Source organism: Acinetobacter sp. WU_MDCI_Abxb74, assembly GCF_025513915.1.
GTDB lineage: Bacteria > Pseudomonadota > Gammaproteobacteria > Pseudomonadales > Moraxellaceae > Acinetobacter > Acinetobacter calcoaceticus_C.
The window spans coordinates 1-115,343 of sequence record NZ_JAHPRP010000008.1 but is presented as its reverse complement, the minus strand read 5'-3'; the positions used below and the strand labels follow the sequence as shown (position 1 = coordinate 115,343).

At 38.9% G+C, this 115,343-nt stretch carries 104 protein-coding genes and 4 pseudogenes (1 of these 108 running past the window's edge); 34 read left to right on the top strand and 74 right to left on the bottom strand.

The window, feature by feature from the left end:
• Nucleotides 1–433, top strand: the 3' portion of a protein-coding gene (gene abaI, locus KTH84_RS14015; RefSeq protein ID WP_262473688.1) for an acyl-homoserine-lactone synthase AbaI. 134 nt of this gene lie to the left of the window's left edge; 433 of the gene's 567 nt are visible here — the last part of the coding sequence; its start codon lies beyond the left edge, outside the window; the stop codon is at nucleotides 431–433.
• A gap of 141 nt (nucleotides 434–574) precedes the next feature.
• Here abaI and KTH84_RS14010 read toward each other — a convergent pair whose 3' ends face one another.
• The 7 genes from KTH84_RS14010 to KTH84_RS13980 all read right to left on the bottom strand — a co-directional run bounded on the left by KTH84_RS14010 (nucleotide 575) and on the right by KTH84_RS13980 (nucleotide 9,172).
• Nucleotides 575–1,936, bottom strand: coding sequence for an MFS transporter (locus KTH84_RS14010; protein WP_262473687.1), 1,362 nt, complete (start codon nucleotides 1,934–1,936; stop codon nucleotides 575–577).
• A gap of 121 nt (nucleotides 1,937–2,057) precedes the next feature.
• Nucleotides 2,058–3,083 carry an enoyl-CoA hydratase/isomerase family protein gene (locus KTH84_RS14005; protein ID WP_262473685.1) on the bottom strand — a complete coding sequence of 342 codons (1,026 nt, stop codon included), beginning with the start codon at nucleotides 3,081–3,083 and terminating at the stop codon, nucleotides 2,058–2,060.
• A gap of 12 nt (nucleotides 3,084–3,095) precedes the next feature.
• On the bottom strand, nucleotides 3,096–3,869 hold the full coding sequence (locus tag KTH84_RS14000; RefSeq protein WP_262473683.1) for an enoyl-CoA hydratase: 774 nt from the start codon (nucleotides 3,867–3,869) through the stop codon (nucleotides 3,096–3,098).
• A 21-nt stretch (nucleotides 3,870–3,890) separates the two neighbouring features.
• On the bottom strand, nucleotides 3,891–5,018 hold the full coding sequence (locus KTH84_RS13995) for an acyl-CoA dehydrogenase family protein (protein WP_262473681.1): 1,128 nt from the start codon (nucleotides 5,016–5,018) through the stop codon (nucleotides 3,891–3,893).
• An 11-nt stretch (nucleotides 5,019–5,029) separates the two neighbouring features.
• Nucleotides 5,030–6,676, bottom strand: coding sequence for an AMP-binding protein (locus KTH84_RS13990; protein ID WP_410374403.1), 1,647 nt, complete (start codon nucleotides 6,674–6,676; stop codon nucleotides 5,030–5,032).
• 76 nt (nucleotides 6,677–6,752) lie between these two features.
• Nucleotides 6,753–7,643 (bottom strand): 3-hydroxyisobutyrate dehydrogenase, encoded by an 891-nt coding sequence (gene mmsB / locus KTH84_RS13985; RefSeq protein ID WP_262473679.1) that lies wholly within the window; start codon nucleotides 7,641–7,643, stop codon nucleotides 6,753–6,755.
• 11 nt (nucleotides 7,644–7,654) lie between these two features.
• Complete coding sequence (locus KTH84_RS13980; RefSeq protein ID WP_262473678.1) at nucleotides 7,655–9,172, bottom strand: CoA-acylating methylmalonate-semialdehyde dehydrogenase; 1,518 nt, start codon at nucleotides 9,170–9,172, stop codon at nucleotides 7,655–7,657.
• 166 nt (nucleotides 9,173–9,338) lie between these two features.
• Between KTH84_RS13980 and KTH84_RS13975 the strand changes: the two genes are divergently transcribed.
• The gene (locus KTH84_RS13975; RefSeq protein ID WP_262473677.1) at nucleotides 9,339–10,220 is read left to right on the top strand and encodes a LysR family transcriptional regulator; all 882 of its coding nucleotides are present in this window, start codon (nucleotides 9,339–9,341) and stop codon (nucleotides 10,218–10,220) included.
• A gap of 56 nt (nucleotides 10,221–10,276) precedes the next feature.
• Here the strand turns inward: KTH84_RS13975 and KTH84_RS13970 are convergent, their stop codons facing one another.
• The 5 genes from KTH84_RS13970 to KTH84_RS13950 form a co-directional block, all read right to left on the bottom strand.
• On the bottom strand, nucleotides 10,277–11,710 hold the full coding sequence (locus tag KTH84_RS13970; protein WP_262473676.1) for an amino acid permease: 1,434 nt from the start codon (nucleotides 11,708–11,710) through the stop codon (nucleotides 10,277–10,279).
• 371 nt (nucleotides 11,711–12,081) lie between these two features.
• Nucleotides 12,082–13,521, bottom strand: coding sequence for an amino acid permease (locus KTH84_RS13965; protein ID WP_262473674.1), 1,440 nt, complete (start codon nucleotides 13,519–13,521; stop codon nucleotides 12,082–12,084).
• Between the two features lie 159 nt (nucleotides 13,522–13,680).
• The gene (locus KTH84_RS13960; protein WP_000071347.1) at nucleotides 13,681–14,040 is read right to left on the bottom strand and encodes a RidA family protein; all 360 of its coding nucleotides are present in this window, start codon (nucleotides 14,038–14,040) and stop codon (nucleotides 13,681–13,683) included.
• A 10-nt stretch (nucleotides 14,041–14,050) separates the two neighbouring features.
• Nucleotides 14,051–15,154: an alanine racemase gene (alr, locus tag KTH84_RS13955; RefSeq protein ID WP_262473672.1), complete on the bottom strand. Its 1,104-nt coding sequence runs from the start codon at nucleotides 15,152–15,154 to the stop codon at nucleotides 14,051–14,053.
• A 20-nt stretch (nucleotides 15,155–15,174) separates the two neighbouring features.
• Nucleotides 15,175–16,440, bottom strand: a complete 1,266-nt coding sequence (locus KTH84_RS13950; protein ID WP_056484021.1) for a D-amino acid dehydrogenase — start codon at nucleotides 16,438–16,440, stop codon at nucleotides 15,175–15,177.
• A 136-nt stretch (nucleotides 16,441–16,576) separates the two neighbouring features.
• On the opposite strand from KTH84_RS13950, the gene KTH84_RS13945 reads away from it, so the two are divergent.
• Nucleotides 16,577–17,044: an Lrp/AsnC ligand binding domain-containing protein gene (locus tag KTH84_RS13945; protein WP_003655656.1), complete on the top strand. Its 468-nt coding sequence runs from the start codon at nucleotides 16,577–16,579 to the stop codon at nucleotides 17,042–17,044.
• 39 nt (nucleotides 17,045–17,083) lie between these two features.
• Here KTH84_RS13945 and KTH84_RS13940 read toward each other — a convergent pair whose 3' ends face one another.
• Nucleotides 17,084–18,229, bottom strand: coding sequence for a DUF1624 domain-containing protein (locus KTH84_RS13940; RefSeq protein WP_262473669.1), 1,146 nt, complete (start codon nucleotides 18,227–18,229; stop codon nucleotides 17,084–17,086).
• Nucleotides 18,230–18,303: 74 nt separating this feature from the next.
• Between KTH84_RS13940 and KTH84_RS13935 the strand changes: the two genes are divergently transcribed.
• Nucleotides 18,304–20,394, top strand: coding sequence for a TonB-dependent siderophore receptor (locus tag KTH84_RS13935; protein WP_262473668.1), 2,091 nt, complete (start codon nucleotides 18,304–18,306; stop codon nucleotides 20,392–20,394).
• A 45-nt stretch (nucleotides 20,395–20,439) separates the two neighbouring features.
• Here the strand turns inward: KTH84_RS13935 and KTH84_RS13930 are convergent, their stop codons facing one another.
• The 7 genes and pseudogenes from KTH84_RS13930 to KTH84_RS13900 form a co-directional block, all read right to left on the bottom strand.
• Nucleotides 20,440–20,817 carry an ester cyclase gene (locus KTH84_RS13930; protein ID WP_262473667.1) on the bottom strand — a complete coding sequence of 126 codons (378 nt, stop codon included), beginning with the start codon at nucleotides 20,815–20,817 and terminating at the stop codon, nucleotides 20,440–20,442.
• 28 nt (nucleotides 20,818–20,845) lie between these two features.
• Nucleotides 20,846–21,229, bottom strand: a complete 384-nt coding sequence (locus KTH84_RS13925; protein ID WP_003655664.1) for a ribonuclease E inhibitor RraB — start codon at nucleotides 21,227–21,229, stop codon at nucleotides 20,846–20,848.
• A 127-nt stretch (nucleotides 21,230–21,356) separates the two neighbouring features.
• Complete coding sequence (locus tag KTH84_RS13920) at nucleotides 21,357–22,022, bottom strand: RluA family pseudouridine synthase (RefSeq protein ID WP_262473665.1); 666 nt, start codon at nucleotides 22,020–22,022, stop codon at nucleotides 21,357–21,359.
• A gap of 106 nt (nucleotides 22,023–22,128) precedes the next feature.
• A pseudogene (locus tag KTH84_RS13915) lies at nucleotides 22,129–22,455 on the bottom strand (DUF1003 domain-containing protein); the annotation flags it as partial.
• 1 nt (nucleotide 22,456) lies between these two features.
• Nucleotides 22,457–22,960 (bottom strand): DUF2867 domain-containing protein, encoded by a 504-nt coding sequence (locus KTH84_RS13910; RefSeq protein ID WP_133975953.1) that lies wholly within the window; start codon nucleotides 22,958–22,960, stop codon nucleotides 22,457–22,459.
• A gap of 487 nt (nucleotides 22,961–23,447) precedes the next feature.
• Nucleotides 23,448–24,647: an MFS transporter gene (locus KTH84_RS13905; protein WP_262473663.1), complete on the bottom strand. Its 1,200-nt coding sequence runs from the start codon at nucleotides 24,645–24,647 to the stop codon at nucleotides 23,448–23,450.
• Between the two features lie 197 nt (nucleotides 24,648–24,844).
• A complete protein-coding gene (locus KTH84_RS13900) occupies nucleotides 24,845–25,429 on the bottom strand; it encodes a TetR/AcrR family transcriptional regulator (RefSeq protein ID WP_133975958.1) in 585 nt (194 codons plus the stop codon).
• 251 nt (nucleotides 25,430–25,680) lie between these two features.
• Between KTH84_RS13900 and KTH84_RS13895 the strand changes: the two genes are divergently transcribed.
• Entirely contained in the window at nucleotides 25,681–26,382 is a 702-nt protein-coding gene (locus tag KTH84_RS13895; RefSeq protein ID WP_042898393.1) for an SDR family NAD(P)-dependent oxidoreductase, read from the top strand.
• An 85-nt stretch (nucleotides 26,383–26,467) separates the two neighbouring features.
• Here the strand turns inward: KTH84_RS13895 and KTH84_RS13890 are convergent, their stop codons facing one another.
• The 9 genes and pseudogenes from KTH84_RS13890 to KTH84_RS13855 form a co-directional block, all read right to left on the bottom strand.
• Nucleotides 26,468–26,926, bottom strand: coding sequence for a hypothetical protein (locus KTH84_RS13890; RefSeq protein WP_262473661.1), 459 nt, complete (start codon nucleotides 26,924–26,926; stop codon nucleotides 26,468–26,470).
• Nucleotides 26,927–26,971: 45 nt separating this feature from the next.
• Nucleotides 26,972–27,394, bottom strand: a complete 423-nt coding sequence (locus tag KTH84_RS13885; protein ID WP_262473660.1) for a hypothetical protein — start codon at nucleotides 27,392–27,394, stop codon at nucleotides 26,972–26,974.
• Nucleotides 27,348–27,697 (bottom strand): annotated as a pseudogene (locus KTH84_RS19070) (hypothetical protein). Before KTH84_RS19070 ends, KTH84_RS13885 begins: the two are co-directional and overlap by 47 nt.
• An 18-nt stretch (nucleotides 27,698–27,715) precedes the next feature.
• Nucleotides 27,716–28,201 (bottom strand): hypothetical protein, encoded by a 486-nt coding sequence (locus tag KTH84_RS13880; protein ID WP_262473659.1) that lies wholly within the window; start codon nucleotides 28,199–28,201, stop codon nucleotides 27,716–27,718.
• Between the two features lie 45 nt (nucleotides 28,202–28,246).
• Nucleotides 28,247–28,534: a hypothetical protein gene (locus KTH84_RS13875; protein ID WP_262473658.1), complete on the bottom strand. Its 288-nt coding sequence runs from the start codon at nucleotides 28,532–28,534 to the stop codon at nucleotides 28,247–28,249.
• 277 nt (nucleotides 28,535–28,811) lie between these two features.
• A complete protein-coding gene (locus KTH84_RS13870) occupies nucleotides 28,812–29,168 on the bottom strand; it encodes a hypothetical protein (protein ID WP_262473657.1) in 357 nt (118 codons plus the stop codon).
• A 702-nt stretch (nucleotides 29,169–29,870) separates the two neighbouring features.
• A complete protein-coding gene (locus tag KTH84_RS13865) occupies nucleotides 29,871–30,293 on the bottom strand; it encodes a hypothetical protein (RefSeq protein ID WP_262473656.1) in 423 nt (140 codons plus the stop codon).
• Between the two features lie 8 nt (nucleotides 30,294–30,301).
• Nucleotides 30,302–31,705, bottom strand: coding sequence for a hypothetical protein (locus tag KTH84_RS13860; protein WP_262473654.1), 1,404 nt, complete (start codon nucleotides 31,703–31,705; stop codon nucleotides 30,302–30,304).
• Complete coding sequence (locus KTH84_RS13855; protein WP_262473652.1) at nucleotides 31,702–34,500, bottom strand: type VI secretion system Vgr family protein; 2,799 nt, start codon at nucleotides 34,498–34,500, stop codon at nucleotides 31,702–31,704. The genes KTH84_RS13860 and KTH84_RS13855 overlap by 4 nt, the downstream gene beginning before the upstream one ends.
• 261 nt (nucleotides 34,501–34,761) lie before the next feature.
• Between KTH84_RS13855 and KTH84_RS13850 the strand changes: the two genes are divergently transcribed.
• Complete coding sequence (locus tag KTH84_RS13850) at nucleotides 34,762–35,454, top strand: tetratricopeptide repeat protein (protein WP_262473649.1); 693 nt, start codon at nucleotides 34,762–34,764, stop codon at nucleotides 35,452–35,454.
• An 11-nt stretch (nucleotides 35,455–35,465) separates the two neighbouring features.
• Here the strand turns inward: KTH84_RS13850 and KTH84_RS13845 are convergent, their stop codons facing one another.
• Nucleotides 35,466–35,939 (bottom strand): DUF4844 domain-containing protein, encoded by a 474-nt coding sequence (locus KTH84_RS13845; RefSeq protein WP_262473647.1) that lies wholly within the window; start codon nucleotides 35,937–35,939, stop codon nucleotides 35,466–35,468.
• 677 nt (nucleotides 35,940–36,616) lie between these two features.
• Between KTH84_RS13845 and KTH84_RS19065 the strand changes: the two are divergent.
• Nucleotides 36,617–36,736 (top strand): annotated as a pseudogene (locus KTH84_RS19065) (hypothetical protein); the annotation flags it as partial.
• Between the two features lie 102 nt (nucleotides 36,737–36,838).
• Here KTH84_RS19065 and KTH84_RS13840 read toward each other — a convergent pair.
• The 10 genes and pseudogenes from KTH84_RS13840 to KTH84_RS13795 form a co-directional block, all read right to left on the bottom strand.
• Nucleotides 36,839–37,258: an NUDIX hydrolase gene (locus KTH84_RS13840; RefSeq protein ID WP_262473646.1), complete on the bottom strand. Its 420-nt coding sequence runs from the start codon at nucleotides 37,256–37,258 to the stop codon at nucleotides 36,839–36,841.
• 336 nt (nucleotides 37,259–37,594) lie between these two features.
• Nucleotides 37,595–38,096: pseudogene (locus tag KTH84_RS13835) on the bottom strand (NUDIX hydrolase).
• A gap of 266 nt (nucleotides 38,097–38,362) precedes the next feature.
• Nucleotides 38,363–38,938 (bottom strand): DUF4126 domain-containing protein, encoded by a 576-nt coding sequence (locus KTH84_RS13830; RefSeq protein WP_262473642.1) that lies wholly within the window; start codon nucleotides 38,936–38,938, stop codon nucleotides 38,363–38,365.
• 120 nt (nucleotides 38,939–39,058) lie between these two features.
• Nucleotides 39,059–39,193: a zinc ribbon-containing protein gene (locus tag KTH84_RS13825; RefSeq protein WP_004640417.1), complete on the bottom strand. Its 135-nt coding sequence runs from the start codon at nucleotides 39,191–39,193 to the stop codon at nucleotides 39,059–39,061.
• Nucleotides 39,194–39,516: 323 nt separating this feature from the next.
• Nucleotides 39,517–40,455, bottom strand: coding sequence for a hypothetical protein (locus KTH84_RS13820; RefSeq protein ID WP_262473743.1), 939 nt, complete (start codon nucleotides 40,453–40,455; stop codon nucleotides 39,517–39,519).
• Nucleotides 40,456–41,076: 621 nt separating this feature from the next.
• On the bottom strand, nucleotides 41,077–41,592 hold the full coding sequence (locus tag KTH84_RS13815) for a hypothetical protein (protein WP_078219965.1): 516 nt from the start codon (nucleotides 41,590–41,592) through the stop codon (nucleotides 41,077–41,079).
• 219 nt (nucleotides 41,593–41,811) lie between these two features.
• Complete coding sequence (acnD, locus tag KTH84_RS13810; RefSeq protein ID WP_262473640.1) at nucleotides 41,812–44,418, bottom strand: Fe/S-dependent 2-methylisocitrate dehydratase AcnD; 2,607 nt, start codon at nucleotides 44,416–44,418, stop codon at nucleotides 41,812–41,814.
• The gene (gene prpC / locus KTH84_RS13805; RefSeq protein WP_202743568.1) at nucleotides 44,418–45,575 is read right to left on the bottom strand and encodes a 2-methylcitrate synthase; all 1,158 of its coding nucleotides are present in this window, start codon (nucleotides 45,573–45,575) and stop codon (nucleotides 44,418–44,420) included. The genes acnD and prpC overlap by 1 nt, the downstream gene beginning before the upstream one ends.
• 68 nt (nucleotides 45,576–45,643) lie before the next feature.
• On the bottom strand, nucleotides 45,644–46,528 hold the full coding sequence (gene prpB, locus KTH84_RS13800; protein ID WP_042898382.1) for a methylisocitrate lyase: 885 nt from the start codon (nucleotides 46,526–46,528) through the stop codon (nucleotides 45,644–45,646).
• Complete coding sequence (locus KTH84_RS13795) at nucleotides 46,521–47,231, bottom strand: GntR family transcriptional regulator (protein WP_003655709.1); 711 nt, start codon at nucleotides 47,229–47,231, stop codon at nucleotides 46,521–46,523. The genes prpB and KTH84_RS13795 overlap by 8 nt, the downstream gene beginning before the upstream one ends.
• A gap of 515 nt (nucleotides 47,232–47,746) precedes the next feature.
• Between KTH84_RS13795 and KTH84_RS13790 the strand changes: the two genes are divergently transcribed.
• A complete protein-coding gene (locus KTH84_RS13790) occupies nucleotides 47,747–48,961 on the top strand; it encodes an aromatic amino acid transaminase (RefSeq protein ID WP_133975978.1) in 1,215 nt (404 codons plus the stop codon).
• 50 nt (nucleotides 48,962–49,011) lie between these two features.
• Here the strand turns inward: KTH84_RS13790 and dld are convergent, their stop codons facing one another.
• The 4 genes from dld to lldP all read right to left on the bottom strand — a co-directional run bounded on the left by dld (nucleotide 49,012) and on the right by lldP (nucleotide 54,721).
• Nucleotides 49,012–50,718 carry a D-lactate dehydrogenase gene (gene dld, locus KTH84_RS13785; protein ID WP_262473637.1) on the bottom strand — a complete coding sequence of 569 codons (1,707 nt, stop codon included), beginning with the start codon at nucleotides 50,716–50,718 and terminating at the stop codon, nucleotides 49,012–49,014.
• Between the two features lie 421 nt (nucleotides 50,719–51,139).
• Nucleotides 51,140–52,285, bottom strand: coding sequence for an FMN-dependent L-lactate dehydrogenase LldD (lldD, locus tag KTH84_RS13780; protein WP_262473636.1), 1,146 nt, complete (start codon nucleotides 52,283–52,285; stop codon nucleotides 51,140–51,142).
• A complete protein-coding gene (lldR, locus tag KTH84_RS13775) occupies nucleotides 52,282–53,034 on the bottom strand; it encodes a transcriptional regulator LldR (protein WP_262473634.1) in 753 nt (250 codons plus the stop codon). Before lldR ends, lldD begins: the two co-directional genes overlap by 4 nt.
• A 19-nt stretch (nucleotides 53,035–53,053) precedes the next feature.
• A complete protein-coding gene (gene lldP, locus KTH84_RS13770; protein ID WP_202743565.1) occupies nucleotides 53,054–54,721 on the bottom strand; it encodes an L-lactate permease in 1,668 nt (555 codons plus the stop codon).
• A gap of 374 nt (nucleotides 54,722–55,095) precedes the next feature.
• Between lldP and KTH84_RS13765 the strand changes: the two genes are divergently transcribed.
• Nucleotides 55,096–56,466 (top strand): phosphomannomutase CpsG, encoded by a 1,371-nt coding sequence (locus KTH84_RS13765; RefSeq protein WP_262473632.1) that lies wholly within the window; start codon nucleotides 55,096–55,098, stop codon nucleotides 56,464–56,466.
• 42 nt (nucleotides 56,467–56,508) lie between these two features.
• Here KTH84_RS13765 and galE read toward each other — a convergent pair whose 3' ends face one another.
• The 18 genes from galE to tviB form a co-directional block, all read right to left on the bottom strand.
• Nucleotides 56,509–57,525 (bottom strand): UDP-glucose 4-epimerase GalE, encoded by a 1,017-nt coding sequence (gene galE, locus KTH84_RS13760; RefSeq protein WP_262473630.1) that lies wholly within the window; start codon nucleotides 57,523–57,525, stop codon nucleotides 56,509–56,511.
• Nucleotides 57,518–59,188, bottom strand: coding sequence for a glucose-6-phosphate isomerase (pgi, locus tag KTH84_RS13755; protein ID WP_262473628.1), 1,671 nt, complete (start codon nucleotides 59,186–59,188; stop codon nucleotides 57,518–57,520). Before pgi ends, galE begins: the two co-directional genes overlap by 8 nt.
• Entirely contained in the window at nucleotides 59,185–60,447 is a 1,263-nt protein-coding gene (locus KTH84_RS13750) for a nucleotide sugar dehydrogenase (RefSeq protein ID WP_262473627.1), read from the bottom strand. The genes pgi and KTH84_RS13750 overlap by 4 nt, the downstream gene beginning before the upstream one ends.
• 117 nt (nucleotides 60,448–60,564) lie before the next feature.
• A complete protein-coding gene (gene galU, locus KTH84_RS13745) occupies nucleotides 60,565–61,440 on the bottom strand; it encodes a UTP--glucose-1-phosphate uridylyltransferase GalU (protein ID WP_262473626.1) in 876 nt (291 codons plus the stop codon).
• An 11-nt stretch (nucleotides 61,441–61,451) separates the two neighbouring features.
• On the bottom strand, nucleotides 61,452–63,326 hold the full coding sequence (locus KTH84_RS13740) for a polysaccharide biosynthesis protein (RefSeq protein ID WP_262473624.1): 1,875 nt from the start codon (nucleotides 63,324–63,326) through the stop codon (nucleotides 61,452–61,454).
• A gap of 141 nt (nucleotides 63,327–63,467) precedes the next feature.
• On the bottom strand, nucleotides 63,468–64,643 hold the full coding sequence (locus KTH84_RS13735; protein WP_262473622.1) for a DegT/DnrJ/EryC1/StrS family aminotransferase: 1,176 nt from the start codon (nucleotides 64,641–64,643) through the stop codon (nucleotides 63,468–63,470).
• A 26-nt stretch (nucleotides 64,644–64,669) separates the two neighbouring features.
• Nucleotides 64,670–65,329 (bottom strand): acetyltransferase, encoded by a 660-nt coding sequence (locus tag KTH84_RS13730; protein WP_262473621.1) that lies wholly within the window; start codon nucleotides 65,327–65,329, stop codon nucleotides 64,670–64,672.
• On the bottom strand, nucleotides 65,326–65,934 hold the full coding sequence (locus tag KTH84_RS13725) for a sugar transferase (RefSeq protein WP_262473619.1): 609 nt from the start codon (nucleotides 65,932–65,934) through the stop codon (nucleotides 65,326–65,328). Before KTH84_RS13725 ends, KTH84_RS13730 begins: the two co-directional genes overlap by 4 nt.
• 1 nt (nucleotide 65,935) lies before the next feature.
• The gene (locus tag KTH84_RS13720) at nucleotides 65,936–67,147 is read right to left on the bottom strand and encodes a glycosyltransferase family 4 protein (protein WP_151743754.1); all 1,212 of its coding nucleotides are present in this window, start codon (nucleotides 67,145–67,147) and stop codon (nucleotides 65,936–65,938) included.
• A complete protein-coding gene (locus KTH84_RS13715) occupies nucleotides 67,144–68,958 on the bottom strand; it encodes a heparinase II/III family protein (RefSeq protein ID WP_316249458.1) in 1,815 nt (604 codons plus the stop codon). The genes KTH84_RS13720 and KTH84_RS13715 overlap by 4 nt, the downstream gene beginning before the upstream one ends.
• The gene (locus KTH84_RS13710) at nucleotides 68,955–71,093 is read right to left on the bottom strand and encodes a bi-domain-containing oxidoreductase (protein WP_262473614.1); all 2,139 of its coding nucleotides are present in this window, start codon (nucleotides 71,091–71,093) and stop codon (nucleotides 68,955–68,957) included. The genes KTH84_RS13715 and KTH84_RS13710 overlap by 4 nt, the downstream gene beginning before the upstream one ends.
• Nucleotides 71,093–72,202: an EpsG family protein gene (locus tag KTH84_RS13705; protein ID WP_262473613.1), complete on the bottom strand. Its 1,110-nt coding sequence runs from the start codon at nucleotides 72,200–72,202 to the stop codon at nucleotides 71,093–71,095. Before KTH84_RS13705 ends, KTH84_RS13710 begins: the two co-directional genes overlap by 1 nt.
• Complete coding sequence (locus tag KTH84_RS13700) at nucleotides 72,203–73,138, bottom strand: glycosyltransferase (protein ID WP_262473612.1); 936 nt, start codon at nucleotides 73,136–73,138, stop codon at nucleotides 72,203–72,205.
• The gene (locus tag KTH84_RS13695; RefSeq protein ID WP_262473611.1) at nucleotides 73,128–74,366 is read right to left on the bottom strand and encodes a hypothetical protein; all 1,239 of its coding nucleotides are present in this window, start codon (nucleotides 74,364–74,366) and stop codon (nucleotides 73,128–73,130) included. Before KTH84_RS13695 ends, KTH84_RS13700 begins: the two co-directional genes overlap by 11 nt.
• Entirely contained in the window at nucleotides 74,363–74,929 is a 567-nt protein-coding gene (locus tag KTH84_RS13690) for an acyltransferase (protein ID WP_262473609.1), read from the bottom strand. Before KTH84_RS13690 ends, KTH84_RS13695 begins: the two co-directional genes overlap by 4 nt.
• The gene (wecC, locus tag KTH84_RS13685) at nucleotides 74,930–76,183 is read right to left on the bottom strand and encodes a UDP-N-acetyl-D-mannosamine dehydrogenase (protein ID WP_262473608.1); all 1,254 of its coding nucleotides are present in this window, start codon (nucleotides 76,181–76,183) and stop codon (nucleotides 74,930–74,932) included. It lies immediately after the preceding gene.
• Between the two features lie 35 nt (nucleotides 76,184–76,218).
• Nucleotides 76,219–77,343, bottom strand: coding sequence for a non-hydrolyzing UDP-N-acetylglucosamine 2-epimerase (gene wecB, locus KTH84_RS13680; protein ID WP_262473607.1), 1,125 nt, complete (start codon nucleotides 77,341–77,343; stop codon nucleotides 76,219–76,221).
• 13 nt (nucleotides 77,344–77,356) lie between these two features.
• Nucleotides 77,357–78,631: a Vi polysaccharide biosynthesis UDP-N-acetylglucosamine C-6 dehydrogenase TviB gene (gene tviB, locus KTH84_RS13675; RefSeq protein ID WP_045437380.1), complete on the bottom strand. Its 1,275-nt coding sequence runs from the start codon at nucleotides 78,629–78,631 to the stop codon at nucleotides 77,357–77,359.
• Between the two features lie 355 nt (nucleotides 78,632–78,986).
• Here tviB and KTH84_RS13670 point away from each other — a divergent pair, with 355 nt between their 5' ends.
• From KTH84_RS13670 to KTH84_RS13650, 5 genes are all read left to right on the top strand, one after another.
• Complete coding sequence (locus tag KTH84_RS13670; RefSeq protein WP_262473605.1) at nucleotides 78,987–80,087, top strand: polysaccharide biosynthesis/export family protein; 1,101 nt, start codon at nucleotides 78,987–78,989, stop codon at nucleotides 80,085–80,087.
• A gap of 4 nt (nucleotides 80,088–80,091) precedes the next feature.
• Nucleotides 80,092–80,520, top strand: a complete 429-nt coding sequence (locus KTH84_RS13665; protein WP_262473603.1) for a low molecular weight protein-tyrosine-phosphatase — start codon at nucleotides 80,092–80,094, stop codon at nucleotides 80,518–80,520.
• Nucleotides 80,521–80,538: 18 nt separating this feature from the next.
• The gene (locus KTH84_RS13660) at nucleotides 80,539–82,722 is read left to right on the top strand and encodes a polysaccharide biosynthesis tyrosine autokinase (protein WP_262473602.1); all 2,184 of its coding nucleotides are present in this window, start codon (nucleotides 80,539–80,541) and stop codon (nucleotides 82,720–82,722) included.
• A gap of 191 nt (nucleotides 82,723–82,913) precedes the next feature.
• Entirely contained in the window at nucleotides 82,914–83,639 is a 726-nt protein-coding gene (locus KTH84_RS13655) for an FKBP-type peptidyl-prolyl cis-trans isomerase (RefSeq protein ID WP_262473600.1), read from the top strand.
• A 48-nt stretch (nucleotides 83,640–83,687) separates the two neighbouring features.
• The gene (locus KTH84_RS13650) at nucleotides 83,688–84,383 is read left to right on the top strand and encodes an FKBP-type peptidyl-prolyl cis-trans isomerase (protein ID WP_262473598.1); all 696 of its coding nucleotides are present in this window, start codon (nucleotides 83,688–83,690) and stop codon (nucleotides 84,381–84,383) included.
• Nucleotides 84,384–84,431: 48 nt separating this feature from the next.
• On the opposite strand, the gene murJ is transcribed toward KTH84_RS13650, so the two are convergent.
• Both murJ and ampD read right to left on the bottom strand, forming a co-directional pair.
• Entirely contained in the window at nucleotides 84,432–85,982 is a 1,551-nt protein-coding gene (murJ, locus tag KTH84_RS13645; RefSeq protein WP_209832055.1) for a murein biosynthesis integral membrane protein MurJ, read from the bottom strand.
• Nucleotides 85,983–86,054: 72 nt separating this feature from the next.
• Nucleotides 86,055–86,624 (bottom strand): 1,6-anhydro-N-acetylmuramyl-L-alanine amidase AmpD, encoded by a 570-nt coding sequence (ampD, locus tag KTH84_RS13640; protein WP_133976024.1) that lies wholly within the window; start codon nucleotides 86,622–86,624, stop codon nucleotides 86,055–86,057.
• A 171-nt stretch (nucleotides 86,625–86,795) separates the two neighbouring features.
• Between ampD and nadC the strand changes: the two genes are divergently transcribed.
• Nucleotides 86,796–87,641: a carboxylating nicotinate-nucleotide diphosphorylase gene (gene nadC / locus KTH84_RS13635; protein WP_005049254.1), complete on the top strand. Its 846-nt coding sequence runs from the start codon at nucleotides 86,796–86,798 to the stop codon at nucleotides 87,639–87,641.
• Here nadC and KTH84_RS13630 read toward each other — a convergent pair.
• The 6 genes from KTH84_RS13630 to KTH84_RS13605 all read right to left on the bottom strand — a co-directional run bounded on the left by KTH84_RS13630 (nucleotide 87,638) and on the right by KTH84_RS13605 (nucleotide 93,771).
• Nucleotides 87,638–87,805, bottom strand: a complete 168-nt coding sequence (locus KTH84_RS13630; protein ID WP_005049256.1) for a hypothetical protein — start codon at nucleotides 87,803–87,805, stop codon at nucleotides 87,638–87,640. The genes nadC and KTH84_RS13630 overlap by 4 nt on opposite strands.
• A gap of 397 nt (nucleotides 87,806–88,202) precedes the next feature.
• Nucleotides 88,203–90,368, bottom strand: coding sequence for a phosphocholine-specific phospholipase C (locus KTH84_RS13625; RefSeq protein ID WP_262473593.1), 2,166 nt, complete (start codon nucleotides 90,366–90,368; stop codon nucleotides 88,203–88,205).
• A gap of 21 nt (nucleotides 90,369–90,389) precedes the next feature.
• Nucleotides 90,390–90,614 carry a hypothetical protein gene (locus KTH84_RS13620; protein ID WP_262473591.1) on the bottom strand — a complete coding sequence of 75 codons (225 nt, stop codon included), beginning with the start codon at nucleotides 90,612–90,614 and terminating at the stop codon, nucleotides 90,390–90,392.
• 43 nt (nucleotides 90,615–90,657) lie between these two features.
• On the bottom strand, nucleotides 90,658–91,374 hold the full coding sequence (rph, locus tag KTH84_RS13615; RefSeq protein WP_262473589.1) for a ribonuclease PH: 717 nt from the start codon (nucleotides 91,372–91,374) through the stop codon (nucleotides 90,658–90,660).
• A gap of 174 nt (nucleotides 91,375–91,548) precedes the next feature.
• A complete protein-coding gene (locus tag KTH84_RS13610) occupies nucleotides 91,549–92,712 on the bottom strand; it encodes a fatty acid desaturase family protein (RefSeq protein ID WP_262473588.1) in 1,164 nt (387 codons plus the stop codon).
• Nucleotides 92,713–92,745: 33 nt separating this feature from the next.
• Nucleotides 92,746–93,771 carry a ferredoxin reductase gene (locus KTH84_RS13605; protein ID WP_262473587.1) on the bottom strand — a complete coding sequence of 342 codons (1,026 nt, stop codon included), beginning with the start codon at nucleotides 93,769–93,771 and terminating at the stop codon, nucleotides 92,746–92,748.
• A 173-nt stretch (nucleotides 93,772–93,944) separates the two neighbouring features.
• Between KTH84_RS13605 and KTH84_RS13600 the strand changes: the two genes are divergently transcribed.
• Nucleotides 93,945–94,583, top strand: a complete 639-nt coding sequence (locus KTH84_RS13600; protein WP_003655781.1) for a TetR family transcriptional regulator — start codon at nucleotides 93,945–93,947, stop codon at nucleotides 94,581–94,583.
• A gap of 138 nt (nucleotides 94,584–94,721) precedes the next feature.
• Complete coding sequence (locus KTH84_RS13595; RefSeq protein ID WP_133976036.1) at nucleotides 94,722–95,363, top strand: TetR/AcrR family transcriptional regulator; 642 nt, start codon at nucleotides 94,722–94,724, stop codon at nucleotides 95,361–95,363.
• Nucleotides 95,364–95,456: 93 nt separating this feature from the next.
• Here KTH84_RS13595 and KTH84_RS13590 read toward each other — a convergent pair whose 3' ends face one another.
• Nucleotides 95,457–96,074 carry a thiol:disulfide interchange protein DsbA/DsbL gene (locus KTH84_RS13590; RefSeq protein ID WP_133976038.1) on the bottom strand — a complete coding sequence of 206 codons (618 nt, stop codon included), beginning with the start codon at nucleotides 96,072–96,074 and terminating at the stop codon, nucleotides 95,457–95,459.
• Nucleotides 96,075–96,254: 180 nt separating this feature from the next.
• Between KTH84_RS13590 and ubiG the strand changes: the two genes are divergently transcribed.
• From ubiG to KTH84_RS13530, 12 genes are all read left to right on the top strand, one after another.
• On the top strand, nucleotides 96,255–96,968 hold the full coding sequence (gene ubiG / locus KTH84_RS13585; RefSeq protein WP_262473585.1) for a bifunctional 2-polyprenyl-6-hydroxyphenol methylase/3-demethylubiquinol 3-O-methyltransferase UbiG: 714 nt from the start codon (nucleotides 96,255–96,257) through the stop codon (nucleotides 96,966–96,968).
• On the top strand, nucleotides 96,965–97,666 hold the full coding sequence (locus tag KTH84_RS13580; RefSeq protein WP_262473583.1) for an HAD family hydrolase: 702 nt from the start codon (nucleotides 96,965–96,967) through the stop codon (nucleotides 97,664–97,666). The genes ubiG and KTH84_RS13580 overlap by 4 nt, the downstream gene beginning before the upstream one ends.
• Nucleotides 97,667–97,734: 68 nt before the next feature.
• On the top strand, nucleotides 97,735–98,481 hold the full coding sequence (locus KTH84_RS13575) for a YciK family oxidoreductase (RefSeq protein ID WP_042898346.1): 747 nt from the start codon (nucleotides 97,735–97,737) through the stop codon (nucleotides 98,479–98,481).
• Nucleotides 98,482–98,699: 218 nt separating this feature from the next.
• A complete protein-coding gene (locus KTH84_RS13570) occupies nucleotides 98,700–99,113 on the top strand; it encodes an RcnB family protein (RefSeq protein ID WP_197730953.1) in 414 nt (137 codons plus the stop codon).
• A gap of 234 nt (nucleotides 99,114–99,347) precedes the next feature.
• Complete coding sequence (locus KTH84_RS13565) at nucleotides 99,348–99,677, top strand: RcnB family protein (RefSeq protein ID WP_262473581.1); 330 nt, start codon at nucleotides 99,348–99,350, stop codon at nucleotides 99,675–99,677.
• A gap of 120 nt (nucleotides 99,678–99,797) precedes the next feature.
• Nucleotides 99,798–101,153: an amino-acid N-acetyltransferase gene (gene argA, locus KTH84_RS13560; RefSeq protein WP_133976046.1), complete on the top strand. Its 1,356-nt coding sequence runs from the start codon at nucleotides 99,798–99,800 to the stop codon at nucleotides 101,151–101,153.
• Between the two features lie 332 nt (nucleotides 101,154–101,485).
• The gene (locus KTH84_RS13555; protein ID WP_262473579.1) at nucleotides 101,486–102,454 is read left to right on the top strand and encodes a sulfonate ABC transporter substrate-binding protein; all 969 of its coding nucleotides are present in this window, start codon (nucleotides 101,486–101,488) and stop codon (nucleotides 102,452–102,454) included.
• A 72-nt stretch (nucleotides 102,455–102,526) separates the two neighbouring features.
• Nucleotides 102,527–103,510, top strand: a complete 984-nt coding sequence (locus KTH84_RS13550; protein WP_262473578.1) for a sulfonate ABC transporter substrate-binding protein — start codon at nucleotides 102,527–102,529, stop codon at nucleotides 103,508–103,510.
• Nucleotides 103,511–103,536: 26 nt separating this feature from the next.
• Nucleotides 103,537–104,712 (top strand): FMNH2-dependent alkanesulfonate monooxygenase, encoded by a 1,176-nt coding sequence (ssuD, locus tag KTH84_RS13545; RefSeq protein ID WP_202743534.1) that lies wholly within the window; start codon nucleotides 103,537–103,539, stop codon nucleotides 104,710–104,712.
• The gene (gene ssuC, locus KTH84_RS13540; protein ID WP_262473577.1) at nucleotides 104,709–105,506 is read left to right on the top strand and encodes an aliphatic sulfonate ABC transporter permease SsuC; all 798 of its coding nucleotides are present in this window, start codon (nucleotides 104,709–104,711) and stop codon (nucleotides 105,504–105,506) included. The genes ssuD and ssuC overlap by 4 nt, the downstream gene beginning before the upstream one ends.
• Nucleotides 105,507–105,518: 12 nt before the next feature.
• Complete coding sequence (locus tag KTH84_RS13535; protein ID WP_202743532.1) at nucleotides 105,519–106,319, top strand: ABC transporter ATP-binding protein; 801 nt, start codon at nucleotides 105,519–105,521, stop codon at nucleotides 106,317–106,319.
• 258 nt (nucleotides 106,320–106,577) lie between these two features.
• Nucleotides 106,578–107,198: a TetR family transcriptional regulator C-terminal domain-containing protein gene (locus tag KTH84_RS13530; protein ID WP_128814554.1), complete on the top strand. Its 621-nt coding sequence runs from the start codon at nucleotides 106,578–106,580 to the stop codon at nucleotides 107,196–107,198.
• Between the two features lie 35 nt (nucleotides 107,199–107,233).
• Here KTH84_RS13530 and KTH84_RS13525 read toward each other — a convergent pair whose 3' ends face one another.
• Both KTH84_RS13525 and KTH84_RS13520 read right to left on the bottom strand, forming a co-directional pair.
• The gene (locus tag KTH84_RS13525; protein WP_042898338.1) at nucleotides 107,234–107,800 is read right to left on the bottom strand and encodes a 5'-nucleosidase; all 567 of its coding nucleotides are present in this window, start codon (nucleotides 107,798–107,800) and stop codon (nucleotides 107,234–107,236) included.
• 82 nt (nucleotides 107,801–107,882) lie between these two features.
• The gene (locus KTH84_RS13520; protein ID WP_262473576.1) at nucleotides 107,883–109,016 is read right to left on the bottom strand and encodes a TDT family transporter; all 1,134 of its coding nucleotides are present in this window, start codon (nucleotides 109,014–109,016) and stop codon (nucleotides 107,883–107,885) included.
• A 207-nt stretch (nucleotides 109,017–109,223) separates the two neighbouring features.
• On the opposite strand from KTH84_RS13520, the gene ribF reads away from it, so the two are divergent.
• From ribF to KTH84_RS13495, 5 genes are all read left to right on the top strand, one after another.
• On the top strand, nucleotides 109,224–110,225 hold the full coding sequence (ribF, locus tag KTH84_RS13515; protein ID WP_202743529.1) for a bifunctional riboflavin kinase/FAD synthetase: 1,002 nt from the start codon (nucleotides 109,224–109,226) through the stop codon (nucleotides 110,223–110,225).
• Between the two features lie 61 nt (nucleotides 110,226–110,286).
• A complete protein-coding gene (gene ileS / locus KTH84_RS13510; protein WP_262473574.1) occupies nucleotides 110,287–113,124 on the top strand; it encodes an isoleucine--tRNA ligase in 2,838 nt (945 codons plus the stop codon).
• Nucleotides 113,117–113,647, top strand: a complete 531-nt coding sequence (lspA, locus tag KTH84_RS13505; protein ID WP_005037701.1) for a signal peptidase II — start codon at nucleotides 113,117–113,119, stop codon at nucleotides 113,645–113,647. Before ileS ends, lspA begins: the two co-directional genes overlap by 8 nt.
• A gap of 1 nt (nucleotide 113,648) precedes the next feature.
• Nucleotides 113,649–114,131 carry a peptidylprolyl isomerase gene (locus KTH84_RS13500; protein WP_262473572.1) on the top strand — a complete coding sequence of 161 codons (483 nt, stop codon included), beginning with the start codon at nucleotides 113,649–113,651 and terminating at the stop codon, nucleotides 114,129–114,131.
• 124 nt (nucleotides 114,132–114,255) lie between these two features.
• Nucleotides 114,256–114,798, top strand: a complete 543-nt coding sequence (locus KTH84_RS13495; RefSeq protein ID WP_262473571.1) for an NADPH-dependent FMN reductase — start codon at nucleotides 114,256–114,258, stop codon at nucleotides 114,796–114,798.
• Nucleotides 114,799–114,841: 43 nt separating this feature from the next.
• Here the strand turns inward: KTH84_RS13495 and KTH84_RS13490 are convergent, their stop codons facing one another.
• Complete coding sequence (locus KTH84_RS13490) at nucleotides 114,842–115,153, bottom strand: ankyrin repeat domain-containing protein (RefSeq protein WP_262473570.1); 312 nt, start codon at nucleotides 115,151–115,153, stop codon at nucleotides 114,842–114,844.
• Between the last annotated feature and the right edge of the window lie 190 nt (nucleotides 115,154–115,343).

The window sequence follows — 115,343 nt, the reverse complement described above, 5'->3', positions numbered from 1 at the left end:
TGAAGAACTAGACCAATTTGATAAGGTCGATACAGCTTATGTCGTTGCTCAAGATAGAGAATCTAATATTATTGGCTGTGCCAGACTTCTTCCCACCACTCAACCCTATTTACTCGGTGAAGTATTTCCTCAATTAATGAATGGAATGCCTATTCCTTGCTCGCCAGAAATTTGGGAGTTATCAAGATTTTCAGCCGTAGATTTCTCGAATCCGCCGACCTCTGCTAATCAAGCAGTGTCATCGCCAGTCTCTATTGCAATTCTGCAAGAAGCAATTAGCTTTGCGAGAGAACAAGGCGCAAAACAACTTATTACGACCTCACCTCTTGGTGTAGAGCGGTTATTACGTGCTGCTGGTTTTCGTGCTCATCGCGCAGGTCCGCCAATGGTTATCGACGGATATGCTATGTTTGCATGCTTAATTGAAGTGTAGTTGGTTAAATCAAAGTCTAAAAATCTTAGTGACATTACAAAGATTAGGGTCATGAGTTCAAGTCTCGTTTCCCTCGCTAAAATTTAAAAGCCCAAATCAAACGATTAGGGCTTTTCTTTATTTGAAGATTCAAACTTAATATTAAGACTGCTCAGTAATTTTGGTTTTCAAATTTAATTCTGATTTCTTATGGTAAGCCTCATCAGTTTTAGTCTGCCAATCACGCGGCATAAATGAAGTTGATATAATCGCAACTACTGCCATAGATCCAATATAAATCATAATTAAGTAAGGATTACCCTGCCCGATACTTAAAAGCTTCGTCGCAATTAGTGGTGCTAAACCACCACCGAGCACTCCAGCTAGCTGTACCGAAATTGAGATTCCGCTATAACGGATTTCTGCCGGAAATTGACGTGCAAAAAGCTGAGCTTGTGGGGCATACATAATTGGAAAGACCACACCAATCGCTAAAACAATTGCCGTCCAGACCAATACCGGATCTTTTGTGTTGAGCATGGTAAAAAATGGATAGCAATAAAGTGCCAATACGCATAACCCAAACATAAACATATTGCGTTGACCGACTTTATCTGACAAATGTCCACAGAATGGTGTCATAAATAGAATGACTATTGCACCGCAAATGGTGGCAAACAAAATGTCTTGGCGTGGAATCTCAAGTTGGGCAGTGGTGTAAGCCAATGTAAAAGTTGAGGCAATATAGAACCATGCGTTCTCGGCAGCACGCGCCAAAATAATCGTGATGAGTTGCTTCGGATGATTTTTAAAAACTTGTAAGGCAGGAACTTTGACTTCTTCAGACTGCTGTTTTACTTTTTCAAAGTCTGGTGACTCAGGTACTTTCACTCGAATGTACCAACCTACTGCCAGTAAAATAATGCTGGCAAGAAATGGTAAACGCCAACCCCAGCTAAACAGTGCTTGCTCAGGTAATAATGACACCAATCCTAGCGCGATTGAGGCTAGCATTAAACCACCACCTGTACTGGCCTGAGGTAAACTTCCCCAAAAACCCTTACCGCCTTCGGGTGCATGCTCCACTGCCATAAGCACGGCACCGCCCCATTCACCGCCCATTGCCATACCTTGAATGAATCGCAAGACGACCAAACCTATGGCCGCCCAGTAGCCAATTGACTCGTAAGTTGGTAATAAACCAATGAGAACCGTCGGAATCCCCATTAACATGAGCGTTAGTAACAACATCGACTTACGGCCAATTTTGTCACCAAAATGACCAAAGACTAAACCACCTAGTGGTCGCCCAATAAACCCAACGGCATAAGTTGCAAATGCAGCAAGTACACCTGTAAGTGCATCCAGATTGGGGAAAAATAATTTATTAAAGATGAGAGCTGCTGCTGCGCCATAAATAAAGAAGTCATACCATTCAATGGTAGTGCCGACCATACTAGAGATGCCTGCTAGTCGATGTGACGACTTTTTAGAATGTGAACCGTTTCCTTGTATAGTTTGCATCGCAATTTCCTTTTTAGATTTTCTTGTTTTGTCTTTTTTATGCTTATGACCAACCCTGACCATAAGCATTTTCAGGTCTCGCTTTATCTCCTTAAGCTTTTTATATTGTTGTAATGCGGGCTTAGCTTAGCTTTTCTAAAATTTGCTCTAGCTCCGGATTACGTTCTTGCCACTGTGGTTGTTTGTCTTTATCGACAATGAGCGCACGAACGCCCTCAATAAAGTCACCATGCTCAAACCAGATATCCTGTAAATCACGCTCAAGTTGCATACATTGCGGCAAAGAGAGCCCACGGCCTAAATGTTGTAGTTTCAAACTCGTTTGTTTAGCGATAAATGAACGTTGCTGCAAAATGCTGAGCATCTTGCTTGCCCAAGTCTTTAAGCTTTCATCTTGTTCATTTTCAAGACTTTGTTCGATTTCATCTAAATGCTGAAAACCGAAATGTTTACGGATACCTTCTGTCAGTTGCTTTAACTCACTTTCGGCAGGACGAGTAATAAATCGGGTAATGATTTGCTCAATTCCTTCTTTACTTAAACTTGGCGTATCAACAAGTGCTTCTTGCAATGCTTGTAACTGCTCGCTTGGCACATGATAGTCAATTAAATCAAGATAGAGTGCATCGCTACTGCTGATCTGCTCACCCGTAATTGCCATATAAACGCCGATATCATCAAGGCGAGACAAGAAATGCGTTGCGCCAACGTCTGGGAAAAAACCAATGGCAGTTTCAGGCATGGCAAATCTAGACTTTTCACTGCTCACGACAATATGACAAGCCTGAGCTAAACCAAAACCACCACCTAACACATAGCCATCGAGTACAACGATAACTGGCTTTTCATATTCACGTAGTACATTCAGCATTTTATATTCGGCACTAAAGTAGCCTTTGTAATCAGCCGTACCATTTTTATAACTATCATAGAGATAGCGAATATCTCCACCTGCACAGAAAGCCTTGGGACTATTTGACTTAATTAACACTGCCTGAACAGCATCATCATTTCGCCACAGTTCCAATTGGGACTGAATGCCTTCAATCATATCTAACGACAATGCATTGAGATGAGTCACACGGTCTAAAGTAATGATGCCCAACTTACCTTGTTGCTCAATCATTAAGTGATTTTCTATATTCATTTTATTGATCTCTTATTGATTTTTAAAATTTGGCTGGCGTTTTTCAACGAAAGCCTGCATTCCTTCTTTTTGGTCAGATGTCGCAAAAATTGAATGGAACATACGTCGCTCAAAGCGTAAGCCTTCGGTGAGATTCACTTCATAAGCTCGGTTAATGGTTTCTTTGAGCATCATGTTTGCAGTTAAAGATCGTGCTGCAATTTTTTCTGCGGCTTGCAGGGTTTGTTCAAGTAATTCTTCTTTGCTAAAAACGCGTGCAACCAAACCACTTTGCTCTGCCTCTACAGCGCCCATTTGACGAGCGGTAAAGCACATTTCCATTGCTTTGGCTTTACCAATCGCATGAGTTAAACGCTGTGTACCACCAATGCCCGGAATTACGCCTAAAGTAACTTCAGGTAAGCCAAACTTGGCATTTTCAGCACAATAGATAAAGTCACACATGAGTGCCAATTCACAGCCGCCGCCCAACGCATAGCCACTGACTGCTGCGATTAGAGGTTTACGGCGCTGTGCAATACGGTCTGCCAGATGAAAAAAGTCATCAAAATAAATATCTGGAAAGCTCAGATCGGCCATTTCTTTAATGTCTGCACCTGCGGCAAAAGCTTTTTCTGAGCCTGCTAACACCATGCAGCCAATTTCACGGTCTTTTTCAAGCTGATCTAATGCCTGATTAATTTCACTAATTAATTCGCTGTTTAAGGCATTGAGCGCTTGAGGGCGATTTAATTTAATCAGTCCAACCCCATTACGCTTTTCTAATAAAATACTTTGCCACTGCATTATTTATTCCTTGTTCTGGTTTTATAGACTACGTGCAATCACTAAACGCTGAATATCACTCGTGCCTTCGTAAATTTGGCAAATACGGGCATCACGATAGATACGTTCAATCGGGAAGTCTTTGAGATAGCCATAGCCACCAAACACTTGTAAGGCGTTCGAACACACACGTTCAGTCATTTCCGAAGCAAATAGCTTGGCCATTGAGGCTTCATTTAGACAGGGTTGGCCTGCTTCTTTTAAACGTGCAGCGTAGTGAACCAGTTGTCGGGCTGCTTCAATTTCGGTTGCCATACTAGCAAGGCGAAATGCAATTGCTTGGTGCTCAAAGATTGGTTTGCCAAAAGTGATACGCTCTTTGGCATAGTGGGTCGCTTCTTCCAGCGCAGCACGTGCCAAACCTACCGCTTGTGCAGCAATACCAATACGACCACCTTCTAAATTGGCAAGTGCAATTTTTAAACCTTCGCCTTCTTTGCCCAGCATTAAGCTTTTATGAATGCGCACATCTGTCAGTGCAATCTGACACGTATCTGAAGCATGCAGGCCTAGTTTTTCTTCAACACGAATCACTTCGTAACCCGGTGTATCGCGTGGGACTAAAAAGGCACTAATCCCTTTTTTACCTGCGCTCGGGTCGGTTACTGCAAACACAATAATTACGCCTGCATTGTTGCCAGAGGTAATAAACTGCTTGGCGCCATTTAAAATGTAATCATCGCCATCTTTAACCGCACGGGTTTTAAGAGCTGCTGCATCAGAGCCAGTATGTGGTTCAGTTAAGGCAAAAGCGCCGATCATCTCACCTTGTGCCAAAGGTTTTAAAAACCGCTCTTTTTGCTCGTCAGTACCAAATTTTAAAATAGGTACACAGCCAACTGAGTTATGTACGCTCATAATAGTCGAGGTTGCGCCATCTGCTGCGGCAACTTCTTCAAGTGCCAATACATAGGCTAAATTGCCCGTGTCTGAACCGCCCCATTGCTCTGAAACAAGCATCCCCATAAAACCAAGTTGCCCCATTTGAGCCAAGGTTTCTTTCGGGAAGGTTCCGTCTCGGTCCCAATCACTGGCATTGGGTTTGATTTGTTCTTGGGCGAAACTTTTCGCCATGTCACGAATGAGTAATTGTTCTTCGGTAAATTGCATTGTTATTTCCTTTACCCTGCTTTAGCTTGTTGTTTAGCAATTTCCTGATTACGCAGTAAAAAGCGCTGAATTTTACCACTTGGAGTTTTAGGTAATTCACTCAAAAATTCAACTAAACGTGGGTAGGCATGTGCAGAAAGTCGTTTTTTTACAAATTGGCTGAGTTCTTCAGCAAGTGTATCTGAGGGTTGAACGCCCGAAGCTAAAATCACAAAAGCCTTAACGATTTCGGTACGGTCTGGGTCAGGCACTCCAATCACCGCTGCTTCAACCACAGCATCATGTTCGAGTAAGGCACTTTCTACATCGAAAGGCCCAATACGGTAACCTGATGTGGTGATTACATCATCACTGCGCCCAACAAAGCTCATGCTGCCATCGGCATGTAATTCGGCAGTGTCTCCCGTTAGGTAGTAATGACCCACAAAAGGTGATTTTCGGCTTTCTTTATAGCCACCAAACCACATCATCGGAGACTGGCTAATATCGACCGCTAAAATTCCCGGTGTATCTTCTGGAAGCTCTTCACCTTGTTCATTAACAATCGCAACACGGTAGCCCGGACTTGGGAAACCTGCCGCACCTGCACGTATTTCATGTTTTAAACCATGATGATTACACACCACCATGCCCACTTCGGTTTGTCCATAGTGGTCATAAATCGGAGCATCTAAGACTTGTTTAAACCAGCGAATCACTTCTGGGTTAAGCGGCTCACCTGCACTGCTAACGACACGAAATAGTCCTTTTAACGGCGCCATCTGTGCTGGATCAGCTGCCATCATCATACGGTAAGCAGTCGGCGCACCTGCCAAATTGTTAATTTTATAATCCTTCACAATTTGGCATAGACTATCTGTGCTGAAACCACCTTCATAAAACAAAGTGGCATGGCCCAAAAATAACGGCCCAGTAATCGCATAGTACAGACCATAAGCCCAACCTGGATCGGCAATATTCCAGAACGAATCTTCTTCGGTTAGACCAATGGCATCTTGCATATATCGTCCAAAGGCAATCAGTGCTTTTAATGGCACTTCCAATGGTTTCGCTGGCCCTGTGGTTCCAGAAGTAAACATCAGTAAAAATGGATCTTGGATGCTACGCATAACCAATTCGCATTGATCGGACTGCAGCTTCACTTCATTCCAGAAATTAAAATCATCTGCTTTGAGTGGAGTACCTTGTACATCAGCAACCGTCACAATTGGAGGACATTTCTCAATTTCATCGAGTTTGCTACGGTTAACCACATCGGTCACCACCAACTTGCTTTGAGCAAGCTGAATACGGTGCTCAATCGCCTTTGGGCCAAATGCAGTAAATAACGGTTGATAAACTGCACCAATTCGCCAAGCTGCAAAAATAGTCACGATCAGTTCAGGTGTTCTTGGTAATAAACCTGAAATACGGTCACCTGCTTTCACACCTTGTGATTTTAAAAAGTTCGCAAATTGACTCGACCACTCTTTTAATTCACGGAAGGTGTATTGCTCTTTTCGGCCGTCTTTTCCTTGCCAATACAGCGCAATTTTGTCGCCATCTGCGTGTCTATCACAGCATTCATAACAGGCATTTAATGCATCGAGTGAGCCTGATAGCATTTGTTTTGCGGTACTTTCCAAATCGAAAGCTTGCACAGCATTTTGATAATCCATAATTCTTTTCCCTCAGTCTGGATTTGTTGTTATTCACGACAGAGTTTCATCTATAAGCCATCCTTTGGCTTTGCCGTTATGCCTCTTGTGGCAAATATTGCTGAATAATGCTCGAGAAATCGAGATTGGCATTACCACGCATGCACATTTGCTGATAAAGCTGTTGCACCATACCGCCTAATAAAATTGGCTGTTTGACTTGGCCTGCAGCCTCGACAGCGAGACCTAAATCTTTCAGCATCAGTTGTGTAGCAAAACCATCTTGATAGCCTCTAGACGCTGGCGCATTTTCATTAATATGCGGCCATGGGTTGCACACATCCGAACTCCAGCAGCGTCCACTTGAGGTGTTAATTACACCTGCCAATGCTTGCGGGTCAATGCCTAACTTCACACCGAGTGCCATACCTTCAGCAACGGCAGCCATCGAAATACCCAAAATCAGGTTATTGCAGATTTTGGCAATTTGACCTGCACCAACATCACCACAATGAACAATATTTTTGCCCATGTGGCTTAAAACAGGTTTTACCTCGTTAAAGGTTTGCTCATCGGCACCCACCATAAAGGTTAAGGTTCCCGCCTGAGCACCAATGGTCCCACCTGAAACTGGCGCATCACAGATTTTAATATTTTTGCTCTGCGCAACAGCGGCAATATCTTTAATGGTTTGCGGGTCAATGGTACTGCTATCAATGCATAGGCTACCTGTTTTTAGCACCTCTAATACACCATTTTCACCCAAGTAAACTTCTTTAACATGCTTGGCAGCAGGTAGCATGCTAATGACCACATCAGCTTGTTTGGCCGCTGCTTGCGGACTGTCACATACCACGCCACCTGCCTCGGCGAAGTGCTGAATAGCAACTTCACTGAGGTCATAACCATAAACTTTGATTCCGGCTTTAAGTAGGTTATGGGCCATTCTGCCGCCCATATTTCCTAGACCGATAAAGGCGATATTCATCCGTGATCCCCTTAACGTAAACTAATGGTTGTGTTTACTGCACCAACTTCATGGCTGTCTTCAAACCAGCGACTAGTAATGGTTTTGGTTTGGGTATAGAACTGTACAGCTTGTTTGCCATATGGCCCTAAGTCACCAAGTTTTGAGCCTCTTGAACCCGTAAAACTAAAGAAAGGCACTGGCACAGGAATTGGAATATTGATACCGACTTGACCAATATCAATGAGGTTTTGGAAAGTACGCGCAATCGCGCCGCTTTGTGTAAATAAGCCCACACCGTTACCAAATGGGTTGGCATTGATGAGCGCAATCGCTTCCTCAAGGGTGTCTACACAAATAATTGAAAGTACAGGTCCAAAGACTTCTTCTTTATAAATACGCATGTCGGTATTTACGCCACTAAAAATCGTCGCGCCAACAAAGTTGCCCGATTCATAGCCTTGCACTTGAACATCGCGGCCATCGAGTAGCAGCTCTGCACCTTGCTCAACACCGCTATTAATTAAATCAAGCACACGCGCTTTAGCACGTTTTGAAATAACAGGGCCAATATCGGTATTAGGCTCATGGCCTGCATTCACTTTTAAGGTTTTCGCTTTTTCGACTAATTCTTGAATCCACTGTTTGCTTTCACCCACCATGACTGCAACCGACAATGCCATACAGCGCTGCCCTGCTGCACCAAACGCTGCGCCCACCAAGGCATTTAAGGTTTGTTCTTTATTGGCATCTGGCATGACAGCCACATGGTTTTTTGCACCCATCATCGACTGCACACGTTTGCCATGTTGCCCTGCAAGGTTATAAACATGCGTTCCGACAGCAGTTGAACCCACAAATGAAATCGCTTTAATGTCTTTATGCGTACATAAACGGTCAACCACTTCTTTACCGCCATGCACAACGTTAAGTACACCTGCCGGAATACCTGCTTGAATCGCAAGCTCAACAAGCATCATGGTTGATAACGGGTCTTGTTCTGATGGTTTTAAAACAAAGGTATTGCCACAAACGATCGCCATTGGGAACATCCACAGTGGAATCATCGCTGGAAAGTTAAACGGCGTAATGCCAGCACAAACACCCAAAGGTTGCTGCAAAGTATAAGTGTCTACACCACGTGCCACACCCTCGACATATTCACCCATTTGTAGAGTACCGATTGAACAAGCATGTTCAACCACCTCTAAACCACGTTGAATATCGCCTTCTGCATCTGCCAAGGTTTTGCCTTGTTCAGCCGTCAGTACCTGCGCAATTTCCTTCATATTGGTACGAATTAAGTCTTGTAACTTAAGCATAATTCGCATGCGTGCCTGAATTGGGGTTTGGCGCCAAGAAGCGAAAGCATCTTGTGCAGCTTGAATAGCAGCATCGACTTCTTGAACCGTTGCAAATGGTACGCGACCAATCACTTCCTGAGTTGCAGGGTTAACAATGTCTTGCCATTCCTGTGTTTTAGATTCGATAAAGTTTCCGTTAATGAGTAATTTAGCGGTTTCCAATTCGATTTTTTGGATTGTATTCATAACCTCTCCGTAGGCCATATTTTTATTGTGTTCAATTATTAGAAAATACTTTTTAATCATATTTTCTTTATTCCAGTTTCAATTGAGACTAGCAAAGAAAGCTTTGACCACCAACGCAAATTCATGCACGATTGATGTGCAAATATGCACAGGGATGACAACAAAAATGAAAGTGGATTGGGATCATCTACATTTTTTTCTGGTTTTAGCTCGCACTAAAACTCTAACCAATGCTGCGCGTATTATTGGGGTAGAGCATAGTACGGTTGCAAGACGGATTCAGGCGCTAGAACTCGCTTTAGGTACGACGTTATTTAAGCGCGAAGCCACTGGTTATGAGTTGACTTTGGAAGGGATGGCACTGGTTCCTCGTGTTGAACAAATGGAACAAGCTTTCTTACAAATTGAAAAACCGCATCAACCTTTACAAGGTCGTGTGCGAATTGGCACACCTGAAGGCTTTGGTACCGCATTTTTAGCCCGCTTACTAGCAGAGTTCTCTATCCAATATCCTCTGCTTACCATCGACCTGATTCCAGTGCCAAAAATGATTAAGCTCTCACACCGTGAAGCCGACATTGTGGTGTCAATTGACCGTCCCACTTCTGGGCCCTACATCATTACGCGCTTGTCTGACTATTGTTTAAAAATTTATGGTAGCAAAAACTATCTGGCTCAAAACCCGCCTATTCACGGTTTAGAAGATTTAACCCAGCATCGCTTCGTGAATTATATTGATGATCTGGTGTATAGCCCTGAGTTGTACTGTTTAGAACGCTTGCCCTTAAAGCTTAATGCCAACTTCCGCAGTAGCAGTATTTTAGCCCAACAGATTGCAGTGAGTGCTGGCGCAGGGCTTGCGATTTTACCCAAGTTTTTAGCAGATGATAAACCAGAACTTGACGTCGTTTTAGAACAGCAAGTTCGCTTTACCCATACCTTCTGGATGTTGACCTTTGTTGATTTACAGCATGAACCGCGTATTAAACTGGTTTGGGATTATTTGCGTAAGCAAGCCGATCAATATCAACATTTACTGGTTGACTAAAAATCTGAATAAAAAAGCCAATCATAGTAGATCGGCTTTTTTGAAATTATTAATAATTAATCAAAAGTTTCTTGGACTAGTTTTTTCATGCGCGGTTTATAAAACACGTAATAGCTAACACCTAAAACAACTAGCCATAATGGACTGACATATAATGCTTTTAAGGTATCTGGCTCTAGTGCCAAAATCACTAAAGTGAACAAGAAAAATGCAATGACGACATACGCCATCAACACCCCGCCCGGCATTTTAAAGGTCGATTTAGCATGTAACTCTGGACTCAACTTACGGTAACGTAAATAGCAAGCCATGATCAGAAGCCATACGCTAATAAAGAGAATCACACAGAGTGAACTTGCCAAAGTAAATGCTTCCATCGTGTTAGGCACGAAGTACTGAAGTACCGCTCCGCCCATAATGAAAATACATGAGAAGATTAAACCATTTGAAGGTACGGCACGTTTTGATAAACGCCCCAATGCACTTGGCGCCTGACCATCTTTCGATAAACCGAACAGCATACGACTGGTTGAAAACACACCGCTGTTCATAGAAGACATGACTGAAGACAGCACCACCAAGTTCATAATGATGGCAGAAACCGGAATACCCGCATTTAAAAATAACTCAACAAATGGGCTTTTATCTGCGCGAATGTGATCCCATGGTGTCACTGACATCACAACAAAGAGTGCTAACACATAGAATAAAATAATACGAATTGGAATCGCATTAATTGCTTTTGGCAGATTTTTCTCTGGATCTTTGGTTTCAGCGGCGGTTGTACCAATCAGCTCAACGCCAATAAAGGCAAACACGGCAATCTGGAAACCTGCCAAAAATCCGCTTACACCTTTTGGAAATATGCCGCCATGCGACCACACATTACTTACACTCACGACCTGACCATGAGGAGCTTGGAAGTGAGTTAAAATCATATAACCACCCACACCAATCAGGCCAATAATAGCCAAGATCTTAATGAGTGCGAACCAGAATTCAACTTCACCAAACAACTTCACAGTAAGAAGGTTAAGCCCTAAAACGAAGAGTACACAGCCTGCACTAATCATGGCCTGTTGCATGGGTGAGAAACTTGTGCCCTCTGGCAGCCAGAAACTTAAATAGTTAATGACCGCAGAAAGATCGGCAATACCCACTAACACCCAGCCTAACCAATAGGTCCAGCCTATATAGTAGCCAGCCCCTGGGCCGATTAAGTCGTATGCCATATCGACAAATGATTTGTAATGTAAGTTAGCAAGCAGTAGTTCACCCAATGCACGCATCAGAAAAAAGAACATGCCACCAATTAACATGTAAATCACGAGAATTGAAGGACCTGCGAGGGAGATTGTTTTGCCCGACCCCATAAATAAGCCGGTTCCAATTGCGCCGCCAATTGCAATCATTTGTAGATGGCGATTATTTAATTTCCGTTGTAAATGATCAGGGGAGCTTGCCTCATCTGAATGATGAACCATTGTCATATTAGAAGTCCTTTTTATATTTTGCTTAACTTAAATCAGCAACCTATAGGGAGAAAAACGAACCGTATATCGTGGGTTGCTGAGTCTATACATCAGGACAGGATGTTCAAGTATATTTTTCCTTAATTGATATATCGTTTGTCCTGTTTTTTTTTAAGTCACATTATTTATGTACTGCCTTCACGGCAATTTTAATTAATTGCTCTGGATTCTCCAGATTAGCCGGAGTGTAGCATGCGATAATGCTATATGTACTTTCCCAATACCCTCAAAATCGCACCATTGGCTCAAAAATAAACAATATTATTCCGATAAAAAATCAGATAAAAATGAAAAAAGCCAATCATGATAGATTGGCTTTTTAATAAAACTTAATGATCGTTGACGAGTTCGCGTCCTAGCTTTTTCAAGCGTGGTTTATAGAGCACGTGATAGGTGACTCCTAAAATGATCAACCATACTGGACTGATATAGAGTGCTTTCAAAGTATCTGGCTCGAGTGCCAAAATCACCAGAGTGAAAAGCATAAATGCTAGAACCAAATAGCTCATCCAAATGCCACCCGGCATTTTAAAATTTGATTTTTCATGTAATTCAGGACGTAATTTTCGATAGCGTAAATAGCACACCATGATGAGACTCCAGACACTAATGAATAGAATCACACAGAGTGAACTTGCCAGCGTAAATGCTTCCATGGTGTTTGGAACAAAGTACTGAAGTACCGCTCCGCCCATGATAAAGATACAAGAGAAAATCAAACCATTTGAAGGTACGGCACGTTTTGATAAACGACCAAATGCACCCGGTGCCTGACCATCTTTTGATAAACCAAACAGCATACGGCTGGTTGAAAACACACCGCTGTTCATTGAAGACATAACGGAAGATAGCACCACCAAGTTCATGATGATGGCAGAAACCGGAATACCCGCATTTAAGAATAACTCAACAAACGGGCTTTTATCTGCGCGAATGTGATCCCATGGTGTTACTGACATCACAATAAAGAGCGCTAATACATAGAACAAAATAATACGTATCGGAATCGCGTTAATTGCTTTTGGTAAATTCTTCTCTGGATCTTTCGTTTCAGCAGCCGTTGTACCTACAAGTTCAACTCCGACAAAAGCAAACACGGCTATCTGGAAACCAGCCAAGAAGCCTTCCGTACCTTTCGGGAATAAACCGCCATGCGACCAAACATTACTCATGCTTGCAACAGCACCTTGCGGAGCTTGGAAATGGCTAAAAATCATGTAGCCACCCACACCAATTAGACCAATAATGGCCAAGATCTTAATGAGTGCAAACCAGAATTCGATTTCACCAAACAGACGTACTGTCAGAAGGTTAAGACCCATCACAAACAATACACAGCCTGCGCTAATCATAGCTTGTTGAGTTGGAGAGAAGCTCGCGCCATCGGGCAGCCAGAAACCTAAATAGTTAATGACCGCAGAAAGATCAGCAATACCCACCAACACCCAACCTAACCAATAGGTCCAGCCCAAATAATAACCAGCCCATGGACCGATCAGGTCATGAGCCATATCAACAAAAGATTTGTAATGCAGATTTGCAAGGAGCAACTCGCCCATTGCGCGCATCAAGAAAAAGAACATTCCTCCAATGATCATATAGATCAAAAGGATTGAAGGACCTGCGAGGGAGATAGTTTTGCCCGAGCCCATAAATAGGCCAGTTCCAATTGCACCGCCAATTGCAATCAGTTGTAAATGACGGTTAGACAATTTTCGTTGCAGATGATCAGGAGAATTTTCTGTATCTGAATGACGAGCCGTTGTCATATTAAATTCCTTTTTGAATTCCTTTGTTAAGATCAGCAACCTATGGCGAAAATCGAACCATATGCCATAGGTCACTGAATCTGTTCACCAAAAATAACTGGATAAACCGTATCTATCTTCCTTCTGTTAGATACATCATCATTTTTGGAGTAAACCGAATTACTTTTGCGCTGCCGTCACGGCAATTTCAATGAGCCAGTCTGGATTAACCAAATCGGCCTGAATTGTGGCACGCGATGGAGCCACACACCCTTTTAACCAGTCAACCCAAATCGCATTTACAGTTGAAAAGTCAGAAAGATTTTTTAAATAAAGCTGAGCAGAGAGCAAGCGAGATTTATCAGTATTGGCTAATGCCAAAAGTTCATCAATCGTTGCAAGAATTTCACGAGTTTGGCCTGCCACGTCTTGTTCGGTATTTTTAGGTACCTGACCTGACAGATAAACCACTTTATTAAAAACAGTCACGGCGCTCATGACTTCGTTAGTGTTAATCTTTTGTATATCTGAATTAGACATTCGGATTTCCTTATACCTGATTAATAAATTGAACACGGGCAGTAACTGCACACATCAGCTCGTAACCCACCGTACCGGATGAAACTGCGACATCATCAATAGGCAAAATAACGCCTGTACTTGATTGGCCCCAAAGCACCACTTCACTGCCGACTTTGGCATTTTCAATACCCGTTAAATCGACTGCTAACATATCCATGCTGACGCGGCCGACTGTACGAGTGCGAACAGAGTCCACTAAAACAGGCGTACCTGTTGGTGAAATACGCTGATAACCATCGGCATAGCCGCAAGCCACAATCCCAATCGTCATTGGTTGCTCTGCGACAAAATTTGAGCCATAACCTACGCTTTCATTCGCATCTAAATGCTGAACGGAAATAATTTCACTGCGTAAACTCATGGTGGGTTGTAAGCCCCAATCGGCAATACTATGCGTCGGGTAGTCTGGCGAGCTGCCATAGAGCATGATGCCGCTACGTGCATAATCTGATTTGAGCTGGTCTTGATAGCGCAGAATTGCCGCGCTATTACTTACCGATCTTTCACCCGGTAAATCTTTAATAATGTCTTCAAATGCAGTGATTTGATAATCAATACCTTGCTGACCGAAACGCTCGCCATCTGCATCTGAAAAATGCATCATGTGCGTAATCTTGGAGACGTTTGCTAAATTATTTAAACGTTCCCATGCCTGAACATAGTGCTGTGGTTTAAAACCAAGACGGTTCATGCCACTGTTCATTTTTAGGCAAACATCAAATTGTGCCGGATAAGGATGCTTTTGAACCCACTCAATTTGCTCTTCACTGTGAATGGTGAAACTGAGTTGGTACTGCACACAATCAAATAAGTCTTGAGGAGAAAAAATCCCTTCGAGCAATAAAATTGGACCCGTCCAACCTAAAGCACGAGTTCGTTTTGCTTCATCAAGATCAAGTAAGGCAAAACCATCTGCCGCCTTAAACGCTTCATAAACACGTTCAATTCCATGTCCATAAGCATTGGCTTTTACAACAGCAAAGACCTTACTATTTGGCATAACCTTGCGTACCACCGCCAAGTTATTTTGTAAGGCTTGACGGTGGATAACTGCGGTAATAGGACGAGGCATGATTAATTTCCTAACGTCCGTTATGCCGCATGCGCATGAGAATAGCGCTGAATTGAAAGACCATCTGTACTGATTTCAGTCTTATGATTCAATACGATGTCGCTGATTAATTTTCCTGAACCACACGCCATAGTCCAACCTAAAGTACCGTGGCCTGTATTCAAGAACAGATTTTTAAAGCGAGTCGCACCAATAATTGGGGTACTGTCAGGCGTCATTGGACGTAAACCAGTCCAGAAAGATGCCTGTGCCATATCACCACCCGGGAACAAGTCCTGAGTCACCATTTGCAAGGTTGCACGGCGGTCTTCGTTCAGACCTAAATTGAAGCCACTTAACTCAGCCATTCCACCTACACGAATACGTTGGTCAAAACGGGTAATCGCAATTTTGTAGGTTTCATCAAGCACGGTAGATTGTGGAGCAAAAGCTGGATCAACAATTGGAATCGTCAACGAGTAACCTTTCACAGGATATACAGGTAACTGTAGATCGAGTGGTTTCAAGAAATCACGTGAATAACTACCAAACGCTAAAACATAACGATCTGCGGTTAAAACTTTACCATTGACCTGAACGCCCTTAATTTCATCACCTTCAACAATCAATTTTTCTACGTTCTGGTTGAACTGGAAGTTAACCCCCAACTCTTTGGCAATTTGAGCTAAAGCATTGGTAAATAAATAACAGTCACCTGTCTCGTCATTTGGTAAATGCAAACCACCAACGAGTTTATCTTGCGTATTTGCTAAAGCTGGTTCTACACGGCCAAGTTCATTACCATTTAATAATTCGTAACTTACGCCACACTCTTGTAGAACACTAATGTCGCGTTGAACCGCTTCCATTTGCGCTTCTTTGCGGAATAACTGCAAAGTGCCTTTCGCACGGTTTTCGTAATTAATGCCTGTATCTTTTCTGAGTTCACGTAAGCAGTCACGGCTGTATTCAGCCACACGCATCATACGTTCTTTGTTCACAGCATAACTTTGTGGATTACAGTTTTTCAGCATTTGCGCCATCCACTGTAACTGCCACATGCTGCCATCTAAATTAATAGCAAGCGGTGCGTGGTGTTGGAACATCCACTTCACAGCTTTAAAAGGAATTCCTGGTGCTGCCCAAGGGGTTGAATACCCTGGCGAAATTTGACCTGCATTACCAAAACTTGTTTCTTCAGCAGGACCTGACTGTCGATCAAGAACAGTGACCTCAGCTCCCTGTTGAGCTAGATAATAGGCACTTGCCACTCCGATAACGCCGCTACCTAATACAATTACGCGCATTTCTATTCCCTCACGCACACCAGTTTATTTAACTAGTATATTTCTGCTTAAATAGTTTATTTCACTGTTTTTCGGGCTATAATCTAGGTAAATATATGTATTTCTCGTGAGAATTTAAAAAAAAGAGGAAATATCTATGCGCCCCTTAGATCGTATAGATCGCATGATTCTGGATATTTTGCAGCGTGAAGGACGAATTGCGATTAGTGAATTGGCATCGAGAGTCAACCTGTCGACTACCCCCTGTTCAGAGCGTGTCAAACGACTTGAACGCGATGGCATTATCATGGGTTACTTCGCACGACTAAACCCAGCTTATGTAGACCGTAATCTGCTCGTTTTTTTAGAAATTAAACTATCAGCCAAATCTGGCGATGTATTTGATCAGGTTGCCAGAGACTTAGTCGAGATTCCTGAAGTACTCGAATGTCATCTCATTTCAGGTGAGTTTGACTATCTTGTAAAAGCGCGCTTAAAAGAAATGAGTGCCTACCGCCGCTTGTTAGGAGATCTATTAAAGAAACTCCCCGCTTCGGCATCTTCACATAGTTATGTGGTCATGGAAGAAGTGAAAGAAACCCTGTATCTAGATGTAAGCAAGTAAAGCGAGCATTATTGAACTCGCTTTACCCACATTTTAAAATTAGAAATATTTTAAAATCGAAATATGTTTATTTTGATGTTTGAATTTCGAGAACCGCTTAACTGCCGGATAAAGTGCAAAAGACAACACAATCGTGATTAACCACAGCATCCACACATGATTAACCGATAAATAATTTCCATGGTTGACACCCCACATATTCACTGCAAACACATACATCAGTTTCAACACATATAAATGCAGTAAATAAAAGAACATAGGCACCGAGCCAAACGCCACCAATGGTTTTAAAAATGAATATTGCTGCATACATTCAAAAGCAACCAGCACGATTAAACCGATTCCAACATTCAGCAAAATAAACAGCAAAGACGGTGGATACTTGGTGAGGTTAAAAAAGCTCATTAACGTCAGTTGTAATGACTCAAAATGTTGCCACGGCTGGTCACCATAGATATTGATAAAACGCAGTAAAACAAACAGACCTATACTTGCCAGACCGATACTCAATAAATAGCGGCTTCTTTGTTTTGCAGTATATTTTGAACTAAAGAATTGGCCTAAAACATACCCCAGCAAAATAACACCAATCCAAGGCAAAACCGGATAACTTGTGCGAAGCTTTATGCCTGCAAACTCAATCCAGCCACGCTCGTGTAAAACGAACCATATATTCTGTAAAAAACCATTTGTAAAATGCACAGAATCTAATAAGTTATGCCCAAAAATAATCACTAAAGCTGCGCCAGTAAGAACAGGTAAAGGCAAACTCACACAGCCTGCCAGCACCACCATGCTAATACCAATCGCCCATATCACTTGCAAATAAATGACTTCTGGTGGAAAAGTTGCTGTCCAAGCAAAGTTTACCAATGTCAGCTCTAACACAATTAAAAATAGACCACGCTTCAATAAAAACGTACGGGTTTGCTGTAAATCCTGTTTTTTTGAATGAAATAAAAAAGCCGAAATACCTGTTAAAAGAACAAAAACCGGAGCACAAATATGTGCCAATAACCGACTACCAAATAAGGCAGGTTCAGTCACTGTTACATCCATTGGATCTATGACCTGCTTATGCAAATAGAAAGTTTCTCTTACATGGTCAAGCAACATAATCAAGATGACCAAACCACGTAAGGCATCAATCGACTGTAAACGCTCAATATTTTTTTCTAAAGCCATAGCGATAATCAATAAAATAATGTAACGTTATACTATTACATTTAATCCCTTTTGTCTTTCATGGCTGCTCATTTATGCAACACAAATTAGGTTTGTTGTCTTCCTTAGGTCTATCGTTTATATCGACACTCGGTTGGGGAGAAGAAACGTCAACGGTACTGGCAACCATACGCGTTCAGGCTGAAACCACCCAAGAAGATGTAAGTCAAAATAGTTCAGCGACTAAATTTTCCCACGATGTTTTGGATGTACCTTTTAATCGTGCTTTTGTTTCTAAACAGGTGATGGAACAACAAGACGTTCAGCGCATTGATGATGCATTAACCTTAGTCAGTGGGGTTTTTCATCAAAACAATTATGGCGGCGGTTTTTGGGATAATTACTCTTTCCGAGGTTTTAGTGGTGATCCAAATTTAGGGGCTACCATGATTCGAAACGGTTTGAGTGTAAACCGAGGTGTTAATGCTCCCAAAGACATCGTAAATATTGATTCTTTAGAATTTTTAAAAGGACCAATGGCTGCCCTCTACGGACGTGGAGAAACAGGTGGTTTGCTCAATCTAAATAGTAAAAAACCACAGTGGGAAAGCGAAAGTGAAATTAACTTACGCGCCAATAGCCAAGAACAATATCGAATGAGTCTGGAATATACCTCGCCGATTAACGATGAATTGGCCTATCGTTTAGCAGTTGCTCATGAAGATAATCAAAGCTTCCGTGATCATGTTAGCAGTGAACGCTGGTTCTTTTCGCCGCAGCTCACATGGAAAATTTCAGACCAGACTCAACTCGACTTTGATAGTGAATTTACTCAGCACAAAGGAACCTTTGACCGCGGGGTAAGCACGGTTAATCACCAGTTTGTGATGGACCCGAAAACATTTACGGGTGAACCTGATGACGGCGATATGAAAGTAAAAGATTACTTTTACCAGTTACGTCTTAGTCATGAATTTAACCCTGACTGGAAACTGAATAGTGCTGTCAGTTATAAAGATGCTCAAATGATCGGCTTTTCGACCGAACCACGACGCATACAAGCCGATGGTCGTACTTCAGAGCGCCAACGCCGCTATCGTGATTATCAAAGTGAAGATGTGCTGGCTCAGACAGAATTACTTGGCAAAATTGATACATCTTGGGCTCGACATGAAATTTTAGTTTCAACTGAACTTGGTCAACTCGACTATCAACAATATCAACTGCGTCGTAACCACAGCTCAGGCATGCCAAACACAATTGATATTTACCAACCTGAATATGGAAAATATTTACCAGACTTAGCACCGTTCACCAACACCAAAGAACAGCAACGTTACTTTGCTCTTAATGTACAAGATCAAATCTTTTTTAATGATCAATGGAGTGTGCTTTTCGGCAACCGTTTTGATCAGGTCGAACAAGACTTTAAAAATCACCTGACTCAGACCGAAAGTAACCAGACCCTTCATCAAAATAGTCCGCGTTTCGGAGTAAATTTTAAAGCCTCTGACCAATGGGCGTTTTATACGAACTATGGTCGTTCATTTGCGATGAATAGCGGTATGAACCGAAATGGACAAACCTTTGCCCCTGAAAAAGGTGAAAGCTATGAGGTTGGTACAAAATATAAGATTAACGACCAAAGTGTACTTAGTCTTGCTCTGTTTAAAATGAAAAAACAGAATGTACTAACCACAGATTCAATCGACAATGCATTCCAAACAGCCGCTGGTGAAGTCAGCAGTAAAGGAATTGAATTTGACTTAAATAGCCAGATCAATGACCGATGGCTCATCAATGCCAACTATAGTTATACCGATGCTCAAATTGAAAAAGACCAAGACCTAGCGAAAGGTGCTCGTCTGAGCAATGTTCCAAAACACCAAGGTTCAATCAGCACCGATTATGAGTTTCTGCAAGAAGGCACGAAAAAGGCAGGTGTAGGTGCTAACCTCACCTATGTCGGTGAGCGCAGTGGTCATAACATTGATAATGGATTTAACTTACCAAGTTATACGCTGGTGAATTTAAATGGCTACTACGCCCCGTCTGACCGCTTACGCTATCAGCTCAATGTGAATAATCTATTTGATAAAACTTACTATGTCTCAAGCTATAGCGATTTATGGGTTCAACCGGGTGAACCACTGAACGCTTCAATTTCGGCACAGTGGAAATTTTAATTCATCTATAAAATAAAAAAGCCCGAATCATTTTCGGGCTTTTCATTAAAACATACCATTTTCATTGATGAGCGGGTCGGGTTGTATTTGTCCAATATCCCAAAACTCAGCAATTTTTCCATTTTCGAAACGACAAATATGAACCACTGCCAAGGTGGTTAACCCGTTCATTTGCATTTCGAGTTTAGAATGCACAGCGACCAAATCACCATCTTCAATGACATGTTGAACATCAAAGACTTTGTTTGGCGTTTCAATTGCACTTTCACGCATTCCTTCCTTCAAAGAAGTTACATCGCCCGCATAATAAGGGTTGTGATGCTTGAAGTTAGATGCGGTGTAATTGCTATAGGCTTCATCGACTTCACCAGCAGCGGCAAGCTCTAAAAACCGTACAGCAATTTGTTTTTGAGATAAGTTCATGATTATCTCCTACCCATTATTTTAGACCTTACTGTAACAGGTCATCTTCTTCATCTTCATCCTCATCGAAGACATAGGCCATGCAGCCCCACCCATCATATTCGCCCTGAAACTTTTCAGCGATGCTGGTAAACCATTGTTCCAAGTCAACAATATCTGAATACTCTGGTTCCATATTGACAAAGACCGTAATCACCCATTCATTTGGTTCAACAGAATCATCTTGAAAGAGTGAAACTTTTTGTTCTTGGTACAGTAAATAGAGCGCACATTGCTCTGCATTTTTCTGATCTTGAAAGGCGATAGAAAATTCAATTTCATGTAGATCGGTTAAATCATCCCCATCTTCAGCCATTTGCCAAAGTACATTACCGTTATCGTCGTCTGGAAATTGTTCGTAATCACGAGTCATAATATGATCCCTTGTTGTTGTTGCCGTATTAATATTATTCGGCATTAAGAATACCCGACTTTTATTGCAGTTTGGGTATATATTCCGTTCCCAATTGCATCAAATTAATTTTTTAATTATATAAATTTTAAAAAGGCACCTGCGATTCAATCACCATATCCGTTCTATTTAAGGGATGCTGGAAAGCCAAATATGCGGCATGTAACGCCATCCGGTTTAAGTGAAATTGCTTAGGTTCGGGGTGATATAACTTATCACCCATAATCGGATGTCCAATATGCATCATGTGTACACGTAGCTGATGTGAACGCCCTGTTACTGGTTCAAGCAATACTCGACTTTGATCTGTTTGGACATCATAGACGAGAGGTTGAAATAAGGTTTTAGCATGTTTACCTAATTCAAAATGCACAATTTGTCTCGGGCGATTTTCCCAATCGGTAATGAGTGGAACCTCGACGCTCCCCTCTTCCTCGACTTGGCCTTGCACCAAGGCAATATAGTGTTTTTTGACTGTTCTAGCCTGAAACATTTTACTCACCGCAACTTCTGCATCACGGTGTTTGGCAAACATGAGTAAGCCTGATGTTGCCATATCTAGACGATGAGTCACTTTGGCTAAAGGGAACTTTTCCAGCACTCGTAAATAGGCACTGTCATGATGCTCAGGCAAACGACCCATAACCGACAATAGGCCCGCAGGTTTATCAACCACAATGAGGTCATCATCTTCAAATAAAATTGAAAGAGGGTCTTGTGGTGGAGCATAAACAAAGTTGTCGTTTAAAGGCATGGTCGTAGAAACAGCAATGGAGCATGGCGGCAGATCATAAAGAAATTTCCGATTTACCGCAAAATATTCTATAACTCCCCATGTTCCACGTGAAACTCAAAAAACTTTACCGTTTTTTATTCATTTCAGATAAAAGATCGAGCTGAATTTCTTGAATATGTGCAAGCCTTTCCCATTGATGCGATAAAAGATGATCCATTTTTTCATGTAAATGGCGAATCTTGAGCTCGGCTTTTAGATTAATTTGATAGTCATGTTGAGAGCGCAAACGATCTTTCGCTTCTTGCCGATTTTGACTCATCATAATGACAGGTGCCTGAATTGCAGCTAAACAGGACAATACCAAATTAAGCAAAATAAATGGATAAGGATCAACAGGATGCACCACCATCACTACGGCATTTAAAATGATCCAAGCCACTAAAAATAGTGCTCTAACCCAATATCTGTAAAGTGGCTGGTACTATTTTTCGGTGGGCAGGAATCACAGGCAACATGTACAGCCGCCCAAGTAAATTTTTAATATGCACTACTGTGGTCACGGTCAGTACTTGAGTCTCTTCATTTTTATAAATAGATAAAGTCACATTTAAATGTTTATCATCATCTCCAATCAATAACTCATTTTCAGTACGCTGTAACAAGGTAAAAATTCCAATTCGATCCCCTGCTACATATTCACTTTCTAATTTATGGGGATCAATTTGTTTAAAACTTCCTAAATCTTTAAGTCCAATCTTGGACGTAATTTTATTACGCACATTCATGCTCCACTCTATCCACTGCGGAGTGTGATGGAACAATTTAATGAGCTGTTGAAATACATTAAGGTCGGGTTGACCAAGCACAATGCTCCAAGAATCATGAAAATAAGCATTGTTCAATTGAGAAGAGATTTGGCTATCACTTGGTAAAGCGGAAAGATAAGGCCTATTCATAAATTATATTCTTATAAAGTATTTTTTTATTATAGCGAATTTTTTAGGGTGTCAAGGGAAAACATCTATGGTTTACCTCAACAATCATAACTTTGTAAGTTATAACCTTGTGCCTATAAACTTTTGATTTATAGCGTCCTAAGCCGAATCGAGACCTTTTGGGTGAGTACACACTAACGTTATACGTTTTGGTGCATGCTACTCTTTTCGATCCCTATCACACCCTTGAGATATAGTTTAGCCAGCACCCTGCGGGATTGTTTTTCTAAGAACAGCTAATTTTCATTATTTTTGGAAATTTTTACGCCATTAAGTAAATTAAAAAGAATTTATTCCCATTTCACCATAATTAGTTAAATTTAAATTCCACTTTATTTGTATTTTACGGTTTATTTTACCAAGCCATTAACCATTTTTAGCAACATTGCATCAAAATATAAAAATTAAATCACCCTTCATTTCTTCAGTCATGAAGGGCAAAAATCTTTTATGAAGAGATAAAACCATGCTTACGAGCGTTGTAAACGGTGCATAACGCGATGAGAGCAAAAACCAGCATAATCCATGGAAAAGAAGCTGCACCAAAACTTTCAAGTAGCCCACCGCCAACCATTCCACCGAATGCGATAGCAAGGTTAAACATAGTGACCAACATGGACTGTGCGACATCTGCTTCATGACCCGCAGTATTTGCTAAAGCAGTCTGTAATAATGTTGGAGCGCCGCCAAAAGTTACTCCCCACAGCACAACGCCAGTTATAACTACAAAACTCGAAGAGCTGTAAGCACCTAACAGTATTGTTGCGATAGCAAATACAAATAAGCTTAAAAGCGTTATTTTTCTTAATGATCGATCGATAAACATACCTGTAATCAAGATGCCTACAATTGAAGAAATACCAAATACAAAAAGTATCGTCTCGACTTTGTATGCCTGCCCTGTTGAAGCTAAGAAAGGCGAAATATAAGTATAAAGAATGCTATGGGCTAATATCCAAAGGAATACTACTGCTAAAACAGTTCTAATGCCGGGCATTAAAAGAACTTTTAAAATGGGCAACCTTTTTTGTGCTGATTGTCCAGCAAAATCAGGAATACTAAAACGAATCCAGACAAATAAAATCAATGCCAGTAAAGACATGATCCAGAATACGCCACGCCACTCAAACAGCGTTCCCAACCACGCACCCAAAGGAACACCAATCGATAAAGCAATTGGCTGCCCAACCCCAGCAATTGCTAAAGCTCGGCCTTGATAAGATGCAGAGACCATGCGTCTTACATAACCCGCTAAAAGCCCCCATATAACGCCCGCCGCCATACCTGCAATGAAACGAGCAATCAAAGTCAAAATGTAATCATTTGATAAAGCAGTAATCGCATTAAATAAAAGTAACCCTGCAATCGCACTGAGTAATAAAGGTCTCCGATTCCAACTACGGGTAAGACTAATGAGAGGTATTGCCGCTAAAACCGAACCTAAGGCATACACTGCAATAAGCTGCCCTGCGTATGCCTCTGAAATATTTAGTCCTTGACTGATTTGAGGCAAAAGCCCTGCTGGCATAGTTTCTGTCATAATAGTTAGAAAACCTGCAACTGTAAAAGCCAACAGTTTCCAAATCGGTAATTGAGCAGAGAACTCTTCACTTAACTGATGAGATGTTTCATCACTCTTAATATTCATAAGGGTTTACTCTCAAATTCTTCTGCAGCGAACTTACCATGCTCTGCATAGCTATACGCTTGTTTTACAACGTTAGGATGGAAAGACATTTGTTCTCCATGTGAACTAAAAATATTATTCAGGAATGATCATTCCAATTTAAGTTAAATAAAAACCTTAACTATTCAGCTCAACAATAGTTAAGGTTTAAATGAGTTTTATAAAACGTTTAAAGTAATCTCGACCACATCCATTAAACATTGCTTTCTTTGTTCAAGCGGGCTGCCTTTGCCTAAAACACGTAAACCTTGCATGGTATTTAGAAAGAAACTTGCTAATGCACGTGGGTTTTGGGTAGAAGCAATTTCGCCAGATTGTTGAGCTTTAATTAATAAATTCTCTAAAGCATGCTGTAGTTTCTGTAGATTACTTACAACAAATTGAGCGACATCTTCATCATGGCCAGACAACTCTAAACAAGCATTTGCGACCAGACAGCCTTTGTGTTCTGCATCATTTAGCTCATCTTCAACTACATTAACAAGTAATTGCCGAATCAGTTCTTTCGGTGAGCCTGAACCAGACAACAACTTTACATTATTAAGTGTAGTTAAAAGTTCATAGCGTTGTAATGCTTTTTGATAAAGCCCTTGCTTACTTTGAAAGGTACTGTAAAGACTACTTCTAGATAATCCTGTACCTTCAACTAAGTCTTGAACTGAAGTCGCTGCATATCCATGATGCCAAAAAACATGCATGGCTGCATCAGCAATTTCATCAATTTCAAATTCCTTTGTTCTCATAAGCAGCCTTAACAGGAACGATCGTTCCAATTAATTTATGATATGAAGATAAATAAGTCAAATTAAAAGTTATTTTATCAATCGTTGTCCCATCTGGATCATTCAAACCAAACTTACTCATTACTGCTTTTAAGATTTTTTGTTTTGCTCTTTCAGTATTATTTTTTATAGATAACTTTTTCGCTTGAATACATTATAAAAACATATTATAAACTATTTCTAACCAAATAATTGGTTTTTGGAACTTTATAATGAACAACAATATTATAATCTTTGGTTATGGAACAGGTATTTCCAAAGCCGTAGCACATAAATTTGGTAAAGAAGGCTATAAAATCGGGTTAGTGGCACGAAATGCCGAAAAACTCGAAAAGGCCATTTTAGAACTTAAAACACATGGTATTGAAGCTTACGCTTTTACATGTGATTTAGCTGTTCTTGAAAACATACCAAATCTTATTAAATGCATTAAAGATCAATTAGGAGAGATTAAAAATATTCATTGGAATGCTTTCCATGATATTGAAGGTAACATATTAGAAACCCCTCCACTGGAGCTCACCAAAAGCTTTCATATTCGCGTTTCGAGCTATATTGCTACGGTACAAGCTTGCCTACGTGATTTAGAAAAAAATCATGGCAGCATTTTATCGACAAATGGAATTTTCGCGTTCGATGCAGTGGGAATAGATTTAGTTGCCAAAGAGTATTCATCATTAGCCATTACTGCTGCCGCCCAATATAAAACCACCAATTTACTTGCTCATAGTCTAGCTGACTCAAATGTTTACGTGAGCCAAGTGATTGTGAATGGTTTCGTTGATGGGACATCAGGCGCTCAAGATAAAACGTACACAGTACATCCCGAAACCATTGCAGAGCAGTTCTGGTACTTACACCAACGTAAACAAGAAACCGTTTCTCTTTGTGGAGAAGCAATTCAAGCTGCTTAAACAATTTCTTATGACAGAACAAGCGTACTAAATTACGCTTGTTCTAGTTTTTAAATTTATGCTTACGTACTGCAAAATTATTTAATTATTTTTCATACTCTGAAGGATCAATTTTGTATTTTTTAAATAAAATAGAGCGTACAGAATCATTTATGCTGTCATCATATTTAATAATTAAATAAATATCTTTCTTAGTTAAAGGAATAGTTTTTAAAATATCACTTAGCTCTGTACTTCTAATGGAACGTACTTCACTTGGTTGTTTAGATATTTCAGGATCTTGCTCTTCAAACTTAAAATCAACACCTTGCAAGTTGAAATAAACCATAACTCTTCTGTTTAAAGAGTCACTATCATCATATAGAACTGTTCCTGCTGGAAGGATTGTATATTCTGAATAATTATCGAAATTAGATGCTATTCGTAATGGTCTTTCCAGAACATGAATTTCTGGTGTTTTTGTAAGTTTCCAGAAGTAATAGTTTAATAAAGACTGAACGATGAAAAGTAAAATTAGTATGGTAATTAATAAATTCTTTTTCATACTTATCTCTTATTTAAACCAAATAAAATCATATGGTTAAATATCTTATTCATTTACAATAAATTTATAGGTCTTATCTAACTTCCCATCCCCACTAGCATAAAAACCCGCATATATATGAATCGTAAAAGTTCCCTTATATTTTGGAACTCCAGTAATTTTTAAATTGTTATAAGCATCCGCTTCATTTTCATCTATTGGGCTAATAGAGATATTCATATCACTAGGGAAATTAGTTTCAACTTCAAAAGAATATGGTATCACTCTACCACCTGCTATATTCAATTGCTGATTATACGCCTTTCCTACATAGGCTACAGGAAGACTATCAGGCTCAATTGTATATTCGTCGCCACACCCTGTCATAAGTAACAATGGAACACCCAAAGTTATTAAGTTAAATTTCAAATTTTTAATCAAATTATTTTCCTTCCCATACAATTGGAAATTTTTCCAATTTAGAGACATGACCAATCATTGCCGAAAAAACAGCTTGGCATTCTAAATTAATTTTTTTAACTGAACTTATATCTATAGGCTCACAACTTCTATTATTATTTGAGCAGAATTCTACAGATACATCAATTTTGTTATTTTCAATTTTATCTATATAGGTATCCAACTTTTGGTCGTGATTAGCACTATCATTACAAACAATTTTTTTAATGATGACTCTCTTACTTTATCTAAGGCCTTATTATATTTAAAATTAATAGAAAAATTTAACTTCTCATTACTTTTAACTACATTATCTATTGTGAAGTTTGAAATTTATTCATTTAAATATTCTTATTTAAAATTGGACTTTCTTATAGATTCTTTTGATATCAGAATATTATCTACCATAACTTTACTGCTTTGTAATAAGCCACCAAAAACTACTCTACAAGACATATTGCTAGTTAATAATTTTTCTAACTGGTTCTTATCGATACATACGTTCATTGATTCATCTTCGCAAACTTTGAAGTATCCAGATGAAGTATATTTTCCATTTTTTAACTTTTCTCCCTCAACTGAAATAGCTCCTGTCACAAAGTAATTTTTAATATTATCACACTTAAAATGTGAATATTTATAATTATTCTCTTGATAAATATTATTTAAATCATTATTTGTTTCTAAATTAAATTTAAAAGTATCACCACTCATACCATCCAGATGTGAGTAAGTTAAATTCTTAAGGGTTATATCCTTAAAAATTTCTTTATCATTTTTTACCAAAGGATTACAACTCGATAATAAAATCAATAAAATTATTAAAAAATTTCTCACAAATTACCTACCAGCCAACCAAATATTATAATTTTTAACAGAAACTTAAAAATATTTAGTTGAAATAAAATCTAAAAATAAAAAAACCATACCTATTAAAATTGATAAAACTGCCATATATTGTATTTTAAAAAATTTAGGATATTTATCTAAAAGATTTTTTAACTGATCACTATCAATTTCATAATAAAATTCCTTTCCATACAGTTTTTTAAAAGGCATATTGAATTTTATATTTAGCACTTCTCTCCAAAAAACAGTTGGCAACATACTAATAAAAAAGAAACTAAATGGCTCCAATGGAGCCCGATATCTTTCTTCATCATTAAACATAATATACGAAATTCCTTTTATATTAAAATTAACATAAAGGTATAAAACAATATAAATAAAAAAATAAATAGACAAAAAAAATAAGAATAACAAAAAATATGGGAATTTTTCAAACAAAATAAAAAAAATGTTCATTACAATTTATCTAAGCAAAAAACGTAACAGTCGCACAAAATCACACCAATATATTTCGCTATCTTACATAAAATATTTATCAAAAATAAAAGAATATATTATAAAAAAACAAAGCAAAACCACCTGAACAAAAAACCATATATTAAATTTTAAAAAATAAAGGGTATTTATTCAACAATTCAACCAATTGATTTTTATCAATGGGATAATAAAACTCCTTTCCATACAAATTTTTAAATGACTTATTATACTTAATATTCAATATCTCTCTCCAAAAAGTAGTGGGCAACATACTCATAAAAAAGAAATTAAAGGGTTCAAGTGGTATCGTGTATTTTTTCTCATCTCTAAAAAAAATTTCACATATTCCTTTCAAATTAACACTTAAATATATGTAAGATACAATCATTAAAACCAAACCTAAAGCAACGAAAATAATGCCTAATCCAGCTAAAAATAAATCCAATCTCTCTCCATACAAATAGAATATGATATCCATATTTATGTACTCCAACAATAAACGACATCATGAATCCCTTCAACTCCAGTAGGTCCCTAAAAACAATCAATGATGCACACCCACTAACAATCTTTAACACAATAAAAATACTAATAAATCTTTCTAAACTTTATTTACAAACACAAAAATTCATATAAAATTATTAATTGAGCCAAAAAAATATAGAGAAAATAACTATAAAAATCATAAAAAATGAAGAGATCTTAATATAAAACTATATTTTTTCATGATCTTTTATAACTAACATACAATTTTCATAATTAAGCCCATTAAACATTAAAAACTTTCTTTTCGTGAAAAAATTGGGGAATCTTTTTCCTGAAAAAATAACTAACAAAATTAATCAAAGTAATACTAACTATAATAGATTCTATATTAACAATATCTAAAGATTTATTTTTATAAATTCTGACCCATAAACTAGCCTTTTTAAACTACTTGATTTGTTAATATATCTCGATGCCAATTGGTGAAATATCGCCCACAAAACCACACCTCTAAGCAATAGAATAATTATAATATCTTTGGTGTTCATTTTAATCTTCCATATCCATATTCTACAACTGCCGTTCCTGTAACACCACCAAAATAACCGTCAACTAATTTTGCACCTAAATTAACATTATCAAAGAAAATACTTCAAAAATTTTATCTTTCTTTACCAAAACAATACTCTTTATATTAAAAATATTTATCTAGGACATAAGAAAAACCTCCAAACAGAATAAACAAAATTCCTGACAAATAAATTATATATTGGATATAAAAAAACAAAGTAAAATTTTTCAACAATTCTTTTAATTGATTTTCTTCCATTGGATAATAAAAATCTTTACCATAAAGTTTTTTAAAAGATATACCATATTTTATATTTAAGATTTCACGCCAAAAAACAATAGGCAATACACTAATAAAAAAACAATTAAAAGGCTCTAAAGGAAGTTTAAAATGCCTTTCATTACCAAAAATAATTTTACATATTCCTTTTAAGTTATAAGAAATATAAATGTATTGAATAAAATAAAGTATAAAGAAGAGAATTAGACATAAAAGGCTAATAAATACTAAGGGCATAGTTTCTATAAATAATAAAAATTTATTCATAATATTTTTTACTTACTAATAAAATCATAACTTTGTTCTCCTATGTAGCCACCAATTTCCCCCCCTGCCCAACCAACCAATGCAGATGTTCCAGCAGCAAGTCCAAGTACGATTAAAGATGTACCTCCACTAGCAACCGTTAATACAATAAAAGCTCCAAGTGCACCACCAGCCAGCCCTCCAGCAAGTTTAGAGGTTTCAACTACAGTTGTTTTGGTTTTTTCCTCAGGTTTTGCACTCGCAATAGCATCACCAGCATTATAAATATCTAAAGCTAAAAATAAATATCCTCCGCCTTTTATAACTTTACTCATTTTTCCTAATTCAGTCATTTTCTCGACATATTCTTTCATTCCCCCTTTGTAAGTAACACCCCTAACTAATGAAGATTGATTAATAATACGTCGCATGTTATTAGTTTTAATAGACTGATCCCATTTAAAGACCCCTTTTGAATATTCATTATCTAGCTGTTTGTATAAATCTTTATATTTATTTCTGAATGCTTTAAAGTTCTTCGGATTAGCTAAACCTGAACCTTTTGCTCTTTCTTCAGCCATTTTTAATGCTAATTCACCATGAATCTTATTCATTCGAGTCACTGTACCTTCATGGAATGCTAAAGTTGCATCAATTCCACCTTTAGCAATTGCCCCCCAAGCACTTTCACTATCCTTAGCATCCTTATCAAATTTTTGAACTAGAGGATGGTCATTATTCACAAAGATATTTTTATTTGTTAGTTGAGTTCGATTGTCAGCCACAGCATCATAAAGAAACTCATAATTTTGAGCAAAAAATTGCTCATCAAAATTTTTATCTTTTTTCATTTCATCTAATTTTTTTTGGGCCTCTTGCGCTTCTTTTTTATATTTTTGCAATTCTTTGGCTGTTGTAGAATTTGATAAAATAATAACTTGCCCAGGAGTTAAGATACGAATAGGCGCCATATTTTTAAGGTGAGGATTATTCGCACGAAGAACGTCCCAGTCGGATGCCGATAAAGGCTTCTTATATACGCGTTTCGACCAGTCAGCCATTGTTTCCGTTTTTTTAATAAGATACCAAGCCACCTCACCATCATTAAGATAAATTTCTTTAATATTTTCTTTAACTTTCTTTGTAATTTCAGTGGTTGTTTTAAGCGTATAAACACTATGCTTTTTTTTCTCTGAATATGCCTTTACAGAAACTTTCTGCAAAAGTTCTCCACGTAGATAAATTTCATAAATTAAAGTCGTATTTAAATTATTTATCTGAGTCCAGCTTGTTAACCCCTGCTCATTAAATCGACCATCAAATACTATTTTCTTTTTAGTACTATTGGTCGTAACAACAAATTTATAAGTTAAATCTTTTAACTTTAATGGAGCTTGAACATTAAGCTTTAAACGACTGAAATACGCACTCATTCCTCTGACCCAGCCTCTTCTTCCTCTGCTTGTTCAATTTCATTCATCATAATTCTTGTAGTCACGTTCTGTGAGGCTGATGTCGTTTTTAGCTTCATAAATCCATCTTTATCTGTTGTCCCTCTATGAATATTTCCCTCATCATCCAAAAAGATATAAGGCTTTCCAGACATTACCTGATTTTCTTTATTCTTGACTAAATACTGAAGCACAAAAGGATTATCAGCTTCAGGTAATTGCGGTAATGAACTATTTACACTTCCTCCCCCCATAAACAAATGCTGCCCAGCCTTCACCTCAAACTTACCGCCAGTGGTCATAAAAATGCCTGAACTGGTAATTTTGACTTGAGAGCCGCCTGCAGTGAGTACAATTTCTTTGGCTGCGGTCGCTTCAATTTTGTCTTCTGCTGAAATAATCTGAACAGCTTTACGGGCAATTAAATCCGCACCATCACCTTGTGCTTGTATCTCAACTTTGCCTTTGCCTGCATATAGTCTTGCCCCTTCTTGCGCTGCAAAAAGGCTGATTTTATTTTGGGCGTGCGCAATCAGGTTCTTTTGGGTAGAGAGGTTAATACTGTCTCCAGCAGTTTGGTTTAGCTGCCCATCTGCACTTAGATGAATATCTTCGTTACTGCTCAGTGCAATGCTGTTTGGACTCGCCAACAGCATAATCGCCTCTTTAAACGTTTTGGCTTTTGCGTTGTCTTGCTGCTCGAGTTTTTCAATAAAAGATTTTAGGTTTTCTAAATTTTCTAACGGATCAGTTTGCTGATTTTTGGCAACTTCACTGAGTGCCTTGGCATTGTTGAGGCCGCCTTCTATTTGTTGTTTAGCCTCGTTTGCGTCTAGATGTACACCTTGAGCTTGGTCCTGTTTATGGGTACTAAAGAGTAAACCACTGCCAGCTCGCACCGCTCCCCACTGGTCTGTTCTGAGTTCAAACCCTTCACCTCGACCATCGCTTGTCGCGCTGTCTTTTGGATGGCTTAAGTTACCCAAGTTGAGCTGGCTGGCTGCATGACTGCTTTGCAGTTGGGCACTAATTTGCCCTGTAGTGTCATCAAAACGTAGCTGGTTAAAACCTTTACCATCGACTTCTTCGGAGCGAATGCCGCTGAGTTTTTTAGTATCAGGTAGCTGGCCTTTCTGGTCAAACTGGGTTGGGTAACGTTCAGCTTCATGAATACGGCCCACCACAAACGGACGGTCAACATTGCCGTCAAAAAAGTCGATCACCACGATCTCACCAACACGTGGTAAGAAGCGTGCGCCATAACCCGCGCCTGCCCACGGGGTGAGTACATCTACCCAAGCCGAGTCGGTGTCATTGTCGTTACTTCCCGCTCCACCATCATGGCTATGGTCATCAGTTCGGGTAAACAGGAAGCGGACTTTAATACGTCCCCATTGGTCGACATGAATGCTTTCACCTTCCAACCCCACCACTCTAGCACGCTGTGGGTAAGCGGCTGGTCGGTGCTCTAGCGGGCTATACTCAGGCACAGCTTTAATGTTGCGTCGAACAACATTCAGCTCAGCAAAGTGGCGCTGCTCAGGGTTTTGCGTGTCGAGTTGGGCTGCCTTGAGTTTGTCTTTTGGTAATAGGCGCTCAAGTTGCTGTTGTAATTCTTTCGGTAAATTATTCTGGTTATAGTAGTGCTTGCTTAAGATCAAGAACTCTTTATCGGCACTGTCATGTTGGTCAAGTTCTGGGTGGTCGTTGAGTTCAAACCAGTAACCCACCTGTGCATCACGGACGTTCCCTGAAACGGTAAACTGTTTAGAGCTCAGGTGATGGTAGGTATTAATATGCTGGTTAAGCTGTTCAATCTGGCTATTGCCTGACGCTGTGGCTTGGTCTTCGCCTTTTAGGTCTTGCATCCACGCAGGACTAACGTGCCACGCATCTTCAAGGTTTAAGCTCACATTGTCATAGTGTTCGCTGTGCTGCTGCGTGCCCTGTACGCTGCCACTACCTTCTTCTTGTTGTAGGGCATCGGCTTGCCAGCGTTGCACATGAACCGATGTCGGCTGTAAACGGCGCTCAGCTTTAACTTGAGTAATGGTATCGAACTGTTCTGTGGCACTGCTGCGTTGGTAGCGTAGGCTACGGCGTTCAAGGGCCTGATAATTTTGGTTATCATCAATTAAACGCAGTACTTGTGGCTGAATAGAAGCATTCGGATCAGCGACTAAAATTTGTGACTCATCGATCAGCCAGTTAATGCCTTCACTACGCCACAAACGGGTTAAAAAGTCATAATCGCTTTCGTTTGACTGCATCACAAATGGGCGTACATCGTAGTCTTTAGTTAACCCTGCTGTTTCGAGTGTTAAGCTTGAGGCAAATAACGGACTTTTGCCTTGCCATTCTTTAAACAGAATTTCGCTAATATCCCGCACGCTTTTATTCATAAACACGCGGCTATTACGGCGTTTATGCCAGAGTGCAGTTGGGTCTTTTAAGGTGAGGTTATAAATAGTGAGTGAACCATCGCTTTGCCCTTGGCTCGCTTCAGTAATAATGCCTGTCGTTCTAAAAAACTGGCCCATGTCAGTGACCTGATCGACGGCAACCTGACAGCCAATAAATTGTTTTAATGCAATATGTGCGTTCATCGACAGACACAGTAACTCAGCAACGCTGCCCTGATTGAGCGTATGTTCGCCATCAACACGTTGCAAGAAGACTTGCTGATTTAAAGACTGATTTGAGAATTGGATATGGACAGCGCGATTTTGTGAAACAAGGCCTAAACGCTCCAATATACTCGACACACTCATCTGCATTTTTATTATCAATCAAACTTATATTTAGGCCGCATTTTAATTAAAAAAAGACTAACCTGTCTATCTATACTCATTTTCAAAATGTAACTGGTCTAAATATACTGTTTTAGGTTAACTTCTTATTAAATAGATATTTAAATTGTAAGATCAGATCATTTTAAAGTGATATAAACCACCCAGATATATTTAATATTTTTCTTTTATATTCAAATAGATATTAAAGAAAATAATTTTTCAAATTAATAAAATTCAGGATGAGATATGAAAATAAAAAAGTCTGCTTTTTATATATTTACGGTGATTTTCTCACTTCATTCTTCAGCATTTGCTGAACCGAGTGTTGCCGATATTCAATATCGTGCGGAACAAGGGCAACCTGTGGCTCAATATCATCTTGGTATGATGCTTTTAAGCGGCGAACAAGGCGTTGTTAAAAACTATGAGCAAGCTTTTAAATGGCTAACTGCGGCTGACCAAAATGGAAGTGTGGGCGCAAAATATAGTTTAGGCATGATGTATTACACAGGCACGGGTGTTGAAAAAGATGCCAAGCGCGCTTTTGATTATTTTACTAAGGCTGCGGCCAAGGGTCATGCTAAAGCGCAATATAACTTAGGGGTGTTATACGACAAAGGTGAAGGAACTGCGCAAAATTATATGCAGGCGTTTGAATGGTTTAGTCGTGCTGCCGAGCAAGGCTATCCACCCGCGGAATATAATTTAGCTCAGCTATATAAAAAAGGTCACGGCGTCACCCAAAGTGATGAGCAAGCACTGAAGTGGTACACCAAAGCGGCTGAGCACAATGAAAGCGATGCCCAGTACAACTTGGCCCAAATGTATTTAAATGGTGAAGGCACGCCGAAAAACCTACAACTGGCAAAGAAATGGTTCCAACAAGCTGCCAATACAGGCGATGTAGATGCCAAAGAAATGCTTAAAGGTTTAGAATAAAGAATCAAAACTTAATGTTTATCTAACTCTAATAACTCACTAATTTCTTCACCATATAGCCATTTATTTAAAATACCTTCCGAACTTTCTAGACCTACAATATCGAGAAAACTTTCAAATGTAGTTGCCACTTGTTCTCGATCTTCTGTATCAAGCGTATCAGGATCGATTTGGCTGATTCCATGAGCAAGAACATGTAAAAGTTCTGCCTTAGTTGGTTCATTCTTTTGTTGATAGAGTGCAATAAAAGCTTGTGCAGCATCAGCCACTTTTTGATTCAAACTCATACGTAACGCAGGATTTTGAACCCCTGTATATAGTTGTCCATCTCCAGCAAAATGATCTTGAGCTTTAAACTTTTCTAATTGTTGAATAACAATAGAGTTTGAATTTTGAATACTCATTTCTGTTTTATTCTCAGTTTTTTGGGCACAACCAACTTGTGAACTTAAGATAGCCATGACTAAAACCAAAAGCTTTTTCATAATTTTATTACTTTTATATTTGTCTGCATCAAATATAAACCAAATTAATTATGATTTACCACACCTATGAAATTTTATTTTATTATTTATTTTTTCTAATTAAACATAAACATTAATTTTATTATTTTAAGAATATATTTAGATTTATTATTAAATCAAAAATATTTTAAATATTAAATTGACGTAATTAAAATCACCGATTATTATCTCGTTGCTGGCCTACATTGCCAGTCGGTTTTGACAGACCGTTGATCCACGGCGGGTTATAGTACAATCTATAAGTCGTTAGACCCTTGCGTCCCCTTTCTTTGCGGTAGGACGGATGGGGGACGCCCCGTGCGTGCTGGTTCCATGGATCCCAGTCTGTCAACCCCCTTTCGTTCTACCACCATAATCAATTGACGGTGATCTGGTGGTAGGACTCCATTTTTTAAGGAGTTGACCATGATACTTTTCAAACTTATTCCCTCTCCAATTTAATCATTTTATTTATTTAAAATTTGGGTTTTCTATTGCCTAATTTTTTAAATTTATAAAGTATTTTTTATTTTAAAACTTAAATTATTTTATTTTCCTGTATTTATGGGAGGATTAATTATTGTCTAAAAATTATTTTAAACATTAAAACCAATTATATTTTTGTTCCACTCATAGATATAAATCATTATGAGAATAATATGACAATTTATAAATCTATTTTGGCTTTAAGTTTCGTTCTAGGTAGTTTGGGTATTTCGGGTTGCAACCTCCACACTCAGCAGGAGTTTGAAAAAATTTGCCTGTCGGGTGGGCTAAGCGTTTGGCTTAGCTCCTTTATCTCTGTGTTGCAATGGTTTCTTACTTTAAATCAGCGCAAAAGATTAAAGTCTGTTGTGGCACAGAGGCCTAAAGTTGTCTGGTTAGTTGAGCTTGTATTTAGATTTAATAAATTTAAATAATTCTTTAAAAAGAGGATGCCATTCTTCTGTTGGAGGACTCAAAAAAGAGTGCCAGAAAAAATCGAAAGTTAATCCATTATCGTCTTCACAAAAATGTGACCACGTGTCATGTAAAGCCTCATCTGTACTACACACAAAAACATGCCAATCAGGCCCTGCCTCTGAAGGAATATGTTTGCCTAGGTATGATTGAATTTGAGCACTCTTTATTCCAGATTCTTCATAAAGCTCGCGCAAAGCTGCATGTTCTAACTGTTCTTGGTGTTCCACAGTACCTTTAACGATTTGAATTCCAGCTAATGGATGTCTAAATACTAAAATTTCCAAGTTATTATTTATTTCCCTAAATACCAAAGGAACCACTTTTTCTATTAAGCACATGATCATTTTCTTCTTTAAATTTAAGTACATATTATAGAACTTAACTAGAGTGCAAATACATTATTAATTGCCTAAACGCTTAAACTTACACATACCATCTAAAATGCCTTGTACGTTTTAACCTACAAACTTTTAGGGATTTTGCGGATTGGCGACACTCTGCTTTTTTCCTATGATAGGTTCATACAGGAACAGGATGTTCCGGAACACAAAACAACAATAATAGGTTCATGCACTAGGAGCGTGAGATACGACAGGAGTCATATCTAGCAACCAAATACGAAAAAGCTCGACAGGATGTCGGGCTTTTTTTATATCTGAATATTAAGAATAATTTTAGAGTTTAAAAATCTCAGGCAAGCTATCTAAAAGAATATTAGGAATGTTGTTTGGATAAACAATCTCTTCTGTTTGACTTAATTCATCAAATGTCCACCAATGACTTTTGCTAATCACAAGCTTCTCATGTTCTGACCAGTTTGCTGTATTCACTTCTTCATTTTTAATAAAAACAATAAAGAGCCTTTCATCAGAAATCACAACTTCTGCACTCGGTAGCATCATTTCAAAATTGCGAGTTGCGACATGAGTGCCCACTTCGCTTCTTACTACACCTAACTCTTCATAAAGCTCTCGGCAAGCTGCTTGCTCGAAGGTTTCCCCTTCTTCAAGCCCTCCGCCTACGGTTGCCCAATATGATTGACCAGCCAAAGCATCATTTGTATGAGTAAATTGAAATAATAAAATTTGATGATTTTCATTAATCACTAATAGTCTTGAAGATTTTCTAATACGCATTTGATTTTTTTCTTGAAGTAACAAGGTGGCTATTATTCATATTCACTTTGAAAAGTTAAATTATTTCTCAATGTACGTTTTAACCTACAAACTTTTAGGGATTTTGCGGATTGGCGACTTCCCGCTTTTTTCCTATGATGGGTTCATACAGGAACAGGATGTTCCGGAACACAAAACAATAATAATAGGTTCATGCACTAGGAGCGTGAGATACGACAGGAGTCATATCTAGCAACCAAATACGAAAAAGCCCAACAGGATGTTGGGCTTTTTTTATTGTCATTTAAAAATTATGAGGAAGCTAACCTATAGCGGGCTATGCACCTGTTCTTGCTTTTTATGACGTATCCAACGTATTGCCCAAATAACAGCAATAACCACCACAATCGCAACAAGCGCAGGAACTAGCAAAGCTGAAACCGAAAGTAAGATTGCTCCAATCCACTCCCCTGTAGCAACAACAAAATTCCCTAAGCCACCTGTGGTTGCAGTTGAAACACCGCGTGCAGCGACTGTACTCATTTGCACCACACCTGCCGTACCACCGCCCACAATAATCGCTGCCGCCCAACCCGCGAACTGTGACATTTCACCACTACTCACTGCCATTGTCGCTAATGTACCCGCGATCATGGCCGCAGGTGTCGCGACTGTGTCTAAGGCATTATCGACCCATGGAATATAGTAAGCCGCAACTTCACAGACTGTTGCCATAGCTAAAGCCAAGCAAACCGATGGCATAGCTAACCACTCAAAACCTTTTGATGGCTCAAACCATCCCATCATGGTTGCAATACTCATGACCAATAGCGGCACAAACACGCGAAAACCGCAGGCAGCGCTCAAACCCACGCCAATACATAAACCCAATATTGTTTCCATAAGGTTTCCTTTTCATGCCCATCACGGGTCTTGTTATGTAAGTCTTATTTTAAACTAACAAAAAGCCCCATCGGGTGACAGGGCTTTTTGTTAAATGCGAACGCAAATATTATTTTATTCTTAACGTTTAAACTCAGTGCAATAGCATTTAGTGCACGGCGGTAAACGATCTGTATTAATTTCTAAAAACACTCTCTGGCCACATTGAGCGCAGAAATAGAAGCCTGTTCCGGGTTTTTCGCCAGCTGTTACCATGATTGCGTTCCTATAATCGTATAGATATTAAACAGGAATATAACCCAGTTAGAGTGATTGTCAATTGTCCATTTCGCCCTATGATGATGGCATAAATGCAAAAAATGTTATTTGTACGATTTATCTTACAAACTTTTAGGGATTTTGCGGATTGGCGATACTCTACTTTTTTCCTATGATGAGTTCATACAGGAACAGGATGTTCCGGAACACAAAACAACAATAATAGGTTCATGCACTAGGAGCGTGAGATACGACAGGAGTCATATCTAGCAACCAAATACGAAAAAGCCCGACAGGATGTCGGGCTTTTTTTATATGATTTAAGATAACTGTGGAACTTCAATTAAGTTAACCGTAAATAAATTTAGAATATCTTCTTTATCCATAAAGATTATTTGACTTCTTTTATTAGCATCAAGTTTATTTCCCAACCAATTTCTTGCTGCTTTAGTAATTTCTCCACCTGCAATGATATAAGCATGATCAACTAAAACTCTTTTATTTGTTTCAGGATCAAAAATCTCATGCCCTAACATCATTGTAGTTTGATTATAGATTTCAGCAATATTATGATTTCCTGTTTTAGTCATTCCAGAAGAGTCTAATTTTCCTTTCTTAACCTGTATTCCAAAATAAATAATATGCTGTGTTGGCAGCATGAACTTCATCCAAATGTCTTTACCATACTCTAGAGCTTTATCTTTATGCCCAGCTACGGTAATTCTTTGAAAACCTAATATTCTAAATAAAGGTAATAAAATTTTTTCAATTAACTCATCTTCTGAACATCTTTCTAAAAAGTTTATAAGTAATTCTCTTTTCTTTAGCTCATCTTCAGTGAATGGTCTATGTGGATTTTCATTTGGTTTTATTAAATTATTGGTTCTTATATTTTTTAAATATAAAATATTATCGTTTCCATAAAAAGCTTCAAATCCTTCTCGACTTAATGGTTTATTCAATTCAATTAATGCATTTATTCTTTCAGGATCATCTTCTGTTGCATCAGACTTATACATTAATACCCTAAGCAGATTAATAAATTTCTCAGGTAAATAGTCTTTTGCACAAGGCTCTTCCAATAATTCCTTTAATCTTTCTGCTGTCCACCACCATCTAGTACTACCATCATGTACATACGGTAAATCACACTCATCAAAAAACTCTGAAATATAAAAGCTACTTCTATAAGGGAAATATTGCTGGTCACCCACAATACACTCTGCAATACCTCTTAAATTTCTATCTTTAAACCTCATAAAAGCCTCTGACAAAACAAAGAAACCTACTCTAAAGTAGGCTCTTTTTTAAACAGAATCAATAACTTTAACTTAGGAAGTATGGCAAGGAGCACAACAATAAGCGCATCCATTAATTCTAGCGATATTGTATTTTAACTTTGCATAAGCAACAGCTTCTCGACAGGATGGAAATTCTCCAAGTGGAATCTGATTATTTGCTAATGGCATATAATGACACCCCTGCGATTTATTATGTACCTCATAATCACCATTAGCTTGTCGATTGCCATTTAAAATAAAAAACATTAGTTACCCCATAAAAAAATAAAGCCATATTTAAATTATGGCTTTATTGTACAAAAAGCAATCGATTTATTTACTAATTAATCAAGCCACTTGGCCTTCAAAAAGTCTTACGCAATTTCATTTTTTACGCTTTAACCTACAAACTTTTAGGGATTTTGCGGATTGGCGACTTCCCGCTTTTTTCCTATGATGAGTTCATACAGAAACAGGATGTTCCGGAACATAAAACAACAATAATAGGTTCATGCACTAGGAGCGTGAGATACGACAGGAGTCATATCTAGCAACCAAATACGAAAAAGCCCGACAGGATGTCGGGCTTTTTTTATATTCTTATTTTTCTGCTAAATAGCTTCTTACACGTGCATCATTGAGTAAAGTCATTACCCCTTCTGCAATACATCCATTTAAATCTTGTACTAACACACCACTCGTATGAGGAACGGTAAATGGAATAGTTTGTCCATTTCCTAAAGTTACCTCGAATTTAATTTTACTGCGCCAGAAAAGTAGATTCGTGTAGGTACTACGTAATGAATTTACTTTAATCGCAATCGATTTCGATCCATTACCATCAACAGGTTGACCATTTTTCAATAGTTCCTTTTGAGTCTGTTGTACCATCGTTTCTGTAATAGACTTGATGCTAGAGTCCAGTTTTGTGCCCATATAAGAATATACAATCACTCGTTCATCTGAAGTTTGAGCATTGGTCACATCAGCCTTGCCAATGACCTTCACGGGTTGAATTAAGCCTGCGCGTAGAGGATATTCTGTACTGACATAAGGCATCGTCCCACAAGCAGTTAATATAAGTGAGCAAATTGAAATAATTAATAAGTTACGCATTGATATTTTCCAAGAAATCTATTGTGATTTATATTTAAGTCTAAGCGCCGCGTATCTTAATGTAAGTTAAAGAGAAATTGATGAAAAAAAAATAAAATAATTTTTAAAAATATAATATATACAGCCATTTTTTATAATTAATTAGCTATGTGTAAATAAATAAAAACCCCACTCTAAAGCGGGGCTTTTAAAACTACATCAATTATTCTTAACTCAATATTAAGCCACTTGGCCTTCTAAAAAGTCTTGTGCAAAACGCTGCAATACACCGCCCGCTTCATATACAGAAACTTCTTCTTCTGTATCTAAACGGCAAGTCACAGGCACTTCAAGAATCTCTTCTTTACCATCCGCTGTGGCACGTTCAATCACTAAAGTTAAAGTCGAACGCGGCGCGATATTACCAATCACGCTATAAAGCTCAGTACCATCTAGTTTTAAAGTCTTGCGGTTTACACCTGATTTAAACTCAAGTGGTAACACGCCCATACCCACCAAGTTAGTACGGTGAATACGCTCAAAACCTTCTGCCACAATCGCTTCAACACCTGCAAGGCGTACACCTTTCGCAGCCCAGTCACGGCTCGAGCCCTGACCGTAGTCAGCACCCGCAACAATAATTAATGGCTGCTTACGGTTCATGTAGGTTTCAATTGCTTCCCACATACGCATCACTTCGCCTTCTGGCTCTACACGCGCTTTTGAACCTTGCTTAATGGTACCGTCTGAACGGACCACCATTTCGTTATACAGTTTCGGGTTAGCAAATGTTGCACGTTGTGCAGTCAAATGGTCACCACGGTGCGTTGCATATGAATTGAAGTCTTCTTCTGGTAGACCCATTTTATGAAGATATTCACCCGCAGCCGAGTCCATCAAAATCGCGTTTGAAGGCGACAAATGGTCGGTGGTGATGTTGTCACCCAAAATGGCAAGCGGACGCATGTTCGCTAAAGTACGTGGTGCAGCCAACGCCCCTTCCCAATATGGCGGACGGCGAATGTAAGTACTTTGTGGACGCCAGTCATAAAGCGGACTTTCGGCCTCTACGGTTACGCCTAAGTCAAACATTGGAATGTAGACTTTACGGAACTGTTCAGGCTTCACAGCTTCTTTAACTAACGCATCAATTTCAGCATCAGATGGCCAAATGTCTTTCAGGTAAATTGGGTTACCTTCTTTATCATGACCCAATGCGTCTTTTTCGATGTCAAAACGAATCGTACCCGCGATTGCATACGCTACAACAAGCGGTGGAGATGCCAAGAACGCTTGTTTTGCATATGGATGGATACGACCATCGAAGTTACGGTTACCAGACAGTACTGCTGTTGCGTACAAGTCACGGTCAATAATTTCTTGTTGAATGACTGGATCTAACGCACCCGACATACCGTTACACGTCGTACAAGCGTAAGCCACAATACCAAAACCAAGTTGTTCTAAGTCTTTTAGAACACCCGCTTCTTCAAGGTAAAGTGCAGCCGCTTTTGAACCCGGTGCAAATGATGATTTCACCCAAGGTTTACGGACTAAACCTAGCTCATTTGCTTTACGTGCCAACAAACCTGCCGCCACGGTGTTACGAGGGTTAGAAGTGTTAGTACACGAAGTAATTGCAGCAATAATGATTGCACCATCTGGCATTAAGCCGTCAGAACGGTTTTCAACAACACCTGCAATACCTTTTTCTTTTAGGTCCGCAGTTGAAACACGTGCATGTGGGTTTGATGGACCAGCAATGTTACGTGTTACTTTTGATAGATCAAAACGTAGTACGCGTGGGTACTCTGCTTTGGTCATGTCAGTTGCCCAAAGGCCAATTTCTTTTGCGTACTGTTCAACCAACGCCACTTGAGCATCTTCACGACCTGTGAGGCGTAAGTAGTCAAGCGTATTTTGGTCGATGTAGAACATCGCAGCCGTAGCACCGTACTCTGGTGTCATGTTCGAAATGGTTGCACGGTCGCCCACAGACATGCTATCAGCGCCTTCACCAAAGAACTCAAGGTATGCACCAACCACACGTTCTTTACGCAAGAATTCAGTTAGAGCAAGTACGATATCTGTTGCAGTAATGCCTGCCTGACGCTGTCCTACAAACTCAACACCAATAATGTCTGGCAGACGCATCCAAGATGCACGGCCTAACATTACGTTTTCAGCTTCTAGACCACCTACACCTATAGAAATTACGCCCAAAGCATCTGTATGTGGAGTGTGTGAATCTGTACCCACGCAAGTGTCTGGATATGCCACGCCATCACGCGCCTGAATCACCGGAGACATTTTCTCTAGGTTAATCTGGTGCATGATGCCGTTCCCCGCAGGGATCACATCGACATTTTTAAATGCTGTTTTAGTCCACTCAATAAAGTGGAAACGGTCTTCGTTACGACGGTCTTCAACAGCACGGTTTTTTTCAAAAGCGTCTGGGTCAGCACCGCCATATTCCACTGCTAAAGAGTGGTCGACAATCAGTTGTGTTGGCACAACTGGATTGACTTTAGATGGGTCGCCACCTTTGTCGGCAATTGCATCACGCAAACCTGCAAGGTCAACCAATGCAGTTTGACCTAAGATGTCATGACACACGACACGCGCAGGGTACCAAGGGAAATCCAAGTCCTGACGGCCTTCAATTAACTGCGTTAAATAAGCAGTTAAGTTCTCGGCATCAGCACGGCGTACCAATTGTTCCGCGAGTACTTTAGAGGTGTAAGGCAGTTTTTCGTATGCGCCTGGCTGAATATCTTCAACGGCTTGACGCACGTCGAAATATTCAAGCTGGGTACCTGCCAGCGGTTTACGGTATTTTGTGTTCATTAACCACGCTCCGCCAATGGTTTAAATTCGAGGTTTTCAGGGCCTGTGTAGTTCGCGCTTGGACGAATGATTTTGCCGTCTTGGCGTTGTTCAATCACGTGAGCTGACCAACCTGCTGTACGTGCAATCACGAACAATGGAGTGAACATGGCAGTTGGAACACCCATTAAGTGATAGCTCACCGCACTGAACCAGTCGAGGTTCGGGAACATGTTTTTCACTTCTTTCATCACTGCTTCTAAACGCTCAGCGATTAAGTACATTTTGATGTTCTCTTGTGCTTGTGCCAACTCATGCGCAACTTTCTTGATCACTTCGTTACGTGGGTCAGAAACTGTATATACAGGGTGACCAAAACCGATCACCACTTCTTTATTTTCAACACGTTTACGAATATCAGCTTCTGCTTCGTCTGCGTTGTCGTAACGTTGTTGAATTACGAATGCAACTTCGTTTGCACCACCGTGTTTAGGTCCGCGAAGTGCACCAATACCACCTGTAATTGCCGAGTACATGTCAGAACCTGTACCTGCAACCACACGTGACGTAAATGTAGATGCGTTGAACTCGTGTTCAGCATACAAAATGAGTGATGTATGCATTGCTTGAATCCATTCTTCAGATGGTTTTTCACCATGAAGTAAGTGCAAGAAATGCGCTGCAATTGAGTCGTCATCCGTTTCAACTTCAATGCGACGACCGTTGTTGCTGAAGTGATACCAATACAACAACATTGAACCTAGACTTGCCATTAATTTGTCGGCAATGTCTTTTGCGCCAGCTTCGTTGTGGTCTTCGTGTTCTGGCGTTAAACACCCTAGAACTGAAACACCTGTGCGCATCACATCCATTGGGTGTGCAGATGGTGGTAATTGTTCAAGTGCAGTTTTAAGTGCTGCTGGTAAGCCACGTAGTGCTTTTAATTTTGCTTTATACGCTTTGAGTTCAGCTTTGTTTGGTAATTTGCCATGTACGAGCAAGTGAGCAACTTCTTCAAACTGGCTGCCGGCTGCAAGGTCAAGAATGTCATAGCCACGATAGTGCAAGTCGTTACCGCTACGTCCTACGGTACAAAGTGCTGTGTTGCCTGCAACTTGTCCACTCAGTGCAACTGATTTTTTTGGTTTGAAGCCTGTTGTTGTTTCATTTGAGCTCATAAGATTGTCCTTTCCTATCTATCTGAATTTATTTATTAAACACGACGGATTCGTACCGTTTTCACTTCTTATTTCTTTTTAGCAAATGCGTTGTCTAAGTAGTCTTCAAACGCATAGTAATTAATGCGTTCATATAACTCTTTACGCGTTTGCATAATATCAACCACGTTCTTTTGCGTGCCTTCTTTACGCAAGGTTTCATACACAGTTTCGGCAGCTTTGTTCATAGCACGGAAAGCAGAAAGTGGATAAAGTGCAAGGCTTACATCTGCAGATGCTAACTCTTCAGTGGTAAACAGTGGTGTAGAACCAAACTCGGTAATGTTTGCCAAAATTGGTGCGCCAGTTGTTTGAGCAAATTGCTTATACATATCAAGCTCGGTAATTGCTTCAGGGAACAACATGTCAGCACCAGCTTCAATGTAAGCACCCGCACGGTCAATTGCAGCTTGTAAACCATCTACAGCCAATGCATCAGTACGGGCCATAATCACGAAGCTGTCATCACCACGCGCATCAACCGCAGCTTTAATACGGTCAACCATTTCTTCTTGAGTCACAATGGCTTTGTTCGGACGGTGACCACAACGTTTTGCGCCCACTTGGTCTTCAATATGCATTGCCGCAGCACCAAACTTGATGAGTGCTTTTGTGGTACGCGCAATGTTAAATGCAGAAGCACCAAAACCTGTGTCCGCATCGACCAATAATGGAAGATCGCATACATCGGTAATACGGCGTACATCTGTCAACACATCGTCAAGGTTACTGATTCCTAAATCAGGCAAGCCTAAAGAACCAGCTGCTACACCACCACCTGATAAGTAAATCGCTTTATAACCTGCACGTTTTGCCAAAAGTGCATGATTGGCATTAATAGTTCCAACCACTTGTAATGGCTTTTCTTGGGCTACGGCTTCGCGAAATAGCTGACCTGCGGATTGTTTAGCCATTGTTATGTTCTCCTTGTGCTTGTAGCAGTGTTTGCTCAATAATTTTGTAAGAAGCATTAATATGTCGATGCATGAGCAGCTCGGCAAGTTCACCATCGCCTTCTGCAATTGCATCTAAAATACGGATATGTTCGTCCCAAGCTTTGCTCGGACGATCGGGTGTGTTTGAAAACTGAATTCGGTACATACGGATGAGGTGATAAAGCTCATCACACAACATTTTTTCTAGGGTTTTATTGCCACTACTTTTAATAATGCAGTAGTGAAAATCGTCCTGCCCTTCTTGCAAGTAATATCCTTTACCTGCTTTAAAATTTTCATCTTCAGCATGCATACGCAATACATCGCGTAGCGCCAAAATTTGCTTTTTATCAATATGCTGTGCAGCAAGTTTACAAGCCAAACCTTCTAAAGACGCACGAATCTGGTAAAGCTCTTTAAACTGTTGCAGCGATAGCGAAACCACACGCGCACCCACATGTGCAGTGCGCTCAACTAATTTTTGACCTTCAAGACGATGAATTGCTTCACGCAAAGGTCCACGGCTAATGCCATAAGTCCGTGCCAGTTCAGGTTCAGATATTTTGCTACCTGCCGGAATTTGACCCAAAACAATAGCCGTCTGTATTTGTTTAAATACATTCTCGGTCAGTGTTCTACCCTGACTTTGTAGAGGCTCTGGTGCGAAGGTCAAATCTTGCATATTGTCGACAATTTTTAATCAATTATGGCTTTTATAGCGTTATGACTGAAAAAAATCAAGGTGATTGTTGACACTTTAGAGAACGCACTAGGTCAATTGTGCTCAATAAAGTACTTTATTTGCCATAAATTCAGATTATCTCACTTCTCCTTGTTAATACTTATAAAACAAATGGTTATTTACATATTTTCATAAATACGGAAGAGATTTATATCTAGATTAAATAGAGATATTTGTCCCTTCAAACTTTAGTCTACAACCCATGTATGACAGCAAGATTGTAGACAATCCGATTGAATACGATTTTTATGGATAAATTAGTATCTATTTACCGTAATTTCATTTAATCCGTTTTTATTATTTATTTGCCAGAAAATATCAATATTAATGAAATTATCAGGTGCTTCACGGTAGCTTTATTGATACATTATTGAGCATCGACATAGAAGTAATGCATTTTTCGAGACAGAAAAAGCTTAACTCTATGCATATTGTTGAATGAAAGGACTTTTTTGATGTTTCAACATATCCCCCCATACGCAGGCGACCCAATTTTATCTTTAATGGAACAGTTCAATGCTGATACTCGTTCTGAAAAAGTAAACTTGAGTATTGGTCTTTACTATAACGAAGACAGTATTGTTCCTCAGTTAGAGACCATTATCGAGGCGCAAAAGCGTATTGAGCCTAAGAACGGTAAGACTAAACTTTATTTGCCAATGGAAGGCTTCAAACCTTACCGTGAAGCAATTCAAGCACTTTTATTTGGTGCAAACAGCCCAGCAGTTAAAGCTGGCCGTGCTGTAACCATCCAAACGCTTGGTGGTTCAGGTGCATTGAAAGTTGGTGCTGACTTCTTAAAAACCTATTTCCCAAATTCAGACGTTTGGGTAAGCCAACCAACTTGGGATAACCACGTTGCAATTTTTAATGGCGCTGGCATTAAGACTCATTTCTACCCATATTTCGATAACGAAACTCGTGGTGTAGATTTTGACGGCATGTTGTCTACGCTTAAAACGTTGTCTGAGCAAAGCATTGTGTTGTTGCACCCATGCTGCCACAACCCAACGGGTGCTGACCTAAACCCAGCGCAATGGGATCAAGTGATAGCGGTATTAAAAGATCGTAACCTTATTCCATTCCTAGACATCGCTTACCAAGGTTTTGGCGATGGTATGGAAGAAGATGCGTATGCTATCCGTGCTTTAGACCAAGCGGGTTTAAACTTCATTGTGAGCAACTCGTTCTCTAAAATCTTCTCTTTATATGGCGAGCGTGTTGGCGGCTTAACTTTCGTATGTGACGATGCAGAAGCTGCTCAGTGCACATTCGGTCAGTTAAAAGCGACTGTACGCCGTATTTATTCTAGCCCTCCTACAACAGGTGCTTGGTTAGTTGATGAAGTGTTAAATGACGCTGAACTTAACCAACAATGGCAAGGTGAAGTGAAAGAGATGCGTGAGCGTATTATCAAAATGCGTAGCATCTTAAAAGACGAACTCACTAAAGCATTACCAGAGCTTGACTTTAGCTACCTTGTAAACCAAAAAGGTATGTTTAGCTACACAGGTTTAACTGCTGAGCAAGTTGATATCTTGCGTGAAGAATATGCAATCTACTTAGTACGTAGTGGTCGTATTTGTGTGGCAGGTTTAAACATGAACAATGTTTACACCGTTGCAAAAGCAGTTGCTGAAGTGCTTGCTAAATCAACAGCAGCAGCATAAAACAGCTTTAAAAGAAAAGGCGCTTCGGCGTCTTTTTTTATATATCGATATTAGAATTTCCTTTTGCTCCAATACTTCAGTTTTGATGTGTGTCCAATACCCACATTAAAGCTATTGGTTGGGTCGAGTTTTTGGTAAAAGTTCGCTAAAGCAGGTTTAGCAATGTAAAGATGCCCAACATTATGCTCTGCTGGGTACTCAGCACGGCGTGCATCAAGCAGTTTCCACATTTGGTGTTCCATTTCTAATGGATCATTACCCTTTTTGAGAATATAGTCCTGATGGAAAACATGACAAAAGAAATGTCCATAATAGAGTTTATGGAGGATGTTCTTTTCCATCTCGGCTGGCAGTTGCTCTACCCATTCACGGTCATTACGACGTAACGCAATATCCAGCGCGACAATATCTTCAACTTCACTACGGTGTGTATCGCGATAACGAATTGCAGCTCCCGCAATTGCAAAGCGGTGTAAGAAAGCCTTTCGCCCTTCCTCTTCGCTACATACGAAATAGCTACCTGACGGATGCACTGCAAAATATTCTTTAAAAAATTGCTCAGTCTGTGTTTTCGAATTATTTTCAACGCGTAAGACTAAATGATGCTCATAACGGTCTCGATATTCCGTCATACGCTTAGGCAAATGGCTTGGTAAAAAGAAAGTAATGGCCTGTAAAACATGATCAGTTAAGCCTTTAATTTTAAATTTTTCTAAAAAGCCATCAACTTTATCTTTCATGGCGAAGGCTTTTGGAACATTGGCTGTACCGAATTTCTCAATGAACAAAAAGGTGTCTTTTCCGTACTTTTCACCAATCAGATAAGCATCGCGGTGAATATATTCGCCTGCAATTGGTAAGCTTGGCAGTGAGGTCAGTAAATAACGGCGAATAGCTGTTAAATCATCTGCATTATTACTACCAATATAAAAAACATTGCTCTCTACTTTTTCATAAGTATCAAGGCGTACCGCAAACACACAGACTTTACCCGCCGAACCAGATGCTTCAAACAAACGTGATGGGTCAGCATTAAAACGTGCTGGTGAATCTTCATCGACTTGAGTCACATCATGTGCATAACGATGGTCCGAGGCCTGCTTTTCACCATCATCTAAAACATCTACAGCTTGGTATTGTTGTTTCTCTAATCGGGTCAAAATTTCTTCGGGTGTTGAGCCTAAATTCACACCCAAATGGTTCACCAGTTCTAATTGACCAGCAGCGTTAACCTGAGCATAGAGCGCCAGTTCCGTATACGCAGGACCACGACGTACCAATGCGCCGCCAGAGTTGTTACACACACCACCGAGTACTGATGCGCCAATACAAGATGAACCAATCACCGAATGCGGTTCACGGTCATAGCCTTTTAAAATTTGCTCTAGATTATCTAAAGTCGCACCCGGTAAACAAATGACTTGCTTACCGTCATGAATAACTTGAATACCCTTTAAACGGCGTGTGCTCATGACCAAAACAGGACGGTCATAATCATCGCCATATGGGGTTGAACCACCAGTGAGTCCCGTATTCGCCGCCTGCATAATCACCACACAATCTGCATCAATTGCAGCTTGTAACACCTGCCATTGCTCTAGCAATGTTCCCGGCACCACCACAGCCAGCACTTTCCCCTCACCAAAACGACGACCTTGGCGGTATTGACGTGTGCTTTGATCATCGGTCAGAACATGCGAGCGCCCTACAATATTCTGTAAACGTTCAATCACTGCTTGAGGAGAAAATATTCGCATGATGGTTTCCTTTTGGTCATCCATTTATCAAATTAGACCAACACGACAGAGTCTTACTGTTTATAAGTAATAAGCTACTTACAGAACCTGTTCGCTGTATTCATTTTTCAAGTTATATTGCAAAAACAATACTTTGCTCATACTACGCAGGCTGTAAGTGACGCTTAGCACCAGCGACTAATCTCTAGGTGTTAGATTTAATTCAAATTGGCTACGCGTTAACGCTATTCACAACCTGCCCGAATTCTAAAAATTACTGTTTTTGCAATTACTTTGATTGGTGAAAAACAGAGAACAGGTTTTGTGAATAGAAAAGTTTTTGGTTACTTTTTTAAAAAAGTAACGTCAATTAGCTACTTACATTAAAATTTTTCCGATAAGACTCCGTCGTGTCGATATCATCAAAGTTAATACGAAAATGTTAGAACTTCATCGCCTGTACTAAACAATCCGCATTAATATCCGAAATCGACTTAGCACCTGTCAGCGTCATCGCAACACGCATTTCCTTATCAATCAAATCAAGCAAGTTCGACACCCCTTGCCCACCTGCTGCTGCCAAGGCATACACAAATGCACGACCAAGTAACACCGTGTCCGCACCGAGCGCTAACATACGCACCACATCTAAACCATTACGAATGCCTGAGTCAGCCAAAATGGCCAAATCACCTTTGACTGCATCCGCAATCGCAGGCAATGCACGAGCAGAAGACATCACGCCATCTAACTGACGACCACCATGGTTCGACACCACAATGCCATCAGCACCAAAACGTACAGCATCTTTAGCATCTTCTGGGTCTAAAATGCCCTTAATTACCATTGGGCCATCCCAAAATTCACGGATCCACTCAAGGTCTTTCCATGAAATCGATGGGTCAAAGTTCGAACCCAACCAGCCAATATAATCTTCAAGTCCAGTTGGTTTACCTAAATATTTAGAAATATTACCTAAGTCGTGCGGACGGCCCATTAAGCCGACATTCCATGCCCAATGTGGATGAAACATTGACTGCACATAACGGCGCATAGCCGCATTAGACCCACTCATTCCCGAATGGGCATCACGATAACGCGCACCCGGCACAGGCATATCTACAGTAAACACCAGTGTTGAGCAGCCTGCTGCTTTAGCACGTTCCAAAGCATTACGCATAAAACCACGGTCACGTAATACATAAAGCTGGAACCACATTGGACGGCTGATTGCAGGTGCCACTTCTTCAATCGGACAAACAGAAACCGTTGAAAGCGTAAATGGAATACCCTTTTTATCGGCTGCCATCGCGGCCTGAACTTCACCGCGGCGCGCATACATGCCTGTTAAACCGACAGGTGCCAAAGCAACTGGCATTGACAAAGTTTCATTAAACAGTTTTGTCTCTAAACTTAAAGCTGACATGTCATTCAGCACACGTTGACGCAATGCAATTTCTGACAAATCTTGTACGTTGCGCTTTAATGTATATTCCGAATACGCTCCACCATCAATGTAATGAAATAAAAATGGAGGTAAGCGACGCTGTGCCGCAGCACGGTAATCATTGCCAGAAGAAATAATCATTTTAAATCAACTCTATTTAAACGGTTTGCACGTTTCTGGCGAGCTTCATCTTCATCCAGAGAACGCACATGATTAATCACAAATTCAATATGACCGCAGACAGCTTGGCGTGCGGCCTCGGGATCTTTACGATCGATCGCATCCATAACCTGAAAATGATGTTCACTCAGCAAGTCACCATTTATCGGATCGTTATAGACTTTTTTACGTCCCAACAAGACGTTGTATTGCAGCAAATCGAACAAGCTGCGCATCATTTGAATCAGCACTACATTATGCGAAGCCTCAGCAATAGCTAAATGAAATTCGGCATCTGCAACCGCCGCCTGCGCTGAGTCACCCGCATTCTGGTGGCGACTAATTTCATTAAAATAATGATGAATTTTGGCGCGATCTTCAGGTGTTGAGCGCAATGCGGCATACCATGCCGTGCCCCCCTCGAGTAATAGCCGCGCCTCTTGTACATCAAAACGGTAAAGCGGATCTTCTTCCATCAAGTTGCTAATTGGATTCACAATGAGTTGCTGTGGCCACTGTTCAGGCAACTGTTGAATGTAAGTCCCATCTCCACGGCGGCTAATGAGTACCCCTTGACTGTTAAGCTGCTGAATCGCTTCACGCAAAGATGGACGAGAAACTCCTAAGCTAGTTGCAAGCTGGCGTTCGGCAGGTAAACGGTCACCTTTTTTCATGTGACGCTCTTCAATTAATGCCTGCAATTTCATGACCACTTGATCGGAGATTCTCATCACTTTTCCTTCACTGAAGTTACGGAATCATCCACGGAACCAGATAAGCCTGAACCGTAATAATGATGCCAACAAAGACAGTGAATATGATGCTATGTTTTACCGTGAAACGGAACAAGTCAGATTCTTTTCCAACCAAGCCTACTGCTGCACAAGCAATCGCAATTGACTGTGGAGAAATCATCTTACCTGTCACACCACCACTGGTATTCGCTGCTACAAGCAATACTTCTGGAATACCAATCTGCTGAGCAGTAGTTGCTTGTAATGCGGAGAACAAAGCATTTGAAGATGTATCTGACCCCGTCAGGAACACACCAAGCCAACCCAAAAATGGTGAGAAGAAAGTAAAAGCATGACCCGTATGCGATAGAGCCAAAGCTAAAGTTGCAGATAAACCTGAATAGTTCGCAATAAAAGCAAAAGACAACACCATACCAATGGAGTAAATCGGTGTTTTTAACTCATTTAGTGTTTCACCAAAGGTCGTTACGGCCTCACTCGCTTTCATTTTCAAGAAAATAGCGGTGATGATTGCAGCAATAAAAATTGCAGTACCTGTCGCAGAGAACCAGTCAAACTTATAAATCGCTTCATATGGTTTCATCTCTGACACAATCGGCGGCATTTTTTCGACCAATTTATGCAAATAAGGCACTTCAAGTTTAAAAATTAAATGTTCCAGTGCGCCATCTTTTGCAAACAATGCTTTAAATGGCTTAACACTCCAGATCGTCACCATGACCGTTAAGATGGCAAATGGAGACCACGCCTTAACAATTTTCCCAATACTATAACGCTGAATCGTTGTAGGTTGCTGAGTTAGCGTTTGGCCAGCTTCAGGTTCAAAACGGAAAATATGTTTTGGTTTCCAGAAACGGAACAACACAGTCAGGCTGACCAATGAAGCAATTGCCGCCGTAATATCAGGTAATTCAGGACCAATAAAGTTAGATGTTAGATATTGTGCAATCGCAAAAGCGCCACCACCAACCACTACAGCAGGCCAAGTTTCTTTAACGCCACGCCAGCCATCCATAATGGCCATGATCCAGAACAGCACAATTAGCGTTAAAAACGGCAACTGACGTCCAACCATCTGGCTAATTTCCATGGTATCTACACCAGAAACCTGCCCCGCCACAATAATTGGAATACCCATCGCACCAAAAGCAACTGGCGCAGTATTCACAATCAAACATAAACCGGCAGCGTAAAGTGGTTTAAAACCTAAACCGACGAGCAGTGCAGCGGTAATTGCGACAGGAGCACCAAAACCGGCAGCTCCCTCCAGGAAAGTACCAAAAGCAAAGCCAACCAATAACATTTGTAACCGCTGATCTTCGGTAATTGACAAAATGCTTGAGCGAATCACCTCAAACTGGCCTGTTTTCACCGAAATTTTATATAGAAAGACTGCCCCAATAATGATCCATGAAATCGGCCATAAACCGTAGAAGAAACCATAAATAATGGATGCAAAGGCCATTTGCCCCGGCATTTGATAGAAAAAGAGAGCGATCAACAATGCAATAATGACTGTGCCCGTACCCGCAATACTGCCTTTTAAACGAAAAACCGCCAAGGCCAAAAAGAAGAAAATAATCGGGATTAATGCAACTGCACTGGACAGCCAAATATTATTTAAAGGGTCATAAAGTTGTTGCCACATATTGAGCATTGTCATCTCCTTGAAATGCTGGGGCGAATTTTTTGTACCTTAAAATTTTAAACATTTAACACAATTGGTATTACCAATTAAAATTTAAGTGCAAATGTTATTCCTTAAACCGCAGATCGCATCATAAACACGAGTATTAACAAGATCAACCACTAAATAATCAATATAATTGGTATGACCAATAGTGCCAAGTAAAATCAAGCTATTTCTAATTTATAAATTTTATTGTTAGACTAAAGTCGTAAAAAATATCTTATAAATTTAGATCTGATCTACAGAAATAAAGCGTAAAACTTGAATATAAAAACTATAAACATAACCATTAATTGAGAAATGTATAATAATGCTCAAAACTCAAATCATTTGTATTGAACTGAATAATGACTACTTTAACGTGTTTTAAAGCCTATGATATCCGAGGCAAACTCGGCACCGAATTGAATGAAGAAATCGCCTATAAAATTGGCCGCGCTTACGGACAAATCTATAAACCAAAGACTGTGGTTGTAGGTTGTGATATTCGTCTAAGCAGTGAGGCTTTAAAACAAGCGACCATCCACGGTTTAAATGATGCGGGTGTGAATGTTCTTGATTTGGGCATGACTGGTACTGAAGAAGTTTACTTCGCCGCTTTCCATTTAGATGTACAAGGTGGTATTGAAGTTACCGCTAGTCATAACCCAATGGACTATAACGGTATGAAACTGGTACGAGAAAATGCTCGTCCAATTAGTGCCGATACAGGTTTAAAAGAAATTCAAGCTTTAGCAGAAACGAATCAATTTGAAGAAGTTAGCCAAAAAGGCACTACTCAAAGTTATAACATCTTGCCTGAATTTGTTGAACATTTACTCACTTATATTGAACCAGCAAAAATCCGCCCATTAAAATTAGTGGTAAATGCGGGTAATGGTGCAGCTGGTCACGTCATTGATGCCATTGAAGAAAAATTTAAAGCGCTTAACGTACCTGTTGAATTTATCAAAATTCACCATGAAGCAGACGGTACTTTCCCAAATGGTATTCCCAACCCAATTTTAATTGAAAATCGTGACAGTACCCGAAATGCTGTAATCGAGCATAAAGCAGACATGGGGATCGCTTGGGATGGCGACTTTGACCGCTGTTTCTTGTTTGATGAAAAAGGTGAGTTTATTGAAGGCTATTACATTGTTGGTTTACTAGCTCAAGCGTTCTTGATTAAACAGTCTGGTGAAAAAATTGTTCATGACCCACGTTTGGTTTGGAACACCTTTGATATTGTCGATAAATACAACGGCATTGCTGTACAGTCAAAATCTGGTCATGCTTTTATTAAAGATGTGATGCGTGAACACAATGCCGTATATGGTGGCGAAATGAGCGCTCATCACTACTTCCGTGACTTTGCTTACTGCGACAGCGGCATGATCCCTTGGTTACTCACAGTTGCTCTACTCTCTGAGACTCAGCAATCTCTTTCAACGCTGGTTGAAAATATGATTACCAAGTTCCCTTGTAGCGGTGAAATCAACTTTAAAGTGGAAAGCACACAAACTACTATTCAAAAGATTTTTGATTACTACGCAGAACAGCAACCGCAAATTGACCGTACCGATGGTGTAAGTCTGGACTTTGGCGCATGGCGTTTTAATGTACGTGCGTCAAACACTGAACCGTTGTTACGTCTCAATATTGAAAGCCGTGCAGACCGTCAAGCCCACCCTATACAACATTATGTAGATGAATTGACAGGATTGATTCAGAACTAATCCATAATAAAAAAGGAGCGATTCGCTCCTTTTTATTGGTATTTAATTATATCCATTAGGATTTTGTTTCTGCCAGTTCCAGCTATCCTTGAGCATATCCTCTAAACTATGTTGCGGTTGCCAACCCAACTCAGCAACTGCACGGGTATTGTCTGCAAAAGAAGTCGCAACATCGCCAGCTCGACGTGCTACAAACTCAAAGGCTACAGGCATACCATTAACTTGCTCAAAGGTGTCTTTAACTTGCAAAACAGATGAACCATTACCTGTACCGATATTCCATGCTCGGCAACCTTTCGACTGTAATCGGTTATTTAGAGCACACAAATGCGCATTCGCTAAGTCAACCACATGAATATAGTCACGTACACCAGTGCCATCTACCGTGTCATAGTCATTGCCATAAATGGACAATTTTTCACGGCGACCCACAGCAACTTGAGTCACATACGGCATTAAATTATTTGGAATACCTTGTGGATCTTCACCAATACGTCCACTCTTATGTGCACCTACCGGGTTAAAATAACGAAGCAATGCGATTGACCATTCTGGATTAGACGCTGACAACTTTTGCAATAATTGTTCAACAATCAACTTGGTATAACCATAGTTGTTACTTGGCATACCTGTTGGCATGTCTTCATTTAATGGCGATATATTGGCTTCGTCATACACCGTTGCAGAGGAGCTAAATACAAGTGTATAAACACCAGCCTTTTCCATCGAGTTAACCAGTTGAATGCTACCCGCAATATTATTATCAAAATAAATGAGCGGTTTTTCTTGGCTTTCACCTACGGCTTTTAAACCCGCGAAGTGGATCACAGCGTCAATTGAATGACTCTGAAAAACACGATCAAGCTCATCTGCATTACGAATATCACCCTGCACAAAAGTTAAACTTTTTTGAGCGATATCTTGAACTCTATTTAGAGATTCTTCTGAGCTGTTTGATAGATTATCAAAAACAATAACGTCATGACCAGCCTGCAAAAGCTCAACACATGTGTGTGAACCAATATAACCTGCACCACCCGTGACTAGAATTTTAGCCATCTACTTTTCCTAACAATATTTTAATTAATCCACGCGTTGAAGCATCAAGTGTTGAAAGGTCATTTTGAACACCGTTTAAAATCGGAAGTAGCTGATCAGCAATCTGCTTACCTTTCTCAACTCCCCACTGATCAAATGGATTAATATTCCAGATCACAGACTGCACAAAAACTTTATGCTCATATAAAGCAATCAACATTCCTAAACTATAGGGGTTTAATTCTTTCAATAATAATGTAGAACTTGGTTGATTACCTTCATACTGCTTATAAATTGGTAAATTCTCTAATTCAGTCGAATCTAAAGCTTCGTTACCAAAGGCTAGTAATCTTGACTGTGCTAAACAGTTTGAAAGTGCAAGATGATGTTGTTCGACTAGGGCTTCTGCATTTTCAACATAGGTAAAATGATCTGCATTATAACGTTGTATCGGTGCAATAAAATCACAGCTTACCGCTTGAGAACCTTGATGTAACAATTGATAGAAGGCATGCTGAGCATTTGGTCCAACCTCACCCCATATAATAGGGCAAGTGTCTAACTCAACCTTTTGTCCATTGCGCTGTACAGATTTACCATTAGATTCCATTTCAAGCTGCTGCAAGTACGCAGCAAAATATTTTAAACGTCCGTCATAAGGTAATACCGCATGGGTCTGAATATTTAAAAAGTTATTATTCCAAACACCCAACAGCCCCATTAAAACAGGGATATTCTGCTCAAAACTCGTATTTTGAAAATGCTCATCGACTGCATGAGCCCCTGCTAACAGTTGTTGGAAGCCTTCAACACCAATCGTTAGAGCAATAGGTAAACCAATACATGACCATAATGAATAACGACCGCCAACCCAATCCCAAAGTAGTAATTGGTTTTCAGGGGCAATTCCCCATTCGGCCATTTTGTCCGCTTTTGTTGATACTCCAACGAAATGACTTTTTAAAACTCTGGCATGTTTTCCTAAGGCTTTTTCAAGCCACTGACGCACCGTTTGAGCATTTGATAAAGTGTCAATCGTACCAAAAGACTTAGATGAAATAATAAATAAAGTTGTTTCAGGACGAAGTTGATGGAGTAATTCTGATAACTGGCTACCATCCATAGTAGACACAAAGTGAACATTTAAAGGCTTAGCCGTTTTTACTTTGAAATCAGACAACGCATGAGTGACCATTTGTGGTCCTAAATCAGAACCACCCACCCCAATATTTACAACGTCTTGAATCACCTCACCAGTTGAACCACGATATTGTCCTGCATGGATTTTTTCCACTAAGGCATACATACGTTGTAACTGGTTATGAACTTGTTCTGTTAAATCTGGGAACTTCGAATAGTCAGCAGGTAAACGCAATGCCCAATGCATTGCTTCACGTTGCTCAGTACAATTAATTTTATTTTGTGAAAAAAGGCGATTAATCCATTCAGTTAAATTTTTAGTATTCGCGAGAGCTACTAATTGTTCCAAAATATCTTTGGTTAAGCGGTGCTTACTATAATCAAAAAATAATTGATCAAATTTTACAGAATAATTTTGAAAACGATCTGGCTCTAAAGCAAACAACTCTTTTATATGTAATTTTGAGTTTTTTTCACCTAAAGTTTGCAGATGAGCTAAAGGTGAGACTAATTCCTTTGGAAATTGCTCAATTGATTTACTCATAAGCGACCTACTCCTTCATAAGCAAAACCTTTAGCCTTTACATAAGCAGGATCATAAATATTACGCCCATCTAAAATTAAAGGATGCTTCATTAATTGTTGTAGTTGCTTAAAGTCAGGACTCCAATATTGCTTCCATGCAGTGACTAGACATAACGCATGAGCATCTCGTACTGCCTCATATTGATCAGTACATAAAATTAAATCTTCACGATGCCCATAAGTTGCAGCTATTTCATCTAAAGCTTGAGGGTCATGCAGACGTACTATTACACCTTGCGCCCATAATGCAGCTAATAAAATATGAATTGGTGAATTATGTATATTTGAAGTGTTCTCTTTAAAGGATGCACCCCAAATCGCAACTGTTTTACCGTTTAGGCTACAGTGATAATAATTCCATAACTTACGGAATAAAATTTCTTTCTGCTGCTCATTAATCGCCCAAACTTGTTCCAAAAGGCGGCTTTTTGTTCCAGTTTCAGACACAGTGCTCGAAAGTGTTAAAATATCATGCGAAAAATTCTCACCGCCAAATCCTACACCTGGCGATAAATAGGCAGCACCAATACGTGTGTCAGCAGCAATACCATGCTTTACATTCGCAATATCAATACCTAACTTTTCAGCGACCATAGCCAAGTCATTCATATAACTAATGCGGGTTGCCAACATGCCTGAAATACTAAGTTTGGTGAACTCAGCATCTAAAATTGGCATAAATAAATATTGATAACTAAATTGGAAAAAAGGACGCAATAACTCTTGCATAGTTTCACTTGCATCTCTAGATTCTACACCGATAATGACATGCTTTACATTTAATACGCTGTTGATGGCATTACCTTCTTGAATCACATCAGGAAAGTAAACCCACTCATCTTTTGGCAAATGCTGTTTTAATTTTTCTGTACCGTGCAAACCAAAAGTAGAACCATTAATCATTAAACGTGGGTGAACAATTGGTCGTTCACTCAATTTCTCAACCGTTTTTAATGCAAGTTCAATTTGTGTAGGACTAAAACAGAATAAATAAACTTCAATATCTAAAGGAATCTCAGAAAAAGGGCTCTCTTTTAAGAAACCCGCTTTTCGCTGTTTATTTAAATAATTATTTACGTCTTGATCTTGATACGAAAGTACAGAAATATTTTCTTCACAGGTGACACTTGTACACCAGTAAATTTGATTACCATATTCAGCTAATAACGCTGCCATCACGCCGGCATGTAACGTTGTTCCAAATACTGCGATTTTCATTGCACACCTGATTTTTTCGTATTTTATAGATTTCTCTTCCCTTTACAGGAAGAGAATATACTGCTCAGCTACTATATTCAGTAGTTTTTACAAATACTTAAGCAGAACTACAAAACTTTATAATTTAAGTTCTTGAATCAGCTGTTTAAATTCCAATCCTAACTTAGGGTGTGCAACCCCATAGTGTAGTACAGCTTTCAAATAGCCAAGCTTGCTGCCACAGTCAAAAGTTTGACCTTGCATCCGATAGGCTTCAACGGTATCAGTTTGTTGAAGCATCGCAATAGCATCAGTTAACTGAATTTCATTGCCCGCCCCTTTGGGTGTATTTTCCAAAAGCTGCATAATCTTAGCAGGTAAAATATAACGGCCAACTACAGATAAATTAGAAGGTGCAGAACCTATAGCAGGTTTTTCGATAATTCCCTGCATAGCAATACTTTCACCTTCATTCGGGCTCTGCTTCACATCAACAATTCCATATTGATCTACAAGATGACCTGGTACTGCCTCAACCATGATTTGAGCAGCTTGACTTGCATCATAACGTGCAATCATACGAGTTAAATCATTTTTCCCTGAGTTATCTTGAACCAATACATCTGGCAATAACACAGCAAAATCATCTTGCCCAACAATACTTTTCGCACATAAAACAGCATGCCCCAAACCTAAAGGTTGAGGCTGCCTTACACTTACCACACTCACATGAGAGGGAATGATGTGCGTAATTTCTTTAAGTAAATCGAATTTTTTCTTTTGCTCTAGAGTCGTTTCTAGTTCAAAGTTTCGATCAAAATAGTTTTCAATTGATGCCTTAGATGAATGAGTAACCAAAATAATTTGCTCAATTCCGGCTTCTACAGCTTCACGCACTACATATTCAATTGCAGGACGATCAACCACTGTGACCATTTCTTTGGGAATTGACTTACTTGCTGGTAAAAAACGTGTACCTAATCCAGCTACAGGTAAAATTGCCTTTTTAATCACACATTCACTCTCTAATTAACCATAATATCTTTACTACGTTTATAACCATCCACATAGTGTTCGAGTTGACAAAGCGCCCAATCAATATCTTTTTGAACAGCAGTCATATTATTAACCCGCTCAAAAACTTCTTGAATCTCTGTAAGAGGATAAAACTTTTCAAATGATCGAAGAATTCTACTGTGCTCGGTGTATTCAGTATTTTCTTGATCAATTAATAATTCTTCGTAAAGTTTTTCACCTGGGCGTAATCCGCTGTAGTGAATTGCGATATCCCCTTGTGCTGAGTCTTGTTCACGCACAGTTAAACCACTTAAAGAAATCATTTGTCGAGCTAAATCTTGAATACGAACAGGTTCACCCATATCAAGTAAAAAGACATCTCCGCCTTTACCTAGAGCACCAGCTTGAATAACTAATTGAGATGCTTCAGGAATGGTCATAAAGTAGCGTGTTACATCAGGATGAGTCACAGTAATAGGACCACCTTTTGCAATCTGATTTTTAAATAAGGGAACTACAGACCCTGAAGAGCCTAATACATTACCAAAACGTACAATACTAATTTGAGTTTGCTTTTGAGCTTCAGCCATTGCCTGACAATAAAGTTCGGCCATGCGTTTTGAGGCACCCATAACATTGGTTGGACGTACGGCTTTATCAGTCGAGATTAGAACGAATGTCTCGACACCCTTTTTCACAGCTGCATTTAAACTATTCGCTGTTCCAATCGCATTGTTCTTGAGACCAGCAATAGGGTTACATTCTACTAAAGGTACATGTTTATAGGCAGCGGCATGATAAACAGTCTGTACACTATACTGCTCAATAATACGCTCTAATTTTTGTTGATCCTGAACAGTACCTAAAATTGGAACAATTTCACATTGAGCGCTTAGACGTAATTCTCTATCTATGCTGTAAAGAGCAAATTCCGTAATTTCATAAATGATCAACATTTTAGGTTGATTTTTAATAATTTGTCGACATAACTCTGAGCCAATAGAACCACCGGCACCTGTTACCATTACGATTTTATTATGAATATTTTTTGCAAGTAAATGATCTACAGGTGGTACTGGGTCACGTCCCAATAAATCAACAATGTCTACTTCACGAATATCAGCAACTTTTAGTTCACCATCAACTAACTGAGTAAGGCCAGGAAGTTCCGTAATTTTAAGATGTGCAGGTTCTAACTGTTGAATAATTTCACTTTTACGTACGCGACCTACTGAAGGTAATGCTAATAAAATTTCATCAGTTTTATATTTTTCAAACCGTTGTAAAGCTTTTTCTAAAGATAGTACTTTTAAACCGCCAACCATATGGTCTTGCAAAGAACTATTATCATCAATGAAGAAGACAGGTAAATGGTTGCCAGAACGATAAAGCACAGCTGCAATTTGCTGACCAGCATCACCTGCACCATAAATTGCGATACGCTTTCTCTCTTCCCCTGTGAGTAATGCAGCTTTTACAATGAAACGGATAAATGCACGGCTACACCAAATCCAGCTAAACATTAAGAAACCAAACATCAATGGAATTGAGGTTGGAACAAAAGCTGCCGAGAATGCATTTAGGCTATATAAAACAACTACCATCAGTGCAACAGCAAGCGCTAATTTTGCAATAAAGGCTTCGTTAAAAGTACGGACAATAAAGCGATATACCCCTGTTACCATTAAACTTAAAATAGCCACGATAGTAACGATGGCTACTCCATAGTTAATGCCTGGAATAACCTCAGCACCTAAGTCAAATAAACGGAGGGCGTAACAAAACCACAAAATAACAGGAAACGCAAAAAGGTCTACAAGAACCAAAAAACATTGTTTGGCGAGTCTTGGGGCAGACGCAAACTGATAAATAATCTTTTTCACAATACTCTTCTAATCGTTCTAGTAACCGTGCGATATTTATACTCATTTCTCATATAACTAGAAATAAAATTTACGCAGCGGTTACATAACTTTAAATCAGATCATAATTCAAAAGAAAGCTATGTGAATAGCTTCACATTTTTATGATTGTATAGCTCTACTAACAACATTAATTGCACTAATTGTTTTTTCTATACTATCTTGGCTCAAAGTCGGATGTACTAAGAACATTAAGCTTGATTCACCTAATTGCTGCGCATTTTCCAAACGTTTTTCTGGACGCCATGGGGTACCATCAAATGCATGCTCTAAATAAACTTCTGAACAAGAGCCACTGAAGCAAGGTACACCTTGCGCATTAATTTCTTGCATTATACGATCACGTGACCAGCCATCTGGTAACGCCTCTAAATTTACTTGCACATAACATTTATAATGCGCATGAACATAATCATTTGAAGGGATATGAACGTTAAAGTAAGGAGAATTTTCAAACGCTTTTAAAATCTTTTCTGCATTTTCAGTACGCTTTTGTGTCCATTCAGTCATACGTGTTAACTGAATTCGACCAATAACTGCTTGCATTTCCATCATGCGCCAGTTAGTACCAAATGAGTCATGCAACCAGCGGAAACCTGGAGGGTGTTGTTTATTATAAATACTGTCGTAGCTTTTACCATGGTCTTTATATGACCACATTTTTTTCCAAAGCGCCTCATCATTTGTGGTGACCATCCCGCCCTCACCACCAGTTGTCATAATTTTATCTTGGCAAAAAGACCAAGCAGAAATATGACCGATTGACCCAGCAGCTTTTCCTTTATATTTTGCACCATGAGCTTGTGCGCAATCTTCAATAACATAGATGCCGCGCTCAGCAGCAAGTTGCATAATCGGATCCATATCGCACATCCAACCAGCCAAATGTACACAAATAATCGCTTTAGTATTGGGCGTAATTACAGCTTCAATCATACGACGTGAAATGTTTTGAGAATCTAATTCTACATCTGCAAAAACAGGATTAGCACCAGCGGTTACAATTGAACTTGCTGAAGCAAGAAAAGTACGAGACGTCACAATAACGTCATCACCGACACCAATGTCTAAGGCTTTTAATGCAACATCCAACGCAACAGTTCCATTTGCCAAAGCAACCGCATATTTTGTACCAGAAAACTCGGCAAATTCTTTTTCAAAAATTCTACATTCTTGGCCAGTCCAATAATTTACTTTATTTGATAGTAATACATTTTTGACTGCGTCAGCTTCTTCTGTAGTAAAACTTGGCCATGGTTCAAATGCAGTGTTTAACATTATGATTTCCTAATAAAAAATACTTCTTACTTTCTTTCTAAAATTCTGGCTGGGTTGCCGACAACTGTTACACCAGCTGGTACACTTTTAGTCACTACAGCACCCATACCAACAATAGCACCTTTACCAATCACTAAAGGTTTTTCTGGTGTGCCTTGTTTAATTACGGCTCCAGCACCTATATAGGCATGATCTTCAATATGAATGTTACCATTACATTTAACGCCTGGAGCAAATGTAACGTAGTCACCAATCACACAGTCATGCTCAACATAACTGTATAAATTAGCATGAAAACATTTACCGATTTTTATATTTGATGTAATTGAAACAAAAGGGCTCAGAGCCGCGCCTTCACTGATTTCAACGTTATCCATAATTACTGAATTATCAGCTTGCACGGACCAAAATTTAATACCATCAGCTACCAGCTGATTGGCAATTTTTTCACGAATTTGACTATTCGCAATAGCGATTAATACATACTTATTAGAATATTTTATTGATTTAAAAGTTTGATAGTTCACAGCTGTATGTCCGTTTACTATCTTTTCTTCTTGTAAACTATCATCAATAAAATAAATTTCTGCTCCGATACCCTGATGTTGGAGCTGTTGTCTGGCAACAGGCATCAAACTACGACCACAGCCTGAAGCACCATAAATAGCATAGATCGAATTACTCATTTATCTGCTTCCGACTTTGAACCTGTAAACTTGGTCATCGTCGCTTCACCCGCTTCATTAATATCATCTTTAGCGATTACTTTTTTAACGGTTTGTAGCATAATTTTAAAGTCTAACCAAAGCGATCTATTTTCAACGTACCATGTATCAAGCTTAAACTTTTCTTCCCAGCCAATTGCATTACGTCCATTCACCTGAGCATGACCAGTCATTCCTGGACGTACATCATGACGCTTTGCCTGTTCTTTATTATAAAGTGGCAAGTATTCCATCAGTAAGGGTCTTGGGCCAACAATACTCATATCGCCTTTAATCACGTTCCAAAGCTCAGGCATTTCATCCAAACTGGTAGAACGAAGCATTTTACCAAATGGGGTTAAACGCTCATTATCAGGCAAAGGATTGCCTTGCGCGTCTGTTGCATCTTTCATGGTTCGAAATTTAATCATTTCAAACGGTTTACCATGTAAACCAGGGCGAACTTGTCGAAACAATACTGGTGAGCCTAAGTTTTTTTTCACCTTATATGCAACATAGAAATATAATGGCGAGAGTAAAGTAAGAGCAATAGAAGCAATAACAATATCCAGTAAACGCTTTAGCATATTATGCTCCTGTTACCCAGTCAGAGAACTTTTGAGAAAGAATGGATCGATTAAATTGTTCTTTAGCAACTTGCTGACCATTTTTACCCATCTGATTGAGTTGCTCACGTTGATCCGCAGCTTGTTCCAGCGCATCAGCAAAGGCTTTTGGATTTTCAGGTGGTACAGCAAATCCGCATTGTTCCTTTGTGATTAACTCAGCTAACCAGCCCGGATAGTTATTTAGGACTGGTAAACCTGCCGAAATATAGTCAAAGAATTTGTTAGGCGATGTACCATAATAAAAAGCTGGAACATTCGCTAAAATTTGCAAACCAATATCTGCGCTTGCCATAAGACCAGCCAACTTTGCTTTGTTAACGGGATCATGAAAAACTACATTATCTAATTGAAGCTTTTCAGCTCGCTCCATCAATGCTTTTTTCTGCATACCATCACCGACAAGAACAAGTTTAATATCTGTTCTTTGACGGTCTTTCAATTCTACAGCTACATCTAACACAGCATTCAAACCATTTGCCAGGCCATGCGTTCCTGTAAAAATTGCCATCAAGTCAGCTTCTTCTACGCCTTCAGGGCGCCATGGTTGGTGATCAGAAGCAAAAATGTCTAAATCACATCCATTAGGAATAGAGGCTACTTTTTCTGGTGCAATACCACGTTTGATTATGCCATCCACAATTCCAGGGGATAGACCAACTAAACGATCAGCAGAATGATAAGAAGTCCACTCAAGTACTGACATCATCCATAAAACAATAGGGTTTTTTATTACACCCATAGCTTTCGGAAGCTCAGGCCATAAGTCACGCACCTCAAAAACAAAAGGTTTTCGACGTAACCATTTAGCAAAAATACCTGGAATGCCTGCTGTTAAAGGTGTAGTTGTTGCAAAAACAATATCGTATTGCTCTGTCAAAGCAACTTTAATTGATTTAAATGCGAAACTTAAAAAAATTAGAATTCGTTTTAAAAACGATAAACTATTTGAATAAGGCAATTCAAATTCAATAATATCAATACCATCTACTACACCACGGCGTACCCCCTTATTAAAAGGTTGGGTTAAACCAGTCTGACCAGCACCAAAAGAACCACAAACCATAGTGACTTGATGCCCATTGCGAATCAATGATTGAGCCATTGCATAAGAACGAATCCCAGCTGACCCTTTTGGTGTAGAAAAATGCTGATGGAAATATAAAATCTTCATATTATATCTTTAATTACGGTAAAAATCGTAGTCGGTTGTGTTGCTGTAATTTCCAGAACAGGTAATTTAGTCTTTTGATAATAATATCTCGACTCTTCACCCTCGGTGAGATGAATAGAAATAGAATGCTCAGCTTCTAAAATTATCTCAACTTTTCCATTGGTTAAAATATTATTGTTTAATATCCAGTGATCCGGTTGTAAACGCCAACGTAAAATAGCTTGCTGCTGAAAACCAGAAATATTATCTACTACTTCTATTTGATTATCTGTTAATAAAACTTTACGGTGGTGTTCACATTGCCAATAGTCTTGGTAGCCACAACCAAACTCATATGGTTTATAAGTTAAATTTTTTGGAGTAATCCAAGCACCAAACAAGAAGCGACTTAAACGTGGCATTTGTTGGTGTTTATCAAACTCAACTGTATTGTGACTTGCAACGCCTGAGAAATAATCTAAGTCTTTTGGTGATGAATTATAACTATATGTACCACCATCTCTTAATATATTCTGACCTTTAAACCAGACATCTAAATGCAATCCATCACACTGACTTGGACGAAACTTAAATTTCGGCAACTTAAAAACAACAAAGAAGTTATTATTTTCAGAGGTAATTAAACCACTCTCATTGAAAATTTGGTTTCGTGAAGGCAATTTAAAGTTTTCTTTTTCCAATTTATGTATGTGGAAAAAGTCTAAACTTTGATCATAAGTTCCTAAGTCTTGATAGTAACTATGCTTGTGGAATAAGGTACTAGCCAATTGAACTGTTGGTCTAAAATCACGATAATCGGTCTGGCTTACAGGAATAAGTTTAGCGCCATCGTTTGCTCCTAGATTAGGAACATCACCATTAGCCTGAGTTAGTACATATAACCAGTCGGTAGCTTTTTGCAATTGAGCATATAAACTTTTTGAAAAAGGCTTTAGGTTTAATTTCTGACATACGATTTCAGCTAGACAATACGAATCCAACATGACTCGATGGTAATTAATTGAGTATTGACTAAAGCCACCATCTTGCATGATAAGCTTATTTGCCCTATTAACTAGCCATTTCTCACCTAATCCTTGCCATTTTTCATATTGTGGCGAAGGTTTATTCGCATTTAAGAGTGCTCCACCTATATAAAGTGCAGCTGCCTCAGAGGTTCCATGATTATTATCTTGAGCAATTGCATAATCAATAGTTGGTTCAATACGTTTTAAATGAACTTCAATAAAACTTGAGATGTTATCATTTAATTGATTAACTTTTCCCAAGCCAATAACTGCACTAATAATATGCATGACACGAATAGATGCTTCCTGTCCGCATTTCCAATTTGGCCCTAAATAAGCAGGATTATTATTGCACCAATCATTCAACCATAAATCGAGTTCAACTAAAGCTTGACCATTCTTTACCCGACATTCTTGCAAAACAAGATCAATGAGCCAATCAAAACGTGAAGCTTCCCATATACCTTTAATATCCCCTACCTTTTCATCAAAATCTGGGATTTGATACCATGGCTTCTCTATATGTTGAAAAGTGTGCTGAGTTAAAGGACTATAAAACCAATTCGGGAATTGCCCCGCCAATGGATATTTTAAATATCCAAAGGCAGTTAAAGTTGATTTGACTGGTATATTAATTTGTTCAGATTGTCCACTTTGATGAAAGAAATAGCCCGTTGGCAATTGTGCAGACAGCTTTTGAACAGGATTCAGTCCTGTTTTTACACCCACACGATATTTAAAAACTCTAAACAAATTAAACAGCCCTAATGCAAGAGCTGTTTGACCTTTCATGATCAAACTCATGTTTGTGCTCTTAAAATTTCAGCAACCTGAATAGTTACCCTAGCTACTTCAAAAATTTCATCAGCTGGGATAGGTGTTTCTTTACCATTACGGATACTTTCAACGAATGCCGCTGCGCAAGCATCTTGACCTTTATCTTGTCGCCATAAATTCATTTTATTAAACCCTGGCCAACCAAAAGCTTTAAGTTTTCTAAAGTTATCTAATTGCAACACGCGGCCTGCTGTAAATACTTCCACACGCTCTTTAGGAAAATTTGAAGCTCCATTTGCTAAATAGAAAATTGTTCCAAAAGAACCATCTTCAAAACCAAGCGTAATTGAAGCTTTATCCTCTAGAACCTGTACCGCATCAGTTTCGCCCATACGTCTAGCTTGTACAGAAACAATTTTGGAACCTGCCAAAAAACGCATAAGGTCAATAAAATGGCATGCTTCACCAATAATACGCCCTCCACCTACAGCATTATCTTGTGTCCAATGATCTGCAGGAATAGCACCAGCATTCATAGTCATAATAAAGCTTTTCGGTTCTTTTACTGTATTAAGCAAAGCTTTCATTTTTTGTACTTGTGGTGAAAAGCGACGGTTAAAACCAACCATAACACGAGCATATTGATTACTGTGTATATTATGGTTGTAAACAGCTTCTACCTTTTCTATTTCTTCATAAGTAAGTGCTAATGGCTTTTCAACAAAAACATTCTTACCTGACGATAATACTTTTTCAACAAAATAAGCGTGACTATTGTGACGTGTAGCAATGGCTACAGTATTAATATCTTTATTATTTAATAATCCCTCAATATCTGTAGAAGCTTCAGAAAATCCAGTTTTTTCGCCATGGATTACGCCATTAATACCGCCAGAAGTCACAATGGTATGTAGTTGAGAAGAAGCCTTTTTAAAAGCAGGGATTAAGATACGAGAGGCATAGTTACCCGCACCAATAAAACCAACCACAGCATTCTTTGGCTCAATTGAAATTGGGCGTAAAACTACTCTTTTTTCTAAACGGCTTTCTACTGGAGAGGTATATTTTAATAAAAGCCCTAATCCAGATTTATCTTCAGTAAGTGCATCATAAGCTTTCGGCGCATCTTCAAATTGAAAGCGCTGAGTAATAAGCGGCTCTACATTTAATGTACCAGCTGCCAACATATCTAACACTGCAATAAAATTACGCTGTTCAGTCCAGCGAACAAAACCTACAGGATAATCATTACCTTTATCTTCATATTCAGCATCATAGCGTCCTGGTCCATAAGAACAAGAAACTTGGAAGCTTAGCTCTTTTTCATAAAAATCTGCTCGGTTAAGCTCCAAACCAGTTACACCAACTAAAATAATACGGCCACGCTTTCGGCTCATACGTGCCGCTTGTATTACTGGATCACTCACTTTTGTCGATGCCGTAATAATTACACCATCTACACCAACACCACGGCTGAAAGCTAAACCTGCTGCCACAGGATCTTCACCTTTACCAGGATTACAAACCTCTGCACCAAATTTTTTTGCTAGCTCTAGTTTACTTTGGTCAAAGTCGATTGCGAGAACGCGACAACCATTGGCTCTTAACATTTGAATAGTTAACAAACCAATCAGACCAGCACCAGTTACAACAAAGCTTTCACCTAAGGTTGGCTGAGCAAGACGAATACCTTGTAAACCAATACTAGCAACTACCGCAAATGAAGCAGATTCATCATCAACATTATCTGGGATTTTTGCACAAAGATTTTTGGGTACCTTAACCATATCAGCATGAGGGCCGTTGGAAACGACACGATCACCAACTTGGAAACCATCAACTCCAGCACCTACTTCCTGTACGAGACCGACATTACAGTAGCCAAGAGCTAAAGGCTGAGCTAATTTCGATTTAACCGCATCATAAGTAGTCAGCAGCCCATCAGTTTGTACTTTCTCAAGCACCATTTTCACTTTTTCTGGTTGTTGCCGAGCTTTATCAATTAAAGAAGCTTTACCAAAACCCACTAACATCCGCTCTGTGCCAGCTGAGATTAGAGAAGTGGTAGTTGAAATAAGCAAATGACCTTTTGAACACTGGGGCACAGGAGCCTCTGTTACAGTCGTACCACCATTTGCCATATCTTGAAGAATTTGTTTCATTAGAAAATCTCAAATGCGCCAATATATAAAGTTTTAAATAAAATAGGAGTTAATAAACACATTACTAATGATATAATCTTAATACTTAAATAATGTTTATTAACATATAAAACGTATGGAATTAAAAAACCCATACAAAAATAATCACTAAATCTAGATAATCGCCCAGCTACATGAGGTTCACTAATAAAGGCAATATTAACGGCTATCCCAAAGAATACAACACCCACCAAACAAAATAGAAACTTTGTGTTAATTGGATAATTATTTAATTTGATAGTCCTTAAGAAATAAAATAAAATAGCAGGATAAATCAACACCGATAATAATCCTGTTAATCTAAAACCGCCACCTCCTCCACCATCTTCATCAGATACATAATGTAACTTAGCCAATGCAACTGAAGCACTAGGAAGAAAAGAAAATACTGTAGCTACAATATTTTCAAAAAAAGAAATAAAATGAAGAAATAAGAATAAAAACAAAGCTAATACGAAGTTTATGAATACAATGTTATTTATATTTAACAAATCTTTTCTAGAACTCAAAAAATATAAAAGTAAAATATATAAACCAATTAAAAAATATTGAGTATGAAAAGAAAAACCTATAAATAAAAATAAAATACCTAGATTTTTCCTATCATGGCATAACTTAAAAAAACCAATTAATATGAAGGCAAAAGATATAGAGGAACGAGGAGAGAAATAAAATAAAGTAGGTATAATAATAGGTAGAATAAAAAGAAAAAAATATTTTTTCAAATCATTGGGAAAATTTAAAAGTGCCAAAGAAAATAAAAAAGCTGAAAAAATAAAATTTAATGCTAAAAAGGCAGGAAATTCTAATTGAGAAAGTACTGATACAACAGAAGTGTACCATACATATAAAGGTTCTGCTGTTAAAGATGATACACTTTCAAAAAATGGAAATGTACTTATAAAGGTAGCATTATCATATGACTCTTTATAATAATCATAATCTAAACCTGTAGTAGGAAGATTTAATAAAAATATTGGTACGCCTAAAAGCAATATATAATAGCCAGCCTTCCTATTAAAAAAATACATCCAACTAGCTACTAAAGTAAATATATAATAATAAAACATCTACTCTCTCTCCAATACATTTCTGCTTTTAAGAAAAAGAAACTCTTCAGTATTATACACTTGCACACCTGAATACCTTCTACATACATCTGAAGCAATTACAGGAACCCCAAACTCTATAGCATCAGCGCAGGCTATTCCGAAACTGTCTTCCAAAGTAGGACGGATATATAAATCTGCTTTTGAAAGATAATAATTAAAAATATCCTCTTCTTTATCAATAAATACTTTAATTCTTGGATGATTTAAATTTAAAAGTTGATGTTTTAATTCACCTTCACCATAAAGAAAAAGAAATAAGTAAGCATTTTGATTTCTATTAATCAAATCAATTAATAGATGATGTTGATAAAGGGGTCGCGGAAATCCTGACCCAACCACAACTTTAAACTTGGACTCTTTTACTATATTTAAAGGCAATTTTTCAGATTCATCTATATCTATAAAACTTGCAGGCACATATGAATTTTCACTAACTAAAGAATAGTGGAGGTTAATACTTTTATAAAAATCTGCTTGTCGATCGCTTAAAGTATAAATCGTATCAAACTTATTCAAAATAAATTTTAATAAAAATTTGGGTAATCTACTCGTCAAATGCCCATGGTGTAGCATTAAAGACCACTTATTATTTATTTTTGGTAGAAAGATAAAAAATACCAAACTATTCCCAGAGGAAAAATTAAAGAAGAAATCCTTATTCCTATATTTTAACTGAGCTAAAAAAACCAGAAAAATAGCGATAATTTTATTTTTAGCTAACTTATAATGACCAGAAAAATTCTTAGGGATTCTTTTGTCTTCACTTGGATACAAGTCTAATAACATTATAACATATTGAGAGTAAGCCTTAATTAATCTGCTCAAGAAAGTAGTTACTCCACCAATTGGATTTGGTATTCCACCGACAATGATTGTTTCTTTATTAATTTTCATTAGATGCCTCCAGTTTCTCTCCCAAACTTGAAGGAAGACTAAAAATTTTATAAAAAATCATCAGATAAACACATAACATAATTAAAATATAGATTATTAGAAAAACAACAAAATCAAATTTAAAATTATAAATTAATGCTGGAAGTATAATCACCAATAGGAAGAATCTAACCCCTTCATATAACAAAGAAACATTCACTTTATTCCATAAAGGCAAAAGTGTTGTGAATGGTTGTAAAAGGCTATCAAAAACAAAATAAAATACTAAAGGCAACAGCAAATAAGAATAAGGCGACCACTGGCTTCCTAGAACTAAAAGCGTTAACTCATCTTTAAAGAAATAAGTTATTAATAGCAAGACAGATAAAACACCTAAAAAGAGTAAAAAACGAGTTAGAGAAAATACTTTATAAAAAGCGTTATAAAACTTTTCTTTGGAAGAAAATTCTCCATTGAAATATATAAGTAAATTCCGTCTTATTACATTTAAAGGAGCACTTATCATTTGAGAAAATACGAAATAAGCCCCTATTATTTTTTTATCGTAGAACATTCCGCCAACAAATACTGGAATAAGAGGTGTACTATACTGCATAAAACTTATTAAAGAGTTTTTTGCAGCTTCAGAAATATTTTCTTTATAAAACTTACGGAGAGATACTAAATTAAGCTCAACCGATTTATTTTTTAAGACAAAGACGAAGCCCATTAATCCTAATAAAAATTGAGACCCACCATAAGCCCATAACAATCCTTTTAATTCATATGGGGAAATGTAAGCTAAAGCAGCAATAACAAATACTGTTATTACCTGTATAAATCTCAACGTTATAAAATAATTATACTTTTTTTGGGCCACAAAAAATTGCGTGAGATTATTAAAAAGACTAAAACCAAAACCAAATAAAAATAGAATAAATAAGTTATAATCTAATAATTGAAAAAAATATTGAATAATAAAGAAAATTAAAAAAATAATTAAATTTAAAAAAAGGCTCGAAATATTAGATAAAAAATATGCTCCAACTTTATCCAATATACTTTCTTTTAATAAAATATAATCAAAACGCAATCCACCTATAATTGCCATTATTGATCCAAAGCTTGCATAAAATGCAAGCTCACCAAAATCATCCACCAAATAAATACGAGAAAAAACTAAAGTCGACAGCAACATTAATACCTGAACAAGAATGCCACTGCTCATTAACTTTATAAAAATTCTCATCTGCTAGTCCTTTCCTTAATTTTTTTCAAAGGAAGACCAGCATATACACTGTAATTATCTGTTGTTTTGCTTTTGACTATAGAGCTAGCACCAATAACACATCCTGTATGAATGACCGTATTGAGTAAAATCATACTATTTTTACCAATCCACACATCATCCTTTATTTCTATTTCACCAACCTCTAAACCTTGCTGTGATATTAACTCTTCCGAGTTTAAGTAATTATGCTGTGAGTCTCTAATTGAAACCCCTTCAGCAATAAGTACATTATTTCCTATTCTTACTTTATTGGACACAGCAATATTTATTGTGTTCGTTAGTTTAAGGTTATCTCCAATTTCGAGTACACCACCTGGCGGTATATCAAATTGTATAAAAGAACCTATATCGCATTTTTTACCAATCACAATTCCTTTATGTGGAGGATATTTAAAAATGACATTTTTCCCAACTTTGGGAACTCCTTTACAGATACCACCACATAAATTAATTAACAAAAATAATTTTAGGCCTCGATAGTAATCACCTAGTCTAAAAAAAAATTTGAATAGGTTATACATTTATAAAATGCCTTTCGTATCTACAACATAGGAAAAAGAGAAATCCATATTTTTAAAATGTTTATGATCAACCAAAATTAAATGGATGTCTGCTTGCTGATGCTCTTCAACAGAAATCAGTTTAATATTTGAAGGAAGCTGACTTGGGAGTTCATTGATATTTGGTTCTACTGCAAGAATATTTAAACCTTGTTCTGCCAATTTCTTAGTAATCTCTAATGCTGGGCTCTCACGAAGATCATCAATATCAGGTTTAAAAGCCAAGCCATAGCAAGCAATAGTTACATCTTGAATTGTCTTATTTGGATTAGCTTGTAAAAATTCGGCAATTTTAATTTTAACTTGATCGATGACCCACTCAGGTTTTGCATCATTTACTTCACGTGCGGTACGAATTAACCGCGCTTGCTCTGGCGTTTTAGCAACAATAAACCATGGATCAACAGCAATACAGTGCCCCCCCACACCAGGGCCTGGTTGTAAAATATTTACTCGAGGATGACGATTTGCTAGAGAGATTAACTCCCAAACATTAATTTCTAACTTATCACAAATAATAGACAGCTCATTTGCAAAAGCAATATTAACATCTCGGAAAGAGTTTTCTGTTAATTTACACATTTCTGCAGTACGTGCATTTGTTTCTATACACTCACCTTTCACAAAAGTTTTGTATAACTCACAGGCTGCTTTTGAACAACGTGGTGTCATCCCTCCGATAATACGGTCATTGCTAATCAGTTCTTGCAAAACCTTACCTGGTAATACTCGTTCCGGGCAGTGGGCCACTAAGATATCTGCTTTTTCACCTTTTTGCTGAGGAAAACTTAAATCTGGACGTGCTTCGCTCAACCATGCTGCCATTTGTTCCGTGGCTTCTACAGGAGAGGTAGATTCAAGAATAACAAGATTACCTTTTTTCAAAAAAGGAGCTAAGGCTTTCGAAGCTGCTTCAATATATTTTAGATCAGGCTGATAATCATCTTTAAAAGGAGTAGGAACTGCAACTATATATGCATCTGCTTCTAATGGTGTAGTTTGAGCAGACAACTTCCCTTGTGCAACAACATCACGTACCAATGCATCTAAATCAGGTTCAACAATATGTACTTTTCCTTGGTTAATCATATCTACAGCATGTTGGTTAACATCCACACCCGTAACTTTTAGTCCATGTGCAGAAAAAGTTGCTGCTGTTGGTAAACCAATATAACCTAAACCTATAACGCAGATATGTTTAAATGACTTATTCATATTCAATACTTTAAATTAAAAATAATAAAAATAAATTAATTTCTTTTTAAGAAATCAATAATTTGCTGACAAGAAGTGCCATCACCGTAAGGATTATGTGCAGCAGCCATAGCATTATATAGTGAGGTATTTTCCAATAACTCCGACACTGATTTTTCAATTGTATTTACATCAGTACCCACTAAACGCACAGTACCTGCATCAACAGCTTCTGGTCGTTCAGTAGTATCACGCATAACCAAAACAGGTTTTCCAAGCGAAGGAGCTTCTTCCTGAATACCACCTGAGTCAGTCAGGATAAGATAACTACGATTCATTAAATACACAAATGGCAAATAGTCTTGGGGTTGAATTAAAAAGATATTATCTATACCTGATAGCAATTCATTTACAGGCTTTTGCACATTAGGGTTTAAATGAACGGGGTATACAATTTGGATATCACTATATTTTTTTGCAAGATTAGCTAATGCAGTACAAATATTTAAAAATCCTTGACCAAAGTTTTCACGACGATGACCTGTAACTAAAACTAGCTTTTTACTTTTATCAAGAAATTTAAATTCTTGCTCAAACATCTGAATTAAATCTTCATCTTGTTCAACTTTATCTTTCACTTGCAATAATGCATCAATAACTGTGTTTCCAGTCACAATAATTGTTTCTGGATTAACATTTTCTTTAATTAAATTTTGATAAGACGAGTTCGTAGGCGCAAAATGATAATTTGCCAAAACGCCTGTAAGTTGGCGGTTCGCTTCCTCAGGCCATGGAGAGTAAAGATCACCTGTTCTTAAGCCCGCCTCAACATGCCCAATTTTAATTTTATGATAATACCCAGCCAATGAAGCGGCAAATGTAGTAGCCGTATCACCATGAACTAAAATAATATCTGGCATCCATTGTTCAAAAACTTGCTCCAAGCCTTTGAGTACTCCTGAAGTAACATCAGATAATGTTTGTCCGGGCTTCATTAGATTTAAATCAAAATCGGGTTTTAAATTAAAGAGCTCTAAAACTTGATCCAGCATTTGACGATGTTGCCCAGTTACACAAACTTTGGTTTCGAAGTTTTCAATAGTTTGCTGTAATTTTAAGGCCAATGGCGCCATTTTTATTGCTTCTGGTCTTGTTCCAAATACCAATAAAACTCTTTTCACCTGAACTAATTCCTTATAAACGTATCGATGATTCTTGTTGATCTAATACATATTTCAAATCATAAAGTACATGATTGGTTTTACCTAACGCGTGAAACTCTTCTGCGGTCATTGCTTTAAACTGATCGTGAGCAACGGCAATAACGACCGCATCATACACACCTTGCTTCAATTCTTTAACTGGCGCTAAACCATATTCGTGTTGGACTTCTGTATCATCTACCCACGGATCACAAATATCTAAATCTAAGTCGTACTCTTTAAGGGCTTTAATAAAGTCAATAATTTTTGTATTACGAATATCTGGGCAGTTTTCTTTAAAACTAAGGCCCATTACTAAAATACGGGCACCAACAACCTGAATACGCCGTTTTACCATTTCCTTAATGAGTTGGGTCGCCACATACTCCCCCATACGATCATTTAAGCGACGAGCTGCTAAAATAATTTCTGGGTGCAACCCAATAGACTGGGCTTTATGTGTTAAATAATAAGGATCAACACCGATACAATGCCCACCAACCAGACCTGGTCGAAAAGGTAGGAAATTCCACTTGGTTCCTGCAGCCTTAAGTACATCTTCTGTATCTATACCCAATTTATTAAAAATAAGGGCTAATTCATTAATGAGAGCAATATTGACATCACGTTGCGTGTTTTCAATAACTTTAGCAGCTTCTGCTACTTTTATATTCGGTGCCTTATGAGTTCCTGCTTCAATAATTAGGTTGTATACTTCATCAACATAATCAGCCACTTCAGGAGTCGACCCTGAAGTGATTTTTAAAATATTGGTTACACGATGCAACTTATCACCAGGGTTAATTCGTTCAGGGCTATAGCCTGCAAAAAAGTCTTGGTTAAATTTCAAACCTGAAACTTTTTCCAAAACAGGTATACACACCTCTTCTGTTGCACCCGGATACACAGTAGATTCATAAACGATAACATCCCCCTTTTTAAGCACCTGACCAATACTAGTCGATGCTTTAATTAAAGGTGTGAGATCCGGTTGTTTAAAGTCATCAATTGGTGTTGGAACGGTTACAATAAAAAAGTTACTGTCTTTTAAATCGTTCAAATCCGCGGTATAACTTAATTGCACCGCCTGTTTTAATTCTTGTGTAGAAACTTCTAAGGTATGATCTTTACCGTTTTTGAGCTCATCAATACGTTTTTGATAAATATCAAAACCAACTACGGGTACTTTTTTCCCAAACTCAACTGCCAATGGCAAGCCTACATAGCCCAACCCAATAATTGCTATTTTTAAATTGGCAATTTGCATATAAACGAGCCTTTTTCCTTAGAGTTTATATCTAATAAATCATGCTTTTGGCACTTACAATGCAGCGTACTATATCAGATTTTAAGTTAGCGCCGCACACCAATTGTATAAATGTGTTTACAGCACTTATAAGTAGAATTTATTAGTTTAGCTAAAATAGTACATTTTTAATATTTCTGATAAGTGACTACAGTCTAAATAAGTAGTTCAGATAAACTAAACATACAAAGCTATACGATTTTTCGATGTTTTTTCATCTCTTTTAAGCTAGAATCTGTTCAGCCTGCGTTTAATAGACACTTGTTACTATGCAGTGGACAATATCAATTAAAGATAAATACACAAAGGGTCGCGTGTGAAGTATTGCCAGTTTTTTTCTGTTCTTGCCTTAAGTTTAAGTGCTGCTAGTTGTGCAGTTACCTCCGGTTTACAAACTTATGATATTCCAAGTGAAGGCGTTTATAAAACCGACCTTGGAACTACGGTTAATGTGGTTAAAATTTCACAAGAAACTCTACCCGCAATACAACCTGCACAGGTTGATTATCAACGTGACTATGCAACCCTATTTAAGAGCCAACAGCCAATATATCGTTTAAGTCCTGGGGATGTTCTCTCTATTCAACTTTGGGCTTATCCTGAAATTACTCCACCTGTAAACAATGTCAATAATGAACAATCTGTACAAGCAAGTGGTTACCCAATTGACCAAAGTGGTTATATTCAATTCCCTCTAGTTGGACGTTATAAAGCTTCTGGCAAAACCCTCGCTCAAGTCAATCGCGAACTTCGTAGCCAACTTTCCCGCTTCTTAAAAAACCCAGATGTGATAGTTCGTGTACTATCTTATGAAGGTCAACGTTTCTCTGTGCAAGGTAGTGTCACTAAAGGTGGCCAGTTTTATTTAAGCGATCAACCTGTCAGCATTTATACAGCTTTAGGAATGGCAGGGGGGGTTACTACTATAGGTGATAATACTTATATTCAACTCATTCGAAATGGTCGAACCTATAATTTAAATACGATCGATTTAGAAAAAGCGGGTTATTCGTTACATAAACTTTTGGTTCAACCTAATGACACAATTTACGTTAGTACTCGTGAAAACCAGAAAATTTATGTCATGGGCGAATCTGGTAAAAACCAAGCTTTACCGATGCGAGATCAAGGCATGACCTTAACTGATGCTTTGGGTGAAAGTTTAGGGATTAATCCGAACTCAGCAAGTGCAAGCCGTATTTATGTACTACGAACTAACCCAAATGACCATACAACAGAAATTTATCATTTAAATTTAATGAGCATTGGTGACTTTGGTCTAGCTAATCAGTTTAAGTTACGTAGTAATGATATTGTCTATGTTGATGCAACTGGTTTGACTCGCTGGCAACGTATTGTCAACCAAATTATTCCATTCTCAAATGCGTTATATAACATAGACCGTTTGGGACAATAATATTATGCAGTTTAAGAATATTTTGGTGGTCTGTATTGGAAATATCTGCCGTAGTCCTATGGCAGAGTATTTTTTGAAACAGGAATACCCTCTGTTAAATATAGAGTCTGCAGGCATTTCAGGGCTTGTAGGCCATCAAGCAGACCACAAAGCTCAACTTTGTATGCAACGATTAGGTATTGATATGCAACCACATGTTGCACGTAAACTCAATGCGGAACATATTAAAAAAGCTGACCTTATTTTGGTCATGAGTCACAACCAGCAAAAACATATTGAGCAAACTTGGCCCTTTGCAAAAGGTAAAACTTACCGCTTGGGCCATTGGCAGAATAGAAATGTGCCTGATCCCTACCAGCACGACCAAGCTATTTTTGATGAAACCTGCCACCTCATTCAACAATGTATTGCTGACTGGAAACCTTATATTTAACGCCAAGATTTTAAGCTTATGAACCAAAATACTAATACCGAAGACACAATTGACTTAAAAGAATTGTTTTTTTCTCTGATTGCCCAATGGAAACTTATCGCCCTGTGCATCATTTTGAGTCTTGTGTGTGCACTACTCTATTTACGTGTAACACCAGATACATATTCTGTTGATGCAATGGTTCAGGTGGAAGACAGTAAAGGAGCTTCTGCTGCGCTTTTAGGTGATTTATCACAAATGATTGAGCAAAAATCACCCGCTCAAGCAGAAATTGAGATTTTAAAGTCTCGTCTAGTTTTAGGTTCAGTCATTAAAGATTTACATCTTAATATACGAGTTTCCAGCACAGAAAATACACTTACTCATCGTTTATTAAGTGACATGGAATATAAAACTGAATACACTAAAAAATCAGTTTTATTTAAAGACGACTTAAAAAGTTTTGAGATTCGCCAATTTGAAATACCCGCTTATTACTTAGATAAAAACTTACTACTTAATTTTGATAAAAAATCCTTGCGTTTGACCGACCCTAGTACTGAGCAAACTCTTTTAACAGTACCTCTTAACCAGTTAAATCAAGTTGCAGGTCCACATGGTATTTGGAAAGTTGCAATTTTTACTAAAGATCAACTTGATGCAACCTATAATATTACTAACTTGTCTTTACCTGCCGCTGTAAATACCATTAGTACAAATTATTCAGTCGCAGAAAAAGGTAAGCTTACGGGTGTCTTAGGGTTAAACTATCAAGGTCAAGATAAAGAGCATATTACTCAAGTTTTAAATGCCATTTTGGTAACTTATAGTGCGCAAAATATTGAGCGTCGTTCAGCCGAATCTGCACAAACTTTAAAGTTTTTGGATGAACAACTACCTGATTTGAAAAAACAACTTGATGATGCCGAGCGTCAATTTAATAAGTTCCGTCAACAGTACAATACTGTGGATGTAACAAAAGAGTCTGAGCTGTATTTAACTCAGAGTATTACTTTAGAAACGAAGAAAGCTGAGCTAGAACAAAAGCAAGCAGAAATGGCCGCAAAATATACTGCTGACCACCCTGCAATGCGTGAAATTAATGGGCAGTTAGGTGCTATTAATAAACAAATTGGTGAACTCAATAGTACTTTAAAACAATTACCAGATGTACAACGTCAATATTTACAATTGTATCGCGAGGTTGAGGTAAAAACGCAGCTCTACACTGCTTTATTAAACTCTTACCAACAGCTTCGAATTGCAAAAGCTGGTGAAATTGGTAATATTCGTATTGTGGACACTGCAGTTGAGCCAATTGCCCCAATTAAACCTAAAAAGTTACAAGTCCTTATCTTATCTTTATTCTTAGGCGGTTTTGTTGGCACAATCCTTGCGTTAATGCGCAATATGTTACGTACAGGTATTAAAGATTCTAGTCAAATTGAAAATGAACTGGATTTACCTGTCTATGCAACAGTACCACGTTCTCCAATTCAAGAAAGTCGCGTTAAAATTTTAAAGAAGAAGAAGAATATTCCTATTCTTGCTGTTAAAAATAGTGATGATATTGCAATTGAGAGCTTACGTAGTATCCGTACTGCGATTCACTTTGCTTTAGCAAATGCGAAAAATAATATCATTATGATTGCAGGACCTTCACCAGAAGTAGGTAAATCCTTTATTTCGACTAACCTTGCAACAATTTTTGCGCAAGGTGATAAACGTGTGTTACTGATTGATGCCGATATGCGTCGTGGTTATATGCACAAATATTTTGATGTTGATGTCAAACCAGGTCTTTCTGAATTATTGAGTGGGCAAGCTGATCTTCAACAGACACTTCACAAAACTCAAGTTGCTAACCTTGACGTGATTACACGTGGTAAGAGCCCGACAAATCCATCAGAAATTTTAAGCTCAAACCAATTTAAAGAGTTACTTGAACAGCTACAAAGTCAATATGATCACATCATTATTGATACTCCACCAGTACTTGCAGTAACTGATGGTATTATTATTTCGCAATATACTGGTGTGAACTTAATTGTTGCCCGTTATGCTAAGTCACAAATGAAAGAGCTTGAATTAACACTTAACCGCTTTGAACAAGCGGGTGTTAAAGTCAACGGCTTTATTCTCAATGACATTCAACGTGCTAGCGCGGGTTATGGTTACGGCTATAACTACGCCTATGCTTACAAAGCACAAAAAGAAGATTAAGCGTAAAGTCATAAAAAAACCGGATCAAATGATCCGGTTTTTTATTTAAGATTTTTTTAAGTATATCCCTACTAAAACTAACTAAAATATATAAAAAACCACTCGTTTTTTTTCTTAAACATTCTATGCTTAAGCATGCTAAGATCAAAAGCAGCCTTTTTAGACTCAAATGATTATTTTTGGAACCTTTTATGAGTAAAGCCTTACCCATTGCTGTCGCTGTAGTTTTAGGCGGTGCTGCACTTGTACCAGTATATTATGCAAGCCAACATCCGACCACAGAAGTCGGAAGCAAGGCAAATAAAAATGCCTCTCCAATTGAAAAAATTAGTTATGTTCTTGGATATGAAGTTGCACAGCAAACTCCGCCTGAGCTAGATACAAAAGCATTTGTGAAAGGGATTCATGATGCTCGCAGCAAGCAGCCAAGTGCTTATACTCAAGAAGAGTTAAAAGCTGCTGTAACCGCTTATGAAAAAGAATTGCAGCAAAAAATGCAGCAACAGAATAAACCAGAACAAGCTGCTGGTGCTACTCCTGAATCTGCAGATGCTCAATTCCTTGCAGAAAATAAAACAAAAGCTGGAGTAAAAACTACGGCGTCTGGCTTGCAATATATCATTACTAAAGAAGGCACAGGTAAACAACCTACTGCGCAGTCTATAGTTAAAGTACATTACGAAGGTCGTTTAATTAATGGTCAGGTTTTTGATAGTTCTTATAAACGCGGTGAGCCAGTTGAGTTTCCACTCAATCAGGTTATTCCAGGCTGGACTGAAGGACTTCAATTGATGAAAGAAGGCGGTAAAGCAACGTTCTTCATTCCATCAAATCTTGCCTATGGCCCTCAGGAAGTTCCTGGCATTCCAGCAAACAGTACACTGATTTTTGATGTAGAACTCATTTCAGTGAAATAAAAACATTCAGGAGAGTAGAACATTACTCTCCTTTTTTTGGAAAACGGCATGAAAAAAATTGGTCTAATTATTGCAACATCAACAATGAGTTTATCTGTTCTTGCTGCAACTCCTATAACGAATAAAAGCCCAGCAAAAGAACAATTTAGCTATAGTTATGGCTATTTGATGGGTCGTAATAATACTGATGCATTAACAGATCTAAATCTTGATACTTTTTACCAAGGTCTTCAAGAAGGCGCACAAAGTAAAACAGCACGCCTAACTGATGAAGAAATGGCAAAAGCGATTAATGACTATAAGAAAACCTTAGAAGCTAAACAGTTAGTCGAATTTCAAAAAACAGGTCAACTAAATACCCAAGCAGGTACAGCATTTCTTGCTGACAATGCAAAAAAATCAGGTGTAATCACGACTAAATCTGGCCTTCAATACCAAATATTAAAAGAAGGTAATGGTCAAAAACCGAAAGCCACATCTCGTGTTAAAGTGAATTATGAAGGTCGTTTACTTGATGGGACCGTATTTGATAGTTCTATTGCCCGTAATCATCCAGTTGAGTTTCAGCTCAGTCAAGTCATTGCAGGCTGGACAGAGGGTCTGCAAACCATGAAAGAAGGCGGGAAAACTCGCTTCTTTATTCCGGCTAACCTTGCTTATGGTGAAGTCGGTGCTGGTGATAGTATTGGCCCAAACAGTACTTTAATTTTTGATATTGAATTGCTACAGATTTTACCGAAATAAATTCATCAGATATAAAAAAAGCGATCATTTAAGATCGCTTTTTTATTTTTAGTGTTTTAAGTCTCTAGGACGAAAGCCTGTAACGACGAGAGCAACTAGATAAGCGACTACGCCGACTACACATAATCCAACCACTTCGGCAACACGTAACCATTGTGAAAGTTCACCGTTATACCAATTTAACGCAAACCAAAGTGCTCCAATCATGGCAAGGTTCGCTAAACCATATTGAAGAAACAGCTTTTTCCAATGTGAACCAAATCGGAAAATATTACGCTTATGTAAATAGAAGTAGAGTAAACCTGCATTCACCAAAGCCGAGCCTGAAGATGCCAAAGCAAGTGCCATATGCTCTGCATGCCAATCAATCAGCTTAAAGAAACCAATAAATATAACGTTTAAAATAGCATTCGCTGCAACTGACATTAAACCGACACGTACAGGTGTTTTGGTATCTTGCTGTGCATAGAAACCAGGTGCAAAGACTTTAATCAGCATAAACGAAATCACGCCCGCACTCATACATTGCAGTGCTAAAGCTGTCATTTGTGTATCACGTAGGTCAAATTCGCCACGCTGGAATAATGCCTGAATGATTGGTGTCGAAAGCATAAATAAGGCAATACTTGCTGGTAAGCCAACCAATACAATAATTTTTGCAGCCCAGTCGATCATACCGCGGAACTTTGCTTGATCTTGTTCTGCATGACGGGCAGAAAGTGAAGGTAAAATCACTGTACCAATCGCAACACCAATTAAACCTAACGGCAATTCAGTCATACGCTCTGCACTGTACAGCCAAGATACTGAACCATCTTGCATGAAAGAGGCCCAAATCGTATTTAATAACAGGTTAATCTGGGTAACCGATACACCAAATAAAGCTGGAAGCATTAATTTTAAAATACGCTCTACACCTTCGTGTTTAAAATCAACTTTAGGTGGGATCAGCAGGTTTTTACGCCATAGCTCTGGAATTTGTATCGCTAACTGCAAAACACCCGCCACAACAACTGACCAGCCTAATGCTTTGATCGGTTCAGCCATATACGGCGTAAGCCACCATGCCCCGGCAATCATCGCGACATTCAGCAACACTGGTGAAAAAGCTGGTGAAGCAAACGAACCATAACTATTTAAAATACTGCTGGCAAAAGCAGTCAGCGACATAAACAATAAATAAGGGATGGTCAGACGAAACATGCTGACTGCTAAATCGAACTTTTCAGGATCGCTATGGAAGCCGGGTGCGTACATATAAATGATCGCAGGTGCTAAGACCATAGCCACAAAAGTTAGTAGGGTCATGACTGTTAACAAGCAGCCAAATACCCGACTAATCAAAATCTGCACTTCAGCGTGTGCTCGGCCTGTTTTATATTCAGTTAATACTGGAATAAAGGCTTGAGAAAAGGCGCCTTCGGCAAATAATCGTCGAAAGAAGTTGGGAATACGAAAAGCGACGACGAAGGTATCAAAATCTTTACCCGCACCAAACACGTTGAGCAATACGACGTCACGCACTAACCCTAACACTCGTGACAACATCGTCATTGCACTGACAATAAAAGTCGATCGCCATAATGCCATCGTACTCACCTACAGCTATATTCGAAAGACGCTATTGTAATGAAACTAGAAAATCTTTTCGTTGTGAAATGATGAATGAACTCAACTTTTTTTCTGATCAAGTAATTGTCTAAAGTGCTGCCATTTAAAATAAGGCCCTGGATCAGTTTTTCGGCCTGGTGCAATATCTGAATGCCCGGCAATATGGTTTTTAATTTCAGGATAAGCCTGACGAATGATCTTAACTACATCGGTTAATACGTCGTATTGTACTTCTTCAAAGGGCAAATCATCACTCCCTTCAAGCTCTATACCAATTGAATAATCATTGCATTCTACTTTGGCTAAATAACTCGAACGCCCTGCATGCCATGCCCGATCGTTAAAATTAACAAACTGTAGGACCTCCCCACTACGTAAAATCAGTAAATGCGTAGAAACCTTCATCCCCTCAATGGTCTGAAAATAAGGATGGACTGACCAATCTAACTTGTTTTGAAAAAACTGCTCAATATACCCGCCTCCAAATTGAGACGGCGGCAAACTAATATTATGAACTACGATCATTTGAATTTCGGTACCAGTCGGACGCTGGTTAAAATTTGGAGAAGGGATTTGTCTCGCCCCTTTTAATTGCCCATCTATAACTTCATACGGTGTAATTTGCTTCATTGAGATGCCAATAAATTGCTTGCCAATTGTTTTAGTTTAAAACAGTTATCTACTTTTCAAAGTAGTAAATGCGATTGTTTATCGCGATTAATCTCATAAAACAGCTTATTTTTAAAGTCGACGGTGCTAATATATCGCAAGTTTTAGGGTCATCTACAAAATGGAAACCGTATGAGCATACCTCAGTCTTTGCTTGAACAATCAATTCAAATCAATATTCAACAAGCATTACAAGAAGATATTGGGGACGGTGATATTACCGCTATGCTCACACCTGAAGATGAACAGGCAACAGCAACCATTATCAGCCGTGAAGATATGGTTTTAGCTGGACAGCCTTGGGTTAATGCACTCATCTCAGCTTATGACAATACGGTTCAAGTGACTTGGTTAAAACAAGAAGGTGAGCGTGTTGCTGCAAACGAAGCATTTTTAAAGCTTGCTGGTTCTGCACGTAGCTTACTCACTGTAGAGCGCCCTGCTTTAAACTTTATTCAAACTTTATCTGCGGTTGCGACAAAAACAGCTGAATATGTTCAACAGCTCGAAGGTTTAAATACAAAACTTCTCGATACACGCAAAACCTTGCCAGGCTTACGTATTGCACAAAAATATGCTGTAGCTGTCGGTGGTGGTCAAAACCATCGTTTAGGTTTATTTGATGCGTTCTTAATTAAAGAAAACCATATTATGGCGGCGGGTGGTATTGCTCAGGCAATTGCCAAAGCCCATCAAATTGCACCGGGCAAACCTGTTGAAGTCGAAGTTGAAACTTGGGATGAGCTAAACCAAGCGCTCGAAGCAGGTGCAGATATTGTTATGCTTGATAACTTCAGCCAACAACAAATGATCGATGCGGTGAAACATGTTGCTGGTCGTTGTAAGTTAGAGGCATCAGGTAATATCACCATTGAAAACTTGCGCGAAGTTGCCACTACTGGCGTTGACTACATTTCTATGGGTGTACTGACTAAAGACGTTAGAGCTGTGGATTTATCAATGCGTTTTAATGCTTAAATAAAGTCTACATCGTTATTAGTATTTTTTTGCGACTTGGTCATGTCTGCCGCTTGTGTTTTCTGCCATGCTGACTGAGTCGCTTGTGCCCCACTATCACGTGGGTCAGCAGCCATTAAAACGAATGTCACTACTGCTAATAATACAATAAAACCTTGTAGCATAAATTTTCCCCATTACTTTAAAAAAATCAGGGTTCCAAGGTAAAAGATAAATATGATCAGGCTTAGGAGGTTGTGTTACAAAAGGTAAGTCTTTATTTTTATTATTCATCTACACCACAAGATAGTACCTCTCTTCATTTATATTTCCCAACATTAGATTGTGTGAGATGTCATCTACAACCTGCCCAAAATCTATAAATATATTGTTTTTGCAATAAATCAGATATATGCAGAAAGAGAACAGGTTTTGTAGATGACAAATGCATTTGGTTACTTTGGGCAAAACCAAAGTAACGAATTAGCTACTTCCACTGGATGAATAAATGATAAGACTCCGTCGTGCTAGCTAATTTAAAATAAATTATTAACCCAAAACTTCAGCTTAATCACTCATCCATTACACTAAATAACCCATATATGGATCAGAAATTGAATCTTCTTGGGTTTCAATACGGCCAGCAAAGCGACGGCTAAAAGTAGTATCATCAGCTAATGTCACAGTGAAGTCGTACCAACCACCAAATTCAGACATATCCCAAACCAGTTCTTTTTCAGAATGATCTGTTTCTATGGTCCATGTCTTATTTGCAAGATAAGCATTTGCTTTGACTGTCAGCTTGACTGACTTATTACCATCATGACGCACTTTTAAATACAAATTCGCGTCACATTCTTCCACACACACTCTAATTTCCGGCAATGCTTGAGTCTGGTTAGCTTGACTCAAATTGCCTTTAAATGCTCGGTGGAAACCATTTGGACCGACTACCCACAAATCGTACTGCCCATTTGTAGCATTCCACACATCATCTAACTGTTTACCCGCTTCAACCATATAACGGCGTGGAATCGCTGTAAGATCTAATCGGTTATACACATGGAAAACCGCTGCCTGTTTACCTGTATTTGAAAACATCAGTTTTACAGTCTTTTGTACTGCATCAACTTTAGCACTGGTATGCAAAATATAAGGCAAAGCACGTGAAGGTCTAATGCCCATTTCCTGCTGTGCAAATTGTTGCTGGCTTGGAACCGGAACTTGTGGCAATAAAGCTTGAGCAACACGAATAGCATCGGCTTCTGCTTTTGTTTTCTTACCTACTAACTCATTTACAGGCAAAAGGTTCGGAGTTTTAAAATCAAAAGCTGTAGTTAAATCGCCACACACGGCACGGCGATATGGGCTGATATTCGGCTCTTGCACACCAAAACGCTTTTCTAAGAACTGTAAAATAGAAGTATGGTCAAAAACTTGTGAATTCACCCATCCCCCACGACTCCATGGTGAAATCACATACATTGGAACGCGCACACCCGGTCCATAAACACGTCCATCTGTTGCGGGTTGAGATTTTGCTGTAGCGACTGCTGGATGAGTAAAGTACTCATAAGACACTTGTTGGTCACTTAGAGTCGTTTTCCCCTGAACTACACCTTTTTCATCTTTAGATGGCGCACTTGGTGAAGGAATATGGTCAAAGAAGCCATCATTCTCATCAAAGTTCACCAATAAAACCGTCTGGCTCCACACTTGAGGGTTTTCAGTTAAAGCATTTAATACTTCCTGAATATACCAAGCACCCTGTACAGGACTAGATGGCCCAGGATGTTCACTGTAGGTTGCAGGAGCGACTAACCAACTCACTTGCGGCAATTTACCTTGTGCAATATCAGCTTTAAAAGTTCCTAAAAAACCACCGTCCGGCATGGTGTTAGCAATACCCTTATAAAGCGGCTGTGTTGCATCGATTTTTTCATCGTATTCAGGGCAAACGAGAACATCGTTACTTACAGGTTGCCCCGACTGCTCATTCGCACGGCGGTACTGTTTGAAACCGGCTAGAGGATTGTCGGTAAAGTTATCCGGCATATTCTGGTAGATTTTCCAGCTAACGCCAGCCTGTTGTAAGCGCTCAGGATAGGTCGTCCATTCATAGCCTTCTGTTGATGGTCCAATTCCGTCAAATTCATTTACGACACTGGCAACACCTGCGCCCGTAGGACCATTGGTTCCCGTCCAGATAAATTTACGGTTTGGGTTAGTTCCCGCGTGCATGGCACAGTGGTAAGCATCACAAATCGTAAACGCGTTAGCTAATGCAAACTGATATTCTACTTCCTGTTTTTTGTAGTACCCCATCGATTGCGACTTTTTATAAGCGACCCAATCGCTCATACGACCATTGTCCCAAGCGGCTTGACCATCCGACCATGAATGAGGCGTACCTGAAACGCGCTGTGCATTTCCTAAGCGGCTATCTAAATGGTAAGGCAATATTTTATTTTTCTTCGCATCATATTGCTCCCATACTTTCCGGCCTTCGGTCATTGGAATGGTAAAGCGGTCGCCAAAACCACGTACACCTTTTAGTGTTCCAAAATAGTTATCGAAAGAGCGGTTTTCCTGAGTCAAAATCACAATGTGTTTAACATCTTGAATAGTTCCACTTTCAACTTTGGCATCAATAGCTAAGGCTTTTTGAATACTAAGCGGGAAACTCGCTAACGCTGCTGTCCCAAACATAGTTTTTGTAGAATTTAAAAGAAATTCGCGACGATTCATTAGTTCTATCCTAAGTTCTTATTATGGTGCACAGTGCATTTTGCAATTACTGGTCGGCGGTGTTGTTGGCGATGAATTGTCTGAGTCGTTATCATCGTTACAAGCACTGAGCATAAGTGCTAAAGAGGTAATTAGTAGAAGTGAAAGTTTTCGCATCATTTTTTCCAAACGTTTTAAATGCGAACTACTAATAAAGCCTAAAAGTGACAGGCAAGTGATGTTTTTATGTCGATTTGATGAAGGCATAAAAAAACGCACCCGAAGATGCGTTTTTTTAGAAAGCGTAAAATTACCAGCCTAAAGCTTCTTGTTGCTTTTTAATAAGCTCGGCAATTCCCTTTTCTGCCATTTCTAACATGTCATTGCTTTGTGCACGAGTAAATGGTTTATCTTCAGCTGTACCTTGAATTTCAATAAATTCGCCAGCTTGTGTCATTACTACGTTTAAGTCAGTTTGACAGTTCGAATCTTCTTCATAACAAAGATCAAGTAATACTTCGTCTTGATACATACCCACAGAAATTGCAGCAACTAATCCTTTAAGCGGATCATGCTTAATTTTCTTTTGAGATAACAAAACATTCATAGCATCAACCAATGCTACAGCCGCACCAGTAATTGCTGCCGTACGTGTACCACCATCTGCCTGAATCACATCACAGTCGATGGTAATCGTGTTTTCGCCAAGCTTTTTCAAATCAACCATAGCACGTAAGCTACGGCCAATCAGGCGTTGGATTTCTTGTGTCCGGCCCGACTGTTTACCACGCGCTGCTTCACGGTCACAACGTGAGTGTGTTGAACGCGGTAACATGCCATATTCAGCAGTGACCCAGCCCTGTCCTTTTCCTTTTAAAAACCGTGGAACCGAATTATCGATACTTGCAGTACAAAGGACTTTGGTGTGACCAAACTCAACCAGAACTGAACCTTCTGCGTAACGGGTATAGTTACGTGTGATTTTTACTTCACGTAACTGGTCTAATTCACGTTGGTCAATACGCATAATCCTTCCTAACTTCTCTTAAATACAAATCTGGGTATAGTATAGCAAAGGATTTTGACAGGTTGAGTTTATTCCCTACTTTCAAATGTAAGTCTGCACTTTTAATGACTCAAAAATAAAAATAGCCCCTTAAAAGGAGCTATTTGGAATGTCTTAAATAATGATCTATCTTTATTAAGCAGCTTTGCCAAACATGCCCTTCACCGCCTCAACAAAAGTCCGCTTGGTCGCCACCAAACGATCAACCATATTATCAGGCAAAGAGTGAACAGCCAGACGTTTATACACACTCACAATCTGAGATCCAAAGGGCGCGGTATTGTACTGTTGACCAAACTCTGCACAGACTTCACGTACTTTAGGTGCCATCTCTTGATAGCGGTTGGCAGGTACATCAGGAAACAAGTGATGTTCAATTTGATGACTCAAGTTACCACTCAAGAAATGCATGATTTTACCGCCAGTAAAGTTTGCTGAACCACGAATCTGACGCAAATACCACTCTGCTTTGGTTTCATTATCAATATTGTCAGTGATAATTTCAGAGTCTTCTGTGAAATGACCACAATAAATCACGGTCGATGCCCAGTAGTTACGAATCAAGTTAGCAAAAAAGTTACCCGCCAATACTGGCAAGAACATTGGTCCTGCAATTAGTGGGAACAACACATAATCTTTCCCAAACTGACGTACCATTTTTTTACGTAGATTTTTAGATTCTACATACACTTCTTTCCAAGTTTTGGTGCCATCAAACAACACTTTTTCCATCTCTAGACGTTGCAAAGCTAATAGCCATTCAAAACCCGTTGACAATACAAAACCCATTGGCACGTTGAATAAAAAACGGGGTTCCCACTTTTGCTCACGGCTCATGCGCATCACACCATAACCGCTAATATCATGATCCATGCCAAACACATTGGTATAGGTATGATGCTTATAGTTATGGGTATATTTCCAGTCTTCACCCGTACACACCGTATCCCAGTCATAGGTTGCACCGTTAAGTGCCGGATCATTTAACCAGTCAAACTGACCATGCATCACATTATGACCGAGTTCCATGTTTTCAACGATTTTAGATACGCCTAGCATAGCCGTACCCAACAACCATACTGGTGGAATCCAACCACCAAACATCAACATGCCACGTGATGCAATTTCGGTGTAGCGTACAAAATTACGTACTTTGTAGATATATTTTGAATCTTCTTCCCCAAGATCTTTCATCACTTCAAGACGAATTTCTTCAATACGCCTACCAAAAGCTTCTGTTTGCTCCAGGGTTAAATGTGCCGATTTTGATGCTGCTTTAAGTTCCGCTGCCATATTCATAATGGTATCCTCAAATCTCTTTTATGTTTGTTTTTATAGATCAATCGTGACTGGGCTAAGGGCTTGGTTCACGCATAACTTAATTGCACGATTTGGTTGATCGTCAATTTCACCTGTTAATATATTCTGGGTGACACCACTGACTTTGGTACACGTACATTGGTTGCATACACCCATACGGCAACCATGTTGCGGACGTAAGCCTGCTTGCTCTGCACTGCTTAATAACGTTGTCGTGGCAAGAAAGTTTTGTTGCGAACGACGGAATATGATTGGTTGTGCTTCATTAGACTGTTCGATTTGAACAGGCATGAAAAACTCTTGATGAAGCTGCGACTGAGCATCTTGCTGCGCATAAATTTCTTTTGCCTGTTGCATCATGCCGTGGTGTCCACACACGTACGTTGCAGTCTGCGCGTAATCAGGAACCAACTTTTGCAATAGATCTTCAGTTAAATGCTGCTTTTGTGCAGTGGTATTAAAAAAATGATATTTAAGCTGTGGATGCTTTTCTGCCAAAGCTTTTAATTCAGCATGGAAAACTTCAGCACGGTTGAAATAAATCACGTGAATCTGTTCAAGCTGCTGTTTCAACGCTTGCTGCAATAATGAATAGATCGCAGTAATTCCACTACCTGAAGCAATTAAAATAGCTGGCTGTTGACCTGAATGTAGTGTGAATTCACCTTGTGGCTGTGAAATTGTAACACTCTCACCAACATGTAACAGCTGAGCTGCACTAGACACCAAGCCCTGTACTTTAATACCTAAAGAGATCTCGCCTTCACTCGTCACTTCAATAATTGAATAACTACGCTGTTGGTAAACTCCATCTATAAGTAGAGTTAATAAAATACTTTGCCCAGCACGTACCTGATCGAATTTAAAGTTACGATTCGGTTTAAGCTTAATGAGCACCATATCGGTATGAAGAGACTGAACTGCGGTAACTTTGGCAAGTACCCGTTTCCAAGCCCAAGTCACGTTAATTTTCTGCAAAACAAAATCAACGAAATCTTCTCGAACCCAATGTGGCTGATAATTAAGTGTTGCGTTCATACGTTCCTCTTTTGTATCTGGCTATTTATTTGAGTGAACACATGTTCGTATAGTGAACATATGTACACTATATTTATAACTGTTCACTCAGTCAACACTTGTTCACTATTTTTTTTATGAAAGTTTGCTCTTTTTTGTTAGACTCTGGCTCACGGTTTAAATAGGCTCTTTTAATGTCGATACGGGATGAACGAAAACAGCAAAGTCGTCAGGCACTTCTCGATGCAGCCTTGCATCTGAGCACGTCTGGGCGTTCGTTCAGTAGTATCAGTTTGCGTGAAGTTGCACGTGAAGTTGGTTTAGTACCGACAGCGTTCTATCGTCATTTTCAAGACATGGATGAACTTGGTAAAGAACTGGTTGATCAAGTCGCACTACACTTAAAAAGTGTTTTACATCAATTGGGCCAAAGTTATTTACAACATAAATCGACCAAAACTCAAACCAGCATTGAGCTATTTGTTCAGGCGGTAAATCATAGCCCTAAGCAGTGGCAATTTATGATTTCCGAACGTTGGGGAGGTTCAGAAACGGTCCGTGCAGCAATTGCCCGAGAAATCGAATTTCTAATTGAAGATTTAACGACCGATCTCACCAAACTCGAGAATTTTAAACATATTCAACAACCTCAAGACTTAAATGTCTTATCTACCATTTTGACCAACATGTCATTTACATGGGCAATGACGTGGCTCAACCTATCTAAACAATATCAAGACGAGCAGCTCAAACAACAACAAACTGCCTTTATCGAAAATGCCTCTACACAAGTTCGCTTACTCTTTAGAGGGATTGCAAATTGGGAACGGTAAAAGCGGCAAATGACAAAAAACAGGTTATGTGGTAATACGTAAAGAGAGAAAGAAAAAGGCTAAAAATTTCGAGAAAAGTCTTTTTCTTTTTTACAGGAAGTAAATTATTAGTTAGGCCAAACTGGTGTAGGAATACCTATGAATCTTGATCGTCATACACAGTTTTTGATGCGCAAAGAAAAAATTCTAAGCGTGGCAGAAAAGTTGTTATTAGAAAACAATCAGGAAATTACTCTAGATGAGTTAGTGGCCGAGCTAGATATTGCTAAAGGCACACTTTATAAGCATTTTAGAAGCAAAAATGAGCTTCTACTTGAGTTAATTATTCAAAATGAAAAGCAAATTTTAGAAATTTCTAAAAAATATAATACTGATTTCAAAGAGTACGCTCCTCATTACATGCTTCATCATTTGCTCACGCCTGGAAAAACGATTCTATTGCATCAACTTGAAGAAAGTCTAACGATGACAGAGTCTAAATTGAAACATCTTTTTGAAGAGCTTTACGAAATTCGCCAGCAACGTATTTTAGCAATTAAAGATATTACCGAAAATTATTTAAAATCATTGAATTATGATATGTCGATTCGTGACTATTTGTCTTATATCTGGTCACTGACTTATGGCGCATCACTGCTTTTAAATTCTACTTACTATCAACGCTCGATTGGTTCTCGCCAGAAACTCATTAATCTATATATTAACCAAGCTTTATCCCTACCTACACAAACCGCTAATTTTGATGTTTTAAATTTTCAAATTGATGATGAAAACCAGTAAAATTAATTGAAATATTTTGTGATAATTAACGATAAATTAAATATAAAAATGGGCTTCAAATGAAGCCCATTTTTGAAGTAAAGCCTAAACAACTTATTTGGCTTTACGTTCTTTCTCAATTAAATAATTAAGAACTTGAGTGACTTTACCATCTTCACCCTGCACAACATATTTACCATTTACCACTACAGCAGGTACTCCTGTTAATTGGTACTGCTGAGCAAGTTTATTTGACTCGGCAACTTTTGCAGTCACAGCAAATGAGTTGTAAGTGCTATTAAATTTCTGTTCAGGCACGCCATAACGAGTGAAGAACTTCGCAGCAGAAGCCTGATCAAAAATTTGCTGCCCGTTCACCATAATCGCATGGAACAATGGTAAATGCGTGCGCTTACGTACACCTAGTGCCTCAGATGTATAATATGTACGCGCCCCTTGTTCCCACATTTTATTCATTGCAGCTGGTGTACGTACAAAACGTACATCTTTAGGAATCTGTTTTAACCACGTTTGCATATGCGGTTCAAGTTTAAAACAGTGTGGGCATCCATACCAAAAGAATTCTCGAACCTCAATTTTCCCCGGAACTTCCACTTTGCCTGGATTGGCAATCACGGTGTAGTCTTTACCAGCAACAAAATCTGCTGCCATTGCACTACCCGATACGGCCATAATTGCTGCTGTCAAACCACCCAAAACCAAATTTTTCATTGTTACAGCTTTTCCTCTAAGTTGTTATGCATTAGCTTATGCCCTAAATATAAAACAAATATGCTAAATTCGTTTTGCTTCTGTGAAGTTTTTTATTGGGTTTATCGCTTTTTTCCCAATAATCGCTACACTAACGGCGAACTACATCCAAAAAGATAACTCAAGTTTAGAGGTAGCACCATGTCGCAATTGAATGTTGATTTACAAGAAATCGCAAAATTTGAAGCACTTGCTGCCAAATGGTGGGATCAACATTCTGAATTTCGCCCACTTCATCAAATTAATCCCCTACGTTTAAACTGGATCGATGAACGTGTAGGCGGTCTTGCTGGTAAAAAAGTACTTGATGTCGGCTGTGGCGGCGGTATTTTGGCCGAGAGCATGGCACGTCGTGGGGCAGATGTACTGGGCATTGATATGGGTGAAGCACCGCTAGCTGTAGGCCGTTTGCATGCTCAACAAGACAATGTTCAAAATATTGAATATCGCCAGATTCCTGTAGAAGAATTAGCACAAGAACAAGCAGGCCAATACGATGTGGTGACTTGCATGGAAATGATGGAACACGTTCCAGACCCTGCATCTATTGTAAGAGCGTGTCAGGCTTTGGTTAAACCGGGTGGCCATGTGTTCTTTTCAACCATTAACCGTAACCCCAAATCTTATTTATTTGCCATTATTGGTGCAGAATACGTATTACGCATGTTGCCAAAAGGCACTCACGATTATCATAAATTTATTCGCCCTTCTGAAATGGCCCATGACATTCGTAATGCAGGCCTTACTTTAAAAGAAATGACTGGACTGCATTACAACCCACTTACCAAGCATTACTGGTTAGCGTCCAATGTCGACGTTAACTATATGGTTCATACAATTAATACAGGTGCATGATGAAAGCTGTTTTGTTTGATTTAGACGGTACTCTTATCGATACGGCTGCCGACTTCATTCGTATTATTCAGCAAATGTGCCGTGATGAAAAACGTCCTGTGGTGGAAGCAGATCTGATTCGTACTCAGGTTTCTGAAGGCGCACGTGCAATGGTTAAATTGGTCTATCCAGAGTTGGATGTGACCAATCCAATTTTCTTGGCGCATCGACAAAACTTTTTAGACCTTTACGGTAATAATATTGTGGTTGATACAGAGCTGTTTGTAGGCATGTATCCTCTTTTAGAAGAGCTAGAAGCTCAGCAAATCCCGTGGGGCATTGTGACCAACAAACCACGTGGTTTAAGTGAAGCTCTTTTAGCAAAGTTAAACCTGACTGAACGCTGTGCAGTTTTGGTATGTCCTGAAGATGTTAGTAAAACTAAACCAGACCCTGAACCGATGTATTTGGCTGCTAAACAGTTAAATATTCCGGCAAATGAAATTATTTATGTGGGTGACCACCCGCGTGATATTGATGCTGGTCGAAATGCCAATATGTATACTATATTGGCTGCATATGGCTATTTACCAATCGAACACCGTGATGATCTCGCTGCATGGCAGGCCGATTCGATTGTAAATACAGTGACAGAATTACACGATATGTTACGTCAAAAGCTTCCTGCTCTACAGGAAAATCAGCGTATGATAAGTTAACATAAGAGTTTTATAGGCTTTTTTAACAGTTCTTTGTTTTATCAATATAAAAAGAAGGAGGTTTACCAATGAAATATTCAGAATACCAACCTCGTCCGGATCTACTCAAAGATCGAATTATTTTAATTACTGGTGCTGGCGATGGAATTGGGCGAGCTGCGGCTCTGACTTATGCCCTACATGGCGCAACCGTTGTACTGCATGGTAGAACCTTAAATAAACTTGAAGTTATTTATGATGAAATTGAAAGTCTGGGTGCCCCGCAACCAGCGATTTTACCATTACAACTTTCGAGTGCTTCTGACCGTGATTATGACTTCTTAGTCGATACACTCGAAAAGCAGTTTGGACGCCTAGACGGTATTTTACATAATGCAGGTATTTTAGGTGAACGCGTTGAGCTGGCACATTATCCATCGGAAGTATGGGATGACGTGATGGCTGTTAACTTACGTGCGCCTTTTGCGTTAACTCAAGCTTTATTACCTCTTTTGCAAAAATCAGAAAATGCCTCTGTGGTATTTACCAGCTCTGGTGTAGGCCGTGAAGCACGTGCTTTATGGGGTGCATATTCTGTATCAAAAATCGCAATTGAAGCTGTCAGCAAAATTTTTGCAGCAGAGCATACCTATCCAAACATTCGCTTCAACTGCATTAATCCAGGTGCAACGCGTACTGCCATGCGTGCCAAAGCCTATCCAGAAGAAGATCCGAAAACTTTACCAACACCAGAGTCGATCTTGCCTGCTTACCTCTATTTAATGGGTGAAGATAGCTTGGCGCTCAATGGTCAAAGTATCGACGCACAGGATTAAAGAGTTAACGATGAAAAGCTAAAGAAAATTACAGCCGATCATCAAATCTGGCTTGCCTATACCTGAAAAGATATATACAAGCCTTTTTTATTATTGATAAAAAACTCTTGATCTATCCGTAATTTTAATTGAACCATTAAATGATCTTCACAGTTTCTCTGCATTTTGCGCGTACAGTATTCAACATGAGAGACATCAGATGTAAACGAGGATGCATCATGAAAAAGTTGTTCACCATCTTAACCCTTTCCATAGCCGTACTCACCACAAGTATGGCGAGCTTTGCTGATCCCCCTTTTGACCGAGGTCACGGCCACAAAGGTCCTAAAGGTGGAGGACCACGTGGTGAGTGGAATGATCGTGGGCATAAATTTGACCGTGATAACGATGAAGACCGTGTTCGTGATGAACGCCGTATGCGAGAAGAGCGTGGTTTTGAACGGCTTAAACAGCATCGCTGGCAGCCTGGCTATGTCATGCCACAGCACTATCGTGGCAATGGTTATAAAGTTGACTATAAAGACAGTAACTTGCCTAAACCTGGCCGTAATCAACAATGGTATAAGATCAATAATGACTATATTTTAGTCGACACTGACTCTAACAGCATTGTCAGTATCCGCGGTTTTTAAAGCGATAGAACCTCGCTATCGCTGAGCAAAAAAGGATAAAGCCTTATGGTTTTATCCTTTTTTTATTACTTATCTATTTTAAAAATAAAAAGATTTTTTACATTTCTTATTTTCTTAATTTCTTCTTATTTCATAGCCAGTTTTCACATTTATTCTTCGCAGCCTCCACGATTTATCTGCAATTGTTCACTAATCTTTAGTTATTGAAATTTAATTTATTATTTGAGGTTTACAATGAAAAAACTAACAACAGCGATTGTTCTTTCAATGACTGGTTTAGTTGCATCAACAGCAATGGCGGCACCTAATGACCATAATCATCATGGCAATTATCAAACACATGAAGTAAAAACGGTTAAAGTGATTAAAAAAGATGACCATCGCAATGTTTGGCGAGCAGGTCAGGTTGTACCACACCAGTATCAACATTCACGTTATGTGATTGATTACCGCCAAAATCAAAAATTAACTAAACCGGGTCGCTACCAAAAATGGTACAAGGTGAATGGAAATTATGTCCTTGTGAATGAACAAAGCCATAAAATCATTCGAGTGATTCACTAATTTTAAAAAATTTAAACACCCAAACTTAGATTTGGGTGTTTTTTTATCTAAAACATGCGGCTTTAATCTTTTTTGTTTAGAATCATCTCTATATCTTTTTGCTGTTGATTCGAGATCGGTATGCCAAGCAAGTCTTTAGAAAAGTCGCATAATAACACCCAGCATTATGTACACTGGTTTCGACACTCAGCGCCCTACATTAATGCTCACCGCGATAAAACATTCGTATTGATGTTTGGTGGTGAAGCAGTCCGTCACCCTAATTTCGAACATATCATTCATGATATTGCCTTATTGCACTCTCTTGGTATTCGTTTAATTCTCGTGCACGGTGCACGTCCGCAAATTAATCAAAACCTTAAAGAGAAAGGAATTGAAACCCCGTTTTATGACAACAGCCGTATTACCACGCGTGAATCTTTAAGTTGCGTCATGAGTGCTGTAGGCTCTATTCGCCTAGAAATTGAAGCATTGCTTTCTATGGGCTTAGCGAACTCTCCAATGTACGGCGCTCGAATAGATGTGATATCGGGTAATTTTGTGACTGCTAAACCTTATGGCATTCGTGATGGAATGGATTTCCAGCTCACAGGTGAAGTTCGCTCTATTGATACCGATGCGATTGAGAGACACCTTGATAATCATAATATTGTGCTACTGGGGCCAACAGGTTATTCCACCACAGGTGAAGTATTTAATTTAAGAGCAGAAGAAGTTGCGACTAAAACTGCAACTTATTTAAAAGCAGATAAACTCATTTTTCTTGGGGAACAACAAGGGCTTCTTAATGAAGATGAACAAATATTACGTGAGTTAAGCCCTCATCAACTTGATTACTATATTCAGCAATATCAGACCAGTAGTCCAACGCTGACTTTACATTTACAACAAGCAAAAAAAGCCTCTTTATCTGGTGTACACCGTGTCCATCTTATTTCTTATGCCTATGATGGCGCCCTTCTCGAAGAGTTATTTACTCGAGATGGCATAGGGACCATGATTACCGATGCGCATTATGAAGAAGTTCGCACAGCCCATATTCAAGATGTGGGTGGTTTAATGAATTTATTACGTCCTTTAGAAGAAGAAGGTATCTTGGTTTATCGTTCACGAGAACGTCTAGAGCAAGAAATTAGCCAGTTCGCTGTTATTGAACGCGACGGTATGATTCTAGCGTGTGCTGCGCTCTATCCAATTCCAACTGAATTTAACGAAACTCGCTCTGCAGAAATTGCCTGCGTTGCAGTACATCCAAGTTATCGTAAATCAAACCGTGGTAGCCAAATTCTACAATTCCTTGAAGAAAAAGCTAAAGAGCAAGGGATTCGTCAATTATTCGTTTTAACAACGCGTACCGCTCACTGGTTTTTAGAACATGGTTTCCATCAAGTTAGTGTCGATGAACTACCCAATGCCCGTCAGGCGCTCTATAACTACCAAAGAAATTCTTTAGTCTTTAAGAAACTGCTTCCCTAGCCTTTACTATTTTTAAGATATTCTTATTTCAGATAAGCTTAGTTAAAAAAGTACATCCATAAACGTTATTTATTTATGGATGTACTTTTTTTAAACCTCTATTTTTTAATATCTAATATTTTTTATTTTATTTACAAAATCTTACGCATAATTCATTAAACATATTTCTTTTAGATAAATCATTTTTTTGCATAAGTTTATAGCCTATTGTGTTTAGCTTTTTTTTGCATAATTAAAGACCGAATACTTATTTTTTCTGAAATAAAAATCCCTTTAGGGTATCTGCTCATCCAATTATTTTTTCTTTTCTCTTTCGGGGAGCACGAAACCTCATGGCACTTTTCAAAACCACTTCATGGGCAAAATATTCAGTCATCGCGGCCAGCCTTGCAGGTGTGATGATGCTAAGTGGTTGTGCCAAAAAAGAGGAACAGGCCACCACAACTTTAAATATTGGCTATCAAAAATATGGCATCCTTCCTATTTTAAAGGCTCGTGGTGACCTAGAAAAAGTATTAAAGGATCAAGGCGTACAAGTAAAATGGGTTGAGTTTCCTGCTGGCCCTCAATTGCTTGAAGGCTTAAATGTAGGGAGCGTTTCACTGGGTGAAGCAGGTGAAGCACCGCCTATCTTTGCTCAGGCTGCCAATCCAAATTTAGTCTATGTCGCAAACCAGCCAGCTGCGCCAAAAGCAGAAGCACTGTTGGTACAAAAAAACTCTCCTATCCACTCTATTCAAGATTTAAAAGGCAAACGTGTTGCTCTTAATAAAGGCTCGAATGTTCATTACCTGTTATTGAAAGTTCTAGAAGCCAACAACTTAAGCTTAAGTGATATTCAACCTGTTTATTTACCGCCTTCAGACGCACGTGCTGCCTTTGAAAAAGGTGCGGTAGATGCATGGGTGATTTGGGACCCGTTCTTTGCAGCGGCTGAACACCAAATTCAGGCACGAGTTTTGGCAACAGGTGAAAATTTGGTAAGCAATCATCAGTTCTATTTAGCTGACCGTAAATTTGCCGAAAATAATCCGAAAGTTCTCAATACGGTTGTGCAAACCCTTAACCAGACAACTGAATGGGTCAGCACACATCAGGATGAAGCTGCCAAGCTACTCGAAAAACCTACAGCACTTGAGTTTGATGTACTCAAAACTTCCATTTCACGTATGGGTTTTGGAGTTCAGCCAATATCAGACAAGGTGGCGAAAGAACAACAACAAGTAGCTGATGCCTTTTATGCACAAAAGCTCATTCCAAACAAACTCACCATTCAAGACGCCATTTTAAAACTGAAATAAACCCAGCTTAGGCACGGCTTAAATAACCATATAAATGCTGTGCCTTGCCTCAAGGGGAACAAGGATATCAATATGCAACATCAGTCATTTTTCAATAAAAGTCAGTGGGTCCAGTTAGCTAAACGTATTAGCGCAGTCACTGTATTAGGTTTAACAATTGCAGCACCAGCTTGGGCAATTGATCCAACTGTGAAAGAACTTCGTATTGGTTTTCAAAAAAGCTCTATTAATTTTGCGATTGCCAAACAGCAAAAATTATTTGAACAAGAATTTCCAAATGCCAAAATTACGTGGAATGAGTTCCCTGCTGGACCACAAATTTTAGAAGCTCTGGCTGTGGGTTCACTTGATGTAGGCGTTACTGGAGACACCCCACCAGTCTACGCACAAGCAGCTGGCAAGCCTTTATATTACATTGCTTATGAAGCAGCTAAACCGCTGGCATCAGCAATTTTAGTTCCTAAAAATTCACAACTGAAACAGCTTAAAGACATTAAAGGCAAACGCATCGCGCTGCAAAAAGGTTCAAGTTCACACTACTTACTTGTACAAGCCGTACGTAAAGCAGGCCTAAACTGGAGCGACATTACTCCAATTTGGCTTACGCCTGCCGATGCTCGTGCTGCATTCCAAAAAGGTGCAGTCGATGCATGGGCAATCTGGGATCCTTATTTCGCTTCAGCACAATTAGAAGATCAAGCTCGTATTCTTGCATCAGGTAAAGGTTTAAGCCCGAATTATACTTTTTACTTAGCAGCTCCAAATTTTGTTAAACAACATCCGAAAGCCGTTACAGGGCTCATCAAACAAATTAATCAGGCCGACAAATGGGTTCAAAGCCATCAAGCCGATACCGCAACTGCAATTGGTCAAAGTACAGGATTAAAACCTGCAACCAGTGACTTATTCATTAAGCGTCGTCCACGTCCATCATCGGCAGCGCCACTCAACAGCAAAGTTATTGCTGAGCAACAGCAGCTCGCAGACATTTTTACCCAACAAGGCATCATTCCAAAACCAATCAGCATTAAACAGGCTGTTTGGGTTGCCAAGTAATTTCAATAGACATATAGGTAATGCACATGAAAATTTTCTGGTTTATTCCTACTCACGGTGATAGTCGCTATTTAGGTACAAGTAAAGGCGCTCGTCAGGTTGACCATGCCTATATGAAGCAAATTGCTGTGGCAGTAGATAATTTGGGTTATGAAGGTGTACTTATTCCAACGGGTCGTTCATGTGAAGACCCATGGATTACAGCGGCTAGCCTCATTGATGCAACTCAAAATCTTAAGTTTTTAGTCGCGTTACGTCCGGGTGTCACTACGCCAGCTTTGGCCGCGCGTATGGCCGCAACATTTGACCGCTTGTCGAATGGCCGTGTGCTACTCAATCTGGTCACAGGTGGTGATGAGGCTGAGCTACGCGGTGATGGTGTATATGAAGATCACTCAACACGTTATCAAACTGCCAATGAATATGTAAAAATTTGGCGTGAAATTTTAACACGCTCGCATACAGGTGAAGCTTTCACATTTCACGGCGAACGTTTACAAGTTGATGACGCTAAACTGCTTTATCCACCTGTTCAAAAGCCTTATCCACCACTTTGGTTTGGTGGTTCTTCAGACGTCGCTGTCGACCTCGCGGCCGAGCAAGTCGATACTTACCTTACTTGGGGTGAGCCACCAGCAGCAGTTAAACAAAAGATCGAACATGTTCGTGCTAAAGCTGAGGCGAAAGGCCGTAAATTAACTTATGGCATTCGCTTACATGTGATTGTTCGCGAAACTAACGAACAAGCATGGGCAGCAGCTAATGAGCTTATCCAATATCTTGATGAAGCCACTATTGCTGCTGCACAGAAAAAATTTGCACAAATGGATTCCGTAGGCCAGCAACGCATGGCAGCTCTCCACGGCGGGAATCGAGATAAGCTTGAAGTATCTCCAAACCTCTGGGCAGGTATTGGCTTAGTTCGTGGCGGTGCTGGCACAGCACTTGTAGGTGATCCAGAAACAGTCGCTGCCCGTATTCAGGAATATGCAGACTTAGGCATTGATACCTTTATTTTCTCGGGCTATCCACATCTCGAAGAGTCAATCCGTTTTGCAGAGTTAGTATTTCCACTACTACCAATCGAAACTCGTGCCAAACTTGCTCAGCCAAATTTAACCGGTCCATTCGGTGAAATTATTGCCAACAACTATGTTCCAGACGAGAAGAAACAGAATGGTTCCGTCAAGGAGCCTGCATGAGTAAAGCTGAAAGTATTGTTTCACGTGGAACAAAACAAATCGGGCAGCATTTGCTGCCTTGGATTTTCCCAACTGTTCTATTGATTGTTTGGCAAATTGCTTCAAGTTCTGGTCTTTTAGAAAGCCGTATTTTGCCAGCGCCCACTGCCGTCGTTTCCGCTTTTTGGCACTTACTCGTTAGCGGAGAATTATGGCATCACGTTAAAGTAAGTGCTGGTCGTGCTTTGCTTGGACTTTTAGTGGGTGGTGGTTTAGGTCTGCTCTTAGGTTTACTAAATGGCTCTTCACGTTTCGCCTCTACCCTGCTCGACACGACCTTGCAAATGATCCGTAACATCCCAGCATTAGCACTTATTCCACTTGTAATTTTATGGTTCGGTATTGATGAAACAGCAAAATTATTTTTAGTCGCAGTAGGTGTCTTTTTCCCAATTTATATCAATACCTACCACGGTATTCGATCAGTTGACCCTCAATTGATTGAAATGGGTAAAAGCTACGAACTCTCACGTTGGCAACTCTACAAAGAAATTATTCTTCCGGGTGCGATGCCTTCTATTTTAGTGGGTCTCCGCTTTGCTTTAGGTTTGGTTTGGGTATTGCTGATTGTTGCAGAGACTATTTCGGCTCAAGCAGGTATTGGCTATATGACCATGAATGCGCGGGAATTTTTACAAACAGATGTGGTTCTGGTGGGCATTCTTCTTTACGCGCTCTTAGGCAAACTAGCAGATGTTTTAGCACAGCTTTTAGAACGCTATTTATTACGTTGGCACTCTGGATATCAGAAATAAGGGAGCTTAGACATGACAAATCTGAATTTAAATATTAATCAAAATGAAGTGCAGCTCATTCCTGAAAGTCCAACAGAATCACAAGAACCTATATTAGGCGCAGAGATTCTGATTGAGCAACTTTATAAGTTTTATGGCGAGGTAAAGGTTCTTGAAGATCTTGACCTACACATCCAGCCTGGTGAGTTTTTAGCAATTGTTGGTCGAAGTGGTTGTGGCAAAAGTACGTTGCTACGTTTAATTGCCCAACTTGAAAAAGCCAGTTTTGGGGAAATCAAATTCAAATCTGCCCGACATTTGCGTGAAGGCATTACTAACGATGATATTCGAGTCATGTTCCAAGATCCACGTTTGCTTCCGTGGAGAAATATTCTTCAAAATGTTCAACTTGGACTACCAAAGTCGCAACATGCTTTAGCTGAAGAACTACTAGAAAAAGTGGGTTTAAAAGAAAAATCGGGACAATGGCCTTCACAACTCTCTGGTGGACAGCGTCAGCGTACAGCCCTAGCCCGTGCGTTATCTCATACTCCGCGTATTTTGTTGCTTGATGAGCCGTTGGGAGCCTTAGATGCTTTAACTCGTCTTGAGATGCAAAGCTTGATTGAGCGCTTGTGGAAAGAACAAGGCTTTACTGCCATTTTAGTCACGCACGATGTAAGTGAAGCAGTGCAATTAGCTGACCGTATTATCTTATTAGATAAGGGCCAGATCGCTCAAAGTTTCCAAGTTAATTTGCCACGTCCTCGTAAAAAAAGTATTAGTTTTTCCCAACTTGAGCAACAAGTACTCGATGCAGTTTTAGCAACATAACCATTCGAGAGGAATTATCTTAATAATTTATAAAAATGCCCATTTTTCGAGCAATAAAGTAGTTATTTTATTGCTCTTTTTTAGGGCGAAATTTAAAAAATATTTCCAAGAATAACAATAAACTAGTTAAATTCTTTATTTTTTGCACAATAGTATATCTATTACGCAAATAACTAGCCGTTTTTTCATTAAAAAAGCAATACACCTGTGCACAAATCAAACAATTTCCCTTACAATGGGGATATTATTTTTTTAATTATGCAGCAGATGGAACAAAAAAAGAGTACCCAAAAGCGCAATCAGCTTCTTGCTGCCGCCCTTGACGTATTTTCAGTCTATGGGTTCACTGGCGCAAGTCTGGATGAAATTGCCCAACTCGCCGAAATGCATAAGTCGAATATTTTCTATTACTACGAAAATAAAGAGTCTTTATATGTAGAAGTGCTCACAACTGTTTTACAAAAATGGTTGGCACCCTTACAAACTTTAGAATCTGAATTAGAACCAGCTGAAGCCTTATCTCACTATTTAATACAAAAAATCGAACTGTCGCGTAGCCAACCGAAAGCATCTAGATTGTTTGCATTAGAAATAATTCAAGGCGCTCCACATATTTTACCTATACTCAAAGGGCCATTAAAAAAACTATTTAAGCGCAAAGCTAAAGTCATCCAGACTTGGCAAGAAGAAGGGAAGATTTCACCAGATATCGACCCAGAATTATTAATCTTAAATATTTGGGGCCTTACGCAAAACTATGCAGATTTTGCCACCCAAATGGAAATGGTCACTGGAAAAACACTGCGTAACCGAAGCATGTTCCAACGCTCAATTGAGCATACAGTACACCTGATGCTCTACGGCGTATTGCCTCGTTAAAACCAAAAAAAGATCGGCAAACTTGCCGATCTTTTTTAGAAATGATTTTGATAAAGGGCCAGAAGTTTTTGGGCACCTAATAATAAATTTTCTTCCCAATCCAAATGGGCAGTGTCATCTGCCCCATCAGTAATATATTTCACTGAAATCAGGCGAACTCCTAATTTATGGCAGACCTTGGCTAAGGCATACCCTTCCATATCAACCACATCACAAGCTACTTTTGGCTGACCCGTTTCAAATGAATCACCAGTTCCACAAACTGCTTTTGGTAAATCAACAAAATGTGATTGAAGGTGAATTTCAGCTGGCAAGTGATCATCTAACGGCGTTACACCTACTTCAAACCCTAACGGTGAAACATCCATATCTCGTTGTACAAAAGTCTTCACCTCGACTAAATCATGTCGATTAAATGCAGAACTTCCTGCTGAACCTAAGTTAATTAAAGTTTTACAACCTGTTTTTTGAATAACCTCAAATGCTTTAAAGGCAGCATTAATCTTGCCAATTCCACTATAATGAACTTCAATACCTGCTTGTTCAAATAAACCTTTAGATTCATTAGGAAGCGCCATAATTAAAGCAATATCAGTGTTCATGCAAAAAGGCTCATATCAGAATTAAATAAAATTAGAAAATAAGTATAAATCAGGTGCAAAAGCTTTTTGCACCTTTTCATGATCACTGCATTTTTTGTTGTAAGGCGATTAAGCATGGAGAAAAGAACAGTTTCCCACTATAAGCTCCTGCTAGCGTTTTCTTCATTACCACGCCCCACATCACTAATAATAAAATACTCAATGCCACAGCCACATATTGTAAAAATACAATTTCAACCTGATGACCTAAATTAAACAGCGCCAAAATAAACACACCGAATGGAAAGGTTAAGCCCCACCAGCCTAAATTAAATGGAATACCAGTTTTGGCATGACGAAGTGTAGTTAAAATTGCAAGGCCGAGCCACCATAACCCGAAACCTAAAAGCACCAAACTGCCCACGATTCCTAAAGCTTGAAAGACATTCGCGAATTGATAAAATCCCACACCTACAAATACTCTTTGTGCCTGCTCACCTAGTAATAATAACCCTAGCGCACCTGTTCCAATTGGGCCTAAAGAAAGCCAGCTAGAAATTGCGAGTTCTTTTTCAGGTAATTGATGCAAAGCCATACGCAACATTAGAATTGTCAAAATAGCGAACGCAGGTAAAACAGAGATTCCCCAAAGTACATAACCAGCCATTAATAAATGAAAGCTATGCATATCTGCTGGTAAATGTGCAACTAACATGCCCACAGAACTTGCTGCTACTTCACAGGCAACTACAGGTAAAAGCCAGATTGCCGTCATGGTATGTAGCTGATGGTTCTGGCGACTAAACATACAAAACGGCACAATCCATGCAATTGTTAGAGCTACAAAGACATCGATGTACCATAAAGCTTGAGCAATATGGATTGCAACTTCACCGTAAAGCCCGACACCGAAGCTTAAGAAACCATTTAGTATGGTAGCTAACCCCATCGGAATAGCACCTAAAAACAAGCTCATGTTTGGATGCTTAAATATTTGCTTCGCTTCATGAGGGAAAAGCAACCACCGCAATAAATAGAGACTTGAAAAAACACTAAATAGCAAAATATTAAATTGCCATAACCAAGTGGCCAGCATGAATAAAAATGATTGAGCAAATGGAAGCTGAATTAAAATCATACTTACCACACCAGTACCCATAGTCGCTGTAAACCAATTTGGGGTAAAATGTCGTATAACATCTTTGCTTTGATTTAATTGGTAAAAGGGTTTTTTCATCTTAAGTCTCTAATCAAAGAGTGGATGAAGATATAGTAGAGCAAATTATTAATAAGAAAAATTGATTTATATTTATTTAATTCATCAATATTTTAAATATAAGGATATTCATATTGAAAAATAACTGAGTAAAAACACAACAACAAGACGAATCTGTGAGATTATGGCAATATATAGCCCTTGCAAAAATAGCCATATTTTAAGTTCATGAAACTGCTTCGTCTTAATGCGTTATCGCCCAATTTTCAGTTACCCAAAACAGCGGTAACGATTGGTAATTTTGATGGTGTCCATTTAGGTCACCAAGCGATGATTGCTCAACTCAAAAAAATTGCTGCAGCACAAGGCTTAAAAACATTGGTCATGATTTTTGAGCCGCAACCTCTTGAGTTCTTTAAAGGCTACGATGCCCCTCCTCGTATTAATTCACTACGGGAAAAAGTTGAATACCTAACAGAACTTGGGGTTGATTATATTGCGGTTGCTAAATTTGATCAGCATTTTCGTAGTATGAGCGCGTCTGCCTTTGCAGACTTATTAAAAGACAAATTAAACGCGCAAACTTTGGTTTTAGGAGATGACTTTCATTTCGGCAAAGACCGTCAAGGCAACAGCGAATTTTTAAAAGATTACGGATTTCAAGTCACCAATTTACATACGATTGAGCTTGAAGGTGAGCGTGTAAGCTCAACTCGAATTCGCCAAGTGCTTCAGGTAGGAAATCTTGCCTTAGCTGCTAAATTACTAGGCCGTCCATACAGTATTACTGGACGTGTTCAATATGGCGACCAGATAGGCCGAACTCTTGATTTTCCAACTATTAATGTCCGTCTCAACCGTCATAAACCTTGTTTAAATGGCATTTATGGCGTTGAAGTCATTTGCGAAACAACTTCGCTAACTGAAAAAGTACTTCAGGATACACCTGAAAAACCGGGAATTGCCGGATATCATGAAAACAGCCTATATGGCGCGGGTCATGTCGGCACACGTCCAGCCATTCAGCAAGAACATCCAGAGTGGAGATTAGAAGTACATTTCCCTGATGTTTCTGCTAATCTGTATGGCTTATTTATGCGGGTGACTTTTCTTCACTATCTTCATGGTGAATTGAATTACCCTTCGCTTGAAGCACTTAAGGCTGGAATTGATAATGACGTGCATCAGTTACGACAATATCGTAACGACACGACACAATTTCCTTTTTAATTCGAATTTTGATTGTAAAACATGTCGGCTCCCAAGCTGATTAAACTGGATGAAAACTTGCATGAGCGATAAGCAAACTCCTGAGAATGCAGTGGACTACAAAGCCACGCTAAACCTGCCGGATACTCAATTTGCAATGAAAGCAAATTTGGCAGTACGTGAAGTGAAATGGTTAGAAGAGTGGTATACCGACAACATTTATCAGCAGATTCGTGCATCGCGTATTGGCAAGAAAAAATATATTTTGCATGATGGCCCTCCATATGCGAACGGTACAATTCACTTAGGCCACGCGGTCAATAAAGTACTCAAAGACGTCATTGTAAAAAGCCGTACTTTGGCTGGTTTCGATGCACCTTATGTTCCGGGTTGGGACTGTCATGGCTTGCCAATCGAGCTAAAAGTTGAAGAAAAAGTTGGTAAAGTTGGCGAAAAAGTTGACGCAGCTACTTTCCGTAAACTCTGCCGTGAATATGCGCTGAAACAAATTGATTTACAGCGTACTGACTTTAAACGTCTTGGTATTTTAGGTGATTGGGATAATCCTTATCTCACCATGAACTACAAACAAGAAGCCGATATCGTTCGTACTTTAGGCTTAATCCAAAAAAATGGTCATATCCAGCCGGGCTTAAAGCCAGTGAACTGGTGTATGGACTGTGGTTCAGCACTTGCTGAAGCTGAAGTTGAATACGAAGATAAAAAATCTGACGCAATTGATGTCGGTTTTGGTATTGTAGATTTAAAAGATTTAAGTGCGCGTTTAAATGTAGACGTTCAAGATCCAACTGATATCGTGATCTGGACCACTACACCATGGACATTACCTGCGAACCAAGCCGTTGCTTTGCACGCCGAAATTGAATATCAATTGGTACAAGTAACGACTGAGCGTGGTAAGCAAAACTTCATTCTTGCTAAAGACCTCGTTGCTTCAGCGATTGAACGTTATAAACTTGAAAAACCTGTAGTTTTAGCGGACTTTACTGGTAGCAAGCTTGAAAACCTTACATTACAACACCCTTTACTTACTGATCGTCAAGTTCCGGTGATTTTAGGTGAACACGTTATCGCAACAAGTGGTACAGGTGCAGTACATACAGCTCCTGGCCATGGTGCAGACGACTATAAAGTAGGTCTTCAATACAACCTTACAGTGGATAATCCAGTTGGTGGTAACGGTGTTTATTTACCAACTGCTCCAATCTATGCTGGTGAGCACATCTATAAAGCCAATCCAAAGATTATCGAAGCTTTGGGTGCTGTAGGCCGTTTATGGGCGCATCAACCAATCAAACACAGTTACCCACATTGCTGGCGCCATAAAACTCCTATTATTTTCCGTGCAACCCCGCAATGGTTCATTAGCATGGATCAAAAAGGTTTACGTGAAGGTGCGCTTAACGCCATTGAAAATGATATCGAGTTTGTACCGAACTGGGGTAAAAACCGTATCGAATCAATGATTGAAGGTCGTCCAGACTGGTGTATCTCACGTCAACGTACATGGGGCGTACCAATTCCATTCTTCGTTCATAAAGATACGAACGAATTACACCCTCGTACACCTGAACTCATCGAAGAAGTTGCACAACTGATCGAACAAGAAGGTATCGAAGCATGGTTCAAACGTGACGCGAAAGACTTCATTAGTGAAGATGCTGAACAATATAATGCTATTCGCGATACCCTCGATGTATGGTTCGACTCCGGTACAACGCATTACGCTGTACTTGAGCAACGTGAAGAATTAGAAAGCCCAGCAGATTTATATTTAGAAGGTTCAGACCAGCACCGTGGTTGGTTCCAGTCTTCTTTATTAACCTCTATGGCAATTCACAATCGCGCACCATATAAAGCATTGCTAACACATGGTTTTACGGTTGATGAAAATGGCCGCAAGTTGTCGAAATCTTTAGGCAACTATATTCCGCTTGAAGAAATCATCAAACAGCTTGGTGCTGATGGTTTACGTTTATACGTAGCTTCTAGCGACTATCGCTATGAAATCGCAGCATCTAAAGAAATCTTTAACCGTGTAAGTGATAGCTATCGTCGTATTCGTAATACATTACGTTTCTTGCTTGCGAACTTAAATGGTTTCAAACCAAGCACAGATGCTTTAGCTGTTGATGACTTAATTGCTCTAGATCAATACATCTTGCAACGTGCAAATGAAGTACAAAAAACAATTATCACTGCCTATGAAGAAATGAACTTCCATGTCGTGTGTAGCGCGTTAACGAGCTTCTGTATTAATGACTTAGGTGGTTTCTACCTCGATATTATCAAAGATCGTCAGTACACCACTAAAGCGGATTCTCAGGCACGTCGTTCAGCACAAACAGCGCTTTACCATATTGTCCAAGCATTTATCCGTTGGATGAGCCCAATCTTAAGCTTTACCGCTCAAGAAGCTTGGCCATTAATTCCAGAACAAACTGAAAAGTATGTATTTACTTCAGAATGGTATGACTTACCAGTTTCATCAAAAGCAAACTTGCTTTCTGAAGAAGACTGGCAAACATTGATTAGCGTAAAATCTGCAGTAAATAAACAGATTGAAGCAGCACGTAACGCTAAACTTGTCGGTAGTAATCTTTCAGCCAAAGTTGAACTTTGGGCAAATGAATCATTACAAACAGTTTTAAATCAACTGGCTGATGAACTCCGTTTTGTTCTTATTACTTCAGAAGTAGTAGTACATCCATTTGCTGAACAAGGTGAAGCAACTGAAATGGAAGGCTTACGTGTACAAATATCTGCAGCTGAAGGTGAAAAATGTGCACGTTGCTGGCACGTCCTTCCAGATGTAAATACACATGCCGATCATCCTGGTTTATGTGGTCGTTGTATTGTGAACGTCACTGGTCGTGGCGAAGTGAGAAAATATGCCTAATTCACAAGCTAAAAAAGGCTTATTCCAGTTTTATCCACACAATCTAATTTGGCTTGGACTTTCTGTCCTTGCCATTGTGTTGGATCAATGGACAAAATGGATTGCAAGTACACATCTGAACTATGCGGATCCAGTGCCTGTGCTTCCATTTTTAAACTGGACACTATTACATAACTATGGCGCAGCTTTTAGCTTTTTATCTGATGCAGGGGGATGGCAACGCTATTTCTTCACATCTTTAGCAGGCTTAGTTTCAGTTCTTTTTGTATTTTGGTTGCTTCGTATGCCTAAAAAAATGGTGGTGCTACCTGTAGCAATCGCTTTAATTTTAGGTGGGGCATTAGGCAATTTAATTGACCGCATTACTTTAGGCTATGTTGTCGATTTTATTCATGTCTATTACCAAAATCATCACTTTCCAGCTTTTAATATTGCGGACAGTGCCATTACCCTAGGTACCATCTTGCTACTCATCGATACATTCTTCCTTGAGAAGCAACGTAACCAAAATTCGGATGCATAATATGACCGAAATTATCCAACCTAACGAAGAAATTCGTATTACAGACGGCTCTAAAGTCGATCTACACTTTTCTGTTGCTATTGAAAATGGTGTAGAAATCGATAATACCCGTAATCGTGAAGAACCAGTTTCTCTTACTATCGGCGACGGAAATCTTTTACCGGGTTTTGAAAAAGCATTATTTGGTTTACGTGCAGGCGACCGTCGTACAGTACATCTTCCGCCAGAAGATGCATTTGGCCCATGGAATCCGGAAAATATTCAAACTTTCGATACGGTTAAGTTTGAACAACGCCCTATTCCTGGCCATATGATTGAGTTTGAAGATAAGGCAAAAACAACCTTATTCGGCGTAGTGAAGTCGGTAAATGATGACATTACAGAAATTGATTTTAATCACCCATTAGCTGGGAAAAATATTACCTTTGAAGTAGAAATATTCAAGGTAACTCCCGAAGGCCAACAGGGCATTAAGCTCATATAAATAAAAAGCCCTCTAAATGAGGGCTTTTTATTGATCTCAACTTAAGAATCCTTACAAATTCTATATTCTCTCGCACCTATATAATGAATTAAGTTATAAGTATAAAAATCCTTGGGGAAAATACATGCTGGTCTATATTATCGTAGGAAGTGTTCGTGAAGGACGTACAGCAATTAAGGTTGCCAATTGGCTAGAAACCACAATTCCAACATTGGGTCTAAACGATTTCCAAACCGAAGTAATCGATTTAAAAAAATGGGATCTACCTCTATTTTCAGGATCTCACCCACCCGCCACTGGTATTTATGATCAGCCTAAACAGCAAGAATGGGCAGACAAAATTGCTCAAGCAGATGCTTTTATCTTTATTAGCCCAGAATACAACCATGGTTACAGTCCAGCCTTAAAAAATGCACTCGACTACGTAGGTAAAGAATGGGCTGATAAACCTGCTGCATTTATAGGATATGGTTCAACTAATGGCTCTCGCTCTATCAGCCAAATACGCCAAGTCACCTCAAGTTTAAGTATTATTGATCCAAATGCTGTACTCGAGATTCGGGATATATTTAAACGTAATAAAGATGAGAAATTCGAAGCTAACGAATTTGAAGTAAAAGGACTTCAATCAATTGTCGAGAAACTACAGAAATATCATTTATCTTAATTTTAAAAAAGGCCTCTATAAACAAAATAAGAGGCCTTTATTTTTATAAGCTTTTTAAATAATTTACTACGTCTATATTACCAGCCATTTCTGCAAGCTGTAGCGCTGTGTATTCACTTTTGTAAGCGACATGAGCACCTTTTCCTACCAAGAGTTTAACTATTTCTAAATGATCATTTTCAGCAGCTGCTTGTAGAGCACTATAGCCTTCATCATCTGCCTGATTAGGATCTTGTCCTTCTAAAAGTAATTGCTCTACTTGAGCTAGATCGCCTAAAGAAGCCCAATAGACCAATTCAGGAAGAAACAGTTCTTCATCGTACTCAAGTATTGAAGAGAAGGAATTAATTTTCATGTAAACACCTAAAAATAAGAAACTTCATGATTATTATATTCATAGAATACGACTAGTGTGCAAATCTGATTCTAAAGCTATTTAAGTATTTAATTTTTATTATTTATAGCATAAATCTTTCATGGTATTTCCAGTTTACTTTCCACACAAAAAAACACCCCCAACATCAGTTGAGGGTGTTTTAGAATAA

Bases quoted from the DNA above. Each gene is read 5' to 3' on its own strand.
- KTH84_RS13980 (WP_262473678.1), bottom strand. From the start codon at position 9,172: ATGAATACAATCCAAAAAATCGAATTGGAAACCGCTAAATTACTCATT.
- ileS (WP_262473574.1), top strand. From the start codon at position 110,287: ATGAGCGATAAGCAAACTCCTGAGAATGCAGTGGACTACAAAGCCACG.
- KTH84_RS13580 (WP_262473583.1), top strand. From the start codon at position 96,965: ATGATGAAAGCTGTTTTGTTTGATTTAGACGGTACTCTTATCGATACG.
- KTH84_RS13590 (WP_133976038.1), bottom strand. From the start codon at position 96,074: ATGAAAAATTTGGTTTTGGGTGGTTTGACAGCAGCAATTATGGCCGTA.
- KTH84_RS13815 (WP_078219965.1), bottom strand. From the start codon at position 41,592: ATGCGTAACTTATTAATTATTTCAATTTGCTCACTTATATTAACTGCT.
- KTH84_RS13905 (WP_262473663.1), bottom strand. From the start codon at position 24,647: ATGAATATTAAGAGTGATGAAACATCTCATCAGTTAAGTGAAGAGTTC.
- KTH84_RS13825 (WP_004640417.1), bottom strand. From the start codon at position 39,193: ATGGTAACAGCTGGCGAAAAACCCGGAACAGGCTTCTATTTCTGCGCT.
- KTH84_RS13705 (WP_262473613.1), bottom strand. From the start codon at position 72,202: ATGTTTTATTATTATATATTTACTTTAGTAGCTAGTTGGATGTATTTT.
- galE (WP_262473630.1), bottom strand. From the start codon at position 57,525: ATGGCTAAAATTCTAGTCACGGGTGGTGCAGGTTATATTGGTTCACAC.
- KTH84_RS13720 (WP_151743754.1), bottom strand. From the start codon at position 67,147: ATGAAGATTTTATATTTCCATCAGCATTTTTCTACACCAAAAGGGTCA.
- KTH84_RS13690 (WP_262473609.1), bottom strand. From the start codon at position 74,929: ATGTATAACCTATTCAAATTTTTTTTTAGACTAGGTGATTACTATCGA.
- KTH84_RS13735 (WP_262473622.1), bottom strand. From the start codon at position 64,643: ATGTTAAACACTGCATTTGAACCATGGCCAAGTTTTACTACAGAAGAA.
- KTH84_RS13860 (WP_262473654.1), bottom strand. From the start codon at position 31,705: ATGAGTGCGTATTTCAGTCGTTTAAAGCTTAATGTTCAAGCTCCATTA.
- nadC (WP_005049254.1), top strand. From the start codon at position 86,796: ATGAGCATACCTCAGTCTTTGCTTGAACAATCAATTCAAATCAATATT.
- lldD (WP_262473636.1), bottom strand. From the start codon at position 52,285: ATGATTATTTCTTCTGGCAATGATTACCGTGCTGCGGCACAGCGTCGC.
- KTH84_RS13930 (WP_262473667.1), bottom strand. From the start codon at position 20,817: ATGAACTTATCTCAAAAACAAATTGCTGTACGGTTTTTAGAGCTTGCC.
- pgi (WP_262473628.1), bottom strand. From the start codon at position 59,188: ATGAGTAAATCAATTGAGCAATTTCCAAAGGAATTAGTCTCACCTTTA.
- KTH84_RS13970 (WP_262473676.1), bottom strand. From the start codon at position 11,710: ATGACAATGGTTCATCATTCAGATGAGGCAAGCTCCCCTGATCATTTA.
- KTH84_RS13765 (WP_262473632.1), top strand. From the start codon at position 55,096: ATGACTACTTTAACGTGTTTTAAAGCCTATGATATCCGAGGCAAACTC.
- KTH84_RS13975 (WP_262473677.1), top strand. From the start codon at position 9,339: ATGAAAGTGGATTGGGATCATCTACATTTTTTTCTGGTTTTAGCTCGC.
- KTH84_RS13990 (WP_410374403.1), bottom strand. From the start codon at position 6,676: ATGGATTATCAAAATGCTGTGCAAGCTTTCGATTTGGAAAGTACCGCA.
- KTH84_RS13750 (WP_262473627.1), bottom strand. From the start codon at position 60,447: ATGAAAATCGCAGTATTTGGAACAACGTTACATGCCGGCGTGATGGCA.
- KTH84_RS13870 (WP_262473657.1), bottom strand. From the start codon at position 29,168: ATGGATATCATATTCTATTTGTATGGAGAGAGATTGGATTTATTTTTA.
- KTH84_RS13910 (WP_133975953.1), bottom strand. From the start codon at position 22,960: ATGAATAGGCCTTATCTTTCCGCTTTACCAAGTGATAGCCAAATCTCT.
- alr (WP_262473672.1), bottom strand. From the start codon at position 15,154: ATGCCTCGTCCTATTACCGCAGTTATCCACCGTCAAGCCTTACAAAAT.
- KTH84_RS13630 (WP_005049256.1), bottom strand. From the start codon at position 87,805: ATGCTACAAGGTTTTATTGTATTATTAGCAGTAGTGACATTCGTTTTA.
- KTH84_RS13940 (WP_262473669.1), bottom strand. From the start codon at position 18,229: ATGGCTTTAGAAAAAAATATTGAGCGTTTACAGTCGATTGATGCCTTA.
- KTH84_RS13600 (WP_003655781.1), top strand. From the start codon at position 93,945: ATGTCGATACGGGATGAACGAAAACAGCAAAGTCGTCAGGCACTTCTC.
- KTH84_RS13490 (WP_262473570.1), bottom strand. From the start codon at position 115,153: ATGAAAATTAATTCCTTCTCTTCAATACTTGAGTACGATGAAGAACTG.
- KTH84_RS13890 (WP_262473661.1), bottom strand. From the start codon at position 26,926: ATGAAAAAGAATTTATTAATTACCATACTAATTTTACTTTTCATCGTT.
- KTH84_RS13895 (WP_042898393.1), top strand. From the start codon at position 25,681: ATGAACAACAATATTATAATCTTTGGTTATGGAACAGGTATTTCCAAA.
- wecC (WP_262473608.1), bottom strand. From the start codon at position 76,183: ATGAATAAGTCATTTAAACATATCTGCGTTATAGGTTTAGGTTATATT.
- KTH84_RS13850 (WP_262473649.1), top strand. From the start codon at position 34,762: ATGAAAATAAAAAAGTCTGCTTTTTATATATTTACGGTGATTTTCTCA.
- KTH84_RS13960 (WP_000071347.1), bottom strand. From the start codon at position 14,040: ATGTCTAATTCAGATATACAAAAGATTAACACTAACGAAGTCATGAGC.
- KTH84_RS13710 (WP_262473614.1), bottom strand. From the start codon at position 71,093: ATGAAACAAATTCTTCAAGATATGGCAAATGGTGGTACGACTGTAACA.
- KTH84_RS13855 (WP_262473652.1), bottom strand. From the start codon at position 34,500: ATGCAGATGAGTGTGTCGAGTATATTGGAGCGTTTAGGCCTTGTTTCA.
- acnD (WP_262473640.1), bottom strand. From the start codon at position 44,418: ATGAACACAAAATACCGTAAACCGCTGGCAGGTACCCAGCTTGAATAT.
- KTH84_RS13695 (WP_262473611.1), bottom strand. From the start codon at position 74,366: ATGAGAATTTTTATAAAGTTAATGAGCAGTGGCATTCTTGTTCAGGTA.
- KTH84_RS13795 (WP_003655709.1), bottom strand. From the start codon at position 47,231: ATGCAAGATTTGACCTTCGCACCAGAGCCTCTACAAAGTCAGGGTAGA.
- KTH84_RS13900 (WP_133975958.1), bottom strand. From the start codon at position 25,429: ATGAGAACAAAGGAATTTGAAATTGATGAAATTGCTGATGCAGCCATG.
- KTH84_RS13500 (WP_262473572.1), top strand. From the start codon at position 113,649: ATGACCGAAATTATCCAACCTAACGAAGAAATTCGTATTACAGACGGC.
- ribF (WP_202743529.1), top strand. From the start codon at position 109,224: ATGAAACTGCTTCGTCTTAATGCGTTATCGCCCAATTTTCAGTTACCC.
- KTH84_RS13610 (WP_262473588.1), bottom strand. From the start codon at position 92,712: ATGAATATGGCAGCGGAACTTAAAGCAGCATCAAAATCGGCACATTTA.
- KTH84_RS13570 (WP_197730953.1), top strand. From the start codon at position 98,700: ATGAAAAAGTTGTTCACCATCTTAACCCTTTCCATAGCCGTACTCACC.
- KTH84_RS13965 (WP_262473674.1), bottom strand. From the start codon at position 13,521: ATGACAACGGCTCGTCATTCAGATACAGAAAATTCTCCTGATCATCTG.
- KTH84_RS13875 (WP_262473658.1), bottom strand. From the start codon at position 28,534: ATGTTTAATGATGAAGAAAGATATCGGGCTCCATTGGAGCCATTTAGT.
- dld (WP_262473637.1), bottom strand. From the start codon at position 50,718: ATGCGAATATTTTCTCCTCAAGCAGTGATTGAACGTTTACAGAATATT.
- lldP (WP_202743565.1), bottom strand. From the start codon at position 54,721: ATGACAATGCTCAATATGTGGCAACAACTTTATGACCCTTTAAATAAT.
- KTH84_RS13605 (WP_262473587.1), bottom strand. From the start codon at position 93,771: ATGAACGCAACACTTAATTATCAGCCACATTGGGTTCGAGAAGATTTC.
- prpC (WP_202743568.1), bottom strand. From the start codon at position 45,575: ATGAGCTCAAATGAAACAACAACAGGCTTCAAACCAAAAAAATCAGTT.
- KTH84_RS13725 (WP_262473619.1), bottom strand. From the start codon at position 65,934: ATGCTAAAGCGTTTACTGGATATTGTTATTGCTTCTATTGCTCTTACT.
- KTH84_RS13840 (WP_262473646.1), bottom strand. From the start codon at position 37,258: ATGTGCTTAATAGAAAAAGTGGTTCCTTTGGTATTTAGGGAAATAAAT.
- KTH84_RS13790 (WP_133975978.1), top strand. From the start codon at position 47,747: ATGTTTCAACATATCCCCCCATACGCAGGCGACCCAATTTTATCTTTA.
- ssuC (WP_262473577.1), top strand. From the start codon at position 104,709: ATGAGTAAAGCTGAAAGTATTGTTTCACGTGGAACAAAACAAATCGGG.
- KTH84_RS13575 (WP_042898346.1), top strand. From the start codon at position 97,735: ATGAAATATTCAGAATACCAACCTCGTCCGGATCTACTCAAAGATCGA.
- KTH84_RS13625 (WP_262473593.1), bottom strand. From the start codon at position 90,368: ATGAATCGTCGCGAATTTCTTTTAAATTCTACAAAAACTATGTTTGGG.
- rph (WP_262473589.1), bottom strand. From the start codon at position 91,374: ATGCGTATTGACCAACGTGAATTAGACCAGTTACGTGAAGTAAAAATC.
- KTH84_RS13715 (WP_316249458.1), bottom strand. From the start codon at position 68,958: ATGAGTTTGATCATGAAAGGTCAAACAGCTCTTGCATTAGGGCTGTTT.
- KTH84_RS13530 (WP_128814554.1), top strand. From the start codon at position 106,578: ATGCAGCAGATGGAACAAAAAAAGAGTACCCAAAAGCGCAATCAGCTT.
- KTH84_RS13655 (WP_262473600.1), top strand. From the start codon at position 82,914: ATGAGTAAAGCCTTACCCATTGCTGTCGCTGTAGTTTTAGGCGGTGCT.
- lldR (WP_262473634.1), bottom strand. From the start codon at position 53,034: ATGAGAATCTCCGATCAAGTGGTCATGAAATTGCAGGCATTAATTGAA.
- ubiG (WP_262473585.1), top strand. From the start codon at position 96,255: ATGTCGCAATTGAATGTTGATTTACAAGAAATCGCAAAATTTGAAGCA.
- lspA (WP_005037701.1), top strand. From the start codon at position 113,117: ATGCCTAATTCACAAGCTAAAAAAGGCTTATTCCAGTTTTATCCACAC.
- KTH84_RS13520 (WP_262473576.1), bottom strand. From the start codon at position 109,016: ATGAAAAAACCCTTTTACCAATTAAATCAAAGCAAAGATGTTATACGA.
- KTH84_RS13660 (WP_262473602.1), top strand. From the start codon at position 80,539: ATGAACCAAAATACTAATACCGAAGACACAATTGACTTAAAAGAATTG.
- KTH84_RS13535 (WP_202743532.1), top strand. From the start codon at position 105,519: ATGACAAATCTGAATTTAAATATTAATCAAAATGAAGTGCAGCTCATT.
- ssuD (WP_202743534.1), top strand. From the start codon at position 103,537: ATGAAAATTTTCTGGTTTATTCCTACTCACGGTGATAGTCGCTATTTA.
- KTH84_RS13555 (WP_262473579.1), top strand. From the start codon at position 101,486: ATGGCACTTTTCAAAACCACTTCATGGGCAAAATATTCAGTCATCGCG.
- KTH84_RS13620 (WP_262473591.1), bottom strand. From the start codon at position 90,614: ATGCCTTCATCAAATCGACATAAAAACATCACTTGCCTGTCACTTTTA.
- mmsB (WP_262473679.1), bottom strand. From the start codon at position 7,643: ATGAATATCGCCTTTATCGGTCTAGGAAATATGGGCGGCAGAATGGCC.
- ampD (WP_133976024.1), bottom strand. From the start codon at position 86,624: ATGAAGCAAATTACACCGTATGAAGTTATAGATGGGCAATTAAAAGGG.
- KTH84_RS14000 (WP_262473683.1), bottom strand. From the start codon at position 3,869: ATGCAGTGGCAAAGTATTTTATTAGAAAAGCGTAATGGGGTTGGACTG.
- KTH84_RS13925 (WP_003655664.1), bottom strand. From the start codon at position 21,229: ATGACTCGTGATTACGAACAATTTCCAGACGACGATAACGGTAATGTA.
- prpB (WP_042898382.1), bottom strand. From the start codon at position 46,528: ATGGCTAAACAATCCGCAGGTCAGCTATTTCGCGAAGCCGTAGCCCAA.
- KTH84_RS13565 (WP_262473581.1), top strand. From the start codon at position 99,348: ATGAAAAAACTAACAACAGCGATTGTTCTTTCAATGACTGGTTTAGTT.
- KTH84_RS13595 (WP_133976036.1), top strand. From the start codon at position 94,722: ATGAATCTTGATCGTCATACACAGTTTTTGATGCGCAAAGAAAAAATT.
- KTH84_RS13950 (WP_056484021.1), bottom strand. From the start codon at position 16,440: ATGCGCGTAATTGTATTAGGTAGCGGCGTTATCGGAGTGGCAAGTGCC.
- KTH84_RS13995 (WP_262473681.1), bottom strand. From the start codon at position 5,018: ATGCAATTTACCGAAGAACAATTACTCATTCGTGACATGGCGAAAAGT.
- KTH84_RS13845 (WP_262473647.1), bottom strand. From the start codon at position 35,939: ATGAAAAAGCTTTTGGTTTTAGTCATGGCTATCTTAAGTTCACAAGTT.
- KTH84_RS14005 (WP_262473685.1), bottom strand. From the start codon at position 3,083: ATGAATATAGAAAATCACTTAATGATTGAGCAACAAGGTAAGTTGGGC.
- KTH84_RS13820 (WP_262473743.1), bottom strand. From the start codon at position 40,455: ATGAGGTTTAAAGATAGAAATTTAAGAGGTATTGCAGAGTGTATTGTG.
- KTH84_RS14010 (WP_262473687.1), bottom strand. From the start codon at position 1,936: ATGCAAACTATACAAGGAAACGGTTCACATTCTAAAAAGTCGTCACAT.
- KTH84_RS13700 (WP_262473612.1), bottom strand. From the start codon at position 73,138: ATGAAAATTAATAAAGAAACAATCATTGTCGGTGGAATACCAAATCCA.
- argA (WP_133976046.1), top strand. From the start codon at position 99,798: ATGCCAAGCAAGTCTTTAGAAAAGTCGCATAATAACACCCAGCATTAT.
- KTH84_RS13525 (WP_042898338.1), bottom strand. From the start codon at position 107,800: ATGAACACTGATATTGCTTTAATTATGGCGCTTCCTAATGAATCTAAA.
- KTH84_RS13830 (WP_262473642.1), bottom strand. From the start codon at position 38,938: ATGGAAACAATATTGGGTTTATGTATTGGCGTGGGTTTGAGCGCTGCC.
- KTH84_RS13550 (WP_262473578.1), top strand. From the start codon at position 102,527: ATGCAACATCAGTCATTTTTCAATAAAAGTCAGTGGGTCCAGTTAGCT.
- KTH84_RS13935 (WP_262473668.1), top strand. From the start codon at position 18,304: ATGCAACACAAATTAGGTTTGTTGTCTTCCTTAGGTCTATCGTTTATA.
- KTH84_RS13495 (WP_262473571.1), top strand. From the start codon at position 114,256: ATGCTGGTCTATATTATCGTAGGAAGTGTTCGTGAAGGACGTACAGCA.
- KTH84_RS13920 (WP_262473665.1), bottom strand. From the start codon at position 22,022: ATGCCTTTAAACGACAACTTTGTTTATGCTCCACCACAAGACCCTCTT.
- KTH84_RS13650 (WP_262473598.1), top strand. From the start codon at position 83,688: ATGAAAAAAATTGGTCTAATTATTGCAACATCAACAATGAGTTTATCT.
- KTH84_RS13945 (WP_003655656.1), top strand. From the start codon at position 16,577: ATGCGCCCCTTAGATCGTATAGATCGCATGATTCTGGATATTTTGCAG.
- KTH84_RS13665 (WP_262473603.1), top strand. From the start codon at position 80,092: ATGCAGTTTAAGAATATTTTGGTGGTCTGTATTGGAAATATCTGCCGT.
- KTH84_RS13885 (WP_262473660.1), bottom strand. From the start codon at position 27,394: ATGTCTCTAAATTGGAAAAATTTCCAATTGTATGGGAAGGAAAATAAT.
- tviB (WP_045437380.1), bottom strand. From the start codon at position 78,631: ATGCAAATTGCCAATTTAAAAATAGCAATTATTGGGTTGGGCTATGTA.
- KTH84_RS13730 (WP_262473621.1), bottom strand. From the start codon at position 65,329: ATGAGTAATTCGATCTATGCTATTTATGGTGCTTCAGGCTGTGGTCGT.
- KTH84_RS13865 (WP_262473656.1), bottom strand. From the start codon at position 30,293: ATGAATAAATTTTTATTATTTATAGAAACTATGCCCTTAGTATTTATT.